Raw genomic sequence first — 115,343 nt, 5'->3', positions numbered from 1 at the left:
CCCATGATCGCCGAACGCAGCTCGCCAGGGCTCGCTCGCGGGCGCCGCGCCCGGTACTGAGCGACCAGCGCGGCCGGGTCGGCGTGCACCCGGGCCGCGACGTCGTGCACGTCATCGTCGGTCGAGGTGGTCGTTCTTCCTTGCGGCGCAAGGTAGAGATTGCCCTCCTCGGTGTTCGTGCCGACGATGAGCGCGACCTCGGCGCCGGCCCCGTCGGCCACTGCTTCGGCGGGCTGGCGGTCCAGCACCAGGCTGAACGCGCTGAGCCCGAGCAGCGGGTCGAACCGGGTGCTGGTCCGCAGGTCCAAACCGCCGAGCGGCGCATCGACGAACCGTTCGTCCGGCACCCGGGCGAAATCCGCGACGGTCGGCTCGATGCCCAGCACGTCCGCTGCGGCGCGCGTGACCCGAGCCGCCTGCTCCCTGGAGAACGCGCCCAGCCCGTTGCCGCTCTGCACGATGGCGCGGTGGAACAGGCCCTCCGCTTCCGGACTGGCGAGAACACCGCTCGTGATCGTCGCGCCGGCGGACTGGCCGAACAGCGTGACGTTGCCCGGATCGCCGCCGAATTCGGCGACGTTGTCCCGCACCCAGCGCAGCGCGGCCACCACGTCGAGCAGCCCGCGGTTGGCCGGCGCGCCGGGGAGGTCTAGGAACCCCGGGATGCCCAGCCGGTAGTTGAGGGCCACCAGCACCACGCCGTCGCGGGCGAAAGCCGTTCCGTCGTGCAGCGGCGAGCGGGTGGAGCCGGTGATGAACCCGCCGCCGTGCACGAAGACCATGACCGGGCTGCTCCGGGCGTCCGGCGGCGTCCACACGCTGACAGTCAGGTAGTCGTCGCCGCGAATCCAGCCGGGCCCGAAGTAGGGCGACATGTCGAGCGTCCCGAAGCCGTCCCGGCGCGGTTGGGGCGCGGTCGGCCCGGGCAACGTCGCGTCCCGGACGTGCTGCCACGGTTCGTGCGGCGCCGGCGCGGCGAACCGGGCCGCCCCGGTGGGCGGTGCGGCGTAGGGGATGCCGAGGAAGACGTGCGCGTTGCCGTCGGCGCGGCCGCGGACGGCGCCCCCGGTGGTGGTGACGATCGGGTCGGACACCCGTTTCTCCTGTTCTTCCGTCAGATTCGGGCGAACGGGGCCCATCCCCCGATGGCGAACCGGTCGCCCTCGCGGACGACCTCGGCACCGCCGTGACCGCCGAGGTGCGCGGGCAGCACCAGCGCGTTCGCGTCGGCGGCCCAGCCGAGCAGCCGCCGCCGCGTGGCCCTGGCCTGGGCCGGGTCCTCGCAGAAGCAGCTGTTGGTGTCGGGGTCGACGAACTGCAGGGCGGTGTGCAGCAGATCGCCGACGAACAGCGCGCGGTCACCGCCGGATTCGAGCGTGACCACCGACGAACCGGGGGTGTGCCCGGGCGCGAGGTCCAGCCGCAGGTTCGCGTCGATCCGGTAGCCGTCCTCCCACAGCACCGCGAGACCGGCCTCGTGCACCGGCGCGACGCTGTCCTCGAAGACGTTCTGGTTGCCGCGGCCCAGGTTCGGCCGATGGCCGTTCGCCGGGTTCCAGAACTCGAAGTCGGCCCGGGGCATGAGGTAGGTGGCGTTGGGGAACGTCGGCACCCAGCTGCGGCCGTCGAGGTAGGTGTTCCAGCCGACGTGGTCCACGTGCAGGTGCGTGTTGATCACCAGGTCCACGTCCTCCGGCCGCACCCCGGCCCTCGCGAGGTCGCCGAGGAAGTCGGTGTTCAGGTGGCTCCACACCGGCGAGTACGGCCGCTCCTTGTGGTTGCCGACGCCGGTGTCGACCAGGATCGTCCTGCCCTCGCTGCGCAGCAGCCACGTCTGGATGGCCGACATGCAATCGCCGGTGTGCGGGTCGAGGAAGTCCGGAGCGAGCCAGGGAGCGTTCCAGGCTCCTTCGGGACTCTCCGGGAAGAAGGTGTCCGGCGGCATCTCGACCGGACCGAAGTACTCCACGACCCGGGTGATCGTGACGTCGCCCAGCACGATTTCGCGCATGTTCCCTCCGGGGTGTTCGCTGGTGTTCCGTCCACCGTGCGACCCCGGTGCGCCGACCGGCCAGACCCGCGTTCGCCTACCCCCGGCAGGGTCAGGCTCACCGGCCGGGCGCGGCGGATACTGCGGGTATGGGTGTTCCTGGCTTGCTGGGCGAGTTCCTCCGGGCACGGCGTGCGCGCCTGCGCCCCGACGACGTCGGCCTGCCCGAGTTCCACGAGCGGCGACGCGTGGCGGGGTTGCGGCGGGAAGAACTGGCGCAGCTGGCCGGGGTGAGCGTGTCCTACTACACGCGCCTGGAGCAGGGCCAGTCGGTCAACGCCTCTGACGCGATCCTGGATGCCCTCGCCGGAGCCCTGCGGCTCGACGAGCACGAGCGCGAACACCTCCACCAGCTAGCCGCGCAACGTCCCCGTCCGCAGCGCCGCCCTCCGCTGGAACGGCTCGACCCCTTGACCCGCGACCTGCTGCGGTCGTTCGGGGCCGTGCCCGCGCTGGTCCTCGGCAGGCGGACCGACGTGCTGGCCTGGAACGCGCTCGGCCACGCGCTGCTGGCCGGGCACCTCGACCGAACCGCTCCGGAACGCCCGGCGGACCGGCCGAACCTGGCCCGGATGCTGTTCCTCGACCCGCACACCCGCGACCTCTACGCGGACTGGCAGCGCAAGGCGCGCGCCGCGGTCGGCAACCTCCGGCAGGTCGCGGGGCGGCATCCCGAAGACGCCCTGCTGGCCTCGCTCGTCGGCGAACTGTCCATGAAGAGCCCGGAATTCGCGGCGCTGTGGAGCGATCACCGGGTCAAGCCCTGCGAAGCGGACGAGTACGAGCTGCGCCATCCGCTGGTGGGCCCGCTCGCGGTCGCGCAGCAGATCCTCGTGCCGGCCCGCTCGCCGGAGCAGTCCGTGGTCGTGGTCACGACCGCGGACGGCTCCAGTGCGGAGAATGCGATCAAGCTGCTCGCGATGCGTGCGCGGGATTAGCGCGCGTCTCAGCTCTCCGCGCCGCGGCGGCGGAAGGCACCGATGATCGCGGCCGCGAGGGCTGCCACGACGAACGACGTGAGCGCGGCGCTCATCCACGCCGGGACGGTGAAGCCGAGCGCGTCCCGCAAACCGGTCCACAACTGGCTCCACCAGCCGAGTTCGCCCGGGTTGATCAGCTGGAACGCCGCGAAGCCCAGGAACCAGGCCAGCAGCATGCCCCAGCGGGACGGGGCCTGCGCGGACAGATCGTAGCTGCGACGGCGGCCGTGCAGGAAGTAGTCCACCGCCAGCACGCCGAACATCGGCACGAACACCGAGCCGATCAGCAGCAGGAAGTTCGAGAACTCGGCGATGTCCAGGGTCAGCGCGAGCAGCGTGATCAACGCCCCGATGATCACGCACAGCACCCGGCGGTCGGCGCTGGGCCGCAGGTTCTGGATGGAGACCGCGGTCGAGTAGGTGTTGGCGAAGGACTGGTCGACCTCGCGCAGCACCAGGACGCCGAAGAAGATCACCCCGAGCGGCACCGCGAGCATCGGGTCGAACACCTTGTCCGCATCACCGGCCACCATCGCCAGCCCGATCAGCCCCAGCAGGTAGCAGGCGATCTGGGTGACCGAGTAGCCCACCGTCGCGGCCGTGAACGCGCCGGACACCGACTTCGAGTGCCGCGAGTAGTCCGAGGCGACCGGGATCCAGGACACCGCGACCGCCAGCGCGGCGTCCGCGCCGGGCCAGAAGCCCTGCCAGGAACCGGTGCTCATGTCCGGCAGCGGCTGCCGCAGCAGCTGGACGAAGAAGTACACCATCGCGATCGCCACCGCGATGCTGACGTAGCGGCGCAGCAGGCGCAGCGCGCCGAGCGGGCGCAACGTGAGCACGGTGGTCAGCGCACCGGCCACCAGCACGTACAACCAGTGCGGGCCGCCGCCGAACAACGCCTCCGCGCCCTGCGCGATCACCAGGAGTTCGAAGGTTCCCCAGCCGATCAGCTGCAGGATGTTCAGCACCGTCGGCAGGTACGACAGCTTGGTGCCGAACAGGCCGCGCAGCAGCATCATCGCCGGGGCGCCGGTGCGTGCTCCCGGAACGGCCGCGAGGCCGACCATGATGCTGCCGATCACGGTGCCCACCACGCACGCGGTGACGGCGGCGGCGAACGACAGCTGCGGCACGCCGGCCGGCGCGAGCACGGCCAGCGCGCCGCTGAAGCCGAGCAGGCTCACCCCGAGGTTGCCCCAGAACGCGCCCTGGTCGAGCACGCCGAGCGTCTTCGGTGCCGGTTCGTCCAGGGTGTGCGGAACTTCGGCACGATCGACGTCAAGCGCCATCAACAGCTCCCTACGCCGGCATTATCCGGACAGGTTCTGCGGTCGGTGGCGCTGTGGTGCCACCCTCTCAGCCCGGTGCGCCCGAGCTCCCGCGTGGATTGAGTCGGCGACACCCTACCCCGATCAGGTGACCGATGCCAGCCGGGTCACCGACGGCGGTTGCCGAACAGGCCGCGGGTGATCTCCCGCCCCAGCGCGCTCGCCGCCGAGCGGAAGAACGACCGCACCGCGGGATTGTCCATCGCCTTCTCCAGGAATCCCGACGCTTCCGACCTCTCCGGCGCTCCAGGCTTTTCCGGCACGGCGGCGATCTTCTTCGCCAGGAGTTCGTAGGCGGATTCCCGATCGACGGTCTGCTCGTACTTCCCGTGCAGATCGGATGAAGCGGCGGCGGCTCGCACCGCGTCCTCGCCGATCGCGCCCATCAGCGAGCGGGGCGCGCGGAGCCGCGTCCACGCGACCGGCGTCGGCGCACCGGTCTCGGAGAGCACCGTCACGATCGCCTCGCCGATGCCCAGCGACGTCAGCGCCTCGTCGAGCTCGTAGTGCTCGGTCGTCGGGTAGGTCTTCACCGTGCGCGCCAGGGCCTTCTGGTCGTCCGGGGTGAACGCCCGGATGGCGTGCTGGACCCGGGCGCCCAGCTGGGAGAGCACCGCGTTGGGCAGGTCGGTGGGCAGCTGCGTGCAGAAGAACACGCCCACCGCCTTGGACCGGATCAGCTTGACGGTCTGCTCGATGCGCTCCAGGAACGCCTTGGACGCGTCGCTGAACAGCAAGTGGGCCTCGTCGAAGAAGAACACCAGCTTCGGCCGGTCCAGGTCGCCGGCCTCCGGCAGCTCCTCGAACAGCTCGGCCAGCAGCCACATCAGGAACGTCGAGAACAGCACCGGGTCGGCCTGCACGTCGTCGAGCTCCAGCAGGTTCACCACGCCCCTGCCGTCGACCTGGCGGAGCAGGTCGGCGACCGCCAGCTCCGGCTCGCCGAAGAACTCGTCCCCACCCCGGGCCTCCAAATTGGACAGTGCCCGCAGGATCACGCCCGCGCTGGCGGCCGAGACCCCGCCGATGCCCTTGAGCTCGGCCTTCCCCTCGTCGCTGGTCAGGTACTGGATCACCGAGCGCAGGTCCTTGATGTCCAGCAGCGCGAGCCCGCGCTCGTCGGCCCAGTGGAAGATCAGGCCCAGCGTCGACTCCTGCGTCGCGTTCAGGCCGAGCACCTTCGCCAGCAGCAGCGGCCCGAAGCCGGTCACGGTCGCGCGGATCGGCACGCCCCGGCCGCCGGTGCCCAGCGACAGGAACTGCACGGGGAACGCCGCGGGCCGCCAGTCGTCACCGACCTCGGCGGCGCGGGCCGCCACCTTGCCCCCGCCCTCCCCGGGAGCGGACAGGCCGGAGAGGTCGCCCTTGACGTCGGCCAGCAGCACCGGCACGCCCGCGTCGGACAGCTGTTCGGCCAGCAGCTGAAGCGTCTTCGTCTTGCCCGTGCCGGTCGCGCCCGCCACCAGGCCGTGCCGGTTCATCGTCGCCAGCGGGATCCGCACGGCGGCAGCGGCATCGACCGAGCCGTCGACGACCACCGCGCCGAGCTCCACCGCCGCGCCTTCGGTCGCGTAGCCCGAAGCGATCTCCTGTGCCGCGTTGCCCGCCACCGCGCCCTCCGATCCTCGCCGGTTCCCACCCGCTCGACGCTAAGCCGCCGGGGACCCGCCCGGGCGACGCGCCACCCGGACGAGCGATACCAGCAAGGGCCGGTATTGACCTCGACCTTGGTGTAACTCCTAGCCTCGGGAACATCGGAACACGACGAGGAAAGCGAGAACACCATGCCCGTCCAGCTCAACCACACCATCGTCGCCACGTCCGACAAGGTCGCCCACGCTCGGTTCGTGGCCGACCTGCTCGGCCTCCCGGACCCGGAACCGTTCGGCCCGTTCATGTGCGTCCAGACGAGCAACGACGTCACGCTGGACTACCTGGAGACCGCCGAGAAGATCGTCCCGCAGCACTACGCGTTCCTGGTCAGCGACGAGGAGTTCGACGAGATCTTCGGGCGGATCAAGGCGCAGGAGCTGCCGTACTGGGCCGACCCGGCGCACCAGGAGGCGGGTGAGATCAACACCCGGGACGGCGGCCGCGGCGTCTACTTCGACGACCCCGACGGCCACGTCCTGGAGATCCTCACCAAGCCCTACGGCAGCGGCCGGTAGCAGATTCCCCCTGGTCAAGCACGGAGAGCGCGTTGGGCCGCGGCAGCCGCCCGGCGCGCTCGCGCGCGTGCTCCGGGGGGATGGGATCTTCCGCCGAATCCGGTTAGAGTGTGGTCAGACCACCTGTCCGGACCGTGGCGTTCCCGTCGCCGGGCGGTCGAAGGCGGAGGAAAGGAGCCACCCGTGAGCGTGCCCGAACTCGATCGTCTCCGGCAACGGATCGGCGCGGAGGAGGCCCTCGTGGTGGCGTTCTCCGGCGGTGTCGACTCGGCACTGCTGGCGGCCGTGGCGCACGAGGTGCTCGGTTCGCGGATGCTCGCGGTCACCGCCGTCTCACCCAGCCTCGCCGCCGACGAACGCCGGCAGGCCAAGGAGTTCGCGCGCGGCCTCGGCTTCGCGCACATCGAGGTCTGCACCGACGAGGCCGACCGCCCCGAGTACGCCGCGAACGACGGAAACCGCTGCTACCACTGCAAGTCCGCACTGTTCGACGCGCTGGAGCCGCTAGCGGCCGCCATGGGCGCCGGCATCGCGCTGGGCACCAACCTGGACGACCTAGGCGACCACCGGCCCGGCCAGCAGGCAGCCGCGCAGCGCGGCGTCATCGCGCCGATGGTGGACGCCGGGCTCAGCAAGGAAGCGGTCCGGCGGGCCAGCCGGGAACTCGGACTGTCCACTGCGGACAAACCGGCGGCGGCGTGCCTGGCCTCGCGCGTCGCCTACGGCGACCCGGTGACGCCCGAGGTGCTCGGCCGCATCGAGGAAGCCGAAGCGGCGATCCACCGCCTCGGCTTCGAGGTGTGCCGAGTGCGGGCGCACGGCCAGGGCGCGGTGGCCCGGCTGGAGGTCCCGGCGGCCGACATCGACCGGGCCGCGGCGCGGCGCGAAGAGCTGGACCGCGCGGTGCGCGAGGCCGGTTTCCAGTTCTGCGCGCTGGATCTGGCGGGATTCCGAAGTGGACGGATGAACGTCCTGCTGCCGCTGCTGCCCGCCCGGACCGCCTCATGACCGGGTTCACCGATCTCGGGTACGCGCGGGTCGACACCGACCGGGAATCCCGGCAGGGCCTCCCCGAGGTCGTCTACGCGCCCGGCAAGCAGCCCGCGGAGATCGCCGGCATCGTCGCCGAACTCCTCGCCCGGGGCACCGGGCCGGTGCTGGTGACCCGCGTCGAGGCCGACGTCGCCGCGGCGATCGCGGTGCCCGGTGGCACCTACCACGAGACCGCGCGGCTGCTGGTGTGGCGACCGGCGGCGGCCGGGGCGTTCCGGGTCTGCATCGCCACCGCGGGCACCTCGGACTGGCCGGTGGCCGCCGAAGCCGAGGCGGTGGCGGCCGCGATCGGGCTGTCGACCGAGGTGGTCCGCGACGTCGGCGTGGCCGGGATCCACCGGCTGCTGGCGGCCCGCGACGAGCTCGACCGGGCCGACGCGGTGATCGTGGTGGCGGGCATGGAGGGCGCGCTGGCCAGCGCCGTCGGCGGGCTGGTGGCCTGCCCGGTGATCGCGGTGCCGACGTCCACCGGTTACGGCGCGGCCCTGGAGGGCGTGACGGCGCTGCTGGCCATGCTGACGTCCTGCGCGGCGGGCCTGACCGTGGTCAACATCGATTCCGGGTTCGGCGCCGCGATGGCCGCGCACCGGCTGGCCCAGGTGGTGGCGAAACCGCGATGATCCTCTGGCTCAACCCCGTCACCGGCGTCTCCGGGGACATGCTGCTCGGCGCGCTGCTCGGCCTCGGCGCGCCGCTGGACCGGGTGCGCGCGGCCGTGGCGTCGACCGGGCTGCCGGGCTGGCGGCTGTCCACCGAGCAGGTGCAGGTCAACGGCATCGCGGCGACGAAAGCGGTGGTGGACGTCGACGACACCAGCACCGAACGGCACGCCTCGGAGCTGATCGCGCGAGTCCGGCAGGCCCGGCCCGAACCCGTGGCGGAGCTGGCCGCCGCGGCGATCACGGCGATCGCCGAGGTGGAAGGCGCCCTGCACGGCGAGCACCCGGACGACGTGCACCTGCACGAGATCGGCGGGCTGGACACCGTGGTGGACACCGTCGGCGTGGCCGCCGCGCTGCACGCCCTGGGCATCACGGCCGTGCATTCCGCGCCGCTGGCGCTGGGCAGCGGAACGGTGCGGTGCAGCCACGGCGTGCTCCCGGCGCCCGCCCCGGCGACCCTGCGGCTGCTGCGCGGCGCGGCCGTCGTCGGCACCGACCTGCCGGGCGAGACGGTCACGCCGACCGGCGCGGCCCTGCTGCAGGCGATCGGCACCCGCTTCACCCCTCCCCCGGCGATGACGGTGCAGGACACCGCCTACGGCGCGGGCACGCGCCGGTTCTCCCAGCGCCCCAACGTGCTTTCGGCGACGCTCGGGGTGCCGCTGGGCGCCGGACCGGCCGAGCCGATGGTGGTCCTGGAGTGCAATGTGGACGATGTGACCGGCGAGGTGCTGGGGCACGTGATCAACCGCGCGCTGGAGCGCGGCGCGGCGGACGCCTGGACGACGCCGGCGACGATGAAGAAGTCCCGCCCGGCCCAGGTGCTGCACGTGCTGTGCCGCCCGGAGCTGGAATCCGGGCTGTCCGACCTGGTGCTGGCGGAAACCGGCAGCCTCGGGATCCGCCGCCACTCGGTGGACCGCCGAGCCCTGCCGCGCCGGACCACGACGGTCACGGTGCAAGGCCACCAGATCCGCATCAAGCACGGCCCCCACCACGCGAAACCGGAGCACGACGACGTCGCAGCGGCAGCGGCGGCCCTGGGCCGCCCCCTCCGAACCATCGCAGCCGAAGCCCTCGCGGCCGCGCGGCGAGACACCTGAAATACACCGTTTCCGCTGGTCAGGAACCGTGTCTACGTCGTGTTGCCAGAGCGACACCAAGTGCACACGGGCGTTGGGCTGCTGCGCGAGGGGCTTGGCGGTGCCAGACTCTTCAGGTCATGGACTGGGAGCAGGTGCGTGCGTGGGTCGCCGGGTACGAGCGGGCCTGGCGCACCCCGGGCGTCGACGCGCTCGCCGGGATCTTCTCCCCGGACGCGAGCTATCGGCAGGCCCCCTACCTCGAACCCGTCGTCGGCCTCGCCGCCATCGGGCGGATGTGGGAGGCCGAGCGGGTCGGGCCCGATGAGGAGTTCCAGCTGACGAGCAGCCCCGTGGCGATCGAAGGCGACACCGCCGTCGTCCGGGTCGAGGTCCGCTACGGCGGTTCGGTGCCGCAGGAGTACCGGGACCTGTGGGTCATCCGGTTCGCCCCGGACGGGACGTGCCGGGCCTTCGAGGAGTGGCCGTTCTGGCCCGACAAGGACTACCGCGCCGCGCCCGGCTGACGCGCCGATTCTTCGCCCAGCGGTCGCCGGATGGTCACCGCCGCCTCACCGCCGCAGGAAGCACGGCCATCACGATGATCACGTGCAGGACGCGATCACGGCGGGCCCGCGCGGCCCGCGGAGAACACGGACCCTCGCGGTGCTCGGCGATTCGGTCGCCGTGGGCATGGGCGACCCGGTGGCCGGCGGCTGGCGCGGGTTCGCCCCGCTGCTGGCCGAGGCGCTCGGCGCCGCGGAGCTGGCGAACGTGGGGGCAAGCGGCGCGCGCATCGCGGCGGTGCATGACGCTCAGCTGCCCGCCGCGCTGCGGGCCGCGCCGGATGCCGCCGTGGTGATGGTCGGCATGAACGACACCATGCGCTCCGACTTCGACGCGCGCCGCCTGCGGCGGCAGCTGAACGACGTCGTGGGGGTGCTCGCCGCCACGGGCGCGGTCGTCGTGACGATCCGCTACCACGACCACGGCCGGGTCTTCCGGCTCCCCGGGCCGCTGCGCAAGGCGCTGGCCAGGCGGATCGACGAGCTCAACCGGATCTTGGACGCCGTCGCCGCCGAACACGCCGCCGGCGTCGTGGACCTGGACCGGCTGCCGGGCGCCTACCACCCGGCGACGTGGAGCGTGGACCGGCTGCACCCCTCCGAGCTCGGGCACCGGATGCTCGCCGCCGCCTTCGCCGACCGGTTCGCCGCGGCCGGGCTGGCCGTGCCGGGCACGGTGTCGCTGGAGTGCTCCGGCGGCGCGCGGGTCAGCGGGTTCGACCACCTGCGGTGGCTGCTCGCCAAGGGCGTCCCGTGGCTGTTCGGCCGCGGCCACGACCTCCTCCGGTACTCCCTGAAGATCCTCCTGCGCGCCGCGCTGGCACCCCGCCGAAACATTTCGTCCATTGAGGACTCCGAACGCGGCGCGAATCCGGAAAAGCCGCTCAGGAACGTCGCCGCACCGGACTAGGATGCGTTCGACCGATCTCTGAACGGAGAGCCATGTTCAGCCATCCTCTCACCGAAGACGCCGCGCTGACGCCGCTCGAACCCTGGCAGGCCGCCGAGTTCGCCGCCCACGCCGAGCGCTACCGCGACCACCTGGCCCCGTGGCTGCCGTGGACCGAGATCGTCACCGACGAGGCGTCCGCCCGGGCCTTCCTGCAGAGCTACGCCGACCGGCAGGCCGCCGACGAGGGGCGCATCTACGGAATCCGGCTGCGCGGCGATCTCGTCGGCGGGATCCTGTTCCGGATCTTCGACGTGCCTTCGGGCGTCTGCGAGCTCGGCGTGTGGCTCGCGCCGGAGGCGGAGGGGCGGGGCCTGATCACGCGGGCCGCGACGCACCTGATCGGCTGGGCCATCGGGGTGCGCGGCATGAGCCGCGTCGAGTGGCGCAACGACGCGGACAACCACCGGAGCAAGGCGACGGCACAGCGCCTGGGCATGACCCTCGACGGCGTGCTGCGCGAATCCGTCCTGCACCAGGGCCACCGCCGCGACGTCGAGGTCTGGTCCCTGCTCGCCTCCGACTGGCGCTCCCGGTCGTAGCTCCCGCGACCCCGGACGTCACCGGTACCGGTCGACGGATTGGCGCATGCCGTGATCCGGATCGGCGTCGTAGGTGCCGTCCGGGTTCCGCGGCCCGAACGACTGCGGGACGTACAGCGAGGCGCACGAGGGGTTCTCCTCGGCGAGGCGGCGGAACTCCGACCAGGCCCGGTCGTACCCGGCGATGTGCGCGCGGATGGCCGCCGTGTCGTAGCTGCCGGTCCGGTCGCCGGCGAAGCCGCGCAGCATCGCGCCCCAGCCGTGGTGGACCACCCGGTGCAGCAGCAGCCCGTACCTGCTCGAAACCCGCAGGTACTCGCGGGTTTCCGGATCCGGGGGCCGGATCTGGGCGGCCAGCCGGTCGATGCGGGCCCAGATCGCCACCGCGGCCGCCTTCTCCGCCAGCGCCGCGTCCACCAGCCCGGCGTCGAGCACGCGCTGGAAGTCCGCGGTGAGGTCCTTGTCCGAGCCGCCCAGGAACTGGTCCCGCAGCCACGTCGTCCGGCCCAGCTCGAACACGGTGCTGTAATGCCCGCGCAGCACTCCCGCCGCCGAAGCCAGCGCGAGCCACCGGAAGCGATCTCTGTCCACTGCGGACAGACCTAGCCGCTGTCCGTGCTCGTCGAAGATCGACCGCTCGGCGCGCCCGGTGTCGCGCGCCCACCGGCTCACCACCGCGAAGTTGAGGTCGCACCAGAGCTCGTGCTCGATGTACGGCCCGCGCCAGCCGCCGCCGCGCGACCACGTCCAGATCCCGCGCAGGTTCGGGTGGTCCCGGATGTCGGCGAGCCCGTTGGGCCCGGGCGCGCCCGCGTTCTCCTCGAACCCGTTGAGCACGCCGTCGCCGATGTAGTTCGGATGCGCGCCCTTGCCCTCGTACTCCCGCTGGCACTGCACCTCCACGACCTGCGGGTGCCTGCCGATGGCGAGCGTCGGGTTGAACGCCCTGGTGCGCCAGTAGTCGCCCCGGGTGTGCTTGATGGAGAAGATCAGGTTCGGGTGCGGCGGGACGCGGTCGGTGACGCCCAGGTAGTACGCCGGATCGGTGTGGAAGCCGTCGAACGACCACGTGCGGTAGAACAGCAGCTTGCCGCGCTTGGCGCAGACCTCCTCCCGGAGGATGTCGAGCAGCAGCAGGTGGCTCTCGGCGCCGCGGGTGATCGGGTTGTTGCCTGTGTGGTGCGGCGTGTTCGACAGGTACGCCTCGCCGGTCCGCACCACCAGCCCGTCCAGGTCCGGGAACCTGTCGAAGACCTCGGCCAGCATGATCCGGTGGAGCTGCCTGGTCAGCGGGCGGTCCAGGGAGATCCGCCCGTCGCCGTCGAGGATCTCCCCGGCGTGGAGCTCCACCAGGCGCTTCGGCAGCACGATGATGTCGGTGAAGTACAGCGCCCGCAGGCCCGCGCGGTGGATCTGCCGGATCCGCTCGTCGATGGTCGCGGCGTTCCACTCGACCCACGCCCTGGCGTCCGAGCCCCGCGGGAAGATCCGCTCGTCGAAGCCGTCGAAGGTGACGGCGGTGTGCGGCGGCCGGAACTCGTTGACCACCTGTGCGTTGTGCCCGTGCGCGGCCAGCGTCCGCGGGTCGTTGTAGGCGCTGCGCGTCGGTGGCTCGCCCGGGTTCGAGTGGACCATGTCCATGAGCCAGTCCAGGCGCCGCGAGTCGCGCGCTCGCGCCACACTGCCGGGCAGCGCCGCGCCGGCCGCCACGAGCCCGCCGGCGAGCAGCGCGCCGCGCCTGGTCAGCGGCATCATCGCTCCGGGTGGAGCTGGCCCGCCGGGATGATCTGCTGCGGTGTGTTCGGGCTGGTCCACAGCAGCTTCGCGACGCCTTCGTCGGTCTCCTTCTTCATCTCCATCCGGATCGCGTACCGGCGACCGGCTTCGAACGGGACGGCCGCGTCGTCCACCGCCGGGCCGTGCCCCGACCAGTTGTCGATCACCAGCCGGTCGTCGATCCACAGCCGGACGGCGTTGGACGAGACCGTGCGCAGCGTGTACGTCTCGGTGAAGCGCGGTTCGAGCGTGCCGGTCCAGCGGGCCGAGTAGCCGGCGGGCAGGATCGTGGGATCCGGCGAGCCGGTGTACTTCCAGTCGAAGTTCACGCCCGGGTCGACGCGGGTCACGTCCGGTTCGCCCGGCGAGTTGCGGTGCGCCCAGAAGCGCGCGGTCAGCCCGGTCCCGTCGCCTTCGGGCGCCGGGCGCGGCGTCGCGACGTCCAGTTCGATGACGGTGGCGAGGCCGTTCGCCGGCCCGCCGGAAGGGCGGATCGTCACCGCGTCGCCGGCGCGCTCGACGTCGACCCGCTGGTCGCTGCCCAGCACCCGGGCGGCCGTGACGTCGAACGCGGATTTCGCTTGCAGCGTCAGCGAACCCCCGCTGCCGGGCCAGTCGTACACCGACGCGTAGAGCTTCCCGTCGCGGCGGCTCACCGTCCCCCAGCCCGGCTGCTCGACGATGCCCGGCGCGCCCGCCGACAGCACCGCGGCGCCCTGGCCGTCGCGGCGCAGCCATTCGCCCACGTCGCGCAGGCGGCTCACCGATTCCGCCGGTACCCGGCCGCGCGCGTCGGGGCCGACGTTGAGAAGGTAGTTGCCGGCCCGGCCCGCGGTGGTGGTGAGGTTGCGGACCAGGTCGGCCGAGGACTTCCAGTCGTGGTCCCACTTCGCGTAGCCCCAGTGCCCGTTGATCGTCATGCAGGTCTCCCACAGCTGCCCGGCGACGGGCTCGCTCGGGATCTCCTGCTCGGGCGTTCCGGTGTCGCCGTCGGTGACCCGCCGCTTGCCGACCCGGTTGTTGACGATCAGCTCCGGGTCCAGGCCGCGCACGAAGGACTCCAGGCGCTCGCCGTCCTGCGCGGTCCACGGGTTGGGCGGGTTGTCGGTGCTCCACTCGCCGTCGAACCACAGCAGGGCCGGGTCGTAGTCCGAGACGAGTTCCCGCAGCTGTTCGCGCATCCGCTCCTGGTAGCGGTCGAAGGTGTCGGGGTTCGAGGCGTCCGGGTCGTGCCAGTCCCAGATCGAGTAGTAGAAGCCCAGCCGGATGCCGTACTTGTCGGTCGCCCGCTTGAGCTCGGCGAGGATGTCGCGGCTGGAGTCGAACGACGAGTGGTCCCGCAGGTTCCACCGGTTGACCTTCGTCGGCCACATGGCGTAGCCCTCGTGGTGCTTGGCCGTGATGACCAGGTAGCGCTGCCCGGCCTCGGCGGCGGTGCGGGCGATCGCCTCGGCGTCGAACCCGGCCGGGTCGAACCCGGCGACCAGGTCTTCGTACTCCTCTCGCGGGATCGCGCATTCGCGCTGGATCCACTCCGCGTTCCGGCACACGCTGCCGTCGGGCCGCCGGTATTCGCCCTCCAGCTGCGAGTAGCCGCCGAAGTGGATGAACATCCCGAACCGGCTGTCGCGCCACCACTGGGTCCGCTCCGAGGTGAAGGGATCGTCGATCGCGTAGTTCGTGCCCGGATTCGCCGGAGCCTGTTCGGCGTTTCCCGGCACGGCCGACCCGGCGAGCAGGACCGCGGCGAGCAGGCCGATCGCGGCCGTTCTGGCCGAACGCGCGGAAGTTCCCGGCATGAAGCCCTCCCCGTCGAGGCGATCCGGTGATCCGCGAGCAGTCAAACAAACGCCCGAACACGCGGACAAGACGCCCATCGGGCGACGCGATCGACTCGGAGAGCGGAAAACCCCGCCAGGTTCGGCAATTCCGCGCAGCAGCACTGCTGCGCACGGCGCAGCCGTTCACGGACATGAACAGCAAATGTCCATTGTGGATCAGGCGCGCGTCAGGACAGGAACCGATCCAGGGTGATCGGCAGGTCCCGGACGCGGATGCCGGTGGCGTGGTGGGCGGCGTTGGCGATCGCCGCCGCCGTTCCCACGATGCCCAGCTCGCCGATCCCCTTGGCGCCCATCGGGTTCACGTACGGGTCGTGCTCGTCGATCCAGTCCGCCTCGATGTCGCCGATGTCGGCGTTGACCGGGATGTGGTACTCCGCGAAGTCGTGGTTGACCACGTGCCCGAACCGGGGGTCGACCACGCTGTGCTCGTGCAGCGCCATGGACAGCCCCATGGTCATCCCGCCCAGCAGCTGCGAGCGCCCGGTCTTGGCGTTGATCATCCGGCCGACCGCGAAGATCCCGAGCAGCCGCGGCACCCGGAGCTCCCCGGTCGCGGTGTGCACCCGGACCTCCGCGAACTGCGCGCCGAAGCTGTGCATGGACATCTGCCCGGCGTACGGGTTGTCCGGCAGCGCCCCGGTGACCTCCACGCCCTCGTCCGGGACCGGTTCCCCGGCCGGCAGCTCGGCGCGCAGCCGGCGGGCCGCGTCCACGATGGCCGAACCCCAGCACAGGATGCCGGTCGACCCGCCCGCACCGGTGGCGTAGGGCAGGTCGGTGTCGCCGATGCTCAGCGCCACCTCGGACATCCCGACGCCCAGCGCGTCGGCCGCGATCTGGGTGAGCGCGGTCCACGCCCCGGTGCCGATGTCGGCGGCGCCGATGAGCACCCGGTAGCGGCCGTCCGGCCGGGCCTGGATGATGGCCCGCGATCCCGGCATGCTGAACACCGGGTACGTCGACGCGGCCACCCCGGTGCCGACCAGCCACGGCCCGTCGCGGTGCGCGCGCGGCGCCGGATCGCGCCCGGTCCAGCCGAACCGCCGCGCGCCCTCGCGCAGGCAGGCGACCAGGTTCCGGCTGGAGAACGGCCGGCCGGTCTCGGGATCGGTGTCCGGCTCGTTGCGGATGCGGAACTCGACGGGATCCAGGCCGCAGGCGATCGCCATCTCGTCCATGGCGACCTCCAGGCCGAACATGCCCGGCGCCTCGCCGGGCGCGCGCATCCACGACGGCACCGGCACGTCGAGCTCGGCCAGCCGGTGCGTGGTGCGGCGGTTCGGGGCGGCGTACATGATGCGCGTGGGCACGGCGGTCTGCTCGGCGAACTCCTTGATCCGGGAGGTCTGCTCGACCACGTCGTGGCTGATCGCGGTCAGCACGCCGGATGCCTCGCAGCCGAGCCGGATCCGCTGGATGGTGCCGGTGCGGTAGCCGACCACCGAGAACATCTGCTGGCGGGTCAGGACGAGCTTCGCCGGTCGCGGGGCGACGAGCTGCGCGGCCATCGCGGCCAGCACCACGTGCGCGTGCGGCAGGCCCTTGGAGCCGAAGCCGCCGCCGGTGTGCGGGCAGACCACGTGGATCCGGTGCGGTTCCATGCCGAACAGCGCAGCGATCGTGTCGCGCACCCAGTGCACGCCCTGCGTGGAGTCGTAGAGGGTGAGCTCGTCGTCGGTCCACATCGCGATGGTGGCGTGCGGTTCCAGCGGGTTGTTGTGCTCCTGCGGCGTGGTGTAGGTGGCGTCGACGACCACCGCCGCGGCGGCCAGCGCGCCGTCCACGTCACCTTCGTCGGTGTCGGTCGGGAAGCCGCCGTTGACCTCGCCGGGCTTGACCAGGTCGGTGCGGGCGGGGTGGAGGGAGACGTCGTGGGTGCGCGTCTCGTAGCTCGGCCGCACCAGGTTCGCCGCCCGCCGGGCGGCCTCCGCCGTCTCGGCGAGCACCGCGCCGATGAACTGCCCGCGGAAGGCGACCTCGGGCGACTGCAGGATCGCCAGTTCGGCGTCCTTGGTCGAGGCCAGCCGCGGCGCGTTCTCGTGGGTCAGCACGCCCAGCACGCCGGGTTCGCGCATCGCCGCCGCGGTGTCGATGCCGGTGATCCGCCCCAGCGCGATGTCCGACTGCAGCGGGAACACGTGCACCGGCCGCTGGACCGGGTGCTCCGCCGCGTACAGCGCGGCGCCCCGGACCTTCTCGTCGCCTTCGATGCGGTCGACGGGCGCGCCGATCAGGCTGGTCGTGGTGGTCATCTCCGCACCCCCGCGAGCTCGGCGAGGACGTCGACGATCATGTTGCGCGTCAACGGGATCTTGAACTCGTTGCCGGGCAGCGGCCGCGCGTCGGCGAGCTCCGCATCGGCGGCCTCCCGGAACTTCTCCTCCGTCGCAGCGGCTCCGCGCAACACCATCTCGGCCCGGGTCGCCCGCCACGGCTTGTGGGCGACGCCGCCCAACGCCAGCCGGACGTCACGCAGCCCGCCGTCGGCGACGTCCGCGGCGGCGGCCACCGACACCAGCGCGAACGCGTACGACGCGCGGTCGCGGGCCTTGCGGTACCGGGAGTTCACCGCGAAGCCCAGCGACGGGATGTCGATCGAGGTGATCAGTTCGCCGTGCTCCAGTACGGTGTCCCGCTCGGGCTCGTCGCCGGGCAGCCGGTGCAGCCCGACCAGCGGGATCGCCCGCTGCCCGTGCGGCCCCTGCGTGTTCACCACCGCGTCGAGCGCGACCATCGCCACTGCCATGTCGGACGGGTGCGTGGCGACGCACGCTTCGGACGTGCCGAGGATCGCGTGCTCGCGGTGGAAGCCCTCCCGCGCCGAGCAACCCGTCCCGGGCTCCCGCTTGTTGCACGGCGTCGTCACGTCCTGGAAGTAGACGCATCTGGTTCGCTGCAACAGATTCCCGCCCGTCGTCGCGAGGTTGCGCAGCTGGCCGGAGGCACCCGCGAGCACCGCCTGCGAGAGCAGCGGGAAGCGCTCGCGGATCACCGGATCGGCGGCCAGCGCGCTGTTGGTGACCGCGGCGCCGATGCGCACGAACTCTGGGTGCTGCTCGATCCGGCCGGAGGTCAGCCGCCGGACGTCCACCAGCACGTCCGGCTGCTCGACCTCCAGCTTCATGAGGTCCACCAGGTTGGTGCCGCCGGCCAGGAACGCGGCGGTGGGCGTCGCGGAGAGGGTGTCCACCGCGGTCGCGACGTCGGCGGCGCGCTGGTAGCGGAACGGCTTCATCGCTGCGCCACCTCCGCGATGGCCGGGACGATGTTGGCGTACGCGCCGCAGCGGCACAGGTTCCCGCTCATCCGCTCGCGGATCTCGTCGGCCAGCCCGGCGCCGTCCGCGGTGACCGCGCTCGGCTCGCCGTCGCGCATCTCGCACAGCACACCGACGGCGGAGCACACCTGGCCGGGCGTGCAGTATCCGCACTGGAACGCGTCGTGCTCGATGAACGCCCGCTGCACCGGGTGCAGGTCGGCGCCGGCGAGGCCGTCGGCGGTGCGGAACTCGGCGCCGTCGAAGGCCACCGCGAGCATCAGGCAGCTGTTGACCCGGCGGTCGCCCATCAGCAGTGTGCACGCCCCGCACTGGCCGTGATCGCAGCCCTTCTTCGCGCTGGTGATCCCCAGCGCTTCACGCAGGGCGTCGAGCACGGTCGTGCGCGTGTCGACGGTGAACCGGTGCTCGGCCCCGTCCACGACGAGGGTGATCTCGGCTTCCACGGTCCCTCCCCTCGAACCTGTGCGACAGGCGTACCCGGGAGGCCGCCGAGTCACTCACGCCCCGTCAGAAGCCTTCTTCCTCCGCGGCTCGGTCGTCGATGCTCTCGTCGATGCCGTTTCGTGGCTGTTCGGGCTCGATGTCGGGCACCTCCTCGGCCAGGTGTTCGTCGAGCGACTCGCCCTCCCGTTCACTCCGTGGGGTCGGGCGATCGCGGGTCTCCGCGGACCAGTGCTCGGGCGGCTCGACGCCCTGTTCCACCGGGTCGCCGCCGAGTTCGTCCGCGTCCAGGCCTTCTGCGCCCGGCAACGTCGTCGGTTCCTGCTCCTCGGCACCGCTTCGCGGTTCGGACATTGCTCGTCACTCCTCCTCCGGCCGGTCCCGGTTGCCGGGATGCGGAAAGTCGCCGGCGGATCGCGCGTCCTCCAGGCCGGCCCAGGGGTCGGCCTTCTGCGCCAGCCGCCGCGCCATGTTCGCCAGGCCGTAGGACTGGGGCGCCGCCCGGCCGAGCTCGTCGAGGTCCAGCGGGGTGGCGGCCGGGGCGCCCGGGCGGGCGCGCAGCGAGTAGGGCGCGATCATCGTCTGGCCGTAGGCGTTGCGGTTGGTGTCCAAGAAGATCCGGTTCCCCCGCTTGTCCTTCCGCTGTTCGACGGTGAGCCGGTCCGGCTCGTCGCGCGCGGCCTGCTCGGCGAGCTCCCGGATGGCGGCCCGGACCTCGTCGAAGCCCCGCTCGCCGCGCAGCGCGGCGGCGACGTGGAACCCCTTGCCGCCGGTGGCCTGCACGTGCGGCGACAGGCCGACGTCCCGGAACCGCTCGCACATCCGCCGCACCACCGCGCGGAGCTCCGGCAGATCCGCACCCTCGGGCGGGTCGAGATCCAGCACGGCGAGTACCGGCCGGTCCAGATCATCCACCGTGGACAGTCCGATGTGGAATTCCAGGCACGCCTGACCGGCCAGGTAGAGCAGGGTCGGCGCGTCGTCGACGACGACGTGGTGCACCGTGCCCGGCTCGCCCCGCTGCGGCACGGCCGCCACCCGCACCCAGTCCGGGAAGTGGTTCGAGGCCTCCTTCTGGAAGAACCCGCCGGAGCCGATGCCGTCCGGGAACCGGCGCAGCGTCATCGGCTTGCCGCGGGTGTGCTCGATCATCACCTCCGCTACGGAGCGGAAGTATTCGATTACATCCCGTTTCCGGTACCCATCGTCGGGATAGAGGACCTTGTCCGGGTTGGACAGTTCGATCCGCCGCCCGTCGACCTCCACCAGCGCGGTCACCGGCCGTCACCGCAGCTCGTCGTTGGTCCGGCCGGTGAGCACCGACTCCGGTTGCGTGCTGACCGGGTTGCGCCGCCGGTCGGCGCCCTCGTCGGCCACCTTCACCAGCAGCCACTGCTCGCGGCCCCGGAACTCCGCGCGGGTCAGGGCGAACGCCCCGCGGAGCTTCTCGCCCTCCAGCCACACCTTGACGTGCCCGGCGGAAAGCCCATCGGCCATCGCAACCGGCTTGCCGTCGCTTTCGGTGTCGTTGCGGTAGGTCCCGGCGTCCCACACGACGACCGTGCCCGCGCCGTAGCCCTCCGGGATCTCGCCCTCGAACTCGGCGTAGTCGAGCGGATGATCCTCGGTCGGCGTGGCCAGCCGCTTCTCGCGCGGGTCCGGCGACGGGCCCTTCGGCACGGCCCACGACTTGAGCACGCCGTCCACCTCCAGCCGGAAGTCGTAGTGCAGGCTCGACGCGTCGTGCTTCTGCACCACGAACCGGGGCCGCTCCCCCGGCTCGCCACCGGCGGGCTCCCCGGATCGCGCGAGATCGCGTTTGCGGCGGTAGGTCGCCAGATCGTTCTCGGCCATGTCATCCGCGTACCCGGCGAGCGGCCCGATCAATCGGATGGCGGGTACGGCCGTTCGCGCGATGCCCGTTGACCGGGCAGCGGCCTCTCATTGAGACGATCGGGTGAAGTGTGGAACTCCGGGCCGCCGCATTTGGTCCTATGGGGCGAGAACCGACTGGGGCCGAGCCCGGGAGAAGACCTATGCAACAGCACGTGCACGCCGAACTGATCGGCGGCCCCGAAGACGGCCGCTCGTTCATCATCCCCGCGCCGGACACGGATTTACCCCTCGGCCAGTTCACCTTCCCGTCCCCGCGCGACGGCGAAGCGCCCTGCGCCCGCTACGACCGGCACGACCGGCGCGCGGACGGCGTGTGGCGCTACCAGTACGCGGGCGAGCACAACATGCTCCGCTGACGTCGCCGCCCCAGTCCTCAGTGGATCCTCCTCCGGTCACGTCGCGTGACCGCCGCGGTCACGCCGCGTTCGCGAATCGGTCCAGCCGGGCGCGCGGTGAATAGTTAGCCTGCATAAGGAATTCCGCGCGGCACCAGTCCAGGAGGAACCGTGTCCCTCACCGAGCGAATCAGCAAGGCGATCGCCGCCCCCGCCACCGACGACGCCTTCGATCCGAACGCCGAGCTCGCCGACCTGCTGGCCGGCGTCGGGCTGGACCCGGCGGACGCCGGTGGGCGCGTCTCCTTCCGCGGCGCGGACCCGGTGGTGCCGAGCCCGCTGCGGCTGGGCGGGGCAGCGGGCATCGCGCTGGCCGCCAAGTCGGTCGTGATGGCCAAGATCTGGCAGCTGCGCGGCGGGCGCGGCCAGGACATCTCGGTGGACCTGCGCACGGCCCCGCACCGGCTGTGCCCGTTCTACGACCGCCGGTGGGAGCTGCTCAACGGTTATCCCGGCGCGAGCCCGGCGAACCCGAGCAACGCGCTGGGCTTCGCCTTCTACCGCACCGCCGACGACCGGTGGGTCATGCCGCTCAACCCGTACCCGAAGCTCAAGGTGGGGGCGCAGAAGCTGCTGGGCGTGCCGGACGACGCGGCGGCGGTGGGCCGCGCCATCGCCGGCTGGCGGGCCGGCGACCTGGAGGAGGCGGGCGAGGCCGCGGGCGTGGTCATGCCGATGCTGCGCAGCCCGGCGGAGCTGCTCGCCGAGGTCCAGTACCGCGACTTCTTCGCCGACATGCCGCTGATCGAGGTCACCAAGATCGGCGAGAGCGACCCCGAACCGTTCCGCCCCGGCAGCGCGCCGCTGGACGGCGTCCGCGCGCTGGGCATGGGGCACGTGATCGCCGGGGCCGGCGTCGGGCGCGCGCTGGCGCTGCACGGCGCGGACGCGCTCAACATCTGGCGCCCCGGCGAACTCGAGCACGACACCACCTACATCACCGCCAACGTCGGCGTCCGATCGGCCACAGTGGACCCCTACCGGGCGGAGGGCGCCGCGCTGATCCGGCGGCTGCTCGCCGGCGCCGACGTGTTCTACGCCAACCGGCGGCCCGGCTACCTGGAGTCGATCGGGCTGTCGCCGGAGGAGGCGGCCGCCACCCGCCCGGGCATCATCCACGCCACCGCGATGCTCAACGGCAGCGCCGGGCCGTGGGCGCAGCGGGTCGGCTTCGACCAGTCCGCGGGCAGCCTGGTGGGGATGATGAACCTCGAAGGCGGCGGCGAGACGCCGGCGCTGCCGCCGATCCTGGTGGTCAACGACTACATCGTGTCGTGGCTGCTCGCGCTCGGCGTCGGCCAGGCGCTCATCCGCCGCGCCACCGAGGGCGGCAGCTACCGCGTGCACGTCTCCCTGACCCGGGCCGCCCTGTGGATCCTGAGCATGGGCATCTTCGACCGCGACTACGCCCACGCCGTCGCGGGCACCGGCGAGGAGCACGCCTACCTGGACCCGGAGACCTTCACCGCCGACACGCCCCTCGGCCGCTACCAGGGCGTCACCGACCAGGTCCGCATGTCGGAAACCCCGGGCGCCTACCGGCACGTCCTGCTCCCCCGCGGCGCCAGCCGCCCCGAGTGGCTCCCCCGCTGACCGCCGTGGCCCGTGTGCATTTTGTGCTGCTATGACAACACGAAGTACGCACGGGCTTGACGGGGCGTGCTCGGCGTTGCCCCCGAGGCAGAACCGGTTCCGGGTACCACTGCGCTGGTAGACGGGGTGGTGTGACAGGGTTCGGGCATGCGGATCGCTACCTGGAACGTCAACTCCGTCGGCGCCCGGTTGCCCAAGCTGCTCGACTGGCTGGGCAAGGCCGAACCGGACGTCCTGTGCGTCCAGGAGCTCAAGTGCGCCGCCGACGCCTTCCCCGTCGACGAGGTCGGCGAGCTCGGCTACGAGGTCGCCGCACACGGCACTGGGCGCTGGAACGGCGTGGCGGTGCTATCCCGGGTCGGCATCGACGAGGTGCGCCGCGGGCTGCTCGACGAGCCGGGCTTCCAGGCCGACGGCGCCATATTCGAGACCCAGGAGCCCAGGGCGATCGGCGCGACGTGCGGCGACGTGCGGGTGTGGTCGGTGTACGTCCCGAACGGCCGCGAGGTCGGGCACCCGCACTACGCGTACAAGCTGCGGTGGCTCGACGCGCTGCGCGCCACCGCCATCGACGAGCTGGCCGCCGACCGGCCGTTCGCCGTGCTCGGCGACTTCAACATCGCCCCGACCGACGCCGACGTCTGGGACATCGCGGCCTTCGAGGGCAGCACCCACGTCACCGAGGACGAGCGCAAGGCGCTCGCCGCGCTCGCGGAGGCCGGCCTCGCCGAGGTCTACCCGCGGGCGCTGAAGTACGACGTGCCGTTCACCTACTGGGACTACCGCCAGCTGCGCTTCCCGAACAACCAGGGCATGCGCATCGACCTGGTCTACGGCAACGAGCGCTTCACCGGGGCGGTCGCCGACTCCTACGTCGACCGCGAGGCCCGCAAGGGCAAGGGCACCTCGGACCACACCCCGGTGGTCGTCGACCTCGACCTCTGAACCGCGCCGCCGCCGGGCGGAGGCGCGGTTTCGCGAGAAGGCGACGTTCACCCGGGTGACGGCCGACGCCCCGCCAGGCGCGTCACCGCTCGGGTTCGAACTCGTCGAAGATCAGCCAGGTGTGGCAGTTCCGGACCCCGGGCAGCGACTGGATGTGGTCGAAGACCAGGTTCCGCAGCGACAGGTTGTCCTCCGTCCGGACCCGCACCACGAAGTCGAAGTCCCCGGCCACCAGCGCCACGTGCTCGACGCCGCTGGTCGCGGCCAGCCGCCGGGACACCTCGGGCCAGGTGCCCTGCTCGATGGACAGGCCGATGAGGGCCGCCGTGCCCCGGCCCACCTTGACCGGGTCGACCCGCGCGTGGAAACCCGTGATCACCCCGCTGGAGATCAGCCGCTCCACGCGGCTGTGCGCGTTGGTCCGGGAGATGCTCACGCGCTCCGCCAGCGTGCGGACGGACATCCGCCCGTCCCGGCCCAGCTCCTCGACGATCCGCGCGTCGATCTCGTCCAGCGCCGGTGCCGATCGTCCGGACCGGCCGCCCCGCGAATCGATCCCGATGGACGTTTGGTCGGCCATGTTGCTTCCTCGATGCCGTTCGTTCCGATTATCTGGCCATGACTTGTATCACGTGACCGACTTGGCCGACCATCTCAAGCCAGTCGTCCTGAGGAGGTTACGGCCGTGGAATGGCTTCCGTCGAGCAGCCCGGTGCGGTTGCTGGAGCAGCCCGATCCGAAGTACCCGATGCCGGAGCCCACCCGGCTGCTGGAGGCGTACCGGGCGATGGTGCTCGGCCGCCGGTTCGACGCGCAGGCCACCACGCTCACCAAGCAGGGGCGGCTCGCGGTGTACCCGTCCTCGCGCGGCCAGGAGGCCTGCCAGGTCGGCGCGGTGCTGAGCATCGGCGCCGACGACTGGCTGTTCCCGACCTACCGCGATTCGGTCTCGCTGGTGGCGCGTGGCATCGACCCGGTCGAGGTGCTGACGCTGCTGCGCGGGGATTGGCACTGCGGGTACGACGTCCCGGCGACCCGCACCGCGGCGCAGTGCACACCGCTGGCCACCCAGACGCTCCACGCGGTCGGGCTGGCCCACGGCGAGTCCCGCAAGGGCAACGACACCGTGGCCATGGCGCTGCTCGGCGACGGCGCCACGAGCGAGGGCGACTTCCACGAGGCGCTCAACTTCGCCGCCGTCTTCCGCGCGCCGGTGGTCTTCTTCGTGCAGAACAACGGGTACGCCATCAGCGTCCCGCTCGCCAAGCAGTCGGTCGCGCCTTCGTTGGCGCACAAGGGAATCGGTTACGGGATGCGCAGCGAGCAGGTCGACGGCAACGACGCCGCGGCGGTCCTGTCCGTTTTGGACAGTGCGGTGGCGCACGCCCGCGCCGGGAACGGCCCGTTCCTCGTCGAGGCGCACACCTACCGGATGGAAGCGCACACCAACGCCGACGACGCGACGCGGTACCGGCCGCCCGGGGAGGTCGAGCACTGGCAGCAGCGGGACCCGATCGGCCTCCTGGAGCGCCACCTGCGCGCGGGCGGCCACCTCGACGACGCGGCGGTGGAGCGGATCGCCGCAGAGGCCGAGGAGTTCGCCGCCGGGGTGCGCACCCGCATGCAGCAGGAACCCGCAGTCGATCCAGAGGACCTCTTCCGCCACGTCTACGCCGAACCGACCCCGCAGCTGACCGAGCAGCTCGCCCAACTCCGAGCCGAAAAGGAGGCGCTGTAATGGCACCGACCAGCATGGCGCAGGCGCTCAACGCGGCGCTGCGCGACGCCATCGCCGAGGACGAGCGCGTGGTGGTCTTCGGCGAGGACGTCGGGCGGCTCGGCGGCGTCTTCCGGATCACCGACGGCCTGCAGGCCGAGTTCGGCGAGGACCGCTGCTTCGACACGCCGCTGGCCGAGTCGGGCATCGCCGGGTTCGCGGTGGGCATGGCGATGGCGGGCTTCCGCCCGGTGGTGGAGATGCAGTTCGACGCCTTCGCCTTCCCCGCGTTCGAGCAGGTCGTCTCGCACATCGCGAAGATGCGCAACCGGACGCGCGGCGCGGTCGGCATGCCGATCGTCATCCGGGTGCCGTTCGCTGGCGGCATCGGCGGCGTGGAGCACCACTGCGACTCCAGCGAGGCCTACTACGCGCACACCCCGGGCCTCAAGGTCGTCGCGCCGGCGACCGCCGCGGACGCGTACTCGATGCTGCGCGAGGCAATCGACGATCCCGACCCGGTGGTGTTCCTGGAAGCGAAGAAGCTCTACTGGTCCAAACAGGACATCGAGCTGCCGGCGAAGGCGGAGCCGATCGGGCGCGCCGCGATCCGCCGGCCGGGCCGCGACGCGACGCTGATCGCCTACGGCCCCGGCGTGCCGCTGGCCATGGAAGCCGCCGCGGCGGCGGAGGAAGAGGGCTGGGACGTCCAGGTCGTGGACGCGCGCAGCCTGGTGCCCTTCGACGACGAGACGATCACCGAAGCCGTCCGCAGCACCGGGCGTTGCGTGGTGCTCCAGGAGGCTCCCGGATTCGCCGGTGTGGCAGCGGAAATCGCCGCGCGTGTGCAGGAGCGCTGCTTCCACTCGCTGGCCGCGCCGGTGCTGCGCGTCGCGGGCTTCGACGTGCCGTACCCGCCGCCGAAGCTGGAGCACGTGCACCTGCCTGGCATCGACCGGGTGCTCGACGCGCTGGACCGGCTGCAGTGGGACGACCAACCGGACGCGAAGTGGCTCGGCGGAGCCCGGAGCCAGGAGGACGCCGCATGACGCGCTCCGCGGAGTTCGCGCTGCCCGACCTCGGGGAGGGCCTGACCGAGGCGGAGATCGTCCGCTGGCACGTCGAGGTCGGCGACCGGGTCGAGGCGGACCAGGTCGTCGTCGAGGTGGAGACCGCCAAGGCGGTCGTCGACGTGCCCTGCCCGCACGCGGGCGTGGTCGTGACGTTGCACGGCGCCGCCGGCGACGTGCTGGCCGTGGGCGCGCCGCTGACGACCATCGCGTGCGACGACTCGCCGCACGAACAGCACCGCACCGAGGAGCGGGCTGGTTCGGGCAACGTGCTCGTCGGCTACGGAACCGGCGGAACGGCCACCCGCCGACGCCGCCGTGCGCACACCACGTCGCGCACGCTGCGAAGCGCGGAGCCTCAGATCGCGTCGGCCGCGCCGAGCCCGAACGGCGCTCCGCGCGTGCTCTCGCCGATCGTGCGCCGGCTCGCCAAGCAGCACGGCGTCGATCTGTCCAATGTGGTCGGCACCGGGCCGTGCGGTGTCATCCTGCGCCGCGACGTGGATTCCGCGGCGCGCCCCGAACCGCCCCAGCGGGACGGCGAGATCCGCACGCCGCTGCGCGGTCTCCGCGGCGCCGTCGCCGACAAGCTGGCCCGCAGCCGCCGGGAGATCCCGGACGCCAGCACGTGGGTGGACGTGGACGCGACCCGCCTGCTGGAGGCCCGTGCGCTGCTCAAGGAGCGCGCGGACATCAGCCTGCTGTCGCTGATCGCCCGCTTCTGCGTGGCGGGCCTGCGGCGGTTCCCGGAGCTCAACGCCTCGGTGGACACCGAACGCGGCGAGATCGTCCAGTTCCGGCACATCAACCTCGGCTTCGCCGCGCAAACACCGCGCGGCCTGATGGTCCCGGTGGTCCGCGACGCCCACGAGATGAGCACGGCGCAGCTCTCCGAAGCGATCGCGCACCGCACCGTCCTGGCCCGCGCGGGAGACCTCGAACCCAAGCACCTCACGGGCGGCACGTTCACGCTCAACAACTACGGCGTGTTCGGTGTGGACGGCTCCACCCCGATCATCAACCACCCGGAGGCGGCGATCCTGGGCGTCGGCAGGATCATCGACAAACCCTGGGCCCACCAAGGAGAACTGGCCCTCCGGAAGGTGACCCAGCTGTCCCTGACGTTCGACCACCGGGTCTGCGACGGAGCAACGGCAGGAGGCTTCCTCCGCTACATCGCGGACTGCGCCGAAAACCCGATCACGGCCCTCGCCGACCTCTGACCACCGATCGACTCGGGCGGGTCAGCGTCCGGTGGCGCCGTCGATGAGTTCGCGCAGGATGTCGGCGTGCCCGGCGTGGCGCCCGGTTTCCTCGATCAGGTGGGCGAGGGTCCAGCGCAGGGACGGTGCCGGGCCGGGCCGCCCGCCCGGGCGCGGTCCGGCCGCGGCGAGGTCGGGGTACGCGGCGATCGCCTCGTTCGCGCGGGCCGTGGTTTCCCGGTAGGCGAGGAGGATGTCGTCGGCGCTTTCGTCCGGTTCCGGGCGGAAGGTCGCTGCCCAGTCGGTGACCGGATCGCCGAGCAACCAGTGGCGTTCGACGTGGGTGAGGTGCTTGACGAGGCCGAGCAGGTTCGTTCCCGACTTCACGCCGGGCGTGCGGACCTGCGGTTCCGGGACGCCGTGCGCCTTGGCGATCACCGAGTCGCGCAGGTAGTCGAGGAAGCCCAGCAGCACGTCCTTCTCCCCGGGCCCGGTCTTCGGGGGGCCGGCGTCGCGACGGTGCTCGGCGGGGCGGTGCCTCTGCGGCATGGTCGTCCTCTCAGATCGGGGCGGGGCGGGAGATCAGGCCGCCGTCCGGCGGATGACCAGCACGTTGTCGACGACGGTCGCGGTCTGGCCGCCCGGTCCCGTCGCGCGCCGCCGGGGCATGTCCGCGCGCTCGACGCGCCACCGGGCCGGGTCGAGGGCCAGCTCGGCGAACACCTCGTCCGGCGTGGGGTAGTGGATCCCGGGGTCCTGGTTCCAGGTCCAGGGCGCCGTGGAGCCGTGGTCGACGACCACGAGCCGCCCGCCGAGGCGCAGCGCGTGCGCGGCGGTGCGTAGAACCCGGGCCCGGGGCAACGCGAACGGCGTCTGGAAGTACTGGGCGGACACCAAGTCGAAGCCGCCCGCGGGGAAGTCGTCCGCCAGGTCCACGCATTCCACGGACATCATCGCGTCCAGGCCGCGTGCCCGGGCGTTCTCGGCTAGGCGGCGCACGGCGTTGGCGGAAATGTCGACCGCGGTCACCCGCCACCCGCGACCGGCCAGCCAGAGCGCGTCACCGCCGGCCCCGCAGCCCAGGTCCAGGGCGGTGCCCGGGGTGAGGTCCCCGGCGATCTCGGCCAGCACGGGATTCGCCCGGCCGGTCTGGGCAGGCCGGGGATCGCGGTAGAGCTCGTCCCAGAAGCGGGCGGCGTCGACGCCCGGCGTCGTGCCGGTGGAATCCTGGCCCATTGTCGGTTTCTCCCTCGTGCCGGTCATCGGGTACGGCAACCACCCTCGCGCGCAACTGACACCGATTGCACGGAACCTTGCCGAACCGGCAAGACTGGGGGCATGAGCGAGGAACTAGAGGACGTGCTGGACGCGGTCGGGCCACGGCTGCGCGCGCTGCGCCGGCAACGCGGCAGCACCCTTGCCGATCTCGCGGCGAGGACCGGGATCTCGGAGAGCACCCTGTCCCGCCTGGAAAGCGGGCATCGGCGGGCGAACCTGGAGCTGCTGCTACCGCTGGCCCGCGCCTACGACGTCCCGCTCGACGACCTCGTCGGCGCTCCCCGCACCGGTGACCCGCGGATCCACCTGCACCCGATCCACCGCCACGGCATGACCTTCATCCCGCTCACCCGCAGGCCCGGCGGGGTGCACGCGTACAAGATGCTCATCCCGAGCCGCGCCGAGCCGGCCGCACCCACCCCGCAGACCCACAGCGGGTACGAGTGGCTCTACGTCCTCAATGGACGGTTGCGGCTGGTGCTGGGCGAACGGGACCTGATCCTTCCGCCGGGCGAGGCCGCGGAGTTCGACACCACGCTGCCGCACTGGCTGGGGTCGGCCGACGGGCGCGCGGTCGAATTGCTCATCCTGTTCGGACTGCAAGGCGAACGCGTCCACGTCCAGCCGCGCACCCGGTGAACCCGGCCGCGCCGCGGTGCCGGTGACGCCGCCCGATCGCGACCCGCCGGAGCTCGGCAGGAACCTCCGATCTCGCCTGGAATCGGGAGGTTCCTGCCGCGCCGGGCGGGTCAGGCCTCCGGGGATTCGGCCGTGGCGTGGTCGTAGTAGCCGAGGACTCCGCGGGCTCCGTGGAGGGCGAAGTCCGCTTCCGGGGTTGCCGGTTTTCCCGCCGTTTCGATGATTCCGCGCAGCGTCACGTTCACCAGGTCGTCGAGCGCTCGCCAGCGCGCCGCCGGGTCCGCGCTCTCCCGGGTGTCCTGGGCGAAGTCGTCCTCGCTGCGGCGCAATCCCTCGCGCAGTTGCCGGATCAGCTTCATGAACGTGCCGTGGCCGCGCCCGGGCACCAGGTCGTCGGCGCGGGACGCCAGCAGGCCCGCCGTGTAGGTGATGTCCTCGACGTGGTCGCCGAGCCACTTGCGGCGCCGGTAGATGCCGCCCAGCTCCGGCCACCGCTTGCGGGCCGCCTGCCGGGACCGGCCGGTGACCGTGCTCAGGTCCGCGAGGCTCGCGCCGAGCCACACCGTTTCCGCCGCAGCGGCTGAAACGGTGCGCCCCGCCGCTTCGGCCATCAGCTCCTCCGCCTCCAGCGCCGCGCGGAGCCTGCCCAGCGCGGCCACCCGGCGCTCCTGCTCGTCGCCGAAGTCGCTGCCCTTCGGGCCCGGATCGATCGCCTCGACCGGCACCGAGTCCGCCATCTGCCGCACCAACCGCTCGGCCTCTTCTGCCGACATGTCCGACCTCCTTGTAAACCTTGGGTTCACAGTATCAGTGTGAACCCAAGGTTTACAACCGGACTCGGGTTCGGCCAGGGAATCGCACAAAACGCCCCACCCGCGCCGGGCTTGAGCAGCACTGCGCGTTCAGGCATCGATGCGGACCCCATGAGGCGGCAGGGCCCGATTCGCAAACCCGCGCAGCACCGTGAACCTCGGGTTCACAGCTGAATTTCTTCGGGAAATTCCGGAAATGGCCGCCGACCAGCGAAATCGGCCGCACGCAGTGCCCCGACCGAGCGCGTCGACCGCGAAGTTTTCGCAGGTCAGAGCAAACATGAAAGTACTGTTCACGTTTGACCGCCGGGTCCGCCGCGCGCCAGGATCGGCCATCTCGCCCGAAACCCCCGAACCGGGGTTTCTTCGTCATGCCCATTTCCGGGGCAACCGTGCAGAAGGAGCAACTGATGATCCACGCCCGCGGCCTGACCCGCCGGTTCACCGTCAAACGCCGACCGGTCGACGCCGTGCGCGGCCTGGACCTCGACGTCGAGCCCGGCCAGCTGGTCGCCTTCCTCGGGCCGAACGGCGCCGGAAAGTCGACCAGCCTGCGGATGCTCACCACGCTGCTGCCGCCCACCTCCGGAACGGCCACCGTCGCGGGGCACGACATCATCGCCTCCCCCGCCGCGGTGCGCGCCCGCATCGGTTACGTCGGCCAGCGGAGCAGCGCCGGCGAGAACTTCCGCGCCCGCGACGAGCTGATCACCCAGGGCCGCAGCTACGGCCTGGCCCGCCACGACGCCCGGCGCCGCGCCGACGAGGTCCTCGACCTGCTCGACCTGACCCCGCTGGCGGCCCGCAAACCGGGCACGCTCTCCGGCGGGCAACGCCGCCGCCTCGACATCGCGATGGGCCTGGTCAACCGCCCGGCCCTGCTGTTCCTGGACGAGCCGTCCACCGGCCTCGACCCGCACAGCCGGGCCAATATCTGGGAGCACGTGCTGCGGCTGCGCGAAGAACACCGCACGACGCTGCTGTTCACCACGCACTACCTCGACGAGGCCGACAGCATGGCCGAGCGGGTGGTGATCGTCGACCACGGCCGGGTCATCGCCGACGGCACGGCCGAACAGCTCAAGGCCGACCTCGCCGGCGACCGCATCGTCATCACCGTCGCCCACGCGGACGCGGCACCGGCGGCCGAGACCGCGGCCCGGCTCGCCTCCCCCGACGCCGTCACCGTCGACGGCCGGTCGGTCCGGGTCCGGGTGCCCCGCGCCGACACCGCGCTGCCGGAATACCTGCGCGCCTTCGAGGAGACCGGGATCAAGGCGATCGCCGCCGAAACCGCGCGCCCCACCTTGGACGACGTCTTCCTCGCTCTCACCGGCCGAAGCCTCCGCGAAGGCGAACCCGAGTCGTGAGCACTGATTCCGGTTCTCACCGGCTTGCGCACTCACGGCACCTGAACCGCAGAAAGGACCGATCGATGCAATTCTTCCGAGACACCGCAACGGTTTTCGCGCGGGAGTTCACCCCGGCGCTGCGCGAGCCGATGATGATCCTGTTCAGCATGGCGCAGCCGGTGCTGTTCCTGTTCCTCTTCGGGCCGCTGCTGGCCGGCACCTCCGGGTTCGACGCGGCGCCGTGGCAGTGGTTCGTGCCGGGCATCCTCGTGATGATGTGCCTGTTCGGCCCGATGATGGCCGGCTACAACCTGCTGGTCGAGCTCGGCGGCGGCTCGCTGGAGCGGATGCTGGTGACGCCGCTGAACCGCTCGGCGATGCTCGTGGGCCGAACGCTGAAGGAGTTCGCCCTGCTGCTGGTGCAGGCGGTGCTGCTCATCGCGCTGTCCGTGCCGCTGGGCTTCCAGCTGCACCCCACCGGGGTGCTCGCCGGGCTGGCCCTGCTGCTGGTGTTCGGCGTCGGGCTCGGCGCGCTGTCGTTCGTGCTGGCGATCGCCTCGCACCCCGGCGGCGAGCTGTTCTACGCGATCACGCAGCTCGTGCTGTTCCCGTTGCTGCTGCTGTCCGGGGTGCTGCTGCCGATGGACTTCGGCCCGGCGTGGCTGCAGGTCATCGCGCGATTCAACCCGGTCTCGCACATCGCCGACGCCGAGCGGGCGCTGTTCTCCGGGCAGCTCGCGGACCCGTCGGTGCCGTACGGGATCATCGCGGCGGGCGTCATCGCCGCCGCGGGCCTGTGGCTGGGAACGCGCGCCATGAAGCGCGGCATCTGAACCCGCCTCGCCTAGGCTGGGGGCAGCGCGACCCAGGAGGAGGAGCCGTGTCGGTCACCGGTGAGCAAACCGCGGAAACCCGCGTCCCCCTGCGCGATCAGGTGCGCAGGGAACTGCAGGACCGCATCGCCGATGGCCGGCTGCGCCCCGGTGACCGGATCTTCGAGCAGGAACTCGCCGCCGAGCTCGGGATCTCCCGGGTTCCGGTGCGCGAGGCGATCCGGATGCTGCAGAGCGAAGGGTTCGTCGACGTGCTGCCGCGCCGCCGGGGCGTGTTCGTCCGCGGCCTGGACCGCCAGCAGGTCAAGGAGCTGTTCGAGGTCCGCGAGGCGCTGGAGGTCTACGCCGCCCGGCTGGCCTCCGAGCGCGCCGAGGCCGAGGAAGTGGCGCAGCTGGCCGACCTGGCCCGCAGGGCGCGCGAGGCGCACGAGGCCGGTGACGTCAACGCGATGTCCGACGCCAACGCCACCTTCCACGACACGCTCGTCGGGCTCGCGGGCAACGACCTGCTGGCGTCGATGCTGGAGCCGCTGCACAGCCGGCTGGCCTGGCTGTTCCGGATGAACCTCGAACCCGAGCGGGTCTGCACCGAGCACGAGGCGCTCCAGGCCGCGATCGCCGCTGGCGACGCGGACCGCGCCGCGGAGGTGGCGAAGCAGCACGTCCTGTCCAGCCGCCAGATGGTCCTGGAACGCATGCTCTTCTGACCGGCTCCGCGCCGACAGGCTCGTCGGAACGCTCCTCGGCGGTCTTCGCCCCGCGAACCGCTGACCTCGCGCGGCGCTCGTCGGAGATTTCCGCACACCTGATCCCCTTGTGCCACAACGGCACGGGGGATCCGGTGCGTTTGCCGGGAAAACCGCGCCCGGCGAAGATTTCGGTATACGAACGACCCCGACCAACTCTTGACCAGTGGTTCGCCTGGACCTACCTTACGTATACATATTCTTATACTTCCACATCGTGGAATAAATAGGAAATTCAAGGTAGCCGAATGTTTCAACGTGGAAACCCGGGAGCAGCCTTATGACCGCGACGGACGACCGAACTGCCACGGATCCGCCCGGCTCCGCCAGCACCGCTCTGTACAGCTACGACCTCGCCCCGACGAAGAAGGAGGGGCGCCGCTGGGGCGCCTACAACGTCTTCACGCTCTGGGCCAATGACGTGCACAGCCTCGGCAACTACGCCTTCGCCATCGGGCTGTTCGCGCTCGGGCTGAGCGTATGGGGCATTCTACTGGCATTCGTGCTGGCGTCGGTGCTGTTGTTCCTGCTCCTGACGCTGTCCGGCTACATGGGCCACAAGACCGGCGTGCCCTTCCCCGTCATGAGCCGCATCGCGTTCGGCACCAAGGGCGCGCGGATCCCGGCCGCCGTCCGCGGCATCGTCGCGATCGCCTGGTTCGGCATCCAGACCTACCTCGCGTCCGCCGTGCTCAACGCCCTCCTGGTGGCCATGTTCCCCAGGCTGCAGGTGCTGGAGACGACGTCCGCGCTGGGGCTTTCGACGCTCGGCTGGATCACCTTCCTCGCGCTGTGGGCCGTCCAGGTCCTCATCGTCAGCTACGGCATGCACGTGATCCGCAAGTACATGGCGATCGCCGCGCCGACGACCCTCATCACGATGTGCGCGCTGGCGATCTGGATGTTCGTCCGCGCCGGCGGTTCCATATCGATCTCCACCTCGCAGCCGCTCACCGGCGGGGCGATGTGGCTGCAGATCCTGCAGGGCGCCGCGCTCTGGGTCGTGATCTACGGGACCTTCGTGCTGAACTTCTGCGACTTCACGCGCTCGGCCAAGAGCCGGAAGTCGATCATCGGCGGGAACCTGATCGGGATTCCGGTGAACATGCTCTTCTTCGCCGGCATCGTCGTCGTCCTCAGCGGCGCGCAGTTCAAGCTGGACGGCCGGGTGATCACCAGCCCGACCGACATCGTGCAGACGATCCCCAACCTGATCCTGCTCGCGAGCGCCTCGGTCGCGCTGATCATCCTGACGATCGCGGTGAACCTGATGGCGAACTTCGTGGCGCCGATCTACGTGCTCGTCAACCTCTTCCCGCAGAAGCTGAACTTCCGCCGGGCCGGGTTGGTCAGCGCCGTCATCGGCCTCGTCATCCTGCCGTGGAACCTCTACGACAATCCCGTCGTGGTGAACTACTTCCTCGGCGGCCTCGGCGCGCTGCTCGGCCCGATCTTCGGCGTGATCATGGCGGACTACTGGCTGCTGCGGAAGGCCCGCGTCAACGTCCCGGACCTCTACACCGAGAACCCGGACGGCGAGTACCACTACCGCAACGGCTACAACCCCAAGGCGGTCTGGGCGTTCGTGCCCGCCGCCGCGATCTCGGTCATCGTGGCGCTGGTGCCCGTCTTCGAGGTCGTCGCCGGGTTCTCCTGGTTCGTCGGGGCGATCCTCGGCGCGGCCATCTACGCCGTCATCGGCGACCGCAAGCCGGAATTCCGCGACGTCGACGGCGAAGCAATCGCCGTGGCCGCCGAGTGAACAGCCAGTCCGTGAGGGGAAACATGAGGATCGTCGTCGCCAACGTCAACACGACCGAGGCGGTCACCGAGGCAATCCGGCAGCAGGCCGTGAAAGCAGCCTCCGACACCACCGAGATCATCGCGGTGACACCGGATTTCGGGGCCGGCTCGGTGGAGGGCAACTTCGAGAGCTACCTGGCGGCGGTGGCGGTGATGGACCGCGTCAGCCGGCTCGAAGAGCCCTTCGACGCGGTGGTGCTGGCGGGCTTCGGCGAGCACGGCAAGGAAGGGCTCGCGGAGCTGTTCGACGTGCCGGTCGTCGACATCACCGAGGCCGCCGCGCACACGGCGTGCCTGATCGGCCGCCGCTACGCGGTGGTCACCTCGCTGCGCCGCACGCTCGGCCAGATCCACGACCGCCTCCAGCTGATCGGCCTGACGGGGCGGTGCGCGGCGCTGCGCGCCGCCGAGATCCCGGTGCTGGAGCTGGAGGCCGACGAGGACCGGGCCGCCACGCGCATCGTCGAGGAGGCGCGGCTGGCGGTGGAGGACGACGGCGCCGACGTGATCCTGCTCGGCTGCGCCGGAATGGCGGGGCTCGCGGAGCGGGTCGAGGCGGAGGTCGGCGTCCCGGTCGTCGACGGTGTCGCCGCGGCGGTGAGTCTGGCGGAGGCCCTGGTGAACCAGAACCTCACCACCTCCAAGCGCGCCTATCCCACGCCGCAGCCCAAGCCCCTCAAGGGCTGGCCGCTGGGGTGAGCGCCCGGCTGTCCACCGCGCGCCGGGATCACGGTGCGCGGTGGACGGCCAGCTCGACTCCGTCGGCCAACCGGTAGGGCCTGGTCTCCACGAGGGTTCCGTGCAGGCGGCGCAGTCGCGACACCTCCGCGCGGACGGTGACGAGGTGCTCGGAGTCGCCGAACAGGGCCCGGCTGAGCGCCTGCGCGGTGAGGCCGGCGGGGCCGGCGGAGTGCAGGAGCGCGAAGATCTCGGCGTGCCGCCTGGTCAGCGGGCGGTGCCATTCGGCGTCGCCGGAGCGCAGGCGCAGGATCGGCGAGCCGGACAGGTCGAGGTCGAGCAGCACCGCCCGCCCGCGGTCCGACGGCCGGATCAGCCAGCCGTCCGCCAGCCGCTCGGGCAGGCAGGCACCGACGCCGGGAACCGCGATGACCTGCCCGTCGGCCGGCGCGGCGATCCGGTCCCCCACCGCGATGCCCGAGCTGTGCGCGACCCAGCCGTCGTCGTCGACCAGCAGGGCAGGCCCGGCGGCCGCGGCCAGCAGCGGCTCGGCCGACCGCCGCAGCCGTTCCAGACCCTGCCGATGGCCGCGCCAGAGCTGGGACTCGGCGAGCCGTCGCGCCGTCTCCACCAGGGCGCCGATCGCCGGGTGCAGCGTCAGGGCGGGCCCGCTGACGTCGACGACGCCCAGCATCGCGCCGGTGCGCGGGTCGTGGATCGGTGCGGCGGTGCAGTACCACGGATGCTGGCCCTGCTCGAAGTGCTCGCCCGCGAGCAGCTCGACCGGCGCGGCCTCGGCCAGCGCGGTGCCGATCGCGTTGGTGCCCACATTCGCCTCGGTCCACTCGGCGCCCGGGCGGAAACCGAGGTCCTCGGCCCGGCGGCGGACCGGCGACGCGCCCTCCTGCCAGAGGATGACGCCATCGGCGTCGGTGACCACCAGCAGCAGCGGCGAGGCGTCGGACACCGCCCCGATCACCTGCCTGAGTTCGCCGATGACGTTCCGCAGCGGCGAATCGTGCCGCCGCCGCGCGAGTTCCTCCTCGGCGAGGGCGGCGCGGACGTTGCGCCCGTCTGCGGTGAGGCCGAGCCCGAGCACGCGCGACCAGGAACGGGAGACGAGGGCCCGTGGGCGCAGCTGCGGCCGGCTTCCGGAGATGACGGCGTCGTGCATCCGCACCAGGTCGCGGGCGTAGTCGGGCAGGTGCCGACCCGGCGGGACAGCGTGCGGAACGCTCACCGGTCCACCTCCTGCGCCATCGCTCTCGCGGCGATGATATGTGGCACCGGTCACTGCACGCGATAGCCAGGGCGGATTGCAATTCGCTGCAACCCTTGCCGACCACTCCTAGCGAGGAGTGTGATCTGCGCTACTCGACAACTGGGATGACAGGGAGTTGCGATGACGCAGACGATCGACCCGGTGGCACGGCCCGGCTCCCCGCAGGAGCGCGTCGATGCCTGGCTGAATCGTTTCGAGTCCGCGCTCGCGGCCGGCGACGCCCGGCAGGCCGCCGAGATGTTCGCCGCCGACAGCTACTGGCGGGACCTGGTGTCGTTCACCTGGAACATCAAGACCGTCGAGGGGCGCGAGGGCATCGCGCACATGCTGGAATCCTGCCTGGCCCACACCGCCCCCGCCGGTTTCCGCACCACGGAGGCCCCGGTCGAGTCGGCGGGCGTCATCGAGGCGTGGATCGAGTTCGAGACGGCCGGCGGCCGCGGGAAGGGACATCTCCGGCTGACCGACGAGGGCGGCTGGACGCTGCTCACCAGCCTGCGCGAGCTCAAGGGATTCGAGGAACCGCAACGCGAACGACGCCCGAAGGGCGCCCACCACGGGACGATCAGGGGACGTCGTTCCTGGGCCCAAGAACGCGACCGCGAGCAGGCCGAGCTCGGGCACGAGCAGCAGCCCTACGTCGTGGTCATCGGCGGTGGGCAGGGCGGCATCGCGCTGGGCGCGCGGCTCCGCCAGCTCGGCGTGCCCGCCCTCGTCCTCGAACGCAACGCCCGCGCCGGGGATTCGTGGCGCAAGCGCTACAAGAGCCTGTGCCTGCACGACCCGGTCTGGTACGACCACCTGCCGTACCTGCCCTTCCCCGACAACTGGCCGGTCTTCGCGCCCAAGGACAAGATCGCCGACTGGCTGGAGATGTACACGCAGGTGATGGAGGTCCCGTACTGGACTAGCTCCGAGGTCACCTCCGCCAGTTGGGACGACGAGGCCGAGCGGTGGACGGTGGTGGTCGACCGCGACGGCGAGGCGATCACCCTCACGCCCCGGCAGCTCGTCTTCGCCACCGGCATGTCCGGCAAGCCGAACATCCCGTCGTTCCCGGGGATGGACCTCTTCGAGGGCGATCAGCACCATTCCTCGCAGCACCCCGGCCCCGACTCCTACGCGGGCAAGCGGGCGGTCGTGATCGGCTCCAACAACTCCGCCCACGACATCTGCGCCGCGCTGTGGGAGCACGGCGCCGCGGTCACCATGGTGCAGCGCTCCTCCACGCACATCGTCAGGTCCGAATCGCTGATGGACATCGCCATGGGCGACCTCTACTCCGAGCGCGCGGTGAGCTCGGGGATGACCACCGACAAGGCCGACATGGTCTTCGCGTCGCTGCCGTACCGGATCATGCACGAGTTCCAGATCCCGGTGTACAAGCAGATCCGGGAGCGCGACGCGGACTTCTACGACCGGCTGGAGAAGGCCGGGTTCCTGCTCGACTGGGGCGACGACGAGTCCGGGCTGTTCATGAAGTACCTGCGCCGCGGCTCCGGCTACTACATCGACGTCGGCGCCTCCGAACTGGTCGCCGACGGCGAGATCGCCCTCGCCCACGGCAAGGTCGACCACCTCACCGCCGACGGCGTCGTGCTCGCCGACGGCACCGAACTGCCGGCCGACGTGGTCGTCTACGCGACCGGGTACGGCTCGATGAACGGCTGGGTGGCGGACCTGGCCGGCCAGGAGATGGCGGACAAGGTCGGCAAGTGCTGGGGCCTGGGTTCGGGCACGACGAAGGACCCCGGGCCGTGGGAGGGCGAGCAGCGCAACATGTGGAAACCCACGCAGCAGCAGGGCCTGTGGTTCCACGGCGGGAACCTGCACCAGTCCCGGCACTACTCGCTCTACCTCGCCCTGCAGCTCAAGGCCAGGTACGAGGGCATCCCGACGCCGGTCTACGGCCTGCAGGAGGTGCACCACCTGTCCTGACCTGTAGAGCCTTTTTCCAAACTCGTCTTGCGTGGCGGTGCGGGTAGCGGCCCCCCTGCGGGAATTGCGGTCGCCTTCTCGCTGTGGGATCCCCGACATCATGAATGCCAATTCACCACGTCGGGGCTGTCCTCGCGAGAAGACACCTGAGAACCCGCGGCGGTGCGAGCTGCGAGGGTGGGCTAAGCGGCTGCACCGCTTCAAAGACAAAACCCCGCGACACCACACCTCACACCACGACATCCAAAACAGCCGCTATAGCACAAAGTGCTCACGGACCTGTCGGGGCGCCGCTTCGCAGGAAGGTCCTCGGCTAGGCGCGTTCGGCTTCGTACTTCTTGGCCATGTGGGCCACCGCGTCGTGCTGGGCCTGGGCGTGGCCTTCCCGCGTCGCGCCCGCCCGCGCCTTCGCGTCCAATGTGGACTGCTGCTGCCCCTGGAAGGCGGGCACCACGTGCTGGGCGATCAGTTCGTAGGAGCGCTTCGTCGCCGCCGGGTTCGCCCACTCGTGCGCCATCAGCAGCATCGCGCCGAATCCGCCGGACTGGTCCACCAGCCGCTGCACCTGCTCCGCCGCGTCCTCCGGGGTGCCGATCACGCCGACGCCCGAATCGCGGATGAACGCGATCATCTCCCCCACGTCGCCGCCCGACACGTGCATCTGCGGGAAGGCCGCGATCTTCTGGAAGTACTCGAACCAGTCCTCGATCCCGTGCTCGACGTCCCGGTACGCCTGCTCCCGCGTCTCGGCGACGTGCATCAGGCCGACCAGCCGCCACGCCTCGCGATCCACCTCGGTGCCGAAGGCCTCGGCGCGCTCGGTCACGATGCCCCAGTGGTACCCCAGGGCGTCGAAGCTCTCGGCGGTGAGCGTCGCGCCGATCGACAGCAGCCCGATGCCGTGCCGCCCGGCCAGCCGGGGACCGGTCGGAGACGCCACCGCGGCCACCGTCACGTCGAACAGCGGATCTGAGTAGGGCCGCAGCTGCAGGCGCGCGTCGACGAGGTTGTGCGTCCGGGTCTGCGCGGTGACCGCTTCGCCGCGCAGCAGGCGCAGCACGATGTCGAGGTTCTCGTCGAGCAGCTCGCGGGTCTCGGTCGGGTTGAGGCCGATCATCGCCGAATCCGTGGGCAGCGAGCCGGGCCCGACGCCGAGCATGACCCGGCCGCGCGTGAGGTGGTCCAGCAGCACCATCCGGTCCGCCACCCACAGCGGGTTGTGGTACGCCAGCGAGATCACGCCGGTGCCGAGCCTGATGTGCCGCGTCCGCTCGGCCGCCGTGGCGATGAAGATCTCCGGCGAGGCGATCAGCTCGCTGCCCGCCGAGTGGTGTTCGCCGATCCACGCCTCGTCGTAGCCGAGCGCGTCGAGGTGCTGGATGAGTTCGAGGTCGCGGTGCAGTGCCAAGGTGGGGTTCTGGCCCGCGGTGTGGAAGGGGGCCAGGAAAACGCCGAAACGCAGCTTGCTCACGCCTACCTCCTGGGGTAGCCCGGGATGCCTTCCCCAGTGCACTAAAGTCGCCCGCGGTCTGCAATCGCCCGACCGGACCGGCCGGAATAGCCTGCGCCTATCGGTTCGTTAGGCGTGCCGTACTTGTCGTACCCACCGGTCGGTGATTCATTCGGTGCACAAAGCCGGTTTCCCGCTGTCCGCCGGTCCGAAGTGGACGACAAGGAGCTCGAGAGTGCCCGCAGCCGACCGGCCCGCCGCCGGTACCCCGTTCCCCGTCCGGCTGGCCGAACTCGCCGCCGCCGAACCCGACCGCGCCGCGCTGACCTGCGAGGACATCACGCTCACCCGGGCCGAGCTGGAATCCGAGTCGAACCGGCTGGCCCGCGACCTGCTGGCGCGCGGGGTGCGGCAGGGCGACTTCGTCAGCATCGTGCTGCCCAACGGGGTGCCCTTCGTGCTCGCCGAGATCGCGGCCTGGAAGGTCGGCGCGGTGCCCCAGCCGCTGAGCCCCAAGCTCCCGGCCGGCGAACTGGCGGAGATCATCGCGCTGACCGAGCCGGCGCTGGTGATCGGCGACGTCGAACCCGAGCTGACCGGCGGGCGCCCGGTGCTGCCCGCGCGGTTCCGCTCCGCCCAGCAGGACGACGGGCCGCTGCCGGCGGCCGTCTCCCCCGCGTGGAAGGCACCGACGTCCGGCGGCAGCACCGGGCGGCCCAAGGTGATCGTCGCGGGGCGGCCCGCGCTGGTGGAGGACGTGGAACCGTCCGCGGACAGCTTCGGCATCGAGCCCGGCGGCGTCGCGCTGGTGCCGTCCCCGGTGTCGCACAACGCGCCGAACATGTCCGTGGCCATGGGGCTGCTGCGCGGCAACCACGTGATCCTGATGCGCCGCTTCGACGCCGCCGAGACGCTGCGGCTGATCGGCGAGCACAAGGTGACCTGGCTGTACGTGGTGTCGACGATCCTGGCCCGGATCTCGAAGCTGCCCGCGGAGGTGCGCGACGCCGCCGACATGTCGAGCCTGCGCGCCGTCTTCCACACGGCGGCGCCGGTGCCGGTGTGGCTGAAGCGGCAGTGGATCGATTGGGTCGGGCCGATCCTGCGCGAGCTGTACGCGGGCACCGAGGCGCAGGCCGCCACGTTCATCACCAGCGAGGAATGGCTGGCGCACCCGGGCTCGGTCGGCCGGGTGCTGCGCGGCGAGATGGAGGTGCGCGACGCCGAAGGCCGGGTCCTGCCGCCGGGCCAGGAGGGCAAGGTGTGGATGCGCACGGCGGCGGACGTCGATCCGACGTACCGGCTGCTGGGCGGGCGGGCGCAGGTCGACGGGGAAGGCTGGGAATCCCTCGGCGACATCGGCTGGTTCGACGAGGACGGGTACCTCTACCTCGGCGACCGGGAGACGGACATGATCCTGGTGGGCGGCGCGAACGTGTACCCGGCGGAGCTGGAAGCGGCGCTGGCGCTGCACGACGCGGTGGTGGACAGCTGCGTGATCGGCCTGCCCGACGACGATCTCGGCAACGTCCCGCACGCGATCGTGCACCCGCGCCGCCCGGTGACCGAGGAGTCGCTGCTGGAACACCTCCGCACCCGGGTCGCGCCCTACCGACTGCCCCGGAGCTTCGAGTTCGTCGCGGACCCGCTGCGGGACGAAGCAGGCAAGATCCGCCGCTCCCGCCTCCGAGCCGAACGCCTCCCGTAATCACCCACCCTCCGACCATCGCCACCCAACGCACAGATAGCTGTGGACAACCTCCCCACAATTTCAATGGAAACCGCAGACCACCAACGTGTCGGCACACAACATGCCGACACCTGGGGACAACCTCCCACAGTTTCAATGGAAACCGCAGACCACCGGCGTGTCGGGGCACGACATGCCGGTGCCTGGGGACAACCTCCCACAGTTTCAATGGAAACTGCGGACCACCAGCGTGTCGGGGCACGACATGCCGGTGCCTGGGGACAACTTCCGCAATTTCAATGGAAATTGGACCTCTGATTTCCATTGAAATTGCGGGAGGGACGTGGTCAGGCGAGGTTGGCGAGGTTGGTCAGGGCCTTTTTGCAGTCTTCGGTGATCTCTCGGGTGATGTCCGCCGCCGGCCGGAGTTCCCGGAACGTGCCGACGACTTGGCCGATGAAGAACGATGCCAGGGCCTTCGCTCCGTCGTTGCCCGCTTCGGCCGCCTGGTTGATCCGCCGCCACGCCTCGTCGACCAGCATCGGTTGCAGCGGCATCGGCAGCGGCGACGGGCTGCCCGGGCTCGCCCACTCCTCGTGCCACGCGCTGCGCAGCTGGCGGGCCGGTTTCCCGGTTCGGGTCGGCGAGCGCAGCGTGTCGCCGCTGGTCGCGGCCAGGAACTTGGCCTTCACCGCGGGCGAGGTGATGTCCTCGTGGCTGGACAGCCACACCGAGCCGCACCACACGCCGGCCGCGCCCAGCGCCAGCGACGCCGCCATCTGGCGCCCGGTGGCGATGCCGCCCGCCGCCAGCACCGGCACGTCGCCCGCGAGATCCACGACCTCCGGTACCAGCACCATGGTCGCGATGGTCCCGGTGTGCCCGCCGGCCTCGGTGCCCTGCGCGACGAGCAGGTCGACGCCCATGTCCAGCTGACGCTGCGCGTGCTTCGGCGAGCCGACCAGCGCCGCGATCGGCACCCCGTCGGCCTTGCCGCGCTCCAGCATCGCCGGCGGCGGGGTGCCGAGCGCGTTCGCGACCAGGGCGACCCGGTGCGAGAAGGCGACGTCGAGCAGCGGCTGCACGATCTCCGGGCCGACGCTGGCGGCGAACCGGTCACCCGCCGATGCCGTATCGGCCGGCGGGATGTCGTACTTCGCCAGCAGCGAGTCGACGAAGTCGTAGTGCTCCTGCGGGATCTGGGCACGCAGGCTGGCCAGGTAGTCCGCCGGGTCTCCGGTGGCCGTCCTGGCGGGCACCAGCACGTCGACGCCGTAGGGGCGGCCGTCCACTTGCTCCTCGATCCAGGTGAGCTGCGCGTCGAGCTCTTCCGGGGTGTAGCCGGTCGCGGCGAGCACGCCGATGCCGCCGGCGTTGGTCACGGCCGCGACCACACCGGGTGACCGGTTGAATCCCACCAGCGGACTGTCGATGCCCAGCAGTTCGGTCAACGCGGTGCGCATGCGCGCTCCTTCCCATCGCCGGGGCGACATTGCGCCGGACAGCCGCATGATGCCTACTGCGGCCGCCGAGCACCAGAACGCATTTCGCCGACGTCGCCGCAATCCCCCACCCAGGTCTATCCACAATGGACGAATACGTGGGCGAAACATCCCGAATCGAGCTGAATCGACACCGGCAGCGCCTTGCGGCACGAGGTGAACACGAGTTTACTTGCATGGTGAACACAAGTTCACGCCGATAGCGAGGAGCCCGATGAGCCTGGCCACGCCCACCGCACGACGCAGTTCGAGGCTCGTCATCGGAGTCCTCGCCTCGTGCGGCATCGCGGTGTCGTTGATGCAGACCCTGGTCGTACCGCTGCTCCCGGAATTCCCCAGGCTCCTCGATACCTCGCGGTCCAACGCGGGCTGGCTGGTCACCGCGCCGCTGGTGGCGGGCGCGGTGTGCGCACCCGTCCTCGGCCGGCTCGGCGACATGTACGGCAAGCGCCGGATGCTGCTGATCTCGCTGGCCACCATGGCGGTGGGCAGCGCGATCGGCGCCGTCAGCGACGACTTCACCGCCGTGCTCGTCGGGCGGGTGCTGCAGGGCGCGGCGGTCGGCGTGGTGCCCCTGGGGATCAGCATCATGCGCGACGAGTTACCGGAGGGCCGGGTCGGTTCCGGGGTGGCGTTCATGAGCGCGACGCTGGGCATCGGCGGCGCGGTGGGGCTGCCGGTGACCGGCGTGGTCGCCGAGAACCTCAACTGGCACTGGCTGTTCGCGGGCGCGGCCGTGTTCGCGATCGCCGAGATCGCGCTGATCCTCTGGATCGTCCCGGAGTCGCCGCTGCGCACCGGCGGCCGGTTCGACTTCCTCGGCGCGGTGGGGCTGTCGGTGGCGCTGACGTGCCTGCTGCTGGCGATCTCCAAGGGCAACGAATGGGGCTGGACCAGCGGGATCGTCGTCGGCCTGCTCGTCGCGGCGGCGGTGTCGTTCCTGGTGTGGGGCGTGTACGAACTGCGCGTCGATGCGCCGCTGGTGGACCTGCGGGTGTCGGCCCGGCCCGCGGTGCTGCTGACCAACATCGCGTCGGTACTGGTCGGCATGGCGATGTTCGCCGGGTTCCTCGTGGGCTCGCAGATCCTGCAGGCCCCGGAGGACACCGGCTACGGCTTCGGCATGTCGCTGGTGCTGACCGGCCTGGTGCTGCTGCCCATCGGCGCCGCGATGGGCGTGTTCTCGCCGGTGTCCGCGCGGATCTCCCGGCGGCGCGGCCCGCGCACCACACTGATCCTGGGCGGCACCGTGCTGATGGTGGGCAACCTCGCGGGGTCCTTCCTGCACTCGCCGCTGCCGCTGGTGGTGTTCAACCTGACCGTGGGCGCGATCGGCGGCGCGTTGTCCTACGGCGCCCTGCCCACGCTGATCATGCAGGCGGTGCCGCAGACCGAAACGGCCGCCGCGAACAGCCTGAACAGCCTGGCCCGCTCGATCGGCACGTCCAGTTGCAGCGCCATCGTCGTCGCGCTGACGACCGGGTCGGTGGTGCAGATCGCCGGCGTGAACTACCCGTCGACGCTCTCGTACTCGTGGGTGTTCCTGGTGGCGGGCGCGGCGGCGCTGCTGGCCGCGCTGATCGCCGCGGCGACGCCGGGAACCCGCCGGTACACGCCTGTTACCGCGCAGGTGGCGACCGCGGCCGCGCGGTCGCGCTAGCCTGAACGGCATGTCCAGCACGGCTCCGGCCCCAGCGGTCGCCGAGGACCAGCGGCGCGACGCGTGCGCCACCCGCGAAGCGATCCTCAAGGCGGCGCGGCGCCGCTTCTCGTCGTGCGGCTACGCCGACGTGACGCTGCGCGACATCGCGGCGGACGCCGAGGTCAGCGCGGCGCTGGTGATGAAGTACTTCGGCAGCAAGGAAAGCCTGTTCGCGGAGGCCTCGGGCTTCGAGCAGGACGCGGAGCGACTGCTCGACTGCGAGCTCCCCCGGCTCGGCGAGCACCTGGTCCGGACGCTGCTGGACTACCACGACCGGACCCAGGGCGACCCGCTGGTGCGGGCGGTCTTCACGTCGTCGCGACCGGCCGGGGCCCAGTTCCGCGCGAATTTCGAACGCCAGCTGGTGAGCCGGCTGGCCAAGCGCCTGACCGGCCCGAAGGCGCGCCTCCGGGCGGAGCTGGTCTGCAGCCACCTGATGGGCCTGGGCGCGGCCCGGCTGGTTCTGAAGACCAAGGCGATCAGCGCAGAACCGAAGGAAGACCTGATCGCGATCACGGCCCCGCTGCTGCAGAACTGGATCGACGGCCCCCTGTAGCGCACCGATTCCGGTCAGCCGGCCGCTTCGACGTACGACGCCAGGTTGGCGAGCGAGGAGGCGATCCCCTCCTCGTGGGCCGCTTGATCGATACCGGGTGGCACATCCGCGGCGGTGACGGTCACCTCGGTCCCGGCGCCGGCGGCGGCGAGGTGCCAGGTCATCGTCATGGTGCCCGCGAACGACGGATCGTCGGCCTCGAACACCGCCCGCTGCACGACGCGCTCGTTCGGCACCAAGTCGGCGAACCCGACGTCGACGACGTCCGTGGCACCCGAGGTCTTGCCGGGGCTACCCTCGGGATCGAGGTAGGTGAGGACCATCCGGAACCCGCCACCGGGCCGGGGATCCCACCGCTCGATCCGGCCGCGCATGCCGTCCGGCGGCAGCCAAGCTTCGAGGGACTCCCGGTCGAGGAGAGCGCCGTAAACGGTCGCCGGTGGCGCCGCGATCACCCGGCTGGCGCGATCAGTCCTGCCCATGCACCGATTCTAGGCGTTTTCATCGATCCCCTCGCCGGTTTCCTCCTCCAGGCACGCCGATACGGGTTTCCGCTAGGCACGCGGAACCGCGACATTCCCTCATTCGCGAGCCTGGCTCAGCAGCGGCGCGAGGATTTCGCGCAATTGGGCCGGGTTTTGGTGGTGCAGTGCTCTCATGCCCAGCCCCCGGGCCGCTTCGACGTTCTGGAGGGTGTCGTCGATGAACAGGCAGCGGGCTTCCGGGACACCTGCTCGGGTCGCCGCGAACCGGTAGATCCCCGGGTCCGGTTTGGCGATTCCCACCCGGGCGCTGTTGACCACTTCGTCCAGGAGATCCGCTATCCCGAGCCGGGCCAGGTCCGATTCCAGCCTGGTGGTCGCGTTCGACACCAGGACCACCGGGACGTGTTCCCGCGCCGCCGCGAGCAGTTCCGCGACTTCTTCGACGACTTCGCCCGCGTGGGCGGACCACTCGGCGACGAGCGCACGCGCCGCCTCCGGGCTTCCGCAGGCTTCGGCGAGGTCGGCGGCGATCGCCGCGCGCCATTGCTCGTCCGTCCGGGCCCCGGTGATCGCGGGGTTCAGCCGGTCCGGCGCGAACGCCGTCTTCGCCAGCGTCCCCCGCGGCAGGCCGTTCGCGCGGTCCAGTCCGGACATGATTTCCGGGTCCCACCAGCGAATGACTCCGTCGAGGTCGCAGAGGATCGCATCGAACTCCTTCTCGGGCATGGAGCCCATGGTGCCACCAGCGGACGGTCCACGGCCGCCGCACCGGTCCGGCCGGAGCACTCGGCCCGCCAACAACCCGTGCGAGCCCGGAATCCGCCCGCACTGTCGCCATCGGACAGACCTCCATCCTGGATCGATCGCGGTGCGCTCGTCCCGGATTCCCTGCTATGCACGGACTTTCGGTCGCACGCAGGTTAGGCCGTTCAGTCGTTGGATTTCAACCTTCGATTGCGCAAACTTCGTCAACAGGTAACCCCTGATCAAGGAGGCGAAATGACGAGCTACGTCCGGCACATCGCGGCACGACTGGTCGGCAAGACCCGGATGGGCGGCTTCTACACCTACTGGATCATCGCCAACTGACACCGCGGCGGGGTGGAGACCGCTCCTCACTCCACCCCGCATTCCGGAGGGAAACCGTTGACCAGCACCAGAACCAGCACGGCACGGCCGCCCGGCCCGAAGGGTCGCCTACTGGTCGGGAACACGCTCGACTACGACCGCGACCGGATGGCTTTCCTCCGCCGCTGCCACCAGGAATACGGCGACGTCTTCTCCTTCGACGACCGCACGATCGTGGTGCTCGCGCCGGATCTGGTGCACGACATGCTCGCCCGGACCAACGAGGACTTCCACAGCGAGAGCACGCCGATCGCGACGCGGATCGATCCGGAGCGCGCGGCGACGGACGCGCAGGTGTGGATGACCGCCAGGCGGAAGGGCTGGCACGGGCTCAGCCGCGCGGTCTCCCACGCCCATTCGGCCCGGCTGCACCCGCTGTTCCAGCGGACGCTCGACGAGACCGGTGGCCGCCAGGTCGAAGTCCTCCACGTGATGGAGCAGTTCGCCGGCCGCGCCACGGCGGACTTCTGCCTGGGCGCCGATTCCGGTGGCGTGCCGGAGGTCCTGACCGAGAACGTCAAGGCGATCGAGCCGCTCGGTGGCAGCTCCCAGCTGTTCCCGGCGTGGTGGCCGTCCAAGCGCATCCGGCGCTTCCTCAAGGCGCGGGAGAGCACGCTGGTCGTCATCACCGAGAAGATCCGGAAGCGCCAGGCGAGTGCGCCGGCACGGCCCGAGCAGCCGCAGGACCTGCTCGACGTGCTGCTCGCCGCGCGAGATCCCGAGCTCAGCGAGCTCCAGGTCCAGCGGTTGCTCCGCGGCATCATGCTGGCCGCGTACGGGGTGCCGGCTTCGGCGCTGACGTGGCTGGTGCGGGTGCTGGCGACCGAGCCCGAATTGCGGCGCCGGGTGTCCGAGGAGGCCGAGTCGTGGCCGCACGAGGAGGCACCGCCGCTGTCCGCGTTGCCGCAGACCGAGGCGGTGATCAAGGAAGTCCTGCGGCTGTGGCCGCCCACCTGGCTGATCGGGCGGACCGCCCGGCGGGAGACCGCGCTCGGCGAGTGGCGGCTGCGGCCGAACGACCAGGTGATGTTCAGCCCCTACCTGATCCACCGGGACCCGCGCTGGTGGTCCGATCCGGACCGGCTGGTGCCGGAGCGGTGGCTCGACGCGCAGGCGTCCCCGCACCGCCACACCTACATCCCGTTCGGCGCCGGACCCCGGGTCTGCGTCGGCACCCAGCTCGGCATGATCCAGCTGGCGCTGGCCGCCTTCTGGTTGGTGCGCGAGTACGAGGTGACCACAGAGGACGGTGCCTGCCCGCCGAAGTTCCAGGAACTCCTGCAGCCGCAGGGATTCACCGCCCGTTTCACCCCGCGCAAGCCGTGAGCGAAAGGCCGGTTCACAGCGGCAGACCGGCTTCCAGATGCTCCAGGCCCGATCCAACGCCTCCAGCGCGTCCAGGTCCGGATCATCCGCCCAGCGCAGCCACACCTCCAGCAGCACGACGAACACCGCTCCGGTGAAGCTGCGGACCGCCGCGTCCCCTGGATCGCGACCGGCCCGTTCGGCCACCAGCTCGGCGAGCATGCGCTGGGTCTGCCTGATGTTGCCGAGGCTCGCCGCCCAGAGTTTCGGGATTCTCCCCGGAAGTTGGACTGAGAAATTCAGTTCCGACTACCGGGGAGCAGTCGTTTGGCTGGGCGAAGTTCGTTGACCGCAGAGCAGCGTGCGGTGGCGATAGGGTTGTTCGATGATGGTTGGGCGGATCGTTCGGTCGCGACCAGGCTCGGCGCGTCTCGCTGGGCGGTTGCCGGTTGTATGGCCGGTGGCGGGTTCGCGGCGGTGCGGCGCTGGTGAACAAGCGGTCGTTCTCGTTCGAGTTCAAACTCGAGGCGGTGCGACGTTTCCTCGCCGGTGAGACCAAGCTCGACCTCGCCCGCGAGCTCGGTCTCTCGTCACCGAAGCTGATCGAGACCTGGGCACGAACCTACCGCAACGAGGGCGAGGACGGGCTACGACCGAAACGTCAGGCGCGCTGGGCGGTCTTGCCCGGGAACGCCGGGAAGGACGCCAGGCCGCGGACGACCGACGTCGGGCGGCGCACCACGGGTCCGGCGCGGCGCAGATCGGGCACCCGGGTGGCCAGGCAGCGGAACGCGACCTCCCCCTCGATCCGCGCCAGCGGGGCGCCGAGGCAGTAGTGGCTGCCCGACGAGAAGGCCAGGTGCTCGCCCTGGACCTCCCGGGTGATGTCGAAGCGGTCGGGATGCTCGTGCTTCGCCGGGTCCCGGCCGGCCGAGGCCAGCAGCACCAGCACCGGCGTGTCCTTGCTCAGCCGGCGGCCGGCGAGCTCCAGCGGCTCGTGCGCGATCCGGCCGGTCATCTGCACCGGCGGGTCCCAGCGCAGCGCCTCTTCCACCACGGCCGGTGCCAGGCTCGGGTCGGCGCGCAGGAGGTCCCACTGCTCCGGGTGGTTCAGCAGCGCGTTCGCGCCGTTGCCGACCATGCTGACGGTCGTCTCGAAACCGGCGACCAGCAGCAGGTTGCACAGCTGCACCAGCTCCGTGCTGGTGATCTTGTCATCGTCGAGCGCGGTCACCAGGTTGCTCACGACGTCGTCGCCCGGGTCCGCGCGGCGCTGCTCGATGAGCCTGGCGAACATCGCGTCCAGCTCGTTCAGCGATTCCCGCATCTGCCGGAGCTGCTTGGTCGAACGGACCCCGTCCAACGAGCCGGACACCACCAGGCCGTGGTGCCCCAGCCGGTCGGCGTCCACTTGGGACAGCCCGAGCAGGTCGCAGATCACCCGGATCGGCAGCAGGCTGGCGTAGTCGCGGACCAGGTCGAAGCTGCCGCGCGCGATCGCCTCGTCCAGCAGTTCGTTGGCGATGTCCTCGATCCGCTGGCGGTACTTCTCCATGCGGCGCGGCCGCAGCTCCGGCGCGGCCAGGCGCCGGATCCGGGTGTGGTCCGGCGGGTCGAGTTCGAGCAGCGAGAGCTGGAGGTCGACGGCGGCCGCGGTGGGGTCGCCGTAGGACCCGTCGCTGCGGAGCACGCCGAATCGCCGGTCCCGCAGCACTTCCTCGCAGAGTTCGTGGGTGGTGCAGATCAGCAGCCCGAGCTTGCTGCGGATCAGCGGCCCCCGCGCCCGCATCGCCGCGTAGATCGGGTACGGGTCGTCGCGCCACGGGGAGTGCAGCAGGCGGGCGAAGGAATCACCGCCCTTGGCGAACAGGAAGGCCAGCGCCCCTTGGGCGAACAGTCTCGCCCGGAGCCCGAGCTCGGCGAACGTGCTCTGGTCGGCCCGGGACTGCTGACCGGACATCATGGAACCTCCATTGTCGATCGGATGGGGAGAAACGGCCTGATTCCAGGCTCGTTTCGCGTCGCGGTGCGAGTAGCGGGCCCCCCGGACGCCGCCTGGACTCCTCCGTCCTCCGCAATTTCCATTGAAATCGGACCTTCGATTTCAATGGAAATTGCGGCGCTACGGGACGCGGGGGCGGCCGAGGGCCGGTGCGTCGAGAGTCATCGTTTCGGGTAGGGCTCGCGGCTCCGGAACCAGGTGCAGCCGCTGGACCCCGGCTTCCGCCGGCCTTCCGGCGCTGCATTCGCAGCGTTCGTCGGTGAAGCCCGCGAAGCGGTAGGCGATGTCCATCATCCGGTTCCGGTCGGTGGCCCGGAAGTCGGCGACGAGGTGCACGCCGGCCCGGAATGCCTGGTCCACCAACCAGTTCAGGACGACCGTGCCCACCCCGAAGGAGACCACCCGGCACGAGGTGGCCAGCAGCTTGAGGTGCCAGTGGTCGGGGCGGGTTTCCAGCAGCAGCACGCCGATGGCGCCGTGCGGGCCGAAGCGGTCGGTGAGCGTGGCCACCAGGACCTCGTGGGCCGGGTCGGCGCAGAGCTCGCGCAGCACGGCGTCCGGGTAGTGCACCCCGGTGGCGTTCATCTGGCTGGTGCGCAGCGTCAGCTCTTCGACCCGCGACAGCTCCTCGTCGTCCGCCCGCCCGATGCGCAGTTCGAGGCCCAGCGTGCGCAGGAACTCCTCGTCGGGCCCGGCGAAGGACTCCCGTTCGGAATCCCGCTGGAAGTTCGCCTGGTACAGCTGCCTGCGCCGCCGGGAATCGACCGTCACCGCCCGCGGGCTGAAGTCGGGCAGCCCCGGCAGGGCCAGCGCCTGATCGGCCGGGTAGCAGCGGACCTCGGGGAGGTGGAAGGCGACCTCCGCGCGTTCGGCCGGCTGGTCGTCGATGAAGGCGATCGTGCCGGGCGCGAAGTTCAATCGCTCCGCGATGCGGCGGACCGAATCCGACTTGCGCCCCCAACCGATCTGGGGAAGCACGAAGTAGTCGGCCACGCCCAGTTCCACCAGCCGCGCCCACGCCAGGTCGTGATCATTCTTGCTGGCCACCGCCTGCAGGATGCCGCGGGAGTCGAGCTCCTCGATGACGGCGGTGATCCCGTCGGCCAAGCGCACGTTCCCGTCCTCGACCAGGGTGCCCCGCCACAGGGTTTCGTCCAGGTCCCAGACCAGGCATTTCACCAGCGTCTGCTTGTCGTCCATCGGTACTCCCGAAACGTTCATCGTGCTGCGGTCAGCGCGTGCTGCGCCAAGATGAGCTGGCAGATCTCGCTGCTGCCTTCGATGACCTCCATCAGCTTCGCGTCGCGGTAGGCGCGGGCCACGACGTGCCCGTCGCGCGCGCCCGCCGAGGCCAAGACCTGCACCGCCGACGCGGCGCCCGCAACGGCCTGGCCGGAGCTCACGTGCTTGGCGAGCACTGTGGACACGACCGCGTCCGGAGAACCGGAATCCCAGCAGCGACTCGCGTGTTCGCACGCCCTCGTCGCGACCTGCTCGGCCACCAGCAGCTCGGCGAGGTGCCGGGCGACCAGCTGGTGCTCCGCCAGTGGCTTGCCGAACTGCCGTCGCGACGCGGCGTGCCCGCTCGCCGCGGCCAGGCAAGCCCGCAGGATGCCGACGCACCCCCAGGCCACCGACATGCGGCCGTAGGCGAGGGCCGTCGTGACCAGCAGCGCGAGGGACTGGCCGGTGCCGCCGAGGACGCTGTTGCCCGGCAGCCGCACGGAATCGAAGCGGACGTCGGCGTGCCCTGCCGCGCGGCAGCCCAGCGGCTCCGCGATCCGCTCCACGTGCACGCCGGGTGCCGATGCCGGCACGACGACCGCGGCGGCGCCATCCCCGTGGCGGCCGAAGACCACCAGCAGGTCGGCGTAGTGCGCGGCGGTCATCCACACCTTCTGCCCGCTCACGACGACGGAGTCGCCGTCCTGGCGGATTTCGGTGCCGATCGCGGACAGGTCGCTGCCCGCCTCCGGTTCGCTGAACCCGACCGCGGCCAGCTCCCCGCCGGTCAGGCGCGCGAGGTAGGTGCTGCGCTGGTCGGTGTCGCCGAGTCGCTGGATGGTCCACGCCGCCATGCCCTGCGAGGTCATCACGCTGCGCAGCGAGCTGCAGAGGCTGCCCACGTGGGCGGTGAACTCCCCGCAGGCGAGGCTGTCGAGGCCGAGGCCGCCGTGCTCCGCCGGAACCTGAGGGCACAGCAGGCCCCGGTCGCCGAGTTCGCGCAGCACCTCCGCCGGCAGGAGTCCCGCCACGTCCCAGGAATCGGCCTGGTCGCCGACGAGCGCCGCGACCAGGGCGCGTTCGTCGGCGAGCCGCTCAGTCGCCATCGTCGGGCGCGGCCCGTTGGAGCCGGTGGACGAGGTCCGCCATGGCGTTGACGGAGCGGAAGCTGTCCATCTTCAGGTCGGATCCGACGATGGACACGTCGAAGGTCTGCTCCAGCTGGACCACCAGTTCCATCGCGAACAGCGACGTGATCAGCCCCTCCGCGAACAGGTCCCGGTCGGGTGCCACCGACGTCCTCAGCCGCTGCTCCAGGAACGACAGCAGCTCGCGCTCGATCGCCGCGCGGGAACCCTGCTCGACCGATTGATCCGTTGTCATGAGAGCACCTCTCCGTAGTCGTAGAAGCCCTGGCCGGTCTTGCGCCCCAGGTCTCCGCTGGCCACCTTCTCCAGCAGCAGGTCGCATGGCCGGCAGCTCTGCTCGCCGGTCCGCTCGTACAGCGCCGCGAGGGAATCCACGAGGTTGTCCAGGCCGATCAGGTCCGCGGTCCGCAGCGGGCCGGTCGGGTGGCCGAGACAGCCCTGCATCAAGGTGTCGACCGCGTCCACCGTGGCGGTGCCGCGCTCCACGATCCGCGCCGCCTGGTTGATCATCGGGTGCAGCAACCGGCTGGTGACGAACCCGGGGTCGTCCCGGACGACGACCGCGGTCCGGTCCAGCGCGGCCAGCAGCGACTCGACCGCCGCGACCGCCGCGTCGGAGGTGCGCGGGCCGCGGACGAGCTCCACCATCTTGATCAGGTACGTCGGGTTCATGAAGTGCGTCCCGACGAGCAGCTCGGGGCACGGCAGCTCCTCGGCGAGCTCGTCTATGGGGATGCCCGATGTGTTGGACACCAGGGGTGTTCCGGGCGGGACCACCGCCGCGACCTCGGACAGCACCTTCCGCTTCACGTCGGGAAGTTCGGTGACCGCTTCCAGGACGGCGGTCGACCCTTCCGCGCCCGCGACGGACGTGCTGGTGACGAGTTCGCCGGCGGGTTGGTCGGGGAGCAGCGCGCCCAGCAGGTGGGCGTGCCGCAGCTGCCGGGCGATCCTCGCCCGCGCCTGATCCAGCGTCGGCCGGTCCACGTCGACCAGGTGCACGGGCAGCCCGTACCCGAGGGCCAGGGTCGTGATGTTCGATCCCATCACCCCCGCCCCCAGGACGGTGAGCCGGTGTTCTCCCGGACCGAATTCCACCGCATCTCCTATCGAAGTGTGGAGGCCACCCGCCGCCGACCGTCCTGTTCGGACGGTCGGATGGGCGGGAGGCTGGTTGTCGTCTTGAGTGGTTCTCGCCCGCCGGAGGCGGGCCTGGGCATCAGGGCGCCTTCTTCCGGACGAGGGAAATGCCGTCCGCCATGGTCAGCATCGCGAGGTCGACCCGGTCGTCGGCGCGGATGCGCGAGTTGAGCTCGCGCAGCGCGACCGTGTCCGGATCCTGGGCCGCCGGATCGACGACCCTGCCGAAGAAGACCGTGTTGTCCAGCACGATCAGCCCGCCCGGGCGCACCAGGGTGAGGGCGTCCTCGTAGTAGCTCGGGTAGTTCGCCTTGTCGGCGTCGATGAACACCAGGTCCGTCCGGTTCCCGCCGCCCTCGGCGATGAGTCCGGCGAGCGTCGTCCGCGCATCACCGACGCGGACCTCGATCCGGTCGGCGACACCGGCGCGCTTCCAGTACGGGGCGCCGATCGCCGGCCACCTGTCGGTGATGTCGCAGGTCACCAGGCGCCCGTCGGCGGGAAGCGCCCGGGCCATGCACAGCGTGCTGTAGCCGGTGAAGGTGCCGACCTCCAGCACGGAACGGGCCCCGATCAGCCCGACCAGGAACGCCAGCAGCTGCCCTTCCTCGGGCATGACCTGCATGACCTTCCCCATCGGATAGGCCACCGTCTCCTCGCGCAGTTCGCGCAGGATCTCGTCCTCCCGCAGCGAAACCTCGCGGACGTAGGAGAGCAGTTCCGGGGAGAACCCGGTTTGATCGGCCATGTCTCCTGCAACCTCCCGCCTGATGTCTGCCTCGTGCCTCCGGAGCGAGTTCCGGCTACGTCCGGCCGAGCCGGACCGGGAGCCGTTCGAGTCCGCGCATCACGACGCTGAACCGCCACTCCAGCTGCTCGGCCGGTACCGCGAGGTCGATCCGGCCGTACCTGCCCAGCAGCTTGGTGAACGCGATCTCCGCCTCCAGCCGGGCCAGCGGCGCGCCGAGGCAGTAGTGGATGCCGTGCCCGAAGGCGAGGTGGCCGCCCTCGTCCCGGCCGATGTCCAGGACGTCCGGGTCCGCGTAGCGCCGCGCGTCGTGGTTGGCGGAGTCGATGTTGAGCATCACGAACTCGCCCTCCGGGATGCGCACCCCGGCGATCTCCACGGGCTCGGTGGTGAACCGCAGCGTCGCCTGGTTGATGGGGCTGTCGTAGCGGAGGAACTCCTCGATGGCGCCGGGCAACCGGGTCGGGTCGTCGCGCAGCGCCGCGAGCTGCTCCGGGTGGGTCAGCAGCGCGAGCATGCCGTTGCCGATCAGGTTCACCGTGGTTTCGTGGCCGGCCGCCAGCAGCAGGCACGCCATCGAGACCAGCTCGTCCGCGGTCAGCCGATCACCGCCGTCGCGGGCGTGGATCAGCGCGGAGAGCATGTCCTCGCCCGGGTCCTGCTCCTTGGCCTTGATCAAGCCGTGCAGGTAGTCCGCCATCGCGCTGGACGCCCCCGTCACGACTTCCGGCGGCAGCGCCGAAACGAGCGCGTTGGACCAGGACCGGAACTCCTCCCGGTCCGCCTGCGGAACACCCAGGAGCTCGCAGATCACCTTGATCGGCAGCGGAACCGCGAAGACCGCCAGCAGGTCGACGTGCTGCCGCCCGCCCAAGGCGTCCAGCAGCTCGTCGCAGATCTCCTCGATCCGCGGCCGCAGGCGCTCGACGGCGCGCGGGGTGAACGCCTTGTTGACCAGCCCGCGCAGCCTGCCGTGCTCCGGCGGATCGGTGTTGAGCATGTGGTGCAGGAGCGACTGCCCGAACAGGCTGTCGGTGCCGGACAGCGAGTGCCGGTCCAGCATTTCGGCGACCCGGTGCGAGTCCTTCGCGAACCGCTGGTCGGCCAGCGCCGCGCGCACCTCCGCGTGGCCGGTGATCAGCCACGGCCGGAACCCCGACGACATGACCATCTGGCGAACCGGGATGTCCCTCATGACGATCCTCCTCGCACCGGCGGCCGCTCCGATGGGTCGCCGGACGCCGTTGCAGCTCTCCCGAGGTCATCGGCCAGCCAGGACTCCAGCGCGGCGGCGGTCGTGGCGGCGTGGTCGTGCAGCATGGTGGCGTGATCACCGGGCACGACGACGATCTCGTCGACACCGTCCGGAGGTGCCGGGCTCTCCCCGCCCGTCGCGTCGAGGAACACCTGTTCCCGGGCCCGCAGCAACAGGGTCCGAACCGCGGCCGGCCGCGCCTCCCACTTCTCGAACAGCTGCAGGTACCGGCTCATGGCCGTGAGTTCTTCGCCGCCGACGTTCAGCGTCCGCACGAGCCGCGAGTTCGCCGCCATCAGTTCGTCGAAGACCCGGTGCGCGTACTGGAGGTCGGGGCTGTAGGCGTCCACCAGCACCAGGCGCTCCGGCGGCGAGCCGATGCTCTCCAGGTGTGCCGCCACCTCCTGCGCGACCCAGCCGCCCGAGGAATAGCCGAGCAGCACGAACGGCTCGCCGCCCGCGCATTCCAGCACTGTCGTCGCGTGGTGCCGGACCAGCGTCGCCATGTTCTCGGGAAGCTGTTCGCCACGGCCGAAACCGGGGTGGGGCAGCACCCAGACGTCCCGCTCGCCGCGGAACGGGGCGGCGAGGCGCACGAACTGGTGCGCGCCGGCCGGCGTGACGAACGGGGTCAGGCAGATCAGCGCGGGCCGCTCCGGTCCCCGCGCCAGGTGCAGCGGGGTGGGCCGGTTCAGCAGCTCCTCCGGGTTCCTGGCGCCGGGGCGCAGGTTCGCGGCCGCCTCCAGCATCGGCATCGCCGCCATGGCCGTGCCGTTCTCGCAGGCCTGCCGGTAGAGCTCGACCATCATGTCGGCCGGACCGGCTTCGCGGGAGCCGGTCAGCGCCGTGCGCAGGTACCGGGCGAGCTCGGCCGGCGTGGGGTGTTCGAAGGCCAGGCTGGTGGGCAGTTTGAGGCCGGTGGCCGCCGAGAGCCGCTTGCGCAACTGGACCGAGGTCAGCGAATCCAGGCCCAGCTCGGTGAAGCGCTGCGCCGGATCCACTTCGCCGGCCTGCGTGTAGTTGAGGACGGCGGCGATCTGGCCGCGGACCAGGTCCAGGAGCGCTTCTTCCTGCTGCTCCTCCGGAAGTCCGGACACCTCGTCCACGAGCGACGACGCGTCCGCGGGCTCGTCGCCCCGGCTCAGCCGCCGCACGTCCGGTAGGTCCGCGAGCAGCGGACTCGGGCGGGACTCGGTGAATTCGAGGAAGAACCGCGTCCAGTCGACCGGCGACACGATCAGCGACGTCTCCTCGTGCTCCACCGCCTGGCGAAGCGCGTCGACCACCAGCTCTGCCGGCATCGCCGGGTCGGCTCCGCGGTCCAGCGCCACCGCGGTCGCGGCCGCTCCCCGCGCGCGGCGTCGCCGGGCCAGCCCGTCGAAGAACGCTCCGGTTCGGGCCTGCCCCGCGCTGCCCCAGACCGCACCGGCCGAGGACAGCAGCACGAAAGCGTCCAGTTCCCGGTCCGCGAGCAGTTCGTCGAGGTTGGCGGCAGCCGCCAGGTCGTCGGCCGGGCCCGTGCAGAACTGCTCCGCTCCGGCGTTCGGGGGCGCGACGTGGATCAATGCGGTGAGTTCCCGGCCGATCCCCGCCAGCAGCCGGGAGAGCGCCTCCCGGTCGCTCATGTCGCATTCGACGATGCTCACCCGGTCGCCGGCGGCCTGCTCCTCGGGTTCCGGGTCCCCGGGCCGGCATTGCAGCACGAGGTGCTCGACGCCGGATTCGGCCAGCCTCTTCACCAGGCTTTCCCCGAGGTCGTCGCCGATCGCGCCGGTGACCAGCACCGTGCCGCGCGGCTGCCAGGTGCGCTTCGGCTGGGCGTCGGCCAGCGGGGCGCGAACGAGGCGGCAGCCGAACACGCCCGATGCCCGCACCGCGACCTGGTCTTCGGTCCGTCCCGCGAGGACGCCTGCGAGGCGCCGCATCGCGAGCTCGTCCGCTGCTTCGGGAAGGTCGATCAGCCCGCCCCAACGTGCGGGGTGTTCCTGCGCGACTGCGCGGCCGAAGCCCCACAGCTCGGCTCGCGCCGGGTCGGGCGGCGCGTCGGTCGGCGAAGTCGATACGGCTCCGCTGGTCGCGCACCACAGCGGCGCTTGGACGTCGAGTTCACCCAACGCGCTCACGAGGCCGATCGAGGCGACCAGGCCGGCGGGCAGCGCCGGGTGTGGTCCGGATGCGAGCCCCAGCAGCGAGAGCACGCCCGCCGGTGGTTCGTCGATTGCCGCGCGCAACCGCTCCAATACGACGCCGTGGTCCGCGTCGGCGGGCAACTCCACCTCGCGCACCGTCGCGCCGTGCGCGCTGAGGGCCTGGGCCGATGCGGCCGTCCAGGCGTCGTCGAGTCCGGCCGGAACGGCGAGGAGCCAAGTCCCGTCGAGCTGTGGCGCGGTGGCCTCCGGCACCCGGGCGAAACCGGTCCGGTACCGCCAGTTGTCCAGTGTGGACTTCTCCCGGCGCTTCCGCCGCCAGGCGGACAGCAGCGGGATGGCCGGTTCGAGCGCAGTGGCATCGGCGCCCAGCTCGGCCGCCAGCCCGGGGAGGTCCGCTTTCTCCACCAGATCCCAGAACCCGGCGTCCTCCGAGCGCGATCCGGTCGCTCCCCGGGGGACGTAGTCCATCCAGTACCGCTTGCGCTGGAACGGGTAGGTCGGCAGGTCGAGCGTCCGGGAGGCGCCGTCGCCGAAGGCGGGTTCCCAGTCCACGTGCACGCCGTTGACGTGCATCTGGGCCGCGGCGAGGAAGAACCGGTCCAGGTCACCGTCGTCGCGGTGCAGGGTGTCGCCCACCACCACTTCGGCCTCCGCCGCATCGGCGATCGCCTGGACCATTTCGGCGAGCAGCGGGTGCGGGCTGATCTCGACGAACGCCTCGTGCCCGCGGGCGAGCAGGCTGCGCACGGCCGGTTCGAAGCGGACCGTCTGGCGCGCGTTGCGGTACCAGTAGTCGGCGTCCAGCTCGGTGGTGTCCAGCACATCGCCGGTCACGGTGGAGAAGAACGGGATCTGCCCCTGCGCCGGGGAAATCCCGTCGAACGCGGCCATCAGGTCGTCGCGCAGCGCCTCCACCTGGGCCGAGTGCCCGGCTCCGGTGGCGGCCCGGATCTTGCGGGCGCGCACGCCCGCGGCCTTCAGCTCTTCCAGCAGTTCGTCGATCGCGTCCAGGTCGCCGGAGACGGTGAGCGCGGTCGGCCCGTTCTCCGCGGCGACGGACAACCGGTCGCCGTACTTCGCCAGCCGCTGGCGCAGTTCCCCGACCGGCATCGCGATGGCGGCCATGGTTCCCCTGCGGTGCAACGGCATCAGCGCTTCGCATCGCTTCGCGATGAGCTTGGCCGAGTCCGCCAGCGTCAGCGCCCCGGCGATGTGGGCGGCGGCGACCTCGCCTTGCGAGTGACCGAGCACGGCGGCGGGCTGCACCCCGTAGGACTGCCACAGGCGCGTGAGCGCCACCATCACCGAGAACAGCACCGGCTGGACCACCTCGCCGCGGTCCAGCGACGGAGCTCCCGGCAGCTCGCGCAGCACGTCCACGACCGACCAGCCCACCAGCGGCGCGAACGCGTCCGCGCATTCCTGCAGTGCCGCCGCGAACACCGGGGACGAGTCCAGCAGCGCCACGCCCATGCCCGCCCACTGCCCGCCCTGCCCCGGGTACACGAACACCGGCGCGCCGATGTGCTGCCGGGCGACACCCACCACGACCTGCGTGGAGTGCTCATCGCGCTCGGCAGCGGCCAGACCGGCGAGCAGTCGCTCGCGGTCCCGGCCGACCACCACGGCGCGATGCGACAGCGCCGCCCGTGATCGGAACAACGACCGCCCCAGGTCCTCGCTGCTCGTGCCGGGGGCCGACGCCGCGAACCTCCGCAGGTTTCCGGCCTGTGCGCGCAATGCGGGCGTGCCCTTGCCGGACAGCAACCACGGCACCGCCGGAACAGCTGCGGGTTCCGGCGTACCGGTCTCGGCCTGGGCCTGTTCCAGGATCACGTGGGCGTTGGTGCCGGCGCCGCCGATGGACGAGACCGCTGCGCGCCGTGGGCGGCCCGTCTCCGGCCACTCCCGCTCGTCCACCAGCAACCGCAACGCACCCGAGGACCAGTCCACATGGGACGATGGTTCGTCCACGTGCAAGGTCTTCGGCAGGAAACCACGTTCCAGGGCCATGACCATCTTGATCACACCGGCCACGCCCGAAGCGGCCTGCGTGTGCGCGATGTTCGACTTCACCGACCCCAACCACAACGGCCGTTCCGGCGAGTGCCCTTCACCGTAGGTCGCCAGCAGCGCCCCCGCCTCGATCGGATCTCCCAACCGGGTCCCGGTCCCGTGCGCCTCCACCGCATCCACATCCGACGCCGACAAGCCCGCGTTCGCCAACGCCGCACGAATCACCCGCTCCTGCGACGGACCATTCGGCGCCGTCAAACCGTTGGTCGCGCCGTCCTGGCTCACCGCGCTGCCGCGGACGACCGCCAGCACCTTCCGGCCATGCCGCACCGCATCCGACAAGCGCTCCACCAGAACCACGCCGACGCCCTCGCCCCAACCGGTGCCGTCCGCCGACTCCGCGAACGCCTTGCACCGGCCGTCCGCGGCCAGGCTCCGCTGCCGCGAACCCTCGACGAAGATCCGGGGTGAGACGATCACGGCCGCTCCCCCTGCGATGGCGAGGTCGCACTCGCCCAACCGCAGCGCCTGGCACGCCTGATGCAACGCCACCAACGACGACGAGCACGCCGTGTCCAGCGTCACCGCGGGCCCGTGCAGTCCCAGCACGTACGCCAACCGGCCGGACATGACGCTCTGCCCGTTGGCAGCCAGCAGATACCCCTCGTCCGCGTCGGGAACCCGGTCGAGGAGGCCCAGGTAGTCGTCCCCGGAGGCTCCGATGAACACGCCGGTCGACGTGCCGTGCGCCGAAGTCGGCGCGATCGCGGCCCTTTCGAACGCCTCCCAGGTGGTCTCCAGCAGCAGTCGTTGGCGCGGGTCCATCATCAGCGCCTCGCGCGGCGAGATGCCGAAGAACGCCGGGTCGAAGCCGGCGGGGTCGTCCATGAAAGCCCCGTGCCGGACGTAGGACTTGCCGAGCCGGTCGGGGTCCGGGTCGTAAAGACCCTCCAGGTCCCAACCCCGATCCACCGGAAAACCCGCCACCCCATCACGACCGCCGGCGACCAGCTCCCACAAGTCCTCCGGCGACGACACACCACCCCCGTACCGGCACGCCATCCCCACGATCGCGATCGGCTCGCGAGAACGCTCCTCCAGCTCGCGCACGCGCTTGCGGGCATCGCGCAGCGCGGCGGTAGCCCGCTTCATGTAGTCGAGGGTCTTCGCGTCTTCCGTCACGTCAGTTCCACCTATCCGGCCGCCGGGGCATCCACGAGCTCAGGGCGTGTCCAGTTCGCTGTCGAGGATGTCGAACATCTCGCCGATGTCAGCGGATTCGAGGTCGCGGACCCCGTTGTCGTCCACATCGGACTCCGCAGCGGCGGCCCCCAGGCTCCGGGCCAGGTCGGCGAGGCGCGCCGCGATCGCGCGGCGCTCCTCCGGGCCGTAGGAGCCGTCGGCCAGCGCCTTCTCCAGGCCGTCGATCCCCAGCAGGGCGTTGTCGGCCGGGGCGGGGTCGTCCTTGACGAGCCTGGTGCGGAGGAAGGCCACGAGCTCGGTGGTGGTCGGGTAGTCGAACACCACCGTGGCCGGCAACCGCTGGCCGATCACGGCCCCGAGTCCGTTGCGCAGCTGCACCGCGGTCACCGAGTCCAGGCCCATGGCGAGGAACGTCTGCCCGGGGTCCACGGACTCCGGCGACGGATGCCCGAGCACCGCGGCGACCTGCGTGCGGACCGACTCCAGCAGCAGCCGGTCCTGCTCGTGCCGCGAGGCGGACGCCAGCCGTTGCGGCAGCGACGCCGGTTCCTCCCCGCCGCGGGAGTCGTCCGCGGCGGTGCGGCTCATCGCCTCGATCGCCTGCCGCGCCTCCGGCAGCTCGTCCAGCAGCGGGCGCCTGCGGGCCAGGGTGAAGCCGGTGACGAAGCGCTCCCAATCCATGTCCGCGATCGTCACCAGCGTGTGGTCGGCGTCGAGAGTCTGCTGCAGCGCCGTGATCAGCAGTTCCGGCGCCATGACGTGGACGCCCCAGCGGCGCAGCGTCTCGTCCGCCGCTTCCTGCATCGTCGAACCGGCTTCGGCCCACGCACCCCACGGAAGCCCGCGGCGGCGCAAGGTGTCCTCAGCGGCGTCGCGGACCGCCATGCCGTCCCCGGCCCAGCCGCCCCAGGCGATCGCGGTCGCGGGCAGGCCGCGAGCTCGGCGGTGCTGCGCGAGCGCCTCCAAGTACGTGTTCGCCGCGCCGTAGCTGCCGTGGCGCCCGACGCCCCAGGTCGCGGTGATGGCGGAGAACAGGACGAACGCGTCGAGGTCCAGATCCTCGGTCAGCTCGTGCAGATGCCGTGCGCCGACGGCCTTCGCCTCCGCGATCTCCGCGAAGTCGGCAGGACTCGTGTCGGGGAGCGACTGCAACCGGCCGATTCCGGCCGCGTGCACGACCGCCGACAGCGGTCGTTCCGCCGGGATCGAGGCCAGTACTCCGCGCAGCGCCTCCCGGTCCCGCACGTCGCAGGCCACCACGGTGACCTCGGCGCCGAGCGCCTCCAGTTCGGCGACCCGCTCGGCCATGCCGGGCGCAGCATCGCCGCGGCGGCCGAGCAGCACGAGGTGACCGGCACCGCTGCGGGCGAGCCAGCGGGCGACGTGCCCGGCCTGCACGCCGGTGCCGCCCGTGATCAGCACGGTCCCGCCCGGCCGTGGGCGCCAGGCACGAGTTCCGGCCCGCTCGCCGAGCCGGGCCCGGGTCAGGCGGCGCACGAACGCCCCCGAGTCGCGGATCGCGATGTGGTCCTCGTCGTCGGCCGCGCCCAGCACCCCGGCCAGCCGCCCGAGCACGCCGTCGTCCGGTTCCGGCGGCAGGTCGATCAATCCTCCCCACCGCTCGGGGTGTTCCAGGCCGACGACCCGGCCCAGGCCCCAGGTCAACGCCTGCAGCGGGCGGACCAGCGGATCCGAGGCACCGGTGGAGACCGCTCCCCTGGTCAGCAGCCAGAGCGGTGCGCCCACCTCCGCGTCGCCGAGGGCCTGGATGAGCGCCAGCGTCCCGGTGGTTCCCGCGGGGACACCCGGGTGCTCCGGGTCGGCGGTCTCGTCCAACGCGAGCAGCGACACCACTCCGGAAACGTCCGACGGCCGCAGCCCGGCGTCGGCAAGCGTGGTGCGGAGCCGGTCGAGCAGTTCGCCGCGCCGCATCCCGGCAGGCGTCCCGAACGGCAGCACGACGGCGCCGCGGTCGGCCAGACCGTCCAGCACCGCGGTCGCCCACTTCTCGTCGGCGTCGCCTTCGGGGGTCAGCGCGAGCCACGTCCCCGACAGCCGGCGGGTCTCGAATTCGGCCGGCTGCCAAGTGATCCGGTAGCGCAGGTCGTCCAGCGCCGAGGTCTCGCGGTCCCGGCGGCGCCAGGCGGCCAGCGCCGGCAGCACGTCCTGCAGCGTTCCAGTCGCCTCGACTCCCAGCGTCGCCGCCAACGCCGCGACGTCCTCGCCCTCGACCACGGTCCAGAACCGCTGCTCTGCCGATGACCCGCCGCTCACCGGCGTGGTTCCGGCCGCTGGCCGCTTGTCGGGCCAGTACCGCTGCCGCTGGAAGGGGTACGTCGGCAGGTCCACGTCGCGACGGGCCGATCCCGCGAACGGTGGCGCCCAGTCCACCGGGATGCCGACGACGAAGGCTTCGGCCATGGAGCGGTACAGGTGGCTCAGATCGCCCTTGTCGCGCTGGAGGGTGGCGGCGACGAAGACCTGATCACCCAGGTCGTCGAGGTTCTGCTCCACCGCCGCCGTCAACACGGCGTGCGGGCTGATCTCGACGAATGCGGCATGCCCCCGTTCGGCCAGCGCCTGCACGGCGTCGCCGAACCGGACCTGGCGACGCAAGTTCCGGTACCAGTAGCCGCCGTCGAGCTCCGGACCGTCGAGCCAGTCGGCTTCCACCGTGGAGAAGAAGGGGATTCGCGCGGTCGTCGGTTCCGTCGGCGCCAGGGCGCGTTCAAGTTCGTCGGCCAGGGCCTCGACGTGCTGCGAATGGGCCGTGAAGTCGACTCCGGGGACGCGCCAGCGCACCACGCGCTGCGCGGACAGCTCGCGCTCCAGCTCGGTCAGCGCGCCTTCGTCGCCGGAGACGGAGACCGACGCCGGGCCGTTGACCGCCGCTATGGCGAGGCGATCCCCCCATTGGGCGATCATGTCGCCCACCCGGCCGGCCGGCGCCATCACCGACACCATCCCGCCCTTCCCGGCGAGCCGCGCCAGCGCTTGGCTGCGCAGGGCCACCACCCGCGCGCCGTCCTCCAGCGAAAGCGCACCGGCCACGCATGCGGCGGCGACCTCGCCCTGCGAGTGCCCGACCACCGCGCCCGGCTCGACGCCGTGCGAGCGCCACACCTGCGCCAGCGACACCATCACCGACCACAGCACGGGCTGGACCACGTCGACCCGCGCCAGCGCCTCCTGGTCGTCCAGCACGTCGGCCAGGTCCCAGTCCACCCAGGGCCGCAGCGCCGCGCCGCACTTGTCCATCCATTCCGCGAACACCGGCGAGGAATCGAGCAGTTCCCGGCCCATCCCCACCCAGTGCGACCCCTGTCCGGGGAACACGAACACCGGCGCTGTGTCGACATCACCGGCGACGCCGCGGACCACCTGGGGCGCCGGCTCGCCATCGGCGAGCGCCGCCAGCCCGGCGAGCAGGTCCGCGCGTTCCGCCCCGACGACGACCGCCCGGTGCTCGAAGGTCGCCCGGTTCTCCACCAGCGCGGCACCCAGGTCCGCCAAGTCCAGTTCCGGATCCCGCTCCACCCGGTCCAGCAGCCGCGCCGCCTGCTGGCGCAGCGCGTCCTCGGTCCGCCCGGACAGCACCCACGGCACCGCGGGGAGCGCCTCGCCGGCGGCCTCCTCGGCGTGGTCGGGGGCTTGTTCCAGGATGACGTGGCTGTTGGTGCCGCTGACTCCGAACGATGACACCGCCGCGCGGCGAGGACGGCCGGTCTCCGGCCACTCCCGTTCCGCCACCAGCAACCGCACCGCACCCGAGGACCAGTCCACATGGGACGTTGGCTCGTCCACGTGCAAGGTCTTCGGCAGCAGGCCGTTCTCCAGGGCCATGACCATCTTGATCACACCGGCCACGCCCGAAGCGGCCTGCGTGTGCGCGATGTTCGACTTCACCGACCCCAACCACAACGGCCACTCCGGCGAGCGGCCCTCGCCGTAGGTCGCCAGCAACGCCCCCGCCTCGATCGGATCTCCCAACCGGGTCCCGGTCCCGTGCGCCTCCACCGCATCCACATCCGACGCCGACAGGCCCCCGCTCGCGAGCGCCGCCCGAATCACGCGCTCCTGCGACGGGCCATTCGGCGCCGTCAAGCCGTTCGACGCACCGTTCTGGCTCACCGCGCTGCCGCGGACGACCGCCAGCACCTTCCGGCCATGCCGCACCGCATCCGACAAGCGCTCCACCAAGAGCACGCCGACGCCTTCACCCCAGCCCGTGCCGTCCGCCGACTCCGCGAACGCCTTGCACCGGCCGTCGACGGAAAGGACGCGCTTGCGGGAGAACTCGACGAAACCCTCGGGCGTCGAGAGCACCGATGCGCCACCGGTGATCGCGAGGTCGCACTCGCCCAGCCGCAACGCCTGGCACGCCTGGTGCAACGCCACCAACGACGACGAACACGCCGTGTCGACCGTGACCGCCGGCCCGTGCAACCCCAGCACGTACGCCAGCCGCCCGGACTTCACGCTGGCCGCGTTCCCGGTGATCACATAGCCTTCGCTGCTCGCCGGGATCTCGTCGAAGGCGTACCGGTAGTCCTGGTAGTTGGTGCCGACGAACACGCCGGCGCTGGTTCCGCCGAGGCTCGTCGGGTCGATGCCGGCCCGTTCCAGCGCCTCCCAGGTCGTCTCCAGGAGCAGCCGCTGCTGCGGATCCATCACCGCGGCCTCCCGGGGCGAGATGCCGAAGAACGCGGCGTCGAATCCGGCTATGTCGTCGAGGAAAGCCCCCGCGCGGGTGTACGACTTGCCCGCGTGGTCGGGGTCCGGGTCGTAAAGACCCTCCAGGTCCCAACCCCGATCCACCGGAAAACCCGTCACCGCATCACGACCGCCGGCGACCAGCTCCCACAAGTCCTCCGGCGACGACACACCACCCCCGTACCGGCACGCCATCCCCACGATCGCGATCGGCTCGTCCAACCGCACCTCTGCGTGCGCCGTGGCGGAGGACTCCGCTCCCGACCGGCCGGTGATGCGCTCGCGCAGGTAGCGGGCGACCGACATCGGGTTGGGGTGGTCGAAGAGCAAGGTCGGCGGCAGGGCGATTCCGGTGGACCGCGAAAGCTCCTGCCGCAGCTCCTCCCTCGCCTCCCGCTTGATCCCCATGTCCCGGAACGGCTTGCTCTCGGCGATCCGCGAGGGCAGACCGCCGCCCAGCACGGAGACCACCTGCGCTCGCACCAGGTTCAGCAGAATCCTGTCCTGGCGATCGCCGGTCTCCCCGGCCAGCAGGTCCCGCAACTCGGCCACGGCCGCCGACTGAGTGTTCACCAGATACCTTCCGATATTGGGCTCGGGGACGTTCGGTGGATCCACGGGGGGCGCACCGCCGGCACGCCGGTTCCTGCGCGCTCGCCCCGAATTCGGGGAGATGCCGCGCGGAGAACCTGCCGGGCACGCGAGGATTTCCGCTGAACCGCACGACTTCCTCGTCGCTGCGGTCGTGCCTGCTCCAACGTGTGCGAGTTGCCGAGGTCGGCGAAACGGGACGCTACGCCCGGCCCGATCCGGCGCACAAGGAAGACGGCCACAAGCTGCCACAGCGCGACGACACGACTCGTCTCCAGTCGGAAACTCATTGCTGCACAACAAAATCGCCGATCACGCGGGCGCACCCGGTGCGCGTGCACCCGCGCTCGGTCCCGGCGCTCAGGCCGCGGCCGCGGCCGGCAGGTCGATCGTGTTCGTGCCGCGTTCCAGGGCGTTGATGAGCACGGCCATGTTCCCCATCGGGTGGGCGTTGTCGAACAGCAACTGGTGGAGGGAGCCGATGTCCTCGAACGTTTCGCAGGTGGACAGGCACGGGTTGAGCAGGCCCGCATCGACCAGCCTGACGACGTCGCGGAACTGGCGGGCGTTCGCGCCGTGCGAACCCTGCAGCCGCTTGGAGCGCATCCACAGGTGCCGGAGGTCGATGTCGCCGTTGTAGCCGGTCGTGCCGCCGCAGATCACCACCATGCCGCCGCTGTCGCACAGGTACATGGAGGTGGGCAGGGTGTCCTGCCCGCTGTGCTCGAAGACGATCCGCGGTGACTTCCGCTCCCCGAGGATCTCCCAGATCTTCTTGCCCATGGCCCGCGCGCCCCGCAGGAACTTGGTCATGCCCTCGGCGTCGTCCACCGCGGGCAGCCGGCCCCAGTGGTCGAACTCGTGCCGGTTGATGACGCCCTTCGCGCCCAGCTTGAGGCAGTACTCGCCACGGGCCTCGTCGGAGACGACCGCGATCGGGACCCCACCGGCCATCTTGACCAGCTGGATGGCCATGGAACCCAGGCCGCCGGCCCCGCCCCAGATCAGCACCGGGTCACCGGGCTGCACCGTGTTGCCGTGCCAGCCGAAGAGCTGCCGGTAGGCGGTGGAGCCGCAGAGCATGAAGCTGGCGGACTCCTCCCACGACACGTCCTTGGGCTTGGGGTGGCACTGGTAGTCGTTCACCAAGCAGAACTGCGCGAAGGAACCGTAGTTGGTCTCGTACCCCCACGCACGACCGCTGCTGGACGTCGCCACGTCCGCACCCAACCGGATGTCCTCGTCCTTCTCGTCGTACTGCCCACCGGAGAGCACCACGTGGTCGCCGACCTTGACGTGCCGCACGCCCTCGCCGACCGCCCACACCACACCCGCGCCGTCGGTGCCGCCGATGTGGAAGTCCTCCGGCTGCCCGAGGCGCTGCCTCATGCCGATGACGTCCACCGGTAGGCCCAGCGCCGCCCACACGTTGTTGTAGTTGATCCCGGCCGCCATCACGTACACCAGGACCTCGCCGGGGCCCACCCGTGGCACGTCGACGACCTCGATCTGGAACGCCTGCTTCGGCGGTCCGAACCGGTCCTGGCGGATCACCGACGCGTACATCCGCTCGGGGACCTCGCCCAGCGGCGGCACCTCACCGATCTCGTAGAGCGACTTCGTCATGGCTTTCTCCTCAGTTGCCACTCGCGTCGGCCGGGGCCGACAGGTGTCGTAGTTGCTTCCGGATCTCCTCGATCACCTCGGATTGGCGCTCTGCCAGGTAGAAGTGGCCGCCGGCGAAGACCTTCGCCTCGAACGCGGCGCTCGTGTGCCTGCCCCAGGCGCGCACCTCGTCGACCGTGGTGAGCGGGTCGCCGTCGCCGACGAGGGCCGTGATCGGGCACCCCACCACCGACTCCGGATCGGCCAGGTAGGTCTCGACCGCCTGGAAGTCGCCGCGGATGGCGGGCAGCACCAGGCGGAGCATCTCGTCATCGCCCAGCAGGTCCGGGGATGTTCCGCTCAGCGACTTCAGCTCCGCGATGACGTCGTCGTCGGGTTTGAGGTGCACGTTGCGCTCGACGTGCTTCTTCGACGGCGCCCTCCGCCCGGAGAGCAGCAACGCCCGCGGGCCGTTGCGATCGCGTGCTTCCAGGCGCTGCGCCACCTCGAAGGCGAGCACCGCGCCCATGCTGTGGCCGAGGTAGACCGGCGGCGGGCCCGGCAGCGCCGCCAGTTCGGTCGCGATCCGGTCGGCGAGCTCGCCGATCTCGGTGATCACCGGCTCTCGGTAGCGGTCCTGCCGCCCGGGGTACTGGATGGCCAGCACGTCGACCTCCGGCGCCAGCCGCATCGAGAGGGGCCGGAAGAACGACGCCGAGCCGCCCGCGTGCGGAAAGCAGATCAACCTGGTGGCACCGCCGGATTCCGCGTCGAAGCACCGGATCCATTTGCCACCTTCGGTCACGGCCGTGCTCATGCGTTGGTGCCTCCAGTTCGGCCATCACGGCGGATCGACCCACCTGCAGGGCGTGGTCGTCTTCGCGGGGATGCTGATCTCGGCGGGGTGCGGCCAGCCCGCACGGCGACGCCGGCGCTGGCGCATCTCGACGCTAGGAGGAACGTGATCCGCCGCACAAGCTTGCGGCCACAAGCTGCCACGGTTCCACCGCACACCTGCCGACCAGCACGAGCACGGCTGTTTTCCCCGGAACCGCAACGGGATTCGGCGTCGATCGTCAGCCGGAGCGACCAGGGCCGCCGACGTGCCATCCACTTTGGATGCGGGTGGCAACGGCCCGGCCGCACCCTCGGCGGCGGGGCATCCGTGGCGGCCGACGAGTGGCCGAAGGCTTCGGGGCGTGGGCCGCGGTAGGCCTGTCGGCGAGCAGCTCGCCGACGCTGCGCGGAATCACCGCCCGAATTCAACCGCCAGCAGGGTGATCAGGTATTTCCTTTTTCAATACAACTGCCCCACTGCTTTCCCCATTCCGAATCACCGCGGGACACACCTTATCACAGAAAAGCCGACGGCGCTTCCCAATTTCATTCACACTTATTCCCATCGCCAGGCGACCCAACAATCCGGCAACCGTTCCACGCCCGCCGAAACCGCGAAACTCGTGCAGGGGTCAACAAAGCCGCGAACTGTGCCGAATGGACTCCCGCGACTTGATCAACGAAAGGAATCGCATTACTACGAATGGATCTACCTTGATAGTTGATCACCGTGTTGGAGTATCGTTATGCTTAGGATCTATTTCACCCCCAAAGATGTTCTCCGCATCCGCGTGACGGAGCAGCCCGATCCGATGTGGGAACTCGCGCTCAGCTTGCACGTCCTCCGCGGACACGTCACCTGGCCGACGCAACTCGCGTGGCGGGGCTGGGCGCGACACAGGTTACGCGACACGGGCTTATCCACCCGCATGCATCTTGTGTCCTCGCTGGTTCCCGTCAAGGGGAACTTCCCAGATTTCCTCACCCCGGTCACCGCCGGGCCGGACTTCGAGGCCGGCCTCGAAAGCATCCTGTCCGCCGGGCAGACCCGGCTCAGCAACGACCTTTCCGCGGCTTTCGCGCAGCAGAGCGCGCCGCCTTGGGTCCGCAAGCTGTCCGACGGCGACCGGGCCTCGCTCAACAAGCTCTGCGACACCCTCCGGGACTATTTCAACACCGCCATCCGCCCGCACTGGCCGAAGGTCCACCACCAGGTCACCGAAGACCACGTGCTGCGGACACGCCACCTCACGACCGGGGGCGCCGAGAAGCTGTTCAACTCGCTCCCGGCCCCCATCAAATGGCGCTGGCCGGTCCTGGAGACGAACTACCCGGAGAACCGGACGCTGCACCTCGACGGCCGCGGCCTGACGCTGATCCCGTCGTACTTCTGCTTCGGCAACCCGATCACCTTCATCGACCCGGGGCTCCCGCCCGTGCTCGTCTACCCCGCCCACAAGGCGGCGAACGGCGTGCGCCCCGGCGGTGGCAAGGAGAACGCGTCGAAGCGGCTGGCCGCCCTGCTCGGGCACACGCGCGCGCAGGTCCTGCTGGCGTTGCAGACGCCCAGTTCGACCTCCGGTCTCGCCCGGCAGATCGACGCGTCGCTGGCTTCCGCCAGCCAGCACACCACCATCCTGCGCGAGGCCGGCCTGATCACTTCGACCCGGCTGGGCAAGGCGGTCCTGCACAGCCTCACCCCGCTCGGGCGGGAACTCGTCGGCACCAACGACCAGCCCAGCGCGGTCGCGCCGGGTGATCACCGGGGAGCCGGCCGCCCGGGGCCCAGGCGGTTGCCTCACCTCGCCGATTCGGCCGGGTGAGGCGGGCGGCAGGCGCGGGTCCTCTCGACGAGCGCTCCTAGTGGTGACGCCCGCCGAACGGGCCTGGACCCGCCGAGCGGCCGGCCGCCGCGATCAGCGGTCGAGGTCTTCCCACTCCAGCTCCAGATCCGCTTCCAGCTCATCGATGTCGTGCTGGTCGAGCCGGAGCAGGGGCAGGTCCGACGGAGTGCGCCCGCCCGTGCCGGGCCGATCGACGTGGGCGATGAGTCCATTCAGGACCGCCAACCAGTCCTGCGCCAGGTCGTGCACCGCTTCACGGCTGGCAACGGCGGTGTGCCAGGACCACGTCGCGCTCAACAACGGACCGTCGGCACCGTCCTCCACGACCGCATTGATCTCGATGCCGTGCCCCACGCGCAACGCCGGGTCGGCACCACCACCGAGCGCATCGACCTCCGGGGCCCAACCCCATTCGCCACCGGCAGACGCACCGAAACGCCCCAGGTAGTTGAACGCGATCTGCGGACGCGCGAGCCTCGCTAGCTCCGGCGCGGTGTCCGGGTTGAGGTACCGCAGCAGCCCATAACCCAGACCGTGATCAGGAATCGCCCGAAGCTGCTCCTTGACCTGCTTCAGCACCGTCCCCAAACCCGGACCTCCCGAGGTGACCTCCCGCCAGTCCAGGGCGCCGGGATCCAGCAGCACCGGGTGCAACGTGGTGAACCAACCCACCGTCCGCGTCAGATCAACCCCCGGGACGACCTCCTCGTACCTACCGTGCCCCTCCACATCGACCAACACACCACCCGGCGTGCCCGCGCGATGCCGCACGGCCAACACCAACGCCGTCAGCAACACATCATCGACACCGGCGAAGAACGCCGCAGGAACCCTCGCCAGCAACGCCGCCGTCCGCTCCACCGGCAACGACACCGTCAACGACTGCGTCCCCGCAACCGCGTCCCCGTTCTCGACATCGCGATCGGTCACACGCACACCGGGATGAGCCAGAACCTCTTTCCACACCGGCAGCTCCGACACCCGCGATTCCGCCAGCTCCCGCAACAGACCGGCCCACTGGCGAAACGACGTACCCACCGGCTGCAACTCGACCGACCGCCCCGAGAGCAGCGCATGGCACGCCTCCCCCAGATCCGACGCCAGCACCCGCCACGACACCCCGTCGACCACCACATGATGGGCCACCACCAGCAACCGGCCAGACCGCGAACCACCGCCGTCCAACCAGACCGCCCGGAGCATCACACCTCGCGCGGGATCCAAACCGGCCGCAGCGGCCTCGCCCCGCCCGGCGAGCGCCGAAGCCCAATCCACGGCTTCGGGCACCACTACCCGCTCGACCAGATCGGCGACGTCCACCGACCCCGCCGGCGGCACGACCAGGCCCCGCTCACCCAACCGAGCCCGCAGCAGATCATGCCGATCCACCACCGCTCCGACGGCACCCGTCAACACCTCCAGCGACAAGCTCGCCGGAACCTCCAGCACCACCGACTGGTAGAAGACAGACCCCAGCCCACCCCGCTCGCCCAGCCAGCACATCACCGGCGTCGACGCCACATCCCCCACCCCGGAAACCACCGAGGCCGACACCGAACCCGACGACGCCACAACCGCCAGTTCCGCGGGCGTCCTGCACTCGAACACCTGACGAGGACTCAGGACCAGACCGACCCTGCGCACTCTGGCGACCAGCTGCATCGAGGCGATGCTGTCCCCGCCCAACTGGAAGAAACCGTCCTCCGCGCCGACCTCGGCGACCCCCAGCACCTCGGCGAACGCCTCGCACAAGAGCCGTTCCCGATCGGTGCGAGGACCGCGGCTGGGCCCGGTGGTCACCGCGGGCGCGGGAAAGGCTTGCCGATCGAGTTTCCCGTTGGAGTTCAGCGGGAAGCTCTCCAGCACCACCACTGCGGACGGCACCATGTAGTCGGGCAGGGCCCTGGCGACGTGATCCCGCAGCACATCCGGCTCGCAGTCGTCGCCGGTCGGCACCACGTAGGCCACCAACCGCTTCTCCCCCGGCCGGTCCTGCCGGACCACCACCGCACTGCGAGCCACGTGCGGGTGGGCCGTCAGCACTGCCTCGATCTCGCCCGGCTCGATCCGGATACCGCGGACCTTCACCTGGTCGTCCACCCGGCCGACGAACTCCAGCTCACCATCCCTGTTCCAGCGCACCAGGTCACCGGTCCGGTACATCCGCTCCCCAGCGGCGAACGGATCCGCGACGAACCGCTGGCCGGTCAGCCCAGCCCGCTCCCAGTAGCCCCGCGCCAACCCGCTGCCCGCGATGTACAGCTCCCCCACCACGCCAGGGGCGACCAGCCTCAGCTCGGGATCCAGCACGTGCACCCGCGTGCCGGGCACCGGCCTTCCGATCGGCGGGGCGCCGTCCAGGTCGTCGTCGGAGGACCAGATCGTCGAGTACACCACCGTCTCGGTCGGACCGTAGATGTTGGCCACCCGGCAGCCGGGGAAGACCGCGCGGATGCCGTCGTACAACTCGGGTGGAACCGGCTCCCCGCCGAGCACGACCGTGTCCACTCCCGGACGCCGTTCCTGCTCCTGGATGACCCTGGCGAACACCGACGGCACGCCGCTGACCAGCCCGCCACGCGGTGGTCCGTCCGCCAGGGCCAAGAGGTTGGGGACCACCTCGACCGCGCCACCGACCATCAGCGGCACGAGGATCTCGAACACGGAGAAGTCGAAGCCGAGCGGAGTCGCCGCCAGCACCCGGCCCAGGCTGTCCACGCCGATCGTTTCCCGCACGCACGCGACCAGGTCGACGACGTTGGCGTGCGCGACCATGACGGCCTTGGGCTGCCCGGTGGAGCCCGAGGTGTACATCACGTAGGCGATGTTCTCCGGATGCGGCGTCGATCGGTCCGGCACGGCTGCCCCCGCACGGCCCGCGAAGGTGGCCGGATCGTCGAGCAGCACGGTCGCCACGTCGGCACGCATCCCGCCGGAGCCGTTGGTGATCAGCAGCGCCGGCTTGGCGTCTGCGAGCACGAAGTCGATCCGCTCGGCGGGGTGGTCCGGATCGATCGGCAGATAAGCGCCGCCGGACTTGAGCACCGCCAACATCGACACGACCATGTCGATCGACCTCGGGAGCGCCAGCGCGACCACGGATTCCGGCCCGACCCCGAGCTCCACGAGCAGGCCGGCGAGCCGGTTCGCCCGCTCGTCGAGCTCCGCGTACGTCACCGATTCGCCGCCGCAGACGACCGCCACCGCATCGGGTGTCCGCTCGACCTGGGTCCGGAACAGCTCCGGCAGCGCGGTCTCCCGGGTGCCGGTCTGGCGCCCGTTCCACTCGTCGAGCAGTTGGCGGCGTTCTGCGCTGGAGAGGAGGTCGAGCCGGCCCACCGGCCGGTCGGGATCTGCGATGATCGCTTCCAGGACGCGTTGGAGCCGGGCGGACTGCGCCTCGATCGTGGCGTGGTCGAAGACATCGGGTCGGTAGCCCAGGCGCAAGCGCAGGCGCGGCCCCGGGATCGCCACCAGGTTCAGCGCGTAGTGGGTGGCGTCCCAACCGGACACCGACCCCACCTGGAGCCCGGATTCCGGGTCGATCGCCTCGTCGGGGTCGATCGGGTAGTTCTCGTAGACGGTGGCGGTGTCGAACAGTTCCCCGGTACCGACCTGCCGCTGGATGTCGGCCAACCCGAGGTGCTGGTGGTCCAACAACCTGGCCTGCTCATCCTGGAACCGGACGAGGAAGTCCACGATGGACTCCGACGGATCCAACCGGACCCGAACCGGGATCGTGTTGATGAACAACCCCAACATCGACTCCACACCCGGCAACTCCGGAGGACGACCAGACACAGTGGACCCGAACACCACATCCCCACGACCGGTCCACCGACTCAGCAACAACCCCCACGCACCCTGCACCACCGTGTTCAGCGTCAAGCCACGCCCCCGAGCCCACTCCACCAGGTCGGCTGTCAGCCCTTCCGGAACATCCAGCACGAACCGTTGTGGAACGACCGAAGCTCGATCCCCGGGGCCGAGCAGCAACGGCTGAGCGCCTTCCAACGCCTCGGCCCACGCGCCCAGCGCCGCGTCACGATCATGATTCGCCAGCCACGCGAGGAAATCCCGGTACGCCCCCGGAGCCGGCATCCCGGCCCCATCCGCCCGCGCCCGGTACAGGGCGAACAGCTCGCGCACCAGAAGCGGCATCGACCAGCCGTCCAGCACGAGGTGGTGGTTGGTCACGACGAGCCGAGAACGCCCTTCTCCCAGTCGTACCAACGTCATTCGCAGCAATGGACCCCGCTGCACGTCGAAGCCGTCCGCCCGGTCCGCCGCCAGCAGCCGAGCCAACTCCGCCTCGCGCTCGGCCTCCTCGCAAGACGACAGATCCACCTCGGACCAGGCGACAGCCGACTCCCGGGGCACCACCTGGACCGGACGGCTCAACCCCTCATGGACGAAGCACGCCCGCAAGTTCGGGTACCGCTCCAACAGCACGTCCCCGGCACGCCTCAACCCGTCCCCATCCACCTCCCCCAGCAGCTCGAACGCCAACTGCACGACATACACGTCCCCCAGGCCATCGTCGTAGACGGCGTGGAACAGCAGTCCTTCCTGCAACGGCGAGAGCGGAAGGACGTCGGCCACCTCGCCGACCACCTGCTCCACCAGAGCGGTCTCAGCCTCGTCGAGCACGACCGAAGCCGAATCGGCTGTCCCCTCGTGCGTGCCGTTCTGCTCCTCGGCGACCAAAGCCGCGAGCGCGGCGGGAGTCTTGTGCTCGAAGATCTGCCGCGGACTGATGACCACCCCGTCCCGGCGGGCGCGGCTGGACAGCTGGATCGACATGATGCTGTCCCCGCCCAGCTTGAAGAAGCTGTCGTCGGCGCCCACCCCCGGCACGCCGAGCACCGCCGCGAACAGCTCGCACAGCAGCTCTTCCCCCGGTGTCCGGGGTTCGCGGCCCGACGTGGTGCCGCCGAAGTCCGGCGCCGGTAGCCGTCGCCGGTCCAGCTTCCCGTTGGAATTCAGGGGAAGCCGGTCCACGGCGACGATCGCCGCCGGGACCATGTGCGCGGGCAGCCGCTCCTCGACGTAGGGCTGCAACGCCGTGATGACCGCACCCACCTCGCTCGACGACGCTGGGTCGTTGGCGTACGCCGACCAGGGACGCCCGGCACCTCCGGTGGAGGGGTGCGGTTGGCCGTTGCCCAGGATGTCGCTGCGAACCAGCACGACATCGAGCTCTTCCGCCGCCCTCGACCACGTGAGCGCCGCGCGGTAGCCGGTCTCCGCCGCCAGCTCGTCGAATTCCTCGGGGTCCGGCTCGGCACCGGCCACATCCCGCACCAGCTCGGCTCGCGCGGATTCGACGTCCGCGCCGTGCTCGACCGCCCGCACGGCCGCCAGGTCCGTCGTCAAGCGGGCATTGGGAATCCCGGAGACGCTCAGCCGCTCGGGCCGGGCGCTGGAAAGCACCTCGCGCAGACCGGCGAAGTCCCGGACATCGCGCCCCCACCTCAGTTCGAGCGGTTCCGCGACATCACCGGTCGGGCCGACGACACCGGTCGTCTTGCGCAGGACCGCGTCGTAGCGGTAGCGGGTGAGCTCGTTGTGACCCGCACCGCGCTTGATCCGCACATCGATCTCGCCCACGTCCTCGACGACGTCGCGGAACCGCGCGAAGAAGTCGGGCGCGACCAGCAGCTCCTTTTCCTGCAAGATGTTCTGCTCGACCGACCTGCGCAGGACCTCCGGCGGCGTCGAGCCGTCCGCCCGGCCGAGCTCGACGGCGGTGGCGAAGCACCTGAGCAGCCGGAGGTTGCGCACGTCCCCGACGAAGACGGCGCCGCCCGGGCGGAGGAGCCGAACGGCAGCGGTCAGCACTTCGACCAGGTAGTCGACGCTGGGGAAGTACTGGACCACGGAGTTGATGACGATGGTGTCGAAGAAGCCGGTGGGAAGGTCGTCGAGCACGTGCGCGGGCCGGCACAGCAACTCCACGTTCGCGTAACCGGCGTCTCCGTCGATCCGGTCCCGCAGCGCCTCGACCACCACGGGCGAGAAGTCGGTCGCCCAGTAGGACTCGCACCTCGGCGCCAGCTGCGACATCAGCAGGCCGGTGCCGACGCCGATCTCCAGGATCCGCTCCGGGGCGAGCGACGCCACCCTCTCCACCGTCGCGTCGCGCCATTCCCGCATCTCGTGCAGCGGGATGGGGAGGCCGTCGTAGCTGCTGTTCCAGCCCGTGAAGTCGGCACCGAACTCGGCGGCGGAACCATCCCGGTACAGCTCGTCGTAGACCACTCGCCATTCGCCGACCTTCTGGTGGTCTGCCTCGCCAGGCTCCCGCCGGCCGGCGTCGGGGACGACGTAGGCGATGAGCCGCTTGTCGCCGAGCTGGTCTTCGCGGACGACTGCCGCGGCCTGCGCGATCTGCGGGTGGGAGGTCAGGGCCGTCTCGACCTCGCCGAGCTCGATCCGGAAGCCGCGCACCTTCACCTGGTCATCGACCCGCCCGACGAACTCCAGCTCACCATCCCGGTTCCACCGCACCAGGTCACCGGTCCGGTACATCCGCTCCCCAGCGGCGAACGGATCCGCGACGAACCGCTGGCCGGTCAACCCGGCTTGACCGAAGTAGCCCCGCGCCAGTCCGGCACCGGCCAGGTGGAGCTCTCCGACCGCGCCCGGCGGGACCAACCGCATTTCGGCATCCAGCACGTAGACCCGGGTGTTCGAGATCGGCCGGCCGATCGGCGGCACTCCGGCCGGCCGGTCGTCGTCGCAGAACCACGCCGTCGCATACACCGTCGCCTCGGTCGGCCCATAGATATTGGCCACCGAGCAGTCCGGGAACACCGACCTCACCCGCGACAACAACGAGCCCGGCAGCCCCTCGCCCGCCAGCACCAACGTCTCCAGGCCCGGAGCTTCCAACTCGCCCCACGCCCCCAGCAGGCCTGCGACTGCCGACGGAACACCGCTGACCAAAGAAACCTCGGACAGCAACTCCGGCGAATCCGCCAAGGAGAGCAGATCGTCCACCAGCACGACGCGCCCACCCACCGTCAGGGGAACCAAGATCTCGAAAACGGAAACATCGAAGTTCAACGACGTCGACGCCAACACGCACCGCAGCCGGTCGCCGAAAGCCTTCGCGGCCCACTCAGAAAGACCCGCGATACTCGAATGCCCGACGACGACACCTTTCGGCCGCCCGGTCGAACCCGACGTGTACAACACGTATGCCGCGTTCCCCGCAGCCAACGGACCAACCCGATCCCCATCCACCAGATCCGCATCCGAGAACCCGGCCATCACGGGGTCGTCCACCACCACAACGGGCAGGGCGTCGTCGGGAAGGCCGACCTCGACCCCAGAAGCCGTCAACAGCAACACCGGCTTGGCGTCGTCGAGCATGAACTCAACTCGCTCGGCGGGATAGTCGAGGTCGATGGGCAGATAGGCGGCCCCGGCCTTGAGAACGGCCAACACGGCGACAACCATGTCCACCGACCTCGCAAGCGCCAGCGCAACAACGGATTCCGGCCCAGCACCCCGCGCGACCAAACAACGAGCAAGCCGGTTCGCCCTCGCATTGAGCTCCCCATACGTCACCGACACACCACCACACACCACCGCCGTGGCCCCCGGCGCCCGCACAACCTGCGCCTCGAACAACTCCGGCAATGCGACCGCCGGAACGCTGGTCCGGCTCCCGCTCGATTCTTCGAGAAGCCGGTGGTGTTCGGCGTCGGTGAGGATGTCGATGCGCCCCACGTGCTGGTCGGGTTCGTCGACGACGGTTCGCAAGATCTCGGCGAGACGTCCGGCGAATCCTTCCACCGTGGAGCGGTCGAAGACATCGGGCCGGTAACCGAACCGCAGCCGGAGCCGCTCGCCGGGCATCACCACGAGGTGGAGCGCGTAGTGGGTGGCATCCCAGCTCGACACCGACGCAACGGTGATCGCGGAGGACGGGTTGAGCACCTCGTCGGGGTCGAGCGGGTAGTTCTCGAATGCGATGGCGGTGTCGAACAGTTCCCCGGTACCGACCTGCCGCTGGATGTCGGCCAACCCGAGGTGCTGGTGGTCCAACAACCTGGCCTGCTCATCCTGGAACCGGACGAGGAAGTCCACGATGGACTCCGACGGATCCAACCGGACCCGGACCGGGATCGTGTTGATGAACAGCCCCAGCACCGCCTCCACACCCGGAAGCTCCGGAGGACGACCAGACACAGTGGACCCGAACACCACATCCCCACGACCGGTCCACCGACCCAGCAACAGCGCCCACGCACCCTGCACCACCGTGTTCAGCGTCAACCCACGCCCCCGAGCCCATCGGGCCAGGGCCGCCGTCAAGGGCTCGGGCAATTCCAGCGAGCATTCGTCCGGCAGCACGGGAGCCCGAACCCCCGAACCCACCAACAGCGGCTGGGCGTCCTCCAACGCTTCGGCCCACGCACCCAGCGCCGCGTCACGATCACGATTCGCCAGCCACGCGAGGAAATCCCGGTATCTCCCCGGAACCGGTAGATCGCTGTCGTCGCCGCGCCGCTCGTACAGGGCGAACAGCTCGCGAACCAGCAGCGGGAGCGACCAGCCGTCCAGCACGAGGTGGTGGTTGGTCACCACCAACCGGGAACGCCCCTCCCCCAGGTGAACCAGCATCAGCCGCAGCAGCGGACCCCGCTGCACATCGAACCCAGCGGCCCGATCCCGCTCCAGCAGCCGCGTCAACTCGTGCCCGGCTTCTTCGCAATCCGAAAGATCCACCTCGGACCAGCCGATACCCGAATCCCGCGGTACGACCTGAACCGGACGGCTCAACCCCTCGTGGACGAAGCATGCCCGCAAGTTCGGATACCGCCGCAACAGCACGTCCCCGGCGCGCCGCAACGCCTCCCCGTCCACCTCACCCGCGAAGTCGAACACCAGCTGCATCACATACACATCGCCCCCTCCCCCGTCGTAAACGGCGTGGAACAGCAACCCCTCCTGCAACGGCGACAGCGGCAGAACGTCTTCGAAATCCGGGTCGGTCATCTGGAGTCCTTCCACCAAGATTCAAGTCGCTCGATGTCGTGCTGGTCGAGCCGGAGCAGGGACAGGTCCGACGGAGTACGTCCACCTGTTCCGGGCCGATCGGCGTGGGCGTGGAGTCCATTCAGGACGGCCAGCCAGTCCTGCGCGAGGTCGTGCACGGCTTCGCGGCTGATGACATCGGTGTGCCAGGACCACGTCGCCGTCAACCGCGCCCCGTCGGCACGGTCTTCCGCGATCGCGTTGATCTCGATGCCGTGCCCCACGCCCAGCCTCGGGTCCGCACCACCGCCGAGGGCATCGGCTTCCGGCGCCCAGGCCCACTCACCGCCGCCAGCCGCGCCGAATCGCCCCAGGTAGTTGAACGCGATCTGCGGACTTGCCGGCCTCACGAGCTCTGGTGCGGTGGCCGGATTGAGGTACCGCAGGAGTCCGTAGCCCAGACCGTGATCGGGAATCGCCCGAAGCTGCTCCTTGACCTGCTTCAACGCTGTTCCCAGAGCGGGGCCTCCGGTGGTGATCTCGGCCCAGTCGAGCTCGCTGGGATTCAGCAGCACCGGGTGCAACGTGGTGAACCAACCCACCGTTCGGGTCAGATCGACCCCCTGGACGACCTCCTCGTGCCTGCCGTGCCCTTCCACATCGACCAGCACGCCACCCGCCGAGCCGGTGTGGTGCCGCACGGCCAACGCCAGCGCCGTCAGCAACACGTCGTCGACGCCGGCGAAGAACGCCGCAGGGACCCTCGTCAGCAACGCCGCCGTCTGCTCCGCAGGCAGTGAGACGTTCAACGACCGCACTCCTGCCACCGTGTCCCCGCCCGCAACGTCGCGATCGGTCACACGCACGCCGGGATCGGCCAAGACCTCTTTCCAGATCGGCAGCTCCGACGCCCGCGATTCAGCGAGCTCGCCCAGCAGACCGGCCCACTGGCGGAACGATGTGCCGACCGGCTGCAACTCCGCCGGCCGCCCTGAGGCCGATGCCCGGTGCGCTTCCCGCAGATCCGACACCACGACGCGCCACGACACCCCGTCGACCACCAGATGATGGGCGACCAGCAGGAGTCGTCCTGGTCGTGAGCCGCCCGCGTCCAGCCAGACCGCCCGGAGCATCACCCCTCGTGCGGGATCCAAACCAGCCGCCGCGGCTGCCTCCGCCCCCGCCAGCACGACCCGCCAGTCCGGATCAGCCTCAGGAACTCCGGTCCGCTCCACCAGGTCGGCGGCATCGACCGATCCCACCGGCGGCACCACCAGACCCTGCTCACCCAACCGAGCCCGCAGCAGATCATGCCGATCCACCACGGCCCCGAGAGCCGATACCAAGGCCCTCAACGACAATCCGGCCGGAACCTCCAGCGCCACCGACTGGAAGTAGGCCGCCCCCAGATCACCCCGTTCGCCCAGCCAATGCATCACCGGCGTCAACGCCACGGCCCCGACCCCGGAAACCACCGCGGCCGGCGCCGAACCCGATGCCGCCACCGCCGCCAGTCCTGCCGGAGTCCGGTGCTCGAACACCTGACGCGGACTCAACACCAAACCAGCCCTGCGCAATCTGGCGACCAGTTGGATCGACAAGATGCTGTCCCCGCCCAGCTGGAAGAAGCTGTCCTCCGGGCCGACGTCGGCGATCTCGAGCACCTCGGCGAACGCCTCGCACAACAGCCCCTCCCGCGCGGAGCGTGGACCTCGTCCGCCCCCTGCCTTCACCTCGGGCGCGGGGAGCGCCTCCTGATCCAGTTTCCCGTTGGCGTTCAACGGCAATCGGTCCAGCAGCACGACCGCGGTGGGCACCATGTAGTCGGGCAGGGCCCTGGCGACGTGATCCCGCAGTCCGTCCGGCTCGCAGCCGTCACCGGTCGGCACCACGTAGGCCACCAACCGCTTCTCCCCCGGCCGATCCTGCCTCGCGACGACGACGGCGTGAGCCACTCGCGGGTGGGAGGTCAGGGCGGTCTCGACCTCGCCGAGCTCGATCCGGAAGCCGCGCACCTTCACCTGGTCGTCGACCCGGCCGACGAACTCCAGCTCACCATCCCGGTTCCACCGCACCAGGTCACCGGTCCGGTACAGCCGGCCGCCCGCAGGGCCGAACGGGTCGGCGACGAAACGATTCGCGGTCAGGCCCGAACGCCCCGAGTAGCCGCGGGCCAGTCCGCTTCCCGCGAGGTAGAGCTCTGCCACCACACCAGGCGGTACCATCCGCATCTCGGCATCCAGCACGTAGACCCGGGTGTTCGAGATCGGCCGGCCGATCGGCGGCACCTCCACCGGCCGGTCATCGCGCCAGAACCACGCCGTCGCATACACTGTCGCCTCGGTCGGCCCATAGATATTGGCCACCGAGCAATCCGGGAACACCGATCTCACCCGCGACAACAACGACGCCGGCAGCCCCTCGCCTGCCAGGACCAACGTCTCGACGCTCCGCTTCTCCGGCATGTCGCACGCCCCCAGCAAGCCCGCGACTGCCGACGGAACACCGCTGACGAGAGAAACCTCGGACAGCAACTCCGGCGAATCCGCCAAGGAGAGCAGATCGTCCACCAGCACGACGCGCCCACCCACCGTCAACGGCACCAAGATCTCGAAAACCGAAACATCGAAGTTCAACGACGTCGACGCCAACACGCACCGCAACCGATCGCCGAACGCCTTCGCAGCCCACATCGCCAACCCAACAACACTCGAATGCGCGACCACGACACCTTTCGGCCGCCCCGTCGAACCCGACGTGTACAACACATACGCCGCGTTCCCCGCGGCCAACGGACCAACCCGATCCCCATCCACCAGATCCGCACCCGAGAACCCGGCCGCCGCCGGATCACCGACCACCAGTCGAGGCAGGTCTGGCGGAACGACATCTTCGACATCACCGGCCGTCACCACCAGCACCGGCTTGATGTCGTCGAGCATGAACCGGATGCGTTCGGCGGGATGGTCCAAGTCGATGGGCAGATAGGCGGCCCCGGCCTTGAGAACGGCCAACACGGCGACAACCATGTCCACCGACCTCGGAAGCGCCAGCGCAACAACGGCTTCCGGCCCAGCACCCCGCGCGACCAAACAACGAGCGAGCCGGTTCGCCCTCGCATTGAGCTCCCCGTACGTCACCGACACACCACCACACATCACCGCCGTCGCCTCCGGCGCCCGCACAACCTGCGCCTCGAACAACTCCGGCAGCGCGACCTCCGGAACCTCGACCTCGGCGGCGTTCCAGTCCACGAGAAGCCGACGGCGCTCCTCCTCGAAGAGGACATCGATGCGCCCCACCCGCTGGCCCGGATCCTCGACAACTGTTTCGAGGATGCGTTGGAAGCGGCTGGCGAGCGTCTCGACGGTGGCCTGCTCGAAGACGTCGGGGCGGTAGCCGAACCGCAGTTGCAGCCGCTCGCCGGGCATCACCGCCAGGTTGAGGGTGTAGTGGGTGGCGTCGAGGCTCTCCGCCGACGTCATCCGCAACTCGCGCATCGGATTCGACAGTTCGTCGAGGTCGATCGGATGGTTCTCGTAGACGGTGGCGGTGTCGAACAGCTCACCGGTACCCACTTGGCGCTGGATGTCCGCCAAGCCCAAGTACTGGTGGTCCAGCAGCCGCGCCTGCTCCGCCTGCAACCGGACCAGCATCTCCGCGACGGTCTCCGAAGGAGCCAGCCGGACCCGGACCGGGATCGTGTTGATGAACAGACCCAACATCGACTCCACCTCCGGAAGCTCCGGAGGACGACCAGACACAGTGGACCCGAACACCACGTCCCCGCGCCCGGTCCACCGGCTCAGCAGCAGCGCCCACGCGCCCTGCACCACCGTGTTCAGGGTCAGTCCGCTGGCCCGGGCCCATTCCACCAGCCCTGCGGTCAGCTCCTCCGGCAACTCCAGCGAGAACCGCTGCGGTACGACCGGCGCCCGATCCCCAGAGCCGAGCAACAACGGCTCAACGCCCTCCAACGCCTCCCGCCACGCTCCCAGTGCCGCGTCACGGTCACGATCGCTCAGCCACGCCAGGAAGTCCCGATACCTCTTCGGCACGGGCAAGTCACCATCATCGCCGCGTCGCTCGTACAACGTGAACAATTCACGCACCAGCAGCGGAAGCGACCAGCCGTCCAGCACGAGGTGGTGGGTGGTCACCACCAGCCGGGAACGCTCCTCGCCGAGGCGAACCAACATCATCCGCAGCAGCGGTCCCCGCTGCACGTCGAACCCGGCGGCACGATCCCGCTCCAACAACCGATCCAGCTCGCGCTCGGTCTCCTCGCAGGCCGGCAGATCCACCTCGGTCCAGCCGATATCCGATTCCCCCGGCACGACCTGAACCGGACGACTCAGCCCCTCGTGAACGAAGCACGCCCGCAGATTCGGATACCTCGCGAGCAGCACATCCCCAGCACGGCGCAACCTCTCGCCATCCACCTCCCCCGACAGCTCGAAAACCAGCTGCACCGAATAGACATCGTTCGATCCGTCATCGAAGACGGCGTGGAACAGCAACCCTTCCTGGAGCGGCGACAGCGGGAGGACGTCCACCACCCCACCGACCGCCTCCTCCACCAGCCGAGCCTCGACCGCATCGAGCACGACCAGCACCGAATCGGAATCGCCGGAGGTGTCCGGCGCGGTCTGGAGCACCCCCGCGACGGCTGCCAACGCCGCCGGCGTTCTGTGCTCGAACACATCGCGAGGGGTGATCACCAGTCCGGCGCTCCGGGCGCGGCTCACCAGCTGCATGGACCCGATGCTGTCCCCACCGAGGTCGAAGAAGTTGTCCTCGACGCCCACCTCCGGCAGGTCTCGGATCTCGGCGAACAACTCGCAAAGCAGTTCCTCGCGCGGTGTCCGCGGCGACGCTTTCGCCGGTCCGGAGTCGAAGTCCGGAGCGGGCAGCGCCTTCCGGTCCAGCTTCCCGTTGGCGGTCAAGGGAAGGCTCTCCAGGGGCAGCACCGCCGAAGGGACCATGTAATCCGGCAGGCTGCGGGACACGTGATCCCGCAAGTCCGCAGGGTCTAGTTCGCCCGTGCGAGCCACGACGTAGGCAACGAGGCGCTTGTCGCCCGGCCGGTCCTCCCGCGCGGCCACCACGCACTGCGACACCGCCGGATGAGCAGCCAGGACGGCCTCGACCTCACCCAACTCGATCCGGAAACCCCGAACCTTGACCTGCTCATCCACCCGACCGACGAACTCCAACTCCCCGTCCCGGTTCCAGCGCGCCAGATCCCCGGTCCGGTACATCCGCCCACCAGGCGGACCGAACGGGTCAGCCACGAAACGCCCGGCCATCAACCCCGGACGCCCGAGATAACCCCGCGCCACGCCATCACCGGCGATGAAAAGCTCACCTCGCACACCAGGCGGTACCGGACGCAGGCCCACATCCAGGACGTAGACGCGGGTGTTGTCCAGCGGTCGGCCGATGGACACCGAACCCGTTCGGTCGATTTCCGCCGCCGTCGACCACACCGTGGCCTCCGTCGGCCCGTAGAGGTTGACCACCTCACCGGCCAACATCCCCAGCCTGGTCGCCAGGTCCTCCGGCAGGGCCTCGCCACCGGTCAACACGCGAAGCCCGCGCAACATCGCCGGAGCCTCGGCCGCCACGACCCGCCACAGGGCGGGCGTGGCCTGCATGACCGTCACACCCCACTCGGCCACCAACCCGGCCAACGCGGGCGGATCCGCCAGCTCAGCCTTGGTCGCGACCACGACCGAGGCGCCGGCGAGCAGCGGCGCCAGCAACTCGACCACGGCGATGTCGAACGACAACGTCGTCACCGCCAGCAACCGATCCCCGGGTCCTGCTTCCAACCACGGGTCGATCGCCGAAACGAACCCGCACACGTTCCGATGGGTGACGACCACACCCTTCGGGCGCCCCGACGAACCCGACGTGAACAACACGTACGCCGCATCATCGAGACCCGCTCCGGCCCGGTCTCCGCGAGTGAGCTCCGCATCCGAGAACCCGGCCACCACAGGCGCAGTGCCCGGATCATCCACCACGAGAACCGGGAAGCCCGGTGGCATCGCGTGTTCGGCTTCGACCGTCGTCACCACCAGCACCGGGTCGGCGTCGGCCAACATGAACCCGATCCGCTCGGCCGGAAATCCCGGATCGACCGGCAAGTACGCAGCACCCGACTTCAACACCGCCCACACCGCCACGACCATCTCAACCGACCGCGGAACCGCAAGACCCACAACACAACCCGGCCCAGCACCACGAGCGATCAGACACCGAGCAAGCCGATTCGCCCGAGCGTTGAGCTCGGCATACGACACCGACTCATCACCGCACACCACCGCAGTGGCATCCGGCGACTCCGCAACCTGAACCTCGAACAGCTCCGGCAAGGTCGACTCGGCTGCGACCGCACCTCGCCCGTTCCACGTCTCAAGCAACTGCTCCCGTTCGGCGCCGGTGAGGACGTCGATCTCTCCCAGCCGAACGTCCGGGTCTTCGACAACGGCTTCCAGCACGCGCAGCAATCGGGCGGCGAGTTGTTCCGCGGTGGCGAGATCGAACAGATCCGTGCTGAACTCCAGCTCACCGGCGAGCCCCGACTCGCCCGCGTCACCACTCCGCTCGGTCAGCTCGACGGTGAGATCGAACTTCGCCGCCTCACCAGCCACCGGCAGGGATTCCACTCCAGCACCGGCGATCTCCAGATCCGTCTGCTCGACGTTCTGGAACGCCAACATCACCTGGAACAGCGGATGCCGTGCCAGCGACCGATGCGGGTTGACGGCCTCGACGAGACGCTCGAACGGCAGGTCCTGATTGGCATATGCGGCCAGGTCCGTCTCCCGGACCCGCGCCAGCAGCTCGCGGAAGCTCGGATCGCCCGATGTATCGGTCCGCAACACCAAGGTGTTGACGAAGAGCCCCACCAGATCCTCGGTCGCCTGCTCCGCACGCCCGGCGATCGGACTCCCGATCGGAATATCCGCACCAGCACCCAACCGAGTCAGCAACGCAGCAAGCCCGGCCTGCACCACCATGAACACCGTCGCCCGGCACTCACCGGCCAAATCCACCAAGCCCGCATACAGCCCCGGGGACACGTCGAAACCCAGCCGCTGACCCGAATGCGAAGCGACCGCCGGACGAGACCGGTCGACCGGAAGGACGATCTCCTCCGGAAGGCCGCGGAGCTCGTCCTTCCAGAACTCCAGCTGGCGAGAGATCAGACTGCCCGGATCTTCCTCGCTGCCCAGCACTTCCCGTTGCCACAACGCGAAGTCCGCGTACTGCACCGGCAGATCCCGCCAACCCGGTGCCTCACCGGTGCGCCGCTTCGCGTACGCCGTGCCGAAATCCCGCAGCAGCGGCGCCACCGACCACCCATCACCGGCGATGTGGTGCAACACCACCAACAAGACGTGGCCGCCTTCGGCGACGTCCCACGAACGCACCCTGATCGGCGGCTCCACACCCAAGTCGAAAGCCCGCCGGGCTTCCTCGGCCACCACCCGAGCGACCTCGTCGGCGGCGATCTCCGGTACTCCGGTTCCGCCGGCCGCCAGCTCCCACGCAGTTTCGGCGTCCAGGATCCGCTGCCGGGGAACATCGTCCTCGTCCTGCAGGAAGACCGTCCGCAACACCTCGTGCCGCGCCAGGACGTCCCGCGCCGCCGCCTGCAGCGCAGTAACGTCGACGTCGCCGGACAGCCGCCACGCCAGCGGAATGTGATACGCCGAACCGACCGCGTCCAGCTTGTCCACGAACCACAGCCGGTACTGCGCGAACGACAACGGCACCCGCTCCGGCCGCACACCAGCGACCAAGCCCCGGACAGCACCCGCCAGCACGTCGTTGCTCTCCATCCGCGCAGCGAGTTCGGCGACCGTTGGCGCCTCGAACACCGCACGCACCGACAACTCCACACCGCACGCGGTGCGGATGCGACTCACCAACCGAGTCGCCAGCAACGAATGCCCGCCCAGCTCGAAGAAGCCGTCGTCGACCCCCACCCCCTCCACGCCCAACACCTCGGCGAACAACCCGCACAACAACACCTCGCGCGGCGTCCGAGGCGGCACGTGCCCCGCCGCGGGGCCGGGATCCGGTGCAGGTAGCGCGCGGCGATCGAGCTTCCCGTTCGCCGTCAGCGGCAGATCGTCCAGCACCACCACTGCCGAGGGCACCATGTAGTCCGGAAGGCGTCCGGCCGCGAACGCCCGCACCTCGCCCGGGTCGCAGCCGTGGGCATCGGCCACGACGTAAGCCACCAGCCGCTTGTCGCCGGGCCGGTCCTCGCGCGCGACCACCACGCACCGCGCCACCCGAGGATGCGCGCCCAGCGCGGCCTCCACCTCGCCCGATTCGATCCGGAAGCCACGAACCTTCACCTGGTCATCCGCCCGGCCGACGTACTCCAGCTCGCCGTGCCGGTTCCAGCGGGCCAGGTCCCCGCTGCGGTACATCCGCCCACCGGCCGCGCCGAACGGGTCGGCGACGAACCGCTGCCCGGTCAGCCCGGGTCGCCCGGCGTAGCCCCGCGCCACTCCCGCGCCGGCGACGTACATCTCGCCCACCACGCCCACCGGCACCGGTTCCAGGTTCGCGTCGAGCACGTGCACCCGCAGGTCGGCCAGGGGCCGGCCGATCACGCCGCGCCCGCCATCACCGGCCCCGATCTCGGCGTGGGTGACGTGCACGGTCGTCTCGGTGATGCCGTACATGTTCACCACCACCGGACCGTCACCCCGATCCGGAATCCGGCTGCTATCCAGCGCCTCACCGCCCAGGACCACGTACCGGACGCAGCCCCGCTCCCAAAGCCGGCCATCCCGAGCTTCCCGCACCAGCTGGTAGAACGCCGACGGCGTCTGGTTCAGCACCGTCACGCGCTCCCGGACCAGCAGCTCGGCGAACTCGCCGGGAGAGCGCGACACCTCCCACGGGACGACCACCAGCCGACCGCCGCACGAGAACGCGCCCCACAACTCCCAGACCGAGAAGTCGAACCCGTAGGAGTGGAACAAGGTCCACACGTCGTCGGGGCCGAAGCCGAAGCGGGCTCGACCGACCGCCAGCAGCCGCGCGACGTTGGCGTGGGTGACGACCACGCCCTTCGGCCGCCCCGACGACCCCGACGTGAACAACACGTACGCCGCATGACCGGTGTCCAGCGGAAGTGCCCGATCCGCATCGGTGAGATCGACACCCGGCATCCCGGCCACCGCCTCGGCGGCGGCCGGATCGTCCACTGCCAGCACCGGGAACCCGTGTCCGCGAGGTAGTCCGGCCTCGGCCCGGCGGACCGTCATCACCAGCGCCGGATCGGCGTCGGCGAGCATGAACCCGATGCGCTCGGCGGGCTGGTCCGGATCGATCGGCAGGTACGCGGCACCCGCCTTCAACACCGCCAGCACCCCCACGACCATCTCCACCGACCGCGGGAACATCAGAGCCACCACGGAATCCGGGCCGACGCCGCGGTCGGCCAAGTGCCGGGCGAGCCGGTTCGCGCAAGCGTTCAACCCGGCGTACGACACCGACTCGTCGCCGCAGACCACCGCGACGGCATCGGGCGAATCCGCCGCCTGGGCCTCGAACAAGGCCGGCAGGGTCGACACCGGGACGTCCGGTGCTTCATTCGAGCGTTCGAGGAACCGAGAGCGCTCGTCCTCGGTCAGGACGTCCACGTCGCCGACCCGGACATCCGGGTCGGCGGCAACCGCTTCCAGCACGCGCACCAGCCGGGCCGCGAGTTGTTCCGCGGTGGCGCGATCGAACAGGTCCGTGCTGAACTCCAGCTCACCGGCGAGCCCCGCACCACGCCGCTCGGTCAGCTCGAAGGTCAGATCGAACTTCGCCGAACCGTCGCCCGCCGACAGGGCTTCTGCCTCGGCGCCGGGCAAGCTGAAGCTCGCCTGCTCGACGTTCTGGAACGCCAACACGACCTGGAACAGCGGATGCCGGGCAAGGGATCGCTGCGGGTTCAACGCCTCGACAAGCCGCTCAAAGGGCAGGTCCTGGTGGGCGTAAGCGGCCAGATCCGACTCGCGGACGCGCCCCAGGAGCTCCCGGAAGCTCGGATCACCCGATGTGTCGGTCCGCAACACCAGCGTGTTGACGAAGAACCCCACCAGATCCTCGGTCGCCTGCTCCGCACGACCAGCGATCGGGCTTCCGATCGGAATGTCCGTACCCGCACCCAACCGCGTCAACAACAATGCCAACGCGGCCTGCACCACCATGAACACCGTCGCCCGGCACTCACCGGCCACACCCGCCAGACCCGCGTGCAACTCCGGCGAGACCTCAAAACCCACCCGCCGGCCCGAATGCGAAGCAACCGCAGGACGAGACCGGTCCACCGGGAGCGCGATCTCGTCCGGAAGACCACGGAGTTCGCCCTTCCAGAACTCCAGCTGACGCGAGATCACACTCCCCGGATCATCCTCACTCCCCAGGACTTCCCGCTGCCACAACGCGAAATCCGCGTACTGCACCGGCAGATCCCGCCAACCCGGCACCTCACCAACGCGCCGCGCGGCATACGCCGTGCCCAAATCCCGCACCAGCGGCACCACCGACCAGCCATCACCGGCCACGTGGTGCAACACCACCGACAGCACGACCTCCCGCTCGTCCACCACGAAGATCCGCGCGCGGACCGGCACCTCGTGGGACAGGTCGAACCGCTGCTCCGCGTGGCCGGCCACGACCCGATCGACCTCAGCAGCCGAGGCGCGCAACACCGGAACGTCCAGGACGCTCCGCGCGCCGTGGAGCACCTTCTGCTCCGGCACGCCCCCGACCTCGGGCAACACCGTCCGAAGTGCTTCGTGGCGGTCCACCACGTCCCAGACCGCCTCGCGGAGGGCCGGAACGTCGACCTCGCCGGTCAGCCGCCATGCCAGCGGAATGTGGTAGGCCGACCCGGCGGCTCCGAGCTCGTCGACGAACCGGAGCCGTTGCTGGGCGAACGACAGCGGAATGCGCTCCGGCCGGTCCCCGGCCACCAACGGCCGACCCGCCCCGCCCTCCTGAGCGTCGACCTGCGCAGCGAGCTCCGCCACCGTCGGCGCCTCGAACACCGCACGTACGGACAACTCCACACCACACGCGGCGCGAACACGACTCACCAACCGGGTCGCCAACAGCGAATGGCCGCCCAGCTCGAAGAAGCTGTCGTCGACCCCCACCCCCTCCACGCCCAACACCTCGGCGAACAACCCGCACAGCAGGTCTTCGCCGGGCGTGCGGGGGCCCCGCCCCTTCCCGGTCTCGACCTCCGGAACCGGCAACGCGCCCCGGTCGACCTTCCCATTGGTGTTCAACGGAAAACTTTCGAGAGCCACGACCGCCGAGGGCACCATGTAATCCGGTAGGAACCGGGCCGCGTTCGCCCGCACCTCGGCCGGCTCGCACCCGTCCGGTCCGGCGACGACGTACGCGACCAGCCGCTTGCCTCCCGGCTCGTCCTCCCGGGCCACCACCACGCACCGCGCCACCCGGGGATCGGCGCTCAGGACGGCCTCGACCTCGCTCAACTCGATCCGGAAGCCGCGGATCTTGACCTGGTCATCGGCGCGCCCGACGAACTCCAGAGCACCTTCCGAGTTCCAGCGGGCCAGGTCCCCGGTCCGGTACATCCGGGAACCGGCGGAGAACGGGTCCGCCACGAACCGCTCGCCCGTCAACCCGGCGCGCCCCCAATACCCGCGCGCCACCCCGGCACCTGCGACGTACAGCTCCCCCACCGCGCCCGGCGGCACCGGTCGAAGGCCCGCGTCCAGCACGTGCGCACGCGTGTCGTCCAGCGGACCACCGATCGGGACGCCGTTCCCCAGTTCCGCGCCTGGGCGCACCACATGGCTGGTCGCGAACGTCGTGACTTCCGTCGGGCCGTACCCGTTCACCAACGTCGTCCGCGGGCAAGCGTCCAAGACCCGGCGGAAGGCCGCGGCCGAAGCGGCTTCCCCACCTGTCCACACCTCGCCCACCTCGGCGAAGACCTCTGGTCGTTCGTCCGCCAAGACGTTGAAAAGTGCTGCGGTGAGCCACAGTCCGGTGATGCGGTGTTCCGCGATCAAGCGATCCAGCGCATGAGCGGTCAGGTCTCCCGGCGGCGCGACCACGACCCGGCCGCCGCGCAGCAGCGGAACCCACAACTCGTACGTCGACGCATCGAAGGCGCCCGGCGAGTGCAGCAGGACGCGCTCGTGCTGCCCGGACTCCCATGCGCTGTCCGACGCGAGCGCCACCACGTCGGCGTGGGTGGTCGCGACTCCCTTCGGCAGCCCGGAAGAACCGGACGTGTACATCACGTACGCGAGCTGCCGGGGATCGCGTGGAACCGCGGGTTTCGGTGCCGCCCGGTCAGCCGCGTCGTCGAGCATGACGACGTCGACCGACTCGACGAGCTCCGGTGCGGCATCGTCGGTCAGCAGCATCGACGCTGCGGAGTCCCGCAGCAGGAAGCGAATGCGGTCCGCCGGATGACGCGGGTCCAGCGGAACGTACGCCGCGCCCGCCTTCAGCACCGCGAGCAACGCCACGACCAGATCCGCGGAGCGGTCCAGCAGCACGGCCACCCTGGTCTCGCTTCCCGCACCACGCTCCAAGAGGAGTCCGGCGAGGTCGTCGGCGCGGGTGTTGAGCGCGGCGTAGGTCAGCGTGGCGTCCTCGGCCACCACCGCGATCGCCTCCGGAGCGCGAGCGGCCTGCGCCTCGAACAGCTCTGGAACCGTGTTGCTCCGGACAGGGTTCAACGCCACCAAGGCCCGACTCCTTCACTTCGTCATCAACCAGGCGGAGACGGCATCGGGAGGCCGCCCGGCGCGGTAGGACCGGGCGCAGGGCGACCTCACCGGCTCGGCTTCGGGTCAGGCCTGCTTCATCTTCTCGACGAGGCTCCGGGGCCGCAGGTCGGTCCAGTTCGCCTCGATGTACTCCAGACAGGCCTGCCGGGTGTCCTCCGGGTGCACCACGTGCCATCCGGCCGGGACGTCGACGAACGACGGCCAGAGGGAGTGCTGGTTCTCGTCGTTGACCAGGACGAGGAACTTGCCGTTCTCGTCGTCGAACGGGTTCGTCGGACTACTCATCGCTTTCCTCCTTGATCTCCATCACAATGCGGGCGATCTGATCGGCGGACTCCGGTCGCATCATGTCCGCGTGCCTGCAGTCGATCTGGTGGGTGCGGATCTTCCCGGTCACGTGGGGACGCCAGACGTCCAGCGCCGCCGCGCCGCCGTTCGCCTCCCGCGCGGCGGTGAAGAGCAGAACGTCGCCGCGGAAGACGCCTAGTTCGCTCGAAGCGAGCAGAGCGGTGTTGTTGCCGTACACCCGGCGGACGCCCTCGACGACCCGGTGCCAGAGGCCGTCCTCATCGCGGGTGTCGAAGAGCCCTGGCAGCAGTTCCCCGATCTCGTCCGCTGTGGGCGGTTCCGCGTCCCCTGCTTCGGCGGCCGTGACCGGGTAGGCGTCCAGCACCGCGAGCAGTTCGACCTGCTCGCCCTCGTCCTGCAGGAGCGTGGCCAGGGCGTGGGCGATCACGCCGCCGAACGACCACCCCAGCAGGCGGTAGGGGCCATGCGGCTGAATCGTCCGTATCTGCGCGGCGTAATCCCCGGCGATCTCGGCCATGCTGGTGGGCAGTTCCTCCGCCGGATCCAGGCCGCGCGCCTGGATCCCGTAGACGGCGAAGGCGGATGCGGTCCGGGCGAGCTCGCGGTACGACCAGGCGATACCGCCCGCAGCGTGCACGCAGAAGAGGTTCGGCTTGCCCTCGTCGGGTGTGATCGGCAGCACGACTTCGAACGGATCCTGCCGCGTTCGGCCGGACAGGTGCGGTGCGAGCCCGGCGACGCTCGGCGCCTGGAACACCGTGCCGATCCCGATCTCCACCCCCAGCTCCGCCCGGATCCGCTCGACCAGGCGCAGCACCAGCAAGGAATGCCCGCCGAGGTCGAAGAAGCTGTCGTCGACCCCGACCCGCGGCATCCCGAGAACCTCGGCGAACAGCCCGCACAACAACTCCTCGTCCGGCGTGCGAGGTGCCGCGCTCGCCGAGTGCGGGTCCGGGGCCGGCAGTGCTCGACGGTCCACCTTTCCGTTGCCGGTCAGCGGAAATTCGTCCAGCACCACCACGGCCGCGGGCACCATGTGGTCGGGCAGGGTCCGGGTCGCGCGCGAGCGCACCTCCAGCGGGTCGCAAGGCTGCCCCGCTGCGGGCACGACATAGCCCACGAGCCGCCGGTCGCCCGGCCGGTCCTCGCGGACCACCACCACGGCCCGGGCCACCTGCGGGTGATCGGCGAGCGCCGCCGCCACCTCGCCCGGCTCGATGCGGAAGCCGCGGACCTTGACCTGGTCGTCGGCCCGACCGGCGAACTCCAGCTCGCCCTGCCGGTTCCAGCGGGCCAGGTCCCCGGTCCGGTACATCCGGGAACCGGTGGAGAACGGATCCGCCACGAACCGCTCGCCCGTCAGCCCGGGACGTCCCCAGTACCCGCGGGCCACGCCCTCGCCGGCGAGGTAGAGCTCCCCCGCCACGCCGGGCGGCACCAACCGCAAGCCCGGATCCAGCACGTACGCCCGGGTGTTGCGCAGCGCTCGGCCGATCGTCACCGGTGCCGACCGGGTCACCCGCGCCGCGGTGGACCACACCGTGGCCTCGGTCGGCCCGTAGGCGTTGACGACCTCGCCGGCCAGGGCGGCGAGCTCGGCCCCGAGCCCGTCGGGGAGGGCTTCGCCGCAGGCGAGGACCCGCAATCCCCGGATCATCTCCGGGGCCGCCGACACGAGGAGCTGCCAGTGCGTGGGGGTGGCCTGCATGACCGAGATCCGGTGCTCGGCCACCAGCCGGGACAGTTCCTCCGGGGTGTTGCCGGTCGACACCACCACCGCGGCGCCGGTCAGCAGCGGCACCAGCAGTTCGAGGGCCGCGAGGTCGAACGACAGCGTGGTGACCGCCGCGACCCGGTCGGCGGGCCCGAATCCCGCCCAGGCCTGAACCGCCGTCGAGAATGAGGCCAGGTTGCGGTGGGAGATCACCACGCCCTTCGGGCGGCCGGTGGAACCCGAGGTGTGCAGGACGTACGACGCGTGGTCCGGTCGCAACGGTCGCCGGCGCTGCGCGTCCGCGAGATCGCTGGGCGATTCTCCGGCGATCAGGCCGAGCACGTGTGGTGCGTCCAGCTCGACTGCGGGTATCCCCGAAATCGGCAGGCCGGCCGCGACCTCGGTGGTCGTCACCACCAGCGTCGGCTCGGTGTCGGCCAGCACGAACTCGATCCGCTCCGCCGGGTAGGCGGGGTCGATCGGCGAGTAAGCGGCTCCCGACTTGAGCACCGCCAGCATCGCCACGACCATGTCCACCGACCGCGGCACCGCCAAGGCCACGACGGACTCCGGCCCCGTCCCCCGCGCGACCAGGTGTCGGGCCAGCCGGTTGGCCCGCGTGTTCAGCTCCGCGTAGGACACCGAATCTCCGCCGCACACCACCGCGGTGGCATCCGGGGTCCGCACCGCCTGGGCCTCGAACGCCTCGTGCACCATCGGCGCGGGGGCCTCCGGGGTCCGCGCTTCGAGCAGCTGGTGGCGTTCGGGTTCGGTGAGGACGTCGATGTCCCCGACCCGGATTCCGGGGTCGGCGACGACTGCCTCCAGGACGCGCACGAACCTGGCGACGAGCCCTTGCGCGGTGGCGAGGTCGAAGAGGTCGGTGCTGAACTCCACCGCTCCGGCGAATCCCCGCGGCTCACCCGCTGTTCCGCTGCGCTCGGTCAGTTCCACGGTCAGGTCGAACTTCGCCGTGCGGGCGGGCGGAGTCATCTGCTCGGCGTCCGCGGCCGGTAGGTCGAGGGGTGCGGCAGGACCGTTGTTGACGATCAGCAGCACTTGGAACAGCGGGTGACGGGCCAGGGACCGCTGCGGGTTCAACGCCTCCACGAGCCGCTCGAACGGCAAGTCCTGATGGGCGTAGGCAGCCAGGTTCGTCTCCCTGACCCTCGCCAGCAGCTCCCGGAAACTCGGATCCCCCGAAGTATCCGTCCGCAACACCAGCGTGTTGACGAACGCACCCACGAGATCGTGCAACGCCTCGTCGTCGCGGCCGGCGATCGGACTCCCGATCGGGATGTCCGTCCCCGCACCCAACCGCGTCAGCAACGCGGCGAGCGCGGCCTGCACGACCATGAACACCGTCGCCCGAATTCCACCGGCGAGGCGGATCAGGCCCGCATGCAGCTCGGGCGAGACCTCGAGATCCACTCGGCGGCCCTGGTACGAGGCCACGGCGGGTCTGGGCCGGTCGGTGGGGAGCGCCAGTTCTTCCGGAAGATCCCGGAGGGCGTCCTTCCAGAACTCCAGCTGGCGGGAGATGACGCTATCCGGATCTTCCTCGCTGCCCAGGACTTCCCGCTGCCACAACGCGAAATCCGCGTACTGCACCGGCAAGTCCGGCCAGTCCGGTGCCGCTCCGGCGCATCGCGCCGCGTACGCGGCAGCCAAGTCACGCAGCAACGGCCCCACCGACCAACCGTCACCGGCGATGTGGTGCAGCACCACCAACAGCACGACCTCGTGCTCGTCCACCACCGCGATCCGCGCACGGATCGGCAGCTCTCGGACGAGGTCGAAGCGCTCATCCACCACGGCGTCCAGCAAGGGGTCCGGCTCGGGTGCCGACACCACCGGCACATCCAGCACCGAACCCGCGTCGTGGATCACCTGCTGCCACGGATTTCCTTCCACAGCGGGAAAAACCGTGCGCAGCACTTCGTGGCGGTCCACCACGTCCCACACCGCCGCCTGCAACGCGAGAACATCGATCTCACCGGTCAGCCGCCACACCAGCGGGATGTGGTACGCCGAACCCGCGGCATCGAGCTTGTCCACGAACCACAACCGGTACTGCGCGAACGACAACGGCACCCGCTCCGGCCGCGCCATCCCCGCCGACACCGGGTCCGGACCCGCCGACTTGCCGGCGAGCCCTACCCGCGCGGCCAGCTGCGCCACCGTTGGCGCCTCGAAAACCGCGCGCACGGACAACTCCACGCCACACGAGGCTCGGATGCGGCCGGTCAGCCGAGTCGCCGACAACGAATGCCCGCCGAGTTCGAAGAAGCTGTCGTCAACCCCCACCCCGTCGACGCCCAGCACCTCGGCGAACAACTCGCACAACATCGCCTCGCGCGCAGTCCGCGGCGGTGCTTTCACCGGATTGGCACCGAAATCGTGTGCGGGCAGCGCCTTCCGGTCCAGCTTCCCGTTGGCGGTCAAGGGAAGGCTCTCCAGCAGGACCACTGCCGAAGGGACCATGTGATCCGGCAGGCTGCCGGCAACGTGAGCCCGCAATTCGGCCTGATCGCATCCGCCGGTTCCGGGGACGACATAGGCGATCAGGCGCTTGTCCCCCGGCCGGTCCTCACGCGCGGCCACCACGCACTGCGACACCGCCGGATGAGCGGCCAGCACCGCCTCGACCTCACCCGGCTCGATCCGGAAACCCCGAACCTTGACCTGATCATCCACCCGGCCGACGAACTCCAACTCCCCGTCGCGATTCCAGCGGGCCAGATCCCCGGTCCGGTACATCCGCCCACCAGGCGGACCGAACGGGTCAGCCACGAAACGCCCGGCCGTCAACCCGGGACGCCCGAGATATCCCCGCGCCACGCCATCACCGGCGATGAAAAGCTCACCCACGACCCCAGGCGGGACGAGCCGCAAACGCGCATCCAGGACGTAGACACCGGTATTGCCCAGCGGCCGACCGATGGTCACCCGGCCATCGCTGCCGACTTCCGCCGCCGTCGACCACACCGTGGCCTCCGTCGGCCCGTAGAGGTTGACGACCTCCTCGGACAAGGTCCGCAGCCTGGTCGCCAGGTGCTCCGGCAAGGCCTCGCCACCGGTCAACACCCGCAGCCCGCGCAACATCTCGGGAACCTCGGACACCAAGGCCTGCCACAAAGCGGGCGTGGCCTGCACGACCGTCGCCGCGTGATCGCTCACCAGCGCCGCCAACTCGTGCGGATCCCCGACCTCGTCACCCCGAGCCACGACCACCGATGCACCGGTCAGCAGCGGCGCCAGCAGCTCCACCACGGCGATGTCGAACGACAACGTCGTCACCGCCAGCAACCGATCCCCCGGCCCGACCCGCAACCACGGATCGATCGCCGCAACGAACCCGCACACATTCCGGTGAGTGACCACCACGCCCTTCGGCCGCCCCGACGAACCCGACGTGAACAACACGTACGCCGGGTGATCCGCGCACGAACCGCTCACGCGATCAACGTCGACCACGTCGTCCGGACTCGCACCCGCGACCTCCGCACGAACGACCGGATCATCCACCACCAGAACAGGAACATCGATCTCACCGGGCAATCCGGGCACGACCCCGGAAGTCGCTACGACCAGCAACGGGCGGGCATCGGCGAGCAGGAACCCGATCCGCTCGGCCGGAAAGCCCGGATCGACCGGCAGATACGCGGCACCCGCCTTGAGCACCGCCCACACCGCCACGACCATCTCGATCGAACGCGGAACCGCAAGACCCACAACACAACCCGGCCCGGCACCACGACCGATCAGATGCCGAGCGAGCCGATTCGCCCGGCCGTTCAACTCGGCGTACGACGCCGACTCATCGCCGCACACCACCGCGGTGGCATCCGGCGACTTCGCCACCTGTGCCTCGAACAGCTCCGGCAGAGTCGGCACCGGAACGTCAGGTCTCCGCCCGTTCCGGCCTTCGAGGAGTTGGTACCGCTCTTCCTCGGTGAGGATGTCGATGTCCGCCACACACATGTCGGGATCGGCCGCCATCGACTCCAGCACGCGAATCAACCGCCGCAGGACCAGTTCCGCTTCCTCGGCGGTGAAGCAATCCGGCCGGTAGTCCAGGCGCAACGTCAGCTGCTCTTCCCCCGGTACGACTACCAAGGCCAACCCGTAGTGCGTCGCATCGCGGCCTTCGACGCTCACCACCGACGGCTCGTCGCCGTCGGGACCATCCGCGAGAAGATCCGGTCCCGCCGGGTAGTTCTCGTAGATCACCACCGAGTCGAACAACTCGCCAACACCGATCGCGCCCTGGATCTCCGGCAACGCCACATGCCGGTGCGGCATCAACTCGACCTGCGCGGACTGAACTTCCCCCAGCAAGCCGCCAACACGCGTTCCGGACGACCACCGGACCCGCACCGGAACCGTGTTCACGCACAAACCCACCAGCGACTCGACACCCCGGACCTCCGAGGGGCGGACCGCCACCACAGAGCCGAAAACGACATCCCCGCTGCCGACCAGACGACCGAGCAACACCCCCCAACCGGCCTGGACCACCGACGACAACGTCACACCACGCCCGCCGGCCAGAGCCCGCAGACCACCCAACAGTTCGCCCGGCAACTCCGCGACCGCACGGTCCGGCACCACTCCGCCCCGAGCCGCGCCCGGAGCCACCAAAGTCGGCTGTTCCACCCCCGCAAGGGCCTCGGCCCACGCCCGAACAGCCCCCGCACCGTCCTGATCGGACGACCACGCCAAGTAGTCCCGCCACAACGGGGCCGGCGGGAGTTCGTCCTCGGCGTGGTACAGGGCGAGCAGCTCCCGCAGCACGATCGGGAGCGACCAGCCGTCCAGCAGCACGTGGTGGTGCGTCAGCACCAGACGGTGGCGACCGTCCCCGATCTTCACGACGGTGCAGCGCAGGAGCGGCGGACGCCCCAGGTCGAACCGCTCCCGCCGATCGCGGTCGAGCAGGTCCCGGTACGCCTGCTCAACATCGTCCGCGCCCGTCAGATCGACCTCGCGCCAAGGCAGGGGCACCTGCCGGGCGACGACCTGCACCGGCTCCCGGCCGCGCCGGTCGAACCCGGCGCGCAGGCTCCCGTGCCGATCCAAGAGGCGCTGCGCGGCGTTGCGCAGTCGCCGCAGGTCCCAGGAACCGGCCAGCTTCACGCACAGCTGGACCAAGTACACGTCCGGCCCCAGCTCGTCGAACCACGCGTGGAACAGCAACCCCTCCTGCAGCGGGGTCAGCGGGAGAACGTCCTCGACCGCCGGACCGGCCTGCTCGATGCGGTCCACGTCGTCCTGGCTCAGCGGAACCAGCGGGAAGTCCGACGGGCTGCCGCCACCGCCGGGGTGGCGGACGAACGCTCGGAGCGTCTCCACCCAGTCCGCCGCCAAGGCCCTCACTTCTGGCTCCCCGAGCAGGCCTTCCGGCCACGACCAGGTCGCCACGAGCCTCGGTCCGCCCGGGGCGTCCTCCGTCACGGCGTCGATGGTGAGGCTGTGGGCCGCGGGCAGATCCGGATCGCTCCCGGCTCCCAGGCCCGCCCCTGGCGCCGGCGCCCAATCCGCGGCCTCGGCCGGTGCGGTGAAGCGGCCGAGGTAGTTGAACGCGATCTGCGCCTTCGCGCCGGCGAGCGGGGTATCGGGGTTGAGGTACCGCAGCATCCCGTAGCCGAGCCCGCGATCTGGCATGGCGCGCAGCTGTTCCTTGATCCGCTTGACGGCCCGCGCCGCACCCGGGCCGCCGTTGAGCACCTGTTCCCGGTCCACCTCGCCGGGATCGAGAACGACCGGGGCGATGCAGGTGAACCACCCGACGGTGCGGGACAGATCGATCCCGGCCGCCTCCTGCCTGCCGTGCGTCTCCACGTCCACCAGCACGGCGCCGCCGCCACGCCGGTGCTGCACGGCCAAGGCCAATGCGGTGAGCAGGATGTCGTCGACATTGCCGCGGAACGCGGCGGGAACGGTCGTCAGCAGCGGCAGCACGTCGTCGGCGGAGATGACGACTTCGATCGCGCGCAGCGTCGCCGTGGTGTCGGTGGCCGGATCGAGCGGCCGGTTTCCGAGCACGGGCTCCTCGACACCGGACACCAGCTGCCAGCCGGGCAGCTCGGCGAGCCGCTCCGGGGAGCGGGACTGCTCGACCAGGTGGTCGGCCCAGCCGCGCAAGGATGTGCCGACGGGTTCGAGGATCACCTGGTCTGCCCCCGCCGCGACTTGGGACCACGCGTCCTGCAGGTCGGGCAGCAGGATCCGCCAGGACACACCGTCGACGGCCACGTGGTGGACCACGAGCAGGAGCCGGCCGGGGCAGTGGTTCCCCGCATCCAGCCAGGTCGCGGAAAGCATCTCGCCGGTGCGGGGGTTCAGGCGGCGCACCGCGTCGTCGAGGTGCTCGCCCACGACCTCGTCGGGGTCGGGGCCGTCCAGCACGACGCGGCGCAGCCGCGAGGAGGCCCGAACGGTCCCGGGTGGGAGCACCCGCAGGTTCCAGTCGTCGAGGCTCAGCCGAAGCGCATCGTGGTGGTCGATGACGGCCTGCAGGGCCCTGGCCAGATCGGCTTCGCCGACCGCCGCAGGAACCTGCACCACCATGCTCTGGTGGTACTGGTCCACCGGGCCGCCGCGATCGCGCAGCCAGTGCAGGATCGGCGTCAACGCGACCGGTCCGGCCTCCGGACCCCCGACCACCGCGCCGGGCTCGTCCGAGACCTCGGCTACGACGGCCAGGGCCGCCGGGGTCTTCTGCTCGAAGACCTGCTTCGGGCTGATCCGCACCCCCGCGCGACGGGCCTTCGCCACCAGCTGGATCGTCATGATGCTGTCGCCGCCGAGCCGGAAGAAGTCGTCGTCCGCTCCCACCTCGGCGACGCCGAGCACCTCGGCGTACGCCGCGCACAGGCGTTCCTCGCGCTCGTTGCCCGGACGTCGCCCGCGGGCGGCTTCGAGCGCCGGCGCGGGCAGCGCCCCGCGGTCGAGCTTTCCGTTGGTGGTCAACGGAAGCGCATCGAGGAGCACGACCGCCGAAGGCACCATGTAGTCCGGCAGGCGACGGGTCGCGTGGGCCCGCACGCCGGCAGGATCGCACCCACCGGGGCCGGGGACGACGTAGGCGACGAGCCGTTTCTCGCCGGGCTGGTCCTCCCGGGCGACCGCGGCGACCTGGGCGACGTCGGGGTGGCCGGTGAGGACGGTTTCGACCTCGCCGAGTTCGATCCGGAAACCGCGCACCTTGACCTGGTCATCGGCGCGCCCCGCGTACTCCAGCTCGCCGTCGCCGCTCCAGCGCGCCAAGTCGCCGCTCCGGTACATCCGGCTCCCGGCGGGGCCGAACGGATCTGCCACGAACCGCTGCGCCGTCAAGCCGGGCCGCCCCGAATAGCCCCGCGCCACCCCGGCACCGGCGACGTACAGCTCGCCCACCACGCCCGGCGCAACCGGTCGCAGGTTCGAATCCAGCACGTGCACCCGCAGGTCCACCAGCGGCCGGCCGATCACGCTGCGGCCGTGGCGATCCTCGGCGTCGATCTCCGCGTGGGTGACGTGCACGGTGGTCTCGGTGATCCCGTACATGTTCACCACCGCGGGCATGCCGGTTTCCCAGACCGGGACGCGAGCCGGGTCCAGGGCCTCGCCGCCCAAGACCACGCAGCGCACCCGCCAACCGTCCCGCCGGGACGGCTCGTCCTCCAGGACCCGCACCAACTGGTAGAACGCCGACGGGGTCTGGTTCAGCACCGACACCTGCTCGCGGACCAGCAGCTCCGCGAAATCCGCCGGGGAACGCGTCACCTCCCACGGCACGACCACGAGCCGCCCGCCGCCGGCCAGCGCACCCCACATCTCCCACACCGAGAAGTCGAACGCGTACGAGTGGAACAACGTCCACACATCGCCGGGTCCCGCATCGATCCGGGAGCCGGCGACCGCCAACAACCTCGCCACGTTCGCGTGATCGACCACCACGCCCTTCGGCCGGCCCGACGAACCCGAGGTGTAGAGGAGGTACGCCGCGTTGCCCACGTGCAGCGGGGCAGCGCGATCGGCATCGGAGAGGTCCGCATCCGGCATCCCGGCCAGCAGGTCGGCCGTGCGTGGCTCATCGACGACCAGACGCGGCGTTCCGGGCGGCAGGGCGACCTCGGTGGTCGTCAGCACCAGGACTGGCTCGGCGTCGGCGAGCATGAACGCGATCCGATCGGCGGGCTGATCCGGATCGATGGGCAAGTAGGCGGCGCCGGCCTTGAGCACGGCCAGCATCGCCGAGATCATCGCAGGCGTTCGTGGAAACACCAATCCCACAACGCTTTCCGGCCCCACTCCGCGATCCGCCAAGCACCGCGCGAGCCGGTTCGCGCGGGAGTTCAGCTCCGCGTAGGTCACCGACTCGTCGCCGCACACCACCGCGACGGCGTCCGGCGACTCCGCCACCCGAGCCTCGAACAACTCCGGCAGCGTGGCGACCGGGACATCGGCTTCCCGCCGCGCTTCGAGCAGCAGGCGCCGCTCCGCCCCGGACAGGACCTCGACGTCCCCGACCCGGACGTCAGGGTCGGCCACGACCGCTTCCAGCACCCGAACCAGCCGCCGGAGCAGTGCCTCGGCGGTGTTCGGCCGGAAAAGGTCCGCGCTGCATTCGAGGAAGAGGTCGAGCCCGCCGTCCGGCCCACCGTGCTCAAGTGCGGTGAAGGCGAGGTCGAACTTGGCAGTCCGGGCCGCGGCCGTCACCTGCTCCACGTGGGCGCCGGGCAGTCGGAGCGCCCCGGCCGGCGCGTTGCCGGCCGTGAGCAGGACCTGGAACAGCGGGTGCCGGGCGAGGGATCGCTGCGGGTTGAGCGCTTCGACGAGCCGCTCGAAGGGCAAGTCCTGGTGGGCGTAAGCGGCCAGGTTCGTCTCCCGGACCCGTGCGAGCAGTTCCCGGAAGCTCGGATCACCGGAAGTGTCGGTCCGCAGCACCAGCGTGTTGACGAAGAATCCCACCAGATTCTCGGTCGCCTGCTCCGCACGACCAGCGATCGGGCTTCCGATCGGAATGTCCGTACCCGCGCCCAGCCGCGTCAACAACACCGCCAACGCAGCCTGCACCACCATGAAGGTGCTCACCTGGGACGCCTGGGCCAGTTCGACCATCCTCCGATGCGCCTCGGGGGCGACGGGGGCCGAATGGGTCCACCCCTGGTACGAAGCGGCTGCCGGACGCGGCTGGTCGGTGGGAAGGGCGATTTCTTCCGGAAGATCCTGCAGGGCTGCTTCCCAGAACTCCAGCTGGCGGGAGATCACGCTGTCCGGATCTTCTTCGCTGCCCAGGACTTGCCGCTGCCACAACGCGAAATCCGCGTACTGCACCGGCAATTCCCGCCAATCCGGCGTTTCACCCGCGAACCGCGCGGCATACGCCGCGGCCAGGTCCCGCAGCAGGGGACCTACCGACCAACCGTCGCCGGCGATGTGGTGCAACACCACCGACAGCACGACTTCGCGCTCGTCCACCACGAGGATTCGCGCACGGACCGGTGCCTCGCGGGACAGGTCGAAACCCCGCTCGACGTGATCGGCCAACACCTCCTCGACGTCGTCCGCGGCGACCGCGAGCACCGGAACGTCCAGAACATCCCGGGCATCGCCGACCACCCGCTGGAACGGCACCCCCGCCACGTCCGGGAACGCCGTCCGCAGGACTTCGTGACGATCGACCACGTCCCACACCGCCGCCTGCAGCGCGGGAACGTCGACCTCGCCGGTCAACCGCCAGGCGAGCGGAATGTGATACGCCGAACCGACCGCGTCCAGCTTGTCCACGAACCACAACCGGTACTGCGCGAACGACAACGGCACCCGCTCCGGCCGCACCATCCCCGCCAACACCGGGCGCACCGACTCGTCATCGCCATCCAACCGCGCGGCCAACTCCGCCACCGTCGGCGCCTCGAACACCGCGCGCACCGACAACCCCACGCCGCACGCGGTGCGGATGCGACTCACCAACCGAGTCGCCAGCAACGAATGACCACCCAGATCGAAGAAGCCGTCGCCTATCCCCACCTCGTCCACGTCCAGGACCTCGGCGAACAACCCGCACAGCAGTTCCTCGCGCGGCGTCCGCGGTGGCGTGATCGCCTTCCCGGCGCCGAAGTCCGGCGCGGGCAGCGCCTTCCGGTCCAGCTTCCCGTTGGCGGTCAGCGGAAGGCTCTCCAGCAGGACCACCGCCGAAGGCACCATGTGATCCGGTCGGCTGCGGGCCACCTGAGCCCGCACCTCCGCCGGATCGCACCCCCCGGCCTCGGGGACGACATAGGCGATCAGGCGCTTCTCGCCCTCCCGCTCCTCTCTCGCCACGACCACGCACTGCGCGACCCGCGGATGCGCAGCGACCGCCGCCTCGATCTCGCCCAGTTCGATGCGGAAGCCACGGACCTTGACCTGGTCGTCGGCGCGACCGAGGAACTCCAGCTCCCCGTTCCGGTTCCAGCGCACCCGGTCGCCGGTCCGGTACATCCGCCCCCCGGCGGGGCCGAACGGATCGGCCACGAAGCGCTCGGCCGTCAACCCGGCACGCCCCGAGTACCCGCGCGCCACCCCGGCACCCGCGATGTACAGCTCGCCCACCACCCCGGCGGGCACCAGCTCCAGAGCGGGCCCCAGCGCGTAGGCCCTGGTGCCCGGCACCGGCGGCCCGATCGGCACCTGCGGCGGCTCGTCACCGTCGGAGTACCAGACGGCGGAGTAGACCGTGGCCTCGGTCGGCCCGTAGAAGTTCATGATCCGGCAGTTCGGGAAGACCGCGCGGATGTCCCGGACGAGCTGGGCGGTGAAGGATTCGCCGCCCAAGATCACCGTGTGCACGCCCTCCGCCCGCTCCTGGCCGCGAATCACCTTCGCCAGGACCGACGGCACGGCGCTGACGAGGCCGCCGTCCGACAGCACCTGCGGGCGCTCCGCCAAGGTGAGGAGATCGGGTACCACTTCGATCGCCCCTCCGGAGGTCAGCGGCGGGAAGATCTCCAGCACCGAGGTGTCGAAGCTCAGCGATGTCGAGGCGAGCACGCGGGCGAGTCGTTCCGGGCCGACGACCGCGTGCGCGCACGCGACGGAATCCGCCATCCCCGAGTGCGTGACGACGACCCCCTTGGGGGTTCCGGTCGAGCCGGAGGTGTACATGACGTAGGCCGGGTTCGCCGGATCCAGCGGACCGGTCCGCTCGGCGTCGGTCAGGTCGGTACCGGCGTACCGGGCCAGCGCCTCGACGACACCCGGTTCGTCCAAGACCATCCGGCCGGCTGCGAACTGCTGCTCGACGTCGCTGCGGGTGAGCAGGAGCACCGGTGCGGAGTCGGTCACCATGAACGCGAGCCGGTCGGCTGGATATGCCGGGTCCAGCGGCACGTATGCGGCCCCCGCCTTCAGCACGGCGAGCAGCGCCACCACCATCTCGACGGACCGGGGGATCGCGAGCCCCACCGCGGTCTCCGGCCCGGCCCCTTTCTCGACCAGGCATCGCGCCAACCGGTTCGCCCGCGCGTTCAGCTCGGCGTACGTCACCGCCGTCCCGTCACACAGCACCGCGACCGCGTCGGGAGTACGCGCGACCTGCGCTTCGAAGAGATCGGGGACCAGGGCACCGGGTGCCGCCTGACCGCCGTTCCACTCGTGGAGGAGCCGGTGGCGCTCGGCCGCCGCGAGGACGTCGAGCTCGTGCAGTGGCCGATCGGCATCGGCGGACGCCCGGTCCAGCAGGCGCAGCAATCGCCGGAGGAGCTGCTCGGCGGTGTCCGCGTCGAAGAGGTCCACGCTGTACTCCACGGACACCTCCAGGCCGTCGGGGTGCTCTCCCGAGGCCGGGAGTTCGACCGCGGTGAAGGCGAGGTCGAACTTGGCGGTGCTGATGGGGACGGCAATCGGCTCGGCGTTCCCGCCGGGCAGGTCGAGCGCGGCGATGGGTCCGTTGTTGAACGCGAGAGCCACCTGGAACAGCGGGTGACGCGCCAGGGACCGCTGCGGGTTCAACGCCTCCACGAGCCGCTCGAACGGCAAGTCCTGATGGGCGTAGGCAGCCAGGTTCGTCTCCCGGACCCTCGCCAGCAGCTCCCGGAAACTCGGATCCCCCGAAGTATCCGTCCGCAACACCAGCGTGTTGACGAACGCACCCACGAGATCGTGCAACGCCTCGTCGTCGCGCCCAGCGATCGGACTCCCGATCGGGATGTCCGTCCCCGCACCCAACCGCGTCAGCAACGCGGCGAGCGCGGCCTGGAGCACCATGAAGGTGCTCGCCCGGCACTCCCGGGCCAGCTCGACCAATCGCCGGTGCACACCCGGCTCGACGACGGCCGAAAGAGTCCGGCCCCGATACGACGCCACGGCCGGCCGAGACCTGTCCGCCGGAAGGGCCAGTTCCTCCGGAAGGCCCCGCAGAGCCTGCTTCCAGAAGTCCAGCTGACGCGAGATCGCACTGCCGGGTTCGTCCTCGCTGCCCAGGGCTTTCCGCTGCCACAACGCGAAATCCGCGTACTGAACCGGCAATTCCCGCCAACCTGGCGCCTCGCCGGTGCACCGCGCCGCGTATGCGACGGCCAAGTCCCGCACCAGAGGCCCCACCGACCAACCGTCACCGGCGATGTGGTGCACGACCACCAGCAGGACACGGCCACCACCGGCCACCTCCCACGATCGCACCCTGATCGGCGGCTCCACCCCCAGGTCGAAGGCCTGCGCGGAATGCTCGGCGACCACCCGCTCGACGTCGTCGGAGCCGATCTCCGCTCCGGCAGTGCCGAAGGCACGTTCCAGCGCGGTGTCGGCGTTCAGGAGCTGCTGCCAGGGCACGCTGTCCTCGCCGAGCGGGAATACCGTCCGCAGCGCCTCGTGGCGCGTGAGAACGTCCCGCACCGCCGTTCGCAGGGCGACGATGTCGACCTCACCGGGGATCCGCCACGCCAGGGGGATGTGGTACGCCGAGCCGGTCGCGTCGAGCTCTCCCACGAACCACAAGCGGCGTTGGGAGAAGGACAGCGGAACCCGTTCCGGCCGCTGCTCGGCGCGCAGCGCTACCGGGTGATGCACTCCCGCTTCGGTGTCGATCCGGATGGCCAGCTGTGTCGCTGTTGGTGCCTCGAACACCGCGCGCACGGACAACTCCACACCGCACTCGGCGCGGACACGGCCGGCCAACCGAGTCGCCAGCAACGAGTGGCCGCCCAGGTCGAAGAAGCTGTCTTCTACCCCCACCTCCGCAACGCCCAGCACCTCGGCGAACAACCTGCACACCAACGCCTCGCGCTCAGTCCGCGGCGGAACCTCCGCCACACCGGAGCCGAAATCGGGAGCGGGCAACGCCTTCCGGTCCAGCTTCCCGTTCGCCGTCAACGGGAAACCGTCGAGGACCACCACAGCCGACGGGACCATGTAGCCGGGCAGCCGCCGAGCCGCGTACGACCGCAATTCAGCCGGGTCACCGGCATCGGCCATCACATAGGCGACCAGGCGCTTCTCCCCCGGCCGGTCCTCCCGCGCGGCCACCACGCACTGCGACACCGCCGGATGAGCAGCCAAGGCGGCCTCGACCTCACCCAGCTCGATCCGGAAACCCCGAACCTTGACCTGCTCATCCACCCGACCGACGAACTCCAACTCCCCATCCCGGTTCCAGCGCGCCACATCCCCGGTCCGGTACATCCGCCCACCAGGCGGACCGAACGGATCAGCCACGAACCGCCCGGCCGTCAACCCCGGACGCCCGAGATAACCCCGCGCCACCCCGGAACCGGCGATGAACAACTCACCGGTCACTCCGGGAAGCACCGGCCGCAGGTTCGGGCCGAGGACGTAGACGCGGGTATTGCCCAACGGCTGGCCGATGGTCACCCGGCCACCGCGATCGATTTCCGCCGCCGTCGACCACACCGTGGCCTCCGTCGGCCCGTAGAGGTTGACCACCTCACCGGCCGAACCGCGCAGCCGGGCCGCCAGCTGCTCAGGCAGGGCTTCACCGCCGGTCAACACCCGCAGCCCGTGAATCATCCCCGGCGCTTCGGACACCAGCGCCTGCCACAGAGCCGGCGTCGCCTGCATGACAGTCACCGCGTGGTCTGCCGCCAAAGCCGCCAATGCCCGTGGATCTCCGACCTCGCCACCGCGAGCCACGACCACCGCCGCACCGGCGAGCAGCGGCGCCAGCAACTCGACCACGGCGATGTCGAACGACAACGTCGTCACCGCGAGCAATCTGTCCCCGGAGCGGGCCCCCAACCACGGATCGACGGCCGCAACGAACCCGCACACATTCCGGTGAGTGACCACCACGCCCTTCGGCCGCCCCGACGAACCCGACGTGAACAAGACGTACGCCGCGTCGTCGAGCTGCACGGCGGCACGATCCGCACAAGTGATATCCGCACCCGGAGAGCCGGCCACCGCGGCCGCGGTTCCCGGATCGTCCAACACGAGAACCGGAAAACCCTGCGGCACCACATGTTCGGCTTCGACCGTCGTCACCACCAGCACTGGGTCGGCGTCGGCCAGCAGGAACCCGATGCGCTCGGCCGGAAATCCCGGATCGACCGGCAGATACGCAGCACCCGCCTTGAGCACCGCCCACACCGCCACAACCATCTCAACCGACCGCGGAACCGCAAGACCCACAACACAACCCGGCCCAGCACCACGACCGATCAGACACCGAGCAAGCCGATTCGCCCGAGCATTCAACTCGGCATACGACACCGACTCAGCACCGCACACCACCGCAGTGGCATCCGGCGACTTCGCCACCTGAGCCTCGAAAAGCTCCGGCAGAGTCGACTCAGCGACGACCACACCTTGCCCGTTCCACACCTCAAGCAGCTGGTACCGCTCTTCCTCGGTGAGGATGTCGATGTCCGCCACGAGCATGTCGGAATCGGCGGCCATCGACTCCAGCACGCGGACGAACCGCCGCAGGACCAGTTCCGCTTCCTCCGCGGTGAAGCAATCCGGCCGGTAGTCCAGGCGCAACGTCAGCTGCTCTTCCCCCGGCAGCACCACCAACGCCAACCCGTAATGCGTCGAGTCCAGACCTTCGACGTTCGCGACGCGCAGCGAAGGCCCCGCTGCCGCTTCGCCGGCCGTTCCCGGCTTGGCCGGGTAGTTCTCGAAGATGACCACCGAGTCGAACAGCTCGCCAACACCCAGCGCACCCTGGATCTCCGGCAGCCCCACATGCCGGTGCGGCATCAACCCGATCTGCGCGGACTGAACCTCCGCCAGCAAATCTCCAACGCGCGTCCCAGGCGACCACCGAACCCGCGCCGGAACCGTGTTGACGCACAACCCCACCAGCGACTCGACACCCGGGACTTCCGGGGGTCGAACCGCCACCACGGAGCCGAAGACCACGTCCCCGGAGCCGGCCAACTCGCCGAGCAACACCCCCCAAGCAGCCTGAACCACCGACGACAACGTCACACCACGCTCGGCCGCCAGGCACCGCAGACCGCCCAGCAGACCCGTCGAGACGTCAGCCACCGCACGGCCCGGCACCACTCCGCCCCGACCCGCGCCCGGAGCCACCAAAGTCGGCTGGTCCACCCCCGCAAGGGCCTCACCCCACGCCCGAACAGCCCCCGCACCGTCCTGATCGGACAACCACGCCAAGTACTCCCGCCACGCCGGAGCCGGCGGGAGCCCGCTGGTGTCGCCGTCGCGGGAGTACAGCTCGACCAGCTCATCGACCACGATCGGCAGCGACCAACCGTCGAACAAGGCGTGGTGGCACGTCATCACCAGGCGGACGCGGTCCGCGGCGAACCGCACCGCCATGAAGCGCACCAGCGGCGGTCTCCCCAGGTCGAACCGCTCGTTCCGGTCCGCCGCGAGGACATCCGCGAAGGCGGCCGCCGGATCGTCCACCGCCACCAGGTCGAGCTCCCGCCAAGGCACCCGCACCCGCCGGGCGATCACCTGCACCGGCTCCCGGCCACCGCGGCGCACGAACGCCGCGCGCAAGCTCGCGTGCCGGTCCACCAACGCCTGAGCGGCTGCCCGCAACCTCGGGACGTCGCAATCGCCTTCGAGCTCGACGCTCAGCTGGACGATGTAGACGTCCGGCCCCTGCTCGTCGTACCAGGCGTGGAACAGCAACCCCTCTTGCAGCGGGGTGAGCGGGAGAATGTCCTCGACTGCTGATTTCTTAGCGGTCACGGCAAACCTCACCAGTCCAGCCGGATTTCCATTGCAAGGCTAGAACGACGACATCCGGAAACAAACAGCTGCGATCACCGGGGGCGCACCTTTCAGCGACAGCGGAAACCATGCGACACCCGCATGACCCGCACGGGATTTCGCGAGTGCCCGAATGCCACCCGACAGCGGACGAAGCAACGAGCGTTTTCCATCCTCTGCGCGGAAGGCCTGTGTCCTGGGTCGTGAGTGGCTATGGCTGCTATGACGACCATGACCACTCACGACCCCTGCGCACTCGAATTCCGCATTCTTGCGGCAATTCGAACGCCGCCGGGGCACGATCGCCCCTCGGCAGCTCGGATTCGAATGGGTCTTTTCATCCTGGTCGATCCGCAGCCGCGACGCCGCCACCCGCACCGCCACCCAAAACGAGGTTGGAAAATGCTCAATTCACCCAGCGGCCATCGGCGGCTCCAGGTTCCCGATCGCGACCAGGTAGTCCAGGCAACCCGATATCAGTTCCGGGACGCGCACCGGAGGAGCCGTTTCCGAGTCGCCCGCCCGATCCTCCTCGAATGGGTGGCCGACATTTCGGAGCGGCAGGTCCGGCGCCGGTCCGTCCTCGCCCAACAGCGGCAGGAACGGGAGCAGCGCATTATCCGCGCCGACTTCCACCGCGACGCGCAAATCCCTGCGCCATTCCCCGTACGGCTTGCGCGACACCCGATACCCCGATTCGCTCAGCAGGTCCACGAGCTCCGCCCAGCGCACGGGCGGAGCGCCCGGCAGGTGGTGCGCTCGGCCCAACCCCGTTCCGCTCAACGCGATTCGCGCGATGGACGCAGCCACGAAGTCGACCGGAACCGCGTCGACGAACAGGTCCAGGTCCGGCGCCGAGCCCAGCTGGATGCAGCCCTTCAGCCAGGCGCACAAGAACAGCTCCGGCGGGCAGGCCCCGGTCGCTCGACCCCCGACGACCCGCCCGGGGCGGTGGATCGCGACCGGGAGGCCGCGCCGCCCGGCCTGCGCGACGAGGCGCTCCGCCACCCACTTGGTCTGCGCACGACCGCCGATCGCACCGTCCACATCAGGCGGTTCCACCAGGCCGAGGGGCTGCGCGCCCAGGGCATCGGGGAACACCTCTAGCGACGACACGTAATGCACCGGCTTCACGCGACCTCGGCACGCCAGCCGCAGGACTTCCAATGTTCCCAGCACATTCGTCGTCTTGAGCTGCCGGTAGGAAAGCACGGGGCTGGTCCCGGCGCCGCTGTGCAGCACCAGATCGGCCCGGCGTGCCAGTTCCTCGTACGCGGGACGGTCCAGGCCGAGGTAGGGGCGGCTGAGGTCGGCGGGAATCCCGACCAGACGTCGTGCGTCTGCCCTGCGCCACAGACCGTACGCGGCCAGGTTCTTCCGGACCCGGTTCACGGCACCGTCCCGGTCGCCGGCCCGCACGACGACGTGCACGTCGGCATCGGAGCGGTCCAGCACGTCGCGGAGCAGGAACGCGCCCACGAACCCGGTCGCGCCGGTCAGCACCACATTCCGGAAGGGCGCGACCGGCTCGGCGACCTGATCTGGCCGGACGTCGTCCGGCAGCAGCGCTTCCGCAGCCAGGGCGTCGGGGGCGATTCCGCGCGATCGGTCGCTGGGAACGGCTTCATCGCCGACCAACCGCGCCAGCTCCGCGATGACGGGCCCTGCGTACAGCTCGTGCGGCCCGATTTCGACGCCGCACTCGTCCCGCACCCGGTCCAACAAGACCGCGGCGGTCAGGGAAGTGCCGCCCAGATCGAAGAAGTCGTCCGCGACGCCGACCCGGTGCACGCCGAGCACGTCCTGCCAGATGCCGACCAGCCGGGCTTCGACCGGACCGGTCGGCGGCACGTACGCGGTTCCGGTCAGCCCGTCGAGAACCCGGCCGCCGACCTCGATCCGCCCCGGGACCATGGCTCCGGGAAGGCTCTCCCGGGCGAAGGCGCGCAGTGCCGCGCGGAACCTGGGCGCCCGCGCCACGGCCAGCGGATCGGTTGCCCCGGCCTTCATGTGCGCCCCTCCACCGGCTCGAAAGCAGCGTCGAACTCGTGCAGGCCACCATGTTCCGGGACCAGCAGCCGGACTCTCGCGCCGTGCCGCTCACCGAACTCCACGACGCTCTCCGGGGCGACGGCCGACGACCCGTCGACCTCCCACAGCAGCCGCTCCAGCTCCCAGGCCGTGGTGTCGTCCGCAATCCCGCCGAGCAGTTGGAGCAGCGCCCGCGGGCGCACCAGCCGGCGATTGGGGATGCCGTTGACGGTCAGCGGCCCGGTGCCGATCCGCTGGGCGAGGCCGTCCAGTCCGGCCGGGAGTTCCGACCAGGCCACTGCATCGGAGACCGGGCCGCCGGGTGGCTCGTCGAGCAGCAGGGTGACGTCGTAGCGGAAGCAGGTCGGCTCGTTGACCTCGTGCCCGCGCTTGAGCTCGATCCGCGCGTGGCCGAAGCTCCTGAAGTACGCGGGCGAGAGGCACAACTCCGGCTCGCCCGCGACGCTTCTCCTGATCGCCGAGGCGAGTTCCGCCGCCGACGTCAACGGTTGGCAGCGCTTGAGCTCCGCTGCCGCGTAGAGCGCGTCCAGCTCCGCCAAGCCCCGCACGTCGCCGACGAAGACCGCGCGCCGACCGACCCGGGTGGCCTCGGCGAGCATGCGCTCCAGGTATCCGGTGCTCGGGAAGTACTGGACGACGGAGTTCAGCACCACCACGTCGGCGCTGGCGGTCGGCAGGCCGGCGAGCGCGGCGGCGTCGGCGTGGTCGATGACGACGTTGTGCGGGGGCTCGGGGCCGAGCGACTGCCGAGCCGCTCCGACGGCCGACGAGGAGGGCTCGATCCCGCGGTATTCCGCGATGTGCGGGAGCAGCGCGCGCAGCAGCAGTCCGGGGCCGGCGCCGACGTCCACGACCGACTGCGGCGCCAGGTCCGCGATGCGGCGCGCGGTGTGGTCCAGCCGCGCGCGCATGTCCTGGGGCGGAATCGGGTCGACGGCACCGATTCCCGGCTCGGCAACGGCATACATCCGTTCCCACTCCTGGCACCAACGGCGCACGTGGGCCTCTTCGGCGACGTGGTCGGCCGGCTCGGCCACCGGGGCGACCCGCGCGACCAGCTGCGCGCCACCGGACCGACCGGTGCTCGCGGTCACCTCGACGAATTCGACCTGGGCGTGCTGGGAAAGCACGTTCTCCACCTCGGCGAGTTCGACTCGGTGCCCGAGGACGGTCACCCGGCGGTCCTCACGCGCCTGGAGCGTCAGGGTTCCGTCCGCTTCCCGGCGCACGCGGTCCCCGGTCCGGTAGGCGGCCCCGGATCCGCTCGCGACGAACCGCTGCGCGGTGAGCCCGGGCTGCGCGAGGTAACCCGCGGCGATCCCGGCCCCGCCGATCAGGAGCTCACCGACCGCTCCGACCGGCACCTCCCGCAGGTCTTCGTCCACCACCAGCACCTCGGTGCCCGGCAGCGCTCGGCCGATGGGCACCGCCGCGTCCGGGCCGATCTCGTGGACCGCGGCCCAGGAGGTCGTCTCCGGTGAGCCGTATGCGGCGAACAGCCGCACCCCCGGCAGAGCAGCCGACAGGCGTCGCGCCAGATCCGCTGGGATCGCCTCCCCGCCGACGAGCACCGCGCGGGCGCCCCTCAACGACTCCACACCGGCGCGCTGCGCGGCCAGGAAGGACGGCGTGCACTGCAGCAAGGTGATGTTGTGCCGCCGGACGAGCTGCGCGAACGAGTGCTCGGCGTCGGCCACCTCCTCCTCGTGCAGTTCTTTCAGCCGGTTCAGCGTGGGCAGGCCCGCGATCACCTCGTCGACGGCGACCCCGAAGTCGATCAGGCACGCGATCTCGTCCGCACCCGCGGCCGCCAACCTGCGCACCACTTCGACGCCCTCCGCCGGCGAACCGAACAGGCCGGACCGCTCCAGGTACCTGTCGAGGGCCAGGTCCAGCACCGATTCGAGGTCCTCGTCGGTGACGGCGGTCCCGGCGCCGAACAGCACCCGGCTGAGCTCCGCGGAGCTGCGCAGGTATTCCCGGAACGGGCCCCTCGCCAGCGCCAACGCCTGCTCCGCGTCGTCGAGCAGGAAGGTGTGCACCATGACCGACACCCGGCCCGGCCCGGCGAAACCGTGCTCGGCCCTGGCGTTCCGGTACGCCGCGA

General features: G+C 70.6%; 64 protein-coding genes, 2 pseudogenes and 1 riboswitch (2 of these 67 cut by a window edge). Of the genes and pseudogenes, 27 read left to right on the top strand and 39 right to left on the bottom strand.

Going from position 1 to position 115,343, the window contains the following annotated elements; genetic code table 11:
• Positions 1–1,094 carry the 5' portion of a carboxylesterase/lipase family protein gene (locus ACWEV3_RS07810; protein WP_452613134.1) on the bottom strand. 322 nt of this gene lie to the left of the window's left edge, so the window shows 1,094 of its 1,416 coding nt (coding positions 1–1,094); its start codon is at positions 1,092–1,094; the stop codon falls past the left edge of the window.
• A 20-nt stretch (positions 1,095–1,114) separates the two neighbouring features.
• Positions 1,115–2,011, bottom strand: coding sequence for an MBL fold metallo-hydrolase (locus tag ACWEV3_RS07805; RefSeq protein WP_452613133.1), 897 nt, complete (start codon positions 2,009–2,011; stop codon positions 1,115–1,117).
• 128 nt (positions 2,012–2,139) lie between these two features.
• Between ACWEV3_RS07805 and ACWEV3_RS07800 the strand changes: the two genes are divergently transcribed.
• The gene (locus ACWEV3_RS07800) at positions 2,140–2,988 is read left to right on the top strand and encodes a helix-turn-helix transcriptional regulator (RefSeq protein ID WP_452613132.1); all 849 of its coding nucleotides are present in this window, start codon (positions 2,140–2,142) and stop codon (positions 2,986–2,988) included.
• A gap of 8 nt (positions 2,989–2,996) precedes the next feature.
• On the opposite strand, the gene ACWEV3_RS07795 is transcribed toward ACWEV3_RS07800, so the two are convergent.
• Both ACWEV3_RS07795 and ACWEV3_RS07790 read right to left on the bottom strand, forming a co-directional pair.
• Positions 2,997–4,322, bottom strand: a complete 1,326-nt coding sequence (locus ACWEV3_RS07795; protein ID WP_452613131.1) for a purine-cytosine permease family protein — start codon at positions 4,320–4,322, stop codon at positions 2,997–2,999.
• Positions 4,313–4,425: riboswitch (TPP riboswitch) on the bottom strand. Its footprint overlaps the gene before it by 10 nt.
• A 43-nt stretch (positions 4,426–4,468) precedes the next feature.
• On the bottom strand, positions 4,469–5,971 hold the full coding sequence (locus ACWEV3_RS07790; RefSeq protein WP_452613130.1) for a helicase HerA-like domain-containing protein: 1,503 nt from the start codon (positions 5,969–5,971) through the stop codon (positions 4,469–4,471).
• A 174-nt stretch (positions 5,972–6,145) separates the two neighbouring features.
• Here ACWEV3_RS07790 and ACWEV3_RS07785 point away from each other — a divergent pair, with 174 nt between their 5' ends.
• The 7 genes from ACWEV3_RS07785 (at position 6,146) to ACWEV3_RS07755 (ending at position 11,383) form a co-directional block, all read left to right on the top strand.
• Complete coding sequence (locus tag ACWEV3_RS07785) at positions 6,146–6,529, top strand: VOC family protein (protein WP_452613129.1); 384 nt, start codon at positions 6,146–6,148, stop codon at positions 6,527–6,529.
• 183 nt (positions 6,530–6,712) lie between these two features.
• Entirely contained in the window at positions 6,713–7,537 is an 825-nt protein-coding gene (larE, locus tag ACWEV3_RS07780; RefSeq protein ID WP_452613128.1) for an ATP-dependent sacrificial sulfur transferase LarE, read from the top strand.
• Positions 7,534–8,202 carry a nickel pincer cofactor biosynthesis protein LarB gene (gene larB, locus ACWEV3_RS07775; protein WP_358571837.1) on the top strand — a complete coding sequence of 223 codons (669 nt, stop codon included), beginning with the start codon at positions 7,534–7,536 and terminating at the stop codon, positions 8,200–8,202. The genes larE and larB overlap by 4 nt, the downstream gene beginning before the upstream one ends.
• Positions 8,199–9,347 carry a nickel pincer cofactor biosynthesis protein LarC gene (larC, locus tag ACWEV3_RS07770; RefSeq protein WP_452613127.1) on the top strand — a complete coding sequence of 383 codons (1,149 nt, stop codon included), beginning with the start codon at positions 8,199–8,201 and terminating at the stop codon, positions 9,345–9,347. Before larB ends, larC begins: the two co-directional genes overlap by 4 nt.
• A 119-nt stretch (positions 9,348–9,466) precedes the next feature.
• The gene (locus ACWEV3_RS07765; RefSeq protein ID WP_452613126.1) at positions 9,467–9,853 is read left to right on the top strand and encodes a YybH family protein; all 387 of its coding nucleotides are present in this window, start codon (positions 9,467–9,469) and stop codon (positions 9,851–9,853) included.
• A gap of 82 nt (positions 9,854–9,935) precedes the next feature.
• Positions 9,936–10,802 carry an SGNH/GDSL hydrolase family protein gene (locus tag ACWEV3_RS07760; protein WP_452613125.1) on the top strand — a complete coding sequence of 289 codons (867 nt, stop codon included), beginning with the start codon at positions 9,936–9,938 and terminating at the stop codon, positions 10,800–10,802.
• A gap of 32 nt (positions 10,803–10,834) precedes the next feature.
• Positions 10,835–11,383 carry a GNAT family N-acetyltransferase gene (locus ACWEV3_RS07755; protein WP_452613124.1) on the top strand — a complete coding sequence of 183 codons (549 nt, stop codon included), beginning with the start codon at positions 10,835–10,837 and terminating at the stop codon, positions 11,381–11,383.
• Between the two features lie 18 nt (positions 11,384–11,401).
• Here ACWEV3_RS07755 and ACWEV3_RS07750 read toward each other — a convergent pair whose 3' ends face one another.
• From ACWEV3_RS07750 to ACWEV3_RS07715, 8 genes are all read right to left on the bottom strand, one after another.
• Positions 11,402–13,135, bottom strand: a complete 1,734-nt coding sequence (locus ACWEV3_RS07750) for a hypothetical protein (protein WP_452613123.1) — start codon at positions 13,133–13,135, stop codon at positions 11,402–11,404.
• Positions 13,135–14,958, bottom strand: coding sequence for an alpha-L-fucosidase (locus ACWEV3_RS07745; RefSeq protein WP_452613122.1), 1,824 nt, complete (start codon positions 14,956–14,958; stop codon positions 13,135–13,137). The genes ACWEV3_RS07750 and ACWEV3_RS07745 overlap by 1 nt, the downstream gene beginning before the upstream one ends.
• 209 nt (positions 14,959–15,167) lie before the next feature.
• Positions 15,168–17,255, bottom strand: coding sequence for a xanthine dehydrogenase family protein molybdopterin-binding subunit (locus tag ACWEV3_RS07740; RefSeq protein ID WP_452613121.1), 2,088 nt, complete (start codon positions 17,253–17,255; stop codon positions 15,168–15,170).
• Entirely contained in the window at positions 17,252–18,238 is a 987-nt protein-coding gene (locus ACWEV3_RS07735) for an FAD binding domain-containing protein (protein ID WP_452613120.1), read from the bottom strand. The genes ACWEV3_RS07740 and ACWEV3_RS07735 overlap by 4 nt, the downstream gene beginning before the upstream one ends.
• A complete protein-coding gene (locus tag ACWEV3_RS07730) occupies positions 18,235–18,726 on the bottom strand; it encodes a 2Fe-2S iron-sulfur cluster-binding protein (RefSeq protein ID WP_452613119.1) in 492 nt (163 codons plus the stop codon). Before ACWEV3_RS07730 ends, ACWEV3_RS07735 begins: the two co-directional genes overlap by 4 nt.
• A gap of 64 nt (positions 18,727–18,790) precedes the next feature.
• A complete protein-coding gene (locus ACWEV3_RS07725; RefSeq protein ID WP_452613118.1) occupies positions 18,791–19,078 on the bottom strand; it encodes a hypothetical protein in 288 nt (95 codons plus the stop codon).
• Between the two features lie 6 nt (positions 19,079–19,084).
• Positions 19,085–20,002 (bottom strand): non-homologous end-joining DNA ligase, encoded by a 918-nt coding sequence (gene ligD, locus ACWEV3_RS07720; RefSeq protein ID WP_452613117.1) that lies wholly within the window; start codon positions 20,000–20,002, stop codon positions 19,085–19,087.
• A gap of 6 nt (positions 20,003–20,008) precedes the next feature.
• Positions 20,009–20,578, bottom strand: coding sequence for a DNA polymerase ligase N-terminal domain-containing protein (locus ACWEV3_RS07715; RefSeq protein ID WP_452613116.1), 570 nt, complete (start codon positions 20,576–20,578; stop codon positions 20,009–20,011).
• A gap of 182 nt (positions 20,579–20,760) precedes the next feature.
• Here ACWEV3_RS07715 and ACWEV3_RS07710 point away from each other — a divergent pair, with 182 nt between their 5' ends.
• From ACWEV3_RS07710 to ACWEV3_RS07700, 3 genes are all read left to right on the top strand, one after another.
• A complete protein-coding gene (locus ACWEV3_RS07710) occupies positions 20,761–20,976 on the top strand; it encodes a hypothetical protein (protein WP_358571865.1) in 216 nt (71 codons plus the stop codon).
• Positions 20,977–21,126: 150 nt separating this feature from the next.
• A complete protein-coding gene (locus ACWEV3_RS07705) occupies positions 21,127–22,608 on the top strand; it encodes a CoA transferase (RefSeq protein WP_452613115.1) in 1,482 nt (493 codons plus the stop codon).
• Between the two features lie 147 nt (positions 22,609–22,755).
• The gene (locus tag ACWEV3_RS07700; protein WP_452613114.1) at positions 22,756–23,553 is read left to right on the top strand and encodes an exodeoxyribonuclease III; all 798 of its coding nucleotides are present in this window, start codon (positions 22,756–22,758) and stop codon (positions 23,551–23,553) included.
• An 82-nt stretch (positions 23,554–23,635) separates the two neighbouring features.
• On the opposite strand, the gene ACWEV3_RS07695 is transcribed toward ACWEV3_RS07700, so the two are convergent.
• Entirely contained in the window at positions 23,636–24,133 is a 498-nt protein-coding gene (locus ACWEV3_RS07695; RefSeq protein ID WP_452613113.1) for an Lrp/AsnC family transcriptional regulator, read from the bottom strand.
• Positions 24,134–24,238: 105 nt separating this feature from the next.
• On the opposite strand from ACWEV3_RS07695, the gene ACWEV3_RS07690 reads away from it, so the two are divergent.
• Genes ACWEV3_RS07690 through ACWEV3_RS07680 form a run of 3 tightly spaced genes read left to right on the top strand, consistent with a single transcriptional unit; the run spans position 24,239 to position 27,563 of the window.
• The gene (locus ACWEV3_RS07690) at positions 24,239–25,291 is read left to right on the top strand and encodes a thiamine pyrophosphate-dependent dehydrogenase E1 component subunit alpha (protein WP_452613112.1); all 1,053 of its coding nucleotides are present in this window, start codon (positions 24,239–24,241) and stop codon (positions 25,289–25,291) included.
• Positions 25,291–26,319, top strand: a complete 1,029-nt coding sequence (locus ACWEV3_RS07685; RefSeq protein WP_452613111.1) for an alpha-ketoacid dehydrogenase subunit beta — start codon at positions 25,291–25,293, stop codon at positions 26,317–26,319. Before ACWEV3_RS07690 ends, ACWEV3_RS07685 begins: the two co-directional genes overlap by 1 nt.
• Positions 26,316–27,563 carry a dihydrolipoamide acetyltransferase family protein gene (locus tag ACWEV3_RS07680; RefSeq protein ID WP_452613110.1) on the top strand — a complete coding sequence of 416 codons (1,248 nt, stop codon included), beginning with the start codon at positions 26,316–26,318 and terminating at the stop codon, positions 27,561–27,563. Before ACWEV3_RS07685 ends, ACWEV3_RS07680 begins: the two co-directional genes overlap by 4 nt.
• Positions 27,564–27,584: 21 nt before the next feature.
• Here ACWEV3_RS07680 and ACWEV3_RS07675 read toward each other — a convergent pair whose 3' ends face one another.
• On the bottom strand, positions 27,585–28,091 hold the full coding sequence (locus ACWEV3_RS07675) for a DinB family protein (RefSeq protein WP_452613109.1): 507 nt from the start codon (positions 28,089–28,091) through the stop codon (positions 27,585–27,587).
• Positions 28,092–28,124: 33 nt separating this feature from the next.
• Positions 28,125–28,778: a class I SAM-dependent methyltransferase gene (locus ACWEV3_RS07670; RefSeq protein ID WP_452613108.1), complete on the bottom strand. Its 654-nt coding sequence runs from the start codon at positions 28,776–28,778 to the stop codon at positions 28,125–28,127.
• 102 nt (positions 28,779–28,880) lie between these two features.
• Here ACWEV3_RS07670 and ACWEV3_RS07665 point away from each other — a divergent pair, with 102 nt between their 5' ends.
• Positions 28,881–29,459, top strand: a complete 579-nt coding sequence (locus ACWEV3_RS07665; RefSeq protein WP_452613107.1) for a helix-turn-helix domain-containing protein — start codon at positions 28,881–28,883, stop codon at positions 29,457–29,459.
• Between the two features lie 110 nt (positions 29,460–29,569).
• Here ACWEV3_RS07665 and ACWEV3_RS07660 read toward each other — a convergent pair whose 3' ends face one another.
• Positions 29,570–30,232: a hypothetical protein gene (locus ACWEV3_RS07660; protein WP_452613106.1), complete on the bottom strand. Its 663-nt coding sequence runs from the start codon at positions 30,230–30,232 to the stop codon at positions 29,570–29,572.
• A gap of 449 nt (positions 30,233–30,681) precedes the next feature.
• On the opposite strand from ACWEV3_RS07660, the gene ACWEV3_RS07655 reads away from it, so the two are divergent.
• The 5 genes from ACWEV3_RS07655 (at position 30,682) to ACWEV3_RS07635 (ending at position 35,704) form a co-directional block, all read left to right on the top strand.
• Positions 30,682–31,641: an ATP-binding cassette domain-containing protein gene (locus ACWEV3_RS07655; RefSeq protein WP_452613105.1), complete on the top strand. Its 960-nt coding sequence runs from the start codon at positions 30,682–30,684 to the stop codon at positions 31,639–31,641.
• A gap of 65 nt (positions 31,642–31,706) precedes the next feature.
• Positions 31,707–32,456, top strand: coding sequence for an ABC transporter permease (locus tag ACWEV3_RS07650; RefSeq protein ID WP_452613104.1), 750 nt, complete (start codon positions 31,707–31,709; stop codon positions 32,454–32,456).
• Between the two features lie 47 nt (positions 32,457–32,503).
• On the top strand, positions 32,504–33,163 hold the full coding sequence (locus tag ACWEV3_RS07645; protein ID WP_452613103.1) for a GntR family transcriptional regulator: 660 nt from the start codon (positions 32,504–32,506) through the stop codon (positions 33,161–33,163).
• 319 nt (positions 33,164–33,482) lie between these two features.
• Positions 33,483–34,964 (top strand): NCS1 family nucleobase:cation symporter-1, encoded by a 1,482-nt coding sequence (locus tag ACWEV3_RS07640; protein WP_452613102.1) that lies wholly within the window; start codon positions 33,483–33,485, stop codon positions 34,962–34,964.
• Between the two features lie 23 nt (positions 34,965–34,987).
• Positions 34,988–35,704 carry an aspartate/glutamate racemase family protein gene (locus ACWEV3_RS07635; protein ID WP_452613101.1) on the top strand — a complete coding sequence of 239 codons (717 nt, stop codon included), beginning with the start codon at positions 34,988–34,990 and terminating at the stop codon, positions 35,702–35,704.
• A 28-nt stretch (positions 35,705–35,732) separates the two neighbouring features.
• On the opposite strand, the gene ACWEV3_RS07630 is transcribed toward ACWEV3_RS07635, so the two are convergent.
• Positions 35,733–36,923, bottom strand: coding sequence for a transcriptional regulator (locus ACWEV3_RS07630; RefSeq protein WP_452613100.1), 1,191 nt, complete (start codon positions 36,921–36,923; stop codon positions 35,733–35,735).
• A gap of 162 nt (positions 36,924–37,085) precedes the next feature.
• On the opposite strand from ACWEV3_RS07630, the gene ACWEV3_RS07625 reads away from it, so the two are divergent.
• The gene (locus tag ACWEV3_RS07625) at positions 37,086–38,903 is read left to right on the top strand and encodes an NAD(P)-binding domain-containing protein (protein ID WP_452613099.1); all 1,818 of its coding nucleotides are present in this window, start codon (positions 37,086–37,088) and stop codon (positions 38,901–38,903) included.
• Between the two features lie 313 nt (positions 38,904–39,216).
• Here ACWEV3_RS07625 and ACWEV3_RS07620 read toward each other — a convergent pair whose 3' ends face one another.
• Positions 39,217–40,374: an LLM class flavin-dependent oxidoreductase gene (locus tag ACWEV3_RS07620; protein ID WP_452613098.1), complete on the bottom strand. Its 1,158-nt coding sequence runs from the start codon at positions 40,372–40,374 to the stop codon at positions 39,217–39,219.
• A gap of 214 nt (positions 40,375–40,588) precedes the next feature.
• Between ACWEV3_RS07620 and ACWEV3_RS07615 the strand changes: the two genes are divergently transcribed.
• Entirely contained in the window at positions 40,589–42,061 is a 1,473-nt protein-coding gene (locus ACWEV3_RS07615; protein ID WP_452613097.1) for an AMP-binding protein, read from the top strand.
• Between the two features lie 329 nt (positions 42,062–42,390).
• Here the strand turns inward: ACWEV3_RS07615 and ACWEV3_RS07610 are convergent, their stop codons facing one another.
• Positions 42,391–43,506, bottom strand: a complete 1,116-nt coding sequence (locus ACWEV3_RS07610) for an NAD(P)H-dependent flavin oxidoreductase (protein ID WP_452613096.1) — start codon at positions 43,504–43,506, stop codon at positions 42,391–42,393.
• A 253-nt stretch (positions 43,507–43,759) separates the two neighbouring features.
• Between ACWEV3_RS07610 and ACWEV3_RS07605 the strand changes: the two genes are divergently transcribed.
• Positions 43,760–45,205, top strand: a complete 1,446-nt coding sequence (locus tag ACWEV3_RS07605; RefSeq protein ID WP_452613095.1) for an MFS transporter — start codon at positions 43,760–43,762, stop codon at positions 45,203–45,205.
• 10 nt (positions 45,206–45,215) lie between these two features.
• Complete coding sequence (locus ACWEV3_RS07600; RefSeq protein WP_452613094.1) at positions 45,216–45,803, top strand: TetR/AcrR family transcriptional regulator; 588 nt, start codon at positions 45,216–45,218, stop codon at positions 45,801–45,803.
• A gap of 14 nt (positions 45,804–45,817) precedes the next feature.
• Here the strand turns inward: ACWEV3_RS07600 and ACWEV3_RS07595 are convergent, their stop codons facing one another.
• Together ACWEV3_RS07595 and ACWEV3_RS07590 are read right to left on the bottom strand one after the other, a co-directional pair.
• Entirely contained in the window at positions 45,818–46,285 is a 468-nt protein-coding gene (locus ACWEV3_RS07595; protein WP_452613093.1) for an SRPBCC family protein, read from the bottom strand.
• Between the two features lie 99 nt (positions 46,286–46,384).
• The gene (locus ACWEV3_RS07590) at positions 46,385–47,014 is read right to left on the bottom strand and encodes an HAD family hydrolase (protein WP_452613092.1); all 630 of its coding nucleotides are present in this window, start codon (positions 47,012–47,014) and stop codon (positions 46,385–46,387) included.
• A 420-nt stretch (positions 47,015–47,434) separates the two neighbouring features.
• Between ACWEV3_RS07590 and ACWEV3_RS07585 the strand changes: the two genes are divergently transcribed.
• Entirely contained in the window at positions 47,435–48,742 is a 1,308-nt protein-coding gene (locus tag ACWEV3_RS07585) for a cytochrome P450 (RefSeq protein ID WP_452613091.1), read from the top strand.
• Positions 48,743–48,784: 42 nt separating this feature from the next.
• Here the strand turns inward: ACWEV3_RS07585 and ACWEV3_RS07580 are convergent.
• Positions 48,785–49,024: pseudogene (locus ACWEV3_RS07580) on the bottom strand (acyl-CoA-like ligand-binding transcription factor); the annotation flags it as partial.
• 185 nt (positions 49,025–49,209) lie between these two features.
• Here ACWEV3_RS07580 and ACWEV3_RS07575 point away from each other — a divergent pair.
• Positions 49,210–49,371, top strand: a pseudogene (locus ACWEV3_RS07575) (helix-turn-helix domain-containing protein); the annotation flags it as partial.
• A gap of 11 nt (positions 49,372–49,382) precedes the next feature.
• On the opposite strand, the gene ACWEV3_RS07570 reads toward ACWEV3_RS07575, so the two are convergent.
• The 11 genes from ACWEV3_RS07570 to ACWEV3_RS07520 form a co-directional block, all read right to left on the bottom strand.
• Positions 49,383–50,684, bottom strand: coding sequence for a cytochrome P450 (locus ACWEV3_RS07570; RefSeq protein WP_452613090.1), 1,302 nt, complete (start codon positions 50,682–50,684; stop codon positions 49,383–49,385).
• A gap of 159 nt (positions 50,685–50,843) precedes the next feature.
• Entirely contained in the window at positions 50,844–51,923 is a 1,080-nt protein-coding gene (locus ACWEV3_RS07565; RefSeq protein ID WP_452613089.1) for an HAD-IIIC family phosphatase, read from the bottom strand.
• A 17-nt stretch (positions 51,924–51,940) separates the two neighbouring features.
• Positions 51,941–53,053 (bottom strand): acyl-CoA dehydrogenase family protein, encoded by a 1,113-nt coding sequence (locus ACWEV3_RS07560; protein ID WP_452613088.1) that lies wholly within the window; start codon positions 53,051–53,053, stop codon positions 51,941–51,943.
• Positions 53,043–53,330, bottom strand: a complete 288-nt coding sequence (locus tag ACWEV3_RS07555) for an acyl carrier protein (protein WP_452613087.1) — start codon at positions 53,328–53,330, stop codon at positions 53,043–53,045. The genes ACWEV3_RS07560 and ACWEV3_RS07555 overlap by 11 nt, the downstream gene beginning before the upstream one ends.
• Positions 53,327–54,193, bottom strand: coding sequence for a 3-hydroxyacyl-CoA dehydrogenase family protein (locus ACWEV3_RS07550; RefSeq protein ID WP_452613086.1), 867 nt, complete (start codon positions 54,191–54,193; stop codon positions 53,327–53,329). The genes ACWEV3_RS07555 and ACWEV3_RS07550 overlap by 4 nt, the downstream gene beginning before the upstream one ends.
• Before the next feature lie 121 nt (positions 54,194–54,314).
• Positions 54,315–54,983, bottom strand: a complete 669-nt coding sequence (locus tag ACWEV3_RS07545) for an O-methyltransferase (RefSeq protein ID WP_452613085.1) — start codon at positions 54,981–54,983, stop codon at positions 54,315–54,317.
• Positions 54,984–55,038: 55 nt separating this feature from the next.
• The gene (locus tag ACWEV3_RS07540) at positions 55,039–56,178 is read right to left on the bottom strand and encodes a cytochrome P450 family protein (protein WP_452613084.1); all 1,140 of its coding nucleotides are present in this window, start codon (positions 56,176–56,178) and stop codon (positions 55,039–55,041) included.
• Complete coding sequence (locus ACWEV3_RS07535; RefSeq protein ID WP_452613083.1) at positions 56,175–61,586, bottom strand: type I polyketide synthase; 5,412 nt, start codon at positions 61,584–61,586, stop codon at positions 56,175–56,177. Before ACWEV3_RS07535 ends, ACWEV3_RS07540 begins: the two co-directional genes overlap by 4 nt.
• Positions 61,587–61,625: 39 nt before the next feature.
• Positions 61,626–66,893 (bottom strand): type I polyketide synthase, encoded by a 5,268-nt coding sequence (locus tag ACWEV3_RS07530; RefSeq protein ID WP_452613082.1) that lies wholly within the window; start codon positions 66,891–66,893, stop codon positions 61,626–61,628.
• A gap of 378 nt (positions 66,894–67,271) precedes the next feature.
• The gene (ccrA, locus tag ACWEV3_RS07525; RefSeq protein WP_452613081.1) at positions 67,272–68,537 is read right to left on the bottom strand and encodes a crotonyl-CoA carboxylase/reductase; all 1,266 of its coding nucleotides are present in this window, start codon (positions 68,535–68,537) and stop codon (positions 67,272–67,274) included.
• 10 nt (positions 68,538–68,547) lie between these two features.
• The gene (locus ACWEV3_RS07520) at positions 68,548–69,333 is read right to left on the bottom strand and encodes a thioesterase II family protein (protein WP_452613080.1); all 786 of its coding nucleotides are present in this window, start codon (positions 69,331–69,333) and stop codon (positions 68,548–68,550) included.
• A gap of 949 nt (positions 69,334–70,282) precedes the next feature.
• On the opposite strand from ACWEV3_RS07520, the gene ACWEV3_RS07515 reads away from it, so the two are divergent.
• A complete protein-coding gene (locus ACWEV3_RS07515) occupies positions 70,283–71,176 on the top strand; it encodes an ArsR/SmtB family transcription factor (protein WP_452613079.1) in 894 nt (297 codons plus the stop codon).
• Positions 71,177–71,269: 93 nt separating this feature from the next.
• Here ACWEV3_RS07515 and ACWEV3_RS07510 read toward each other — a convergent pair whose 3' ends face one another.
• The 6 genes from ACWEV3_RS07510 to ACWEV3_RS07485 all read right to left on the bottom strand — a co-directional run.
• Positions 71,270–80,206, bottom strand: coding sequence for an amino acid adenylation domain-containing protein (locus ACWEV3_RS07510; RefSeq protein ID WP_452613078.1), 8,937 nt, complete (start codon positions 80,204–80,206; stop codon positions 71,270–71,272).
• Entirely contained in the window at positions 80,203–92,943 is a 12,741-nt protein-coding gene (locus ACWEV3_RS07505; RefSeq protein ID WP_452613077.1) for an amino acid adenylation domain-containing protein, read from the bottom strand. Before ACWEV3_RS07505 ends, ACWEV3_RS07510 begins: the two co-directional genes overlap by 4 nt.
• A 108-nt stretch (positions 92,944–93,051) precedes the next feature.
• Entirely contained in the window at positions 93,052–93,273 is a 222-nt protein-coding gene (locus ACWEV3_RS07500) for an MbtH family protein (RefSeq protein WP_132485671.1), read from the bottom strand.
• On the bottom strand, positions 93,266–111,163 hold the full coding sequence (locus tag ACWEV3_RS07495; protein WP_452613076.1) for a non-ribosomal peptide synthase/polyketide synthase: 17,898 nt from the start codon (positions 111,161–111,163) through the stop codon (positions 93,266–93,268). Before ACWEV3_RS07495 ends, ACWEV3_RS07500 begins: the two co-directional genes overlap by 8 nt.
• A 432-nt stretch (positions 111,164–111,595) precedes the next feature.
• Positions 111,596–113,194 (bottom strand): thioester reductase domain-containing protein, encoded by a 1,599-nt coding sequence (locus ACWEV3_RS07490; RefSeq protein ID WP_452613075.1) that lies wholly within the window; start codon positions 113,192–113,194, stop codon positions 111,596–111,598.
• Positions 113,191–115,343: the 3' portion of a MupA/Atu3671 family FMN-dependent luciferase-like monooxygenase gene (locus tag ACWEV3_RS07485; protein ID WP_452613074.1), read on the bottom strand. It continues 1,357 nt past the right edge of the window; 2,153 of the gene's 3,510 nt are visible here — the last part of the coding sequence; its start codon lies beyond the right edge, outside the window; it ends in the stop codon at positions 113,191–113,193. Before ACWEV3_RS07485 ends, ACWEV3_RS07490 begins: the two co-directional genes overlap by 4 nt.

The sequence above is a fragment of the Saccharopolyspora sp. NPDC003752 genome (genome assembly GCF_053605825.1).
Note: the sequence above shows the minus strand (reverse complement) of the source record. Positions and strands in the feature narration are given on the sequence as shown.

Excerpts from the sequence above, each read along its gene's own strand:
- ACWEV3_RS07745 (WP_452613122.1), bottom strand. The coding sequence starts at position 14,958 with ATGCCGGGAACTTCCGCGCGTTCGGCCAGAACGGCCGCGATCGGCCTG.
- ACWEV3_RS07565 (WP_452613089.1), bottom strand. The coding sequence starts at position 51,923 with ATGGACGACAAGCAGACGCTGGTGAAATGCCTGGTCTGGGACCTGGAC.
- ACWEV3_RS07610 (WP_452613096.1), bottom strand. The coding sequence starts at position 43,506 with ATGCGCACCGCGTTGACCGAACTGCTGGGCATCGACAGTCCGCTGGTG.
- ACWEV3_RS07715 (WP_452613116.1), bottom strand. The coding sequence starts at position 20,578 with ATGGCCGAGAACGATCTGGCGACCTACCGCCGCAAACGCGATCTCGCG.
- ACWEV3_RS07800 (WP_452613132.1), top strand. The coding sequence starts at position 2,140 with ATGGGTGTTCCTGGCTTGCTGGGCGAGTTCCTCCGGGCACGGCGTGCG.
- ACWEV3_RS07650 (WP_452613104.1), top strand. The coding sequence starts at position 31,707 with ATGCAATTCTTCCGAGACACCGCAACGGTTTTCGCGCGGGAGTTCACC.
- larB (WP_358571837.1), top strand. The coding sequence starts at position 7,534 with ATGACCGGGTTCACCGATCTCGGGTACGCGCGGGTCGACACCGACCGG.
- ACWEV3_RS07655 (WP_452613105.1), top strand. The coding sequence starts at position 30,682 with ATGATCCACGCCCGCGGCCTGACCCGCCGGTTCACCGTCAAACGCCGA.
- ACWEV3_RS07625 (WP_452613099.1), top strand. The coding sequence starts at position 37,086 with ATGACGCAGACGATCGACCCGGTGGCACGGCCCGGCTCCCCGCAGGAG.
- ACWEV3_RS07740 (WP_452613121.1), bottom strand. The coding sequence starts at position 17,255 with ATGACCACCACGACCAGCCTGATCGGCGCGCCCGTCGACCGCATCGAA.
- ACWEV3_RS07515 (WP_452613079.1), top strand. The coding sequence starts at position 70,283 with ATGCATCTTGTGTCCTCGCTGGTTCCCGTCAAGGGGAACTTCCCAGAT.
- ACWEV3_RS07545 (WP_452613085.1), bottom strand. The coding sequence starts at position 54,983 with ATGGCCGATCAAACCGGGTTCTCCCCGGAACTGCTCTCCTACGTCCGC.
- ACWEV3_RS07595 (WP_452613093.1), bottom strand. The coding sequence starts at position 46,285 with ATGGGCAGGACTGATCGCGCCAGCCGGGTGATCGCGGCGCCACCGGCG.
- ACWEV3_RS07540 (WP_452613084.1), bottom strand. The coding sequence starts at position 56,178 with ATGAGGGACATCCCGGTTCGCCAGATGGTCATGTCGTCGGGGTTCCGG.
- ACWEV3_RS07680 (WP_452613110.1), top strand. The coding sequence starts at position 26,316 with ATGACGCGCTCCGCGGAGTTCGCGCTGCCCGACCTCGGGGAGGGCCTG.
- ACWEV3_RS07510 (WP_452613078.1), bottom strand. The coding sequence starts at position 80,206 with ATGACCGACCCGGATTTCGAAGACGTTCTGCCGCTGTCGCCGTTGCAG.
- ACWEV3_RS07755 (WP_452613124.1), top strand. The coding sequence starts at position 10,835 with ATGTTCAGCCATCCTCTCACCGAAGACGCCGCGCTGACGCCGCTCGAA.
- ACWEV3_RS07570 (WP_452613090.1), bottom strand. The coding sequence starts at position 50,684 with ATGATGTCCGGTCAGCAGTCCCGGGCCGACCAGAGCACGTTCGCCGAG.
- ACWEV3_RS07700 (WP_452613114.1), top strand. The coding sequence starts at position 22,756 with ATGCGGATCGCTACCTGGAACGTCAACTCCGTCGGCGCCCGGTTGCCC.
- ccrA (WP_452613081.1), bottom strand. The coding sequence starts at position 68,537 with ATGACGAAGTCGCTCTACGAGATCGGTGAGGTGCCGCCGCTGGGCGAG.
- ACWEV3_RS07710 (WP_358571865.1), top strand. The coding sequence starts at position 20,761 with ATGCAACAGCACGTGCACGCCGAACTGATCGGCGGCCCCGAAGACGGC.
- ACWEV3_RS07520 (WP_452613080.1), bottom strand. The coding sequence starts at position 69,333 with ATGAGCACGGCCGTGACCGAAGGTGGCAAATGGATCCGGTGCTTCGAC.
- ACWEV3_RS07555 (WP_452613087.1), bottom strand. The coding sequence starts at position 53,330 with ATGACAACGGATCAATCGGTCGAGCAGGGTTCCCGCGCGGCGATCGAG.
- ACWEV3_RS07725 (WP_452613118.1), bottom strand. The coding sequence starts at position 19,078 with ATGTCCGAACCGCGAAGCGGTGCCGAGGAGCAGGAACCGACGACGTTG.
- ACWEV3_RS07605 (WP_452613095.1), top strand. The coding sequence starts at position 43,760 with ATGAGCCTGGCCACGCCCACCGCACGACGCAGTTCGAGGCTCGTCATC.
- ACWEV3_RS07590 (WP_452613092.1), bottom strand. The coding sequence starts at position 47,014 with ATGCCCGAGAAGGAGTTCGATGCGATCCTCTGCGACCTCGACGGAGTC.
- ACWEV3_RS07640 (WP_452613102.1), top strand. The coding sequence starts at position 33,483 with ATGACCGCGACGGACGACCGAACTGCCACGGATCCGCCCGGCTCCGCC.
- ACWEV3_RS07560 (WP_452613088.1), bottom strand. The coding sequence starts at position 53,053 with ATGGCGACTGAGCGGCTCGCCGACGAACGCGCCCTGGTCGCGGCGCTC.
- ACWEV3_RS07635 (WP_452613101.1), top strand. The coding sequence starts at position 34,988 with ATGAGGATCGTCGTCGCCAACGTCAACACGACCGAGGCGGTCACCGAG.
- ACWEV3_RS07665 (WP_452613107.1), top strand. The coding sequence starts at position 28,881 with ATGAGCGAGGAACTAGAGGACGTGCTGGACGCGGTCGGGCCACGGCTG.
- ACWEV3_RS07695 (WP_452613113.1), bottom strand. The coding sequence starts at position 24,133 with ATGGCCGACCAAACGTCCATCGGGATCGATTCGCGGGGCGGCCGGTCC.
- ACWEV3_RS07805 (WP_452613133.1), bottom strand. The coding sequence starts at position 2,011 with ATGCGCGAAATCGTGCTGGGCGACGTCACGATCACCCGGGTCGTGGAG.
- larC (WP_452613127.1), top strand. The coding sequence starts at position 8,199 with ATGATCCTCTGGCTCAACCCCGTCACCGGCGTCTCCGGGGACATGCTG.
- ACWEV3_RS07750 (WP_452613123.1), bottom strand. The coding sequence starts at position 13,135 with ATGCCGCTGACCAGGCGCGGCGCGCTGCTCGCCGGCGGGCTCGTGGCG.
- ACWEV3_RS07500 (WP_132485671.1), bottom strand. The coding sequence starts at position 93,273 with ATGAGTAGTCCGACGAACCCGTTCGACGACGAGAACGGCAAGTTCCTC.
- ACWEV3_RS07685 (WP_452613111.1), top strand. The coding sequence starts at position 25,291 with ATGGCACCGACCAGCATGGCGCAGGCGCTCAACGCGGCGCTGCGCGAC.
- ACWEV3_RS07785 (WP_452613129.1), top strand. The coding sequence starts at position 6,146 with ATGCCCGTCCAGCTCAACCACACCATCGTCGCCACGTCCGACAAGGTC.
- ACWEV3_RS07735 (WP_452613120.1), bottom strand. The coding sequence starts at position 18,238 with ATGAAGCCGTTCCGCTACCAGCGCGCCGCCGACGTCGCGACCGCGGTG.
- ACWEV3_RS07795 (WP_452613131.1), bottom strand. The coding sequence starts at position 4,322 with ATGGCGCTTGACGTCGATCGTGCCGAAGTTCCGCACACCCTGGACGAA.
- ACWEV3_RS07600 (WP_452613094.1), top strand. The coding sequence starts at position 45,216 with ATGTCCAGCACGGCTCCGGCCCCAGCGGTCGCCGAGGACCAGCGGCGC.
- ACWEV3_RS07490 (WP_452613075.1), bottom strand. The coding sequence starts at position 113,194 with ATGAAGGCCGGGGCAACCGATCCGCTGGCCGTGGCGCGGGCGCCCAGG.
- ACWEV3_RS07660 (WP_452613106.1), bottom strand. The coding sequence starts at position 30,232 with ATGTCGGCAGAAGAGGCCGAGCGGTTGGTGCGGCAGATGGCGGACTCG.
- ACWEV3_RS07765 (WP_452613126.1), top strand. The coding sequence starts at position 9,467 with ATGGACTGGGAGCAGGTGCGTGCGTGGGTCGCCGGGTACGAGCGGGCC.
- ACWEV3_RS07670 (WP_452613108.1), bottom strand. The coding sequence starts at position 28,778 with ATGGGCCAGGATTCCACCGGCACGACGCCGGGCGTCGACGCCGCCCGC.
- ACWEV3_RS07675 (WP_452613109.1), bottom strand. The coding sequence starts at position 28,091 with ATGCCGCAGAGGCACCGCCCCGCCGAGCACCGTCGCGACGCCGGCCCC.